Consider the following 115,343-nt stretch of genomic DNA (forward strand, 5'->3'; position numbering starts at 1 on the left):
GGCATACGTGGTCACCAGCTTCATGGTCGAGGCCGGGTTAACCGAAACATCCGCGTTATGAATGGTTGGGGTGCCCGGGCCGTTGAGCGGGATCATCACCAGCGACAGGGCGCTGTCCTGCAGTTTGCTGGCCTTGAGGGCCTTTTCGACGTTGGGCGACAGGGCGGTGTTGATCGAAGCGGCGGAAACGGGGAGGGCCAGGGGCAGAAGAAGGCTGGCCAGCAGCAATGGACGCAAAGATGTGATCATCTGAAATAAAACCCTACAGCCGAGGGGGAAAAGACGAGGGCATGGAGATAAATTCCCTCAGCGGTCATGAAAGTGTCGGCATTATGCCCCAAGGTGTAACGGCTTGTGCCGTACTCCGGTCGTCTAATCCGCTATTTTTTTACCGACGGTAGGCGTAGCGCTGTTCCGAGGCGGGCAATCGGCGCCTTAAACTGCTAAAGTGCGGCCCGTTATTACTTATGAGGATTGTTCCAATGGCGACTAACCGTTCCCAGCGTCTGCGCAAAAAACTGTGCGTCGATGAATTTCAAGAGCTGGGTTTCGAACTGAACCTGGATTTCAAAGAAGATTTGGCTGATGAAGCCATTGATGCTTTCCTCGACGCGTTCCTGAAAGAAGCCATGGAAGCTAACGGTCTGGGCTATGTTGGCGGCGACGACTTCGGTCTGGTGTGCCTGCAGAAGCGTGGCTCGGTCTCCGAAGAGCAGCGTGCCGCTGTTGAAGCCTGGCTCAAAGGCCGCAGCGAACTGACCGAAGCAACCGTCAGCCCGCTGATCGACGTCTGGTACCCGGAAAAGCCGATCAATCCGGTAGCTTGATGTTCTAAAAAACGGCGACCCAAGGGTCGCCGTTTTTTTATGCCTGCTTTTTGTCGGCGCATGGCTTGGCTCGCGATGTCGGTCTCGGGGATGCCTTCGCGGGCAAGCCTCGCTCCAACGATCACGCTGAACCACTACAGGCCCTCAGGCCTTGCGCCAATTCAAGATCATCAACGTAACCACCCCCGCCACAATCCCCCAAAACGCCGAACCGATGGAAAACAGCGTCAGCCCCGACGCCGTCACCATAAAGGTAATCAACGCCGCTTCCCGTTCCTGCACTTGCGCCATGGCAATGCTCAACCCATTGATGATCGAGCCGAACAGCGCCAGCGCGGCAATCGACAGCACCAGCTCTTTAGGCAACGCAGCAAACAACGCCGCCAGCGTCGCGCCGAACACCCCGGCAATCCCGTAGAAAATCCCGCACCAGACGGCTGCGGTGTAGCGCTTGTTGCGATCTTCATGGGCATGCGGCCCGGTGCAGATCGCCGCGCTGATGGCAGCCAGGTTGATCCCATGGGAGCCGAACGGCGCCAACAGCAATGAGGCTATGCCAGTGGTGGTGATCAGTGGCGAGGCCGGCACGTTGTAGCCATCGGCGCGCAATACGGCGATGCCCGGCATGTTCTGCGAGGTCATCGCCACCACGAACAGCGGAATGCCGATGCTGATGGTCGCGGCCAGGGAAAAATGCGGCGTGGTCCAGACCGGCGTTGCGACTTCCAGGTGGAAGCCACTGAAATCCAGCAACCCCATAAACCCCGACAGCGCAGTGCCAATCAACAGCGCGGCCAGCACCGCGTAGCGCGGCGACAGGCGTTTAACCACCAGACACGTGAAGAACATTCCCAGCACCAGCGCAGTGCGGTGCTGAGCGGCGACGAAAATCTCGCTGCCGATCTTGAACAGAATCCCCGCCAGCAATGCCGCCGCCAATGAGGCCGGAATTTTTTTCACCAGCCGTTCGAAGCTGCCGGTCAGGCCGCAAATGGTCACCAGCACTGCGCACGTGATGTAGGCGCCGATGGCCTCGCCATAACTGACACCGCCCAGGCTGGTAATCAGCAGCGCGGCGCCGGGGGTCGACCAGGCGATGGTAATCGGGGTGCGGTAGCGCAGGGACAAGCCGATCGAGCACACCGCCATGCCAATGGAGATCGCCCAGATCCACGACGAAATCTGCCCGCTAGTCAGCCCCGCTGCTTGCCCGGCCTGGAACATCAGCACCAGTGAACTGGTGTAGCCGGTCATCATGGCGATGAACCCGGCGACGATGGCCGAGGGTGACGTGTCAGTCAGGGGGCGAAGCTGCGTGTGCGTGGCGTCGGTCATGACAGCGGTGTTCCTTGTCTGATAAAGATGTCCGTAGCAACGCTGAACCCTGTGGGAGCGTGGCTTGCCCGCGAAGGCGTAGTGTCAGTCGACATAAATGCTGAATGACACGGCGCCTTCGCGGGCAAGCCACGCTCCCACAGGGTTTGCGTTCAGGCTGCGGATTCTGCGTTCAAGCCTAAACTGAAAAGTAACCGGTCGTTGCAATACAGCGAGGGCGACAAACAGCCGTACAGTCGTGTTGCCACCGTCCATTGTGTACAATCGCGGTGTTTTTTACGCGATACTTGCCAGCGACCCACTGTGCCGTATTACAGTCACGGTCAATTCGCCGCAGTTCTCCCGACTCGAGTGCCCATGAACGAACAGTTGCAACCCCTCAAGAAACAACCGCGAGCAGGCAAAGCCGGCCGCAGCGGTACCCAGGACGATATTGTCTACGCGCATATCTTCGAGGCTATCCTCGAACAGCGTCTGGCGCCCGGCACCAAGTTGAGCGAAGAAGCGCTGGGGGAAATTTTCGGGGTCAGCCGCACCATCATTCGCCGCGCCTTGTCGCGTCTGGCCCATGAAGGCGTGGTATTACTGCGACCGAATCGCGGTGCTGTCGTCGCCAGCCCGAGTGTCGAAGAGGCCCGTCAGGTGTTTCTGGCGCGGCGTCTGGTGGAGCGGGCGATTACTGAATTGGCGGTTCAGCACGCCACCGCCGAGCAACTTCTCGAATTGCGGCAGATGGTTAACGACGAGCGCGACAGCTTTTCCCGTGGCGATCGTGGTGCCGGTATCCGTCTGTCCGGCGAGTTCCATTTGAAACTGGCCGAAGCGGCAAAAAACGCGCCGCTGATCAGCTTCCAGCGCAGCCTGGTGTCCCAGACTTCGTTGATCATCGCCCAGTACGAGAGTGGCAACCGTTCCCACTGTTCGTATGATGAACACACCCAGTTGATCGACGCGATCGAAGCGCGGGACGCGACGCTGGCGGTGGATCTGATGATGCATCACATGGACCACATCGACAGCAAACTCAACCTCGACGAAGAAAGCGCGTCGGATGATTTGCATGCGGTGTTTTCGCATTTGTTGCAGACCAAGAAGCCTGGGCGTTCAACAGCCAAGCTTTAAGTCAGACCGTGTTGCGCCCATCGCGGGCTTGCCCGCGATGGCTTTCTGACAGGCAATAAAAATCCCCCGGGCTGTACGGCTACGGGGGATTTTTTATGCCTGGAGAAAACTAGCGCTGATGCACCAGATTCCCCGCCGCATACGTCTGCAGAACCGTCCGGTCATCCCCCAGCGTCATCAACACAAACAACGTCTCGGCAATGTTATTGGCCTGCTTAAGGCGATAGCTGAGCAGTGGCGTGGCGTTGTAGTCCAGCACCAGGAAGTCCGCGTCGCTGCCCGGTTGCAGGGTACCGATCTTGTCTTCCAGGCGCAGGGCGCGGGCGCCGCCAAGGGTGGCCAGGTACAGCGACTTGAACGGGCTTAGTCGCGCGCCTTGCAGTTGCATGACTTTGTAGGCTTCGTTCAGGGTTTGCAGCAGCGAGAAACTGGTGCCGCCGCCGACGTCAGTACCGAGGCCGACATTGAGTTTGTGCTTCTCGGCCATCGGCAGATTGAACAAACCGCTGCCGAGGAACAGGTTCGAGGTCGGGCAGAACGCAATCGCCGAGCCGGTTTGCGCCAGTCGCGCGCATTCGTCGTCGCACAGGTGCACGCCGTGGGCGAACACCGAGCGCTCGCCGAGCAGTTGGTAGTGATCGTAGACGTCCAGGTAGCCCTTGCGCTCCGGGAACAGCGCCTTGACCCACTCGACTTCCTTGAGGTTTTCGCTGATGTGGGTCTGCATGTACAGATCCGGATACTCACTCAGCAACTGGCCGGCGAGGGTCAGCTGTTCCGGGGTACTGGTCGGGGCGAAGCGTGGGGTGACCGCATAGTGCAGGCGGCCCTTGCCATGCCAGCGCTCGATCAGCGCCTTGCTTTCGACGTAGCTCGATTCGGCGGTGTCGGTCAGGTAGTCCGGCGCGTTGCGGTCCATCATTACCTTGCCGGCGATCATTCGCAGGTCCAACTGTTCGGCTGCCTCGAAAAACGAGTTCACCGACTGCGGATGCACGCTGCCGAACACCAAAGCAGTGGTGGTGCCGTTGCGCAACAATTCCTTGATGAAGATATCCGCGACTTCATCCGCGTGGGCCTTGTCGGCGAACTGGCTTTCGCACGGGAAGGTGTAGGTGTTCAGCCAATCCAGCAGCTGTTCGCCATAGGCGCCGACCATGCCGGTTTGCGGCAAGTGGATGTGGGTATCGATGAAGCCCGGAGTGATCAGCGCGTCTTGATAATGGGTGATCTCGATGTCGGCCGGCAGGGTCGGCAGCAATTCGCTGGCGTGGCCGATGGCGCTGATCTGGCCGTTATCGACCACCAGCAGGCCGTCTTCGAAATACTCGTAGGAGGCTTCGATACCCACTTCGGCGGGATCGGCGATGCTGTGCAGGAGGGCGGCGCGGTAGGCTTTGCGAGTCAGAGGCATGGGGGTTCTCAATTTTGGTTCAAAGCTTGGCTGCGGCGCGAAGCAGGCAGCAGCTTGGCGATCGATGATCCGGCGCTGGCGGTGTGCTGGCCGAAATTCGCGTTATAGGTGGCGATGATTTCGCCGGCGATGGAGATGGCGATTTCCACAGGCAACTTGCCTTTGACTTCGCCGATGCCCATCGGGCAGCGCATGCGTTGCAGTACGTTGCTGTCGAAACCGCGGTCGCGCAGACGGTGTTCGAACTTCACCCGTTTGGTCTTCGAACCGATCAGGCCGAAGTAGGCGAAGTCGTTGCGCTTGAGGATCGCGGCAGTGAGTTCAAGGTCGAGCTGATGATTGTGGGTCATGACGATGCAGTAGCTGCCGGCGGGCAGGTCGTCGACTTCGTCCAGCGGTTCTTCGGTGACGATTTTGCGTACGCCGTGGGGAATCTGTTCAGGGAATTCATCTTCCCGCGCGTCGATCCAGCGCACCCGGCAGGGCAGGCTGGCGAGCAGCGGTACCAGAGCCCGACCGACGTGGCCGGCGCCGAACACGGCAATCTGCGCCTGGACCTGCCCCATCGGTTCGAATAGCAATACGGTCACACCGCCGCAGCACTGGCCCAGGCTGGCGCCGAGGCTGAAGCGCTCCAGATGGGTGTCCTGTCGGCCGCTGGCCAGCATCTCGCGGCCGATCTGCATGGCCTTGTATTCCAGATGCCCGCCACCGATGGTGTCGAACGTTTGCGTGGCGCTGATGACCATCTTCGAGCCGGCATTACGCGGTGTCGAGCCGAGCTCTTCAATGATGGTCACCAACACACAGGGTTCACCCCGGGTTTGCAGGTCGGCGAGGGCGTCGATCCAGTTGTACATGTTTTCACCCCTACAACATTGTTGTCTGTTCGGGCCTCATCGCGGGCAAGCCACGCTCCCACAAGGATTGCATCGTACCTGTGGGAGCTGGCTTGCCTGCGATGGCCGCGACCCGGTTTTACAGCGGAGCCAACTCGGTTTCGATCGCAACAGCCTTCGCCACTTTCAACTGGCGCATCTGCTCACAGCCCCACAACACCCGCTCCGGGGTCGCCGGTGCGTCGATTTTCGGTTGATGCTGGTAGTCGCCCAAACTGGCCACGGCGTCCTTGATCGCGCACCACGCGGCGATACCGAGCATGAACGGCGGCTCACCCACGGCCTTGGAATGGAACACCGTGTCTTCCGGGTTCTTGCGGTTTTCCACCAGCTTCACCCGCAGGTCCAATGGCATGTCCGCCACCGCCGGGATCTTGTAGCTGGCCGGGCCGTTGGTCATCAGTTTGCCTTTGTCGTTCCACACCAGTTCTTCCATGGTCAGCCAACCCATGCCCTGGATGAAACCACCCTCGACCTGACCGATGTCGATCGCCGGGTTCAGCGAGTCGCCGACGTCGTGAAGGATGTCGGTGCGCAGCATCTTGTATTCGCCGGTCAGGGTATCGACGATCACCTCGGCGCAGGCCGCACCGAAGGCGTAGTAGTAGAACGGCCGACCACGGGCCTGGCTGCGGTCGTAGTAGATTTTCGGGGTCTTGTAGAAGCCGGTGCTCGACAGCGACACCTGGGCGAAATACGCCTGCTGGATCAGCGATTCAAAGGTCAGGATGTGATCGCGAACCCGCACGTGACCGTTGTGGAATTCCACGTCTTCTTCGCTGACTTTGTATTGCCGCGCGGCGAACTCCACCAGGCGTTTCTTGATGATTTCCGCTGCGTTTTGCGCGGCTTTACCATTGAGATCGGCGCCGCTCGAAGCCGCGGTTGGCGAAGTGTTCGGTACCTTGTCAGTGTTGGTCGCGGTGATCTGCACGCGGTCCATTTCCACCTGAAACACTTCAGCCACGACTTGCGCAACCTTGGTGTTCAGCCCCTGGCCCATTTCGGTGCCGCCGTGGTTCAGATGGATGCTGCCGTCGGTGTAAATGTGGATCAGTGCACCGGCTTGGTTAAGGAAACTGGCGGTGAAGGAAATGCCGAATTTCACCGGGGTCAGCGCCAGGCCTTTTTTCAGGATCGGGCTGTTGGCGTTGTAGCGACGAATCGCTTCGCGGCGTTCAGCGTACTGGCTGCTTTCTTCCAGTTCGGCGGTCATTTCCTCGAGCATGTTGTGCTCGACGGTCTGGTAGTAATGAGTGATGTTGCGCTCGGTCTTGCCATAGTAGTTGGCCTTGCGCACCGCCAGCGGATCGAGGCCCAGATGGCGGGCGATCGCGTCCATCACTTCTTCGATGGCGACCATGCCTTGTGGGCCGCCGAAACCACGGTAAGCGGTGTTCGACGCGGTATTGGTCTTGCAACGGTGACCGTTGATGGTTGCGTCGCCCAGGTAATACGAGTTGTCGGCATGGAACATCGCGCGGTCGACAATCGATGCCGACAAATCCGGTGAGCAACCGCAATTGCCGGCCAGTTCCAGCGCAATGCCGTGCAGGCGGCCGGTGCTGTCGAAGCCCACGTCGTACTCGACGTAGAAGGGGTGACGCTTGCCGGTCATCAGCATGTCTTCGACCCGCGGCAGGCGCATTTTGGTCGGCTGACCAGTCAGGTGCGCAATCACCGCGCACAGGCATGCCGGGCTTGCCGCTTGAGTTTCCTTGCCGCCGAAACCACCGCCCATGCGGCGCATGTCGACGACGATTTTGTTCATCGACACGTCCAGCACTTCCGCCACCAGTTTCTGTACTTCGGTAGGGTTCTGGGTCGAGCAGTAAACGATCATGCCGCCGTCTTCGGTCGGCATCACCGAAGAGATCTGGGTTTCCAGATAAAAGTGTTCCTGGCCGCCGATGTGCAGTGTGCCCTGGATGCGATGTTCAGCAGTGGCCAAAGCAGTGGCCGAATCGCCGCGCTGATGGGTATGACTGTCGAGCACAAAGTGACGTTTGCGCAGGGCTTCGACCACGTCCAATACAGGTTCGAGATCTTCGTATTCGATGATCGCGGCCATGGCCGCTTTGCGCGCGGTTTCCAGGTCTTTCGCCGCCACGGCCAGTACCGGTTGACCGACGAACTGCACGTCATCGATGGCCAGCAACGGGTCGCCCGGCAACAGTGGGCCGATGTCTTTCAGGCCTGGCACATCTTCGTGGGTAATGGCGATGCGCACGCCTTCGAAGGCGTAGCAGGGCTGGGTGTCGATGCTGATGATTTTCGCGTGGGCGCGGTCCGACAGCCGTGCGTAAACGTGCAGCTGATTGGGGAATTCCAGCCGATCGTCGATGTACTGCGCTTCACCGGACACATGCTTGTCGGCACTGTCGTGCTTGACGCTGCGGCCGACACCGGTGGTCAGGTCCTTGGCGAACAATTCAGCCAGTTCGGCTTGGGTCTTCTCTACAGCGTGATGATTAGACATAAGCGGTCACCCGAGTCTCGATGTGCGGTGTTTGCAGTTCGATGAAGTATTTACGCAGCAGGTTTTGCGCGCTGAGCAGGCGATATTCCTTGCTGGCGCGGAAGTCCGAGAGCGGTGTGAAATCTTCGGCCAGTGCGGCGCAGGCGCGTTCGAGGGTGGCGTTGTTGAACGGCGCGCCAACCAGTGCGGTTTCGCAGTTTTTCGCGCGTTTCGGGATAGCCGCCATGCCGCCGAAGGCGATCCGGGCGTCGGCGATCACGCCATTGTCTATACGCAGGTTGAAGGCGGCACAGACCGCGGAAATGTCATCGTCCAGACGCTTCGAAACCTTGTAGGCGCGGAACAGTTGTTCAACGCTGGCCCGCGGCACGATGATCTTTTCGATGAACTCGCTTTCCTGACGCGCGGTCACCCGGTAATCGATGAAGTAATCTTCCAGCAACAGGGTGCGGCGGGTTTCGCCTTTGCACAGGACAATCTGGGCGCCGAGGGCGATCAGCAGCGGTGGTGAGTCACCGATCGGCGAGGCGTTGCCGATGTTGCCGCCGAGGGTGCCCTGATTGCGGATCTGCAAGGAAGCGAAGCGTTGCAGCAATTCGCCGAAGTCCGGGTACTCGGCCTTCAAGGCGTCGTAGCAGTCGGAGAGGGCAGTGGCGGCGCCGATTTCCAGTCGATCGTCGAAACGTTCGATGCGTTTCATTTCGGCAACGTTGCCGACGTAGATCATCACCGGCAAGGTACGGTGGAATTGCGTGACTTCCAGCGCCAGGTCGGTGCCACCGGCCAGCAGGCGAGCCTGTGGATAAGCGTCGTAGAGGTCGGCCAGATCGGCCACGGTCAGCGGCACCAGGCAGCGTTTGTCGCCACTGTTGAGTTCGCCGATGTCGGTAGGGGCGATGGCTTTCAGGCGAGCGATGGTGTCCGCTTCTCGCGCATCGAACTGGTCCGGTTGTTTACCGCAGCAGGATTGTTCGGCGGCGGCCAGGATCGGCCGATAACCGGTGCAGCGGCAGAGGTTGCCGGCTAGTGCTTCGTGGGCTTTATGGGCGTCGGGCTCGTAGCTGTTCTTTTGCAGCGCGAACAGCGACATCACGAAACCCGGGGTGCAGAAGCCGCACTGCGAGCCGTGGCACTCGACCATGGCTTTTTGCACGCTGTGCAGCTCGCCTTGGTGCTTGAGGTCTTCGACGCTGATCAGTTGCTTGCCGTGCAAGGAGGAGACGAACGTCAGGCACGAGTTGAGGCTGCGATAGCGAATGTGTTCGCGGCCATCGTCGTCCGTCTGCAACTCGCCGACCACCACGGTGCAGGCGCCACAGTCGCCGCTGGCGCAGCCTTCTTTGGTGCCGGGTTTGCCGACATGTTCGCGCAGGTAATTGAGCACGGTCAGGTTCGGGTCCAGGGCGTGCTCGCTACGGAGTTCCTGGTTTAGTAAAAACTGGATCACGGAAGGCCTCGCAAACTCATTATTGTTGTTAACCGACATGAGCCGAATTTATCAGGTCTGACTTTTCGGTCAATGATTTTCTGACTTAAAGGTCAGGAAATAGCATTTTGTCGATCAACGACTCGTTCATTCATTATTGACCCTCGCGGGATAGCTTGCCTTTTGCGTGAATCGTGCCAAAAACCGCTGGGTGGGCACTCCGCCATGACCCATCAATTGCGCTACACTGCGCCGCTTGTGCAGATCGAAGAGTTTGAAGGACAACCATGACGTTCAAGGCGCCGGACAGCCTCGCCGAGCAAATCGCTCACCACCTCGCCGAACGTATCATTCGCGGCGAAATGAAGCCGGGGGAGCGCATCCAGGAACAGAAGGTCACGCTGGCCCTCAATGTCAGCCGCGGTTCGGTCCGTGAGGCCTTGCTGATTCTCGAGCGCCGCCACCTGATCGCGATTTTGCCGCGACGTGGCGCCCATGTGACCGAACTCACGGCGCACAAGGTGCAGAGCCTGTGCACGTTAATGAGCGAGTTGTACATTCTGCTCGGCAACGCCGTGGCCAGCGGCTGGCAAGTCCAGGCCGACATGGCGCCGTTCGTGCAGATCCAGCAGCGCCTGACCGACAGCTACGAACGCCAGGACATCCGCACGTTCGTCGACGACAGCTTCAGTGTGATGCGCGCCGCGTATCCGTTCGCCAACAACCCGTACTTGCAGGAAACCGTCGAGAATCTGCAGCCAGCCATGAGCCGTGCGTATTTCCTCGCGCTGGATCAGCGCAAGGCCTCGATGAGCGAGTTCCTCGAGCTGTTCGAACGCTTGCTCGCTGCCGTGCTGGCTCGTGATTTTCCTCAGATTCGCGTAGTGCTGACGGCGTATGCCCAGCGCAGTTGCGATCTGGTGATTTCTGCCCTGACGGTCGCTTAAGCGTGCGGCTCAAGTGCATCAAACTGGCGGGGTTCAAATCCTTCGTCGACCCGACCACGGTGAACTTCCCCAGTAACATGGCGGCCGTGGTCGGCCCCAATGGTTGCGGCAAGTCGAACATCATCGACGCCGTGCGTTGGGTGATGGGCGAGAGCTCGGCCAAGAACTTGCGCGGCGAGTCGATGACCGACGTCATCTTCAATGGTTCGACCAGCCGTAAACCGGTGAGTCAGGCCAGCATTGAGCTGGTGTTCGATAACACCGACGGTACCCTGCTCGGCGAATGGGCTGCCTATGCGGAAATTTCCATTCGCCGCAAAGTGACCCGCGACAGCCAGACCACCTACTACCTCAACGGCGCCAAATGCCGCCGTCGCGATATCACCGATATCTTTCTGGGTACCGGCCTTGGCCCGCGCAGCTATTCGATTATCGAGCAGGGGATGATCTCCAAGCTGATCGAATCCAAGCCCGAAGACCTGCGCAATTTCATCGAAGAAGCCGCCGGTATTTCCAAGTACAAGGAGCGTCGGCGCGAGACTGAAAACCGTATCCGCCGCACCCACGAAAACCTTGCCCGCCTGACCGACCTGCGCGAAGAACTCGAACGTCAGCTTGAACGCTTGCACCGCCAGGCCGAGGCCGCCAAGAAGTATCAGGAATACAAAGGCGAGGAGCGTCAGCTCAAGGCCCAGCTGTCGGCCCTGCGCTGGCAGGCGTTGAACGAACAGGTCGGCCAGCGCGAGTCGATCATCGGCACTCAGGAAGTCACCTTTGAAGCCCTGGTGGCCGAGCAACGCAATGCCGACGCCGCTATCGAACGCCTGCGTGACGGTCATCACGATCTGTCCGAACGTTTCAACCTGGTGCAGGGGCGTTTCTATTCGGTCGGCGGTGATATCGCCCGGGTCGAGCAGAGCATTCAGCACGGTCAGCAGCGCTTGCGTCAGTTGCAGGACGACCTGAAAGAAGCCGAGCGCGCGCGGCTGGAAACCGAGTCTCACCTGGGTCACGACCGCACCTTGCTGCTGACCTTGGGCGAAGAGCTGGACATGCTCACGCCGGAACAGGAAGTCACCAGCGCCGCCGCCGAAGAAGCCGCCGCGGCCCTCGAAGAATCCGAAACCACCATGCACGGTTGGCAGGAGCAGTGGGACACCTTCAACCTCACCGCCGCCGAGCCGCGCCGTCAGTCTGAAGTTCAGCAGTCGCGAATCCAGCAGCTGGAAACCAGCATGGAACGTTTGGCCGATCGCCAGAAGCGCCTTGGCGAAGAGCGTGCGTTGCTGTCGGCGGACCCGGAAGACGCGGCGATCATGGAGCTCAGCGAGCAGTTGGCCGCGAGTGAAGCGACGCTGGAAGATTTACAGGCCAGTGAAGAAGCGCAGGTCGAGCGCCTTGAGCAACTGCGTCAGGAACTGCAGCAAGCGCTGTCGGCGCAGCAGCAGGCCCAAGGTGATTTGCAGCGCCTCAACGGACGACTGGCGTCGTTGGAAGCCTTGCAGCAAGCCGCGCTCGATCCTGGCACCGGCACCGCCGAATGGCTTCGCGAGCAGCATCTGGCGGATCGTCCTCGTCTGGCCGAAGGCCTGAAGGTCGAGGCCGGTTGGGAACTGGCGGTGGAAACCGTGCTCGGCGCCGACCTGCAAGCGGTGCTGGTGGATGACTTCGGTGATTTCGATCTGGCCGGGTTTGCCCAAGGCGATTTGCGCCTGCTCAGCCCGGCCACCGATGGCGTGCGCATGCCCGGCAGTTTGCTCGACAAGGTCGAGGCGCAGATCGATTTGTCGCCATGGTTGGGGCAGGTCAAACCGGTCGACAGCCTTGAGCAGGCCTTGGCCTTGCGCGGGCAATTAGCCGCCGGCCAAAGCCTGATCAGCCGCGACGGTTACTGGGTCGGCCGACACTTTTTGCGTGTGCGCCGGGCCAGCGAAGCGGAAAGCGGCGTGCTCGCCCGTGGCCAGGAAATCCAGCGGTTGGGCCTTGAACGCGAAGAGCGCGAAGCCACGGTCGAAACCCTGGAAACCCAACTTCAGAATCTCAGGGCGCAACAGCGTCAGCAGGAAAACGGCCGCGAACATTTGCGCCGTCTGCTGCAAGACGAAGCCCGCCAGCAGGGCGAGTTAAAAGCCCAGTTATCCGCCGGCAAAGCCAAGGTCGAGCAGTTGACTCTGCGCCGCACCCGTCTTGACGAAGAACTTACCGAGCTGAGCGAACAGCGCGCCCTGGAACACGAAAACATCGGCGAAGCGCGCCTGCAATTGCAGGAAGCCCTCGACAGCATGGCGCTGGACACCGAGCAGCGTGAGTTGCTGCTGGCCCAGCGCGACAGCCTGCGCGAACGCCTCGACCGGGTGCGTCAAGAAGCCCGGCAGCACAAGGATCATGCGCATCAATTGGCGGTGCGCCTCGGTTCGCTGAAGGCGCAACACGATTCCACTCGCCAGGCCCTTGAACGGCTGGAAATGCAGTCCGAGCGCCTGACCGAGAAGCGCGAACAGCTCAGCCTCAATTTGGAGGAGGGCGAGGCGCCACTCGAAGAACTGCGCCTGAAACTCGAAGAGCTGCTCGACAAGCGCATGACCGTCGACGAAGAACTCAAGACCGCGCAAATGGCCATGGAAGATGCCGACCGCGAACTGCGTGACGCCGAAAAGCGCCGCAATCAGGCCGAGCAGCAATCGCAATTGATCCGTGGCCAACTCGAACACCAGCGCATGGAATGGCAAGCCCTGACCGTGCGTCGCAAGACCCTTGAAGATCAGTTGCTGGAAGACGGCTACGACCTCCACGGCGTGATAGCGACCCTCGTCGCGCAGACCAGCGAGAAAGATGCCGAAGAAGAACTCGAGCGCATTGCCGCGCGGATTCAGCGCCTCGGCGCGATCAACCTCGCGGCCATCGACGAGTACCAGCAACAATCCGAGCGTAAACGTTATCTGGATGCGCAGAACGACGATCTGGTGGAGGCGCTGGACACGCTCGAGAACGTGATTCGCAAGATCGACAAGGAAACCCGAAACCGCTTCAAAGATACCTTTGATCAGATCAATGGCGGTTTACAGGCCCTTTTCCCAAAAGTTTTCGGTGGAGGACGCGCGTATTTGGAACTGACGGGCGAAGATCTACTCGATACAGGGGTAACGATCATGGCGCAGCCGCCAGGAAAGAAGAACAGCACCATCCATTTGCTCTCCGGTGGCGAAAAAGCCCTGACTGCATTGGCCCTGGTATTTGCGATCTTCAAGTTGAATCCGGCGCCCTTCTGCATGCTCGATGAGGTTGACGCGCCATTGGATGACGCTAACGTTGGACGCTACGCACGGCTGGTCAAGGAGATGTCGCAGACGGTGCAGTTCATCTACATCACCCACAACAAGATCGCCATGGAAATGGCCGATCAATTGATGGGGGTGACGATGCACGAACCGGGTTGCTCGCGTCTGGTGGCAGTAGATGTGGAGGAGGCGATGGCCATGGTGGACGCCTGAGTCATTGCGTGTAGGGCAGGTATTTTTGAGCTGTAGGGCTTTTTACCTGCCTTGACTTGCTGGCCAATCGACATAATTCGCGCAAGCCACTGTGACAGACGGTGTAAAGTTGCCTTTGGTCGTGCTAGTTTAATGTCAATTTTTCGTATACGTGGGCAAAACGCCTGTCAGAACATAGAGTTGGCGCCACGTTTTAAAGCGGTTTGCACAATGTAAACCCCTTATTTTTCAGCATTTTTTATAGAGGCACGGGATTACATGGAAATCGGTCTGCGCGAGTGGCTGATCGTCATCGGCATTATTGTCATTGCCGGTATTCTTTTCGATGGCTGGCGTCGCATGCGCGGCGGCAAGGGAAAACTGAAATTTCGTCTTGACCGAAATTTGTCCAACCTGCCGGACGAGGACACCAGCGCCGAGCTGTTAGGCCCGCCCCGTGTGCTGGACACGCATAAGGAACCGCAACTGGACGAGCACGACCTGCCGTCGGTGAGCATGCCTGCGCGCGAACCCCGCGAGTCCCGCGAATCGGGCTCCAAGCGCGGCAAGCGTGGCCATGGCGAGCCATCGCAAGGCGACTTGAACCTCAACCTGGACCTGGACGGCGGCCCGAGCTTCAACAGCCGTGACGACGATTTCCCGGATGACACCAAGCCTGCCAGCCCGGCCGATAAAGATCAGCCGCAAGCCGAAGAAGTGCTGGTGATCAGTGTGATCTGCCGCGATCCGGCCGGCTTCAAGGGCCCAGCACTGTTGCAGAACATTCTGGAAAGCGGCCTGCGTTTCGGCGAGATGGATATTTTCCACCGTCACGAAAGCATGGCCGGTAACGGTGAAGTCCTGTTCTCCATGGCCAATGCGGTCAAGCCGGGCGTCTTCGATCTGGATGACATCGATCATTTCAGCACCCCGGCGGTGAGCTTCTTCCTCGGTCTGCCAGGTCCGCGTCATCCGAAGCAAGCCTTCGACGTGATGGTAGCTGCGGCACGCAAACTGTCCCAGGAGCTGAACGGCGAACTGAAAGACGACCAGCGCAGCGTGTTGACCGCCCAAACGATTGAGCACTACCGTCAGCGCATCGTCGAGTTTGAACGCCGCGCATTGACCCAGAAGCGTTGATCTGTAGGAGCCAGGTTTGCCGTACCGCTGGCTCCTACAATGATTTGTACAGCATCAACAGATTGAGCAGCCTCGGCTGCTCTTTTGCTTTATGAGAGAACACCCATGACTGCCGCCGAAACCCGCATTCTAGAGCTGCGCGCCGAGCTCGATCAGCACAACTATCGCTACCATGTTCTGGACGAGCCCAGCATTCCGGACGCCGAGTACGATCGCCTGTTCCACGAGCTCAAGGCCCTCGAAGCAGCGCATCCCGAATTGATCACCAGCGACTCGCCGACTCAGCGTGTCGGCAGCGCCGCATTGTCGGCGTTCACTCAGGTGCGTCATGAAGTGCCAATGCTCAGTCTGGGCAACGCCTTCGAAGAAACCGACATGCGCGAATTCGATCGCCGGGTGACGGAAGGGCTGGACCTGCCGGTCGGCGACTTGTTCGGCGGTGGCGCAGCGGTGGAATACAGCTGCGAACCCAAGCTCGATGGCCTGGCGGTCAGTCTGCTGTACCAGGACGGTGTGCTGGTGCGCGGCGCCACTCGCGGCGATGGCACCACCGGCGAAGACATCAGCGTCAACGTGCGCACCGTGCGCAATATTCCGCTCAAGCTGCACGGCACCGGCTGGCCGGCGACCCTCGAAGTGCGTGGCGAAGTGTTCATGTCCAAGGCCGGTTTCGAGCGGCTCAACGCCACGCAACTGGAAGTCGGCGGCAAGACCTTCGCCAACCCGCGTAACGCGGCGGCGGGCAGTTTGCGGCAGCTGGATTCGAAGATCACCGCCAACCGTCCGCTGGAATTCTGCTGCTACGGCATCGGCCAGATTTCGGCCGATATCGCCGACACGCACATTGGCAATCTGCAGCAACTCAAAGCCTGGGGGATGCCGATCAGCCATGAGCTGAAACTGGCGCACGGCATCGAAGAATGCCTGGATTACTATCGCGACATCGGCGAGCGTCGCAATGCGCTGCCCTATGAAATCGACGGCGTGGTGTTCAAGGTCAACAGCATTGCGTCCCAGCGTGAACTGGGCTTCCGCGCTCGCGAACCGCGCTGGGCGATTGCGCACAAATTCCCGGCCATGGAAGAGCTCACCGAACTGCTCGACGTGGAATTCCAGGTCGGTCGCACTGGTGCCGTGACGCACCCGGTGGCGCGTTTGAAACCGGTCAGGGTTGCGGGCGTCACCGTGGCCAATGCGACCTTGCACAACATGGATGAAGTGGCGCGGCTGGGCCTGATGATTGGCGACACCGTGATCATTCGTCGCGCCGGTGACGTGATCCCGCAAGTGGTGCAAGTGGTTGTCGAGCGTCGTCCGCAGGATGCCCGGCCGGTGCAGATTCCCGAGCAGTGCCCGGTCTGCGGTTCCCATGTCGAGCGCACGCAACTGGTCAAGCGCAGCAAGGGGCGCGAGACCATCAGCGAAGGCGCGGTATACCGCTGCGTCGGGCGTCTGGCCTGCGGTGCGCAACTCAAGCAAGCGATCATTCACTTTGTTTCGCGCCGTGCCATGGACATTGAAGGTCTGGGCGAGAAGAGCGTCGAGCAACTGGTAGACGAAGGCCTGGTGAGTTCGCCAGCCGATCTCTACGCCCTGACGTTCGAGCAGATCGTCGACCTGGAAGGCTTTGCCGAACTGTCGAGCAAGAACCTGCTCGCTGCTATCGAAGACAGCAAGCAGCCGAGTCTGGCACGCTTCATCTACGCCTTGGGCATTCCCGATGTCGGCGAAGAGACGGCCAAGGTCCTCGCGCGTTCTCTCGGCTCGCTGGAGCGGGTTCAGCAGGCGTTGCCGCACGTGCTCACGTACTTGCCGGATGTCGGCCTGGAAGTGGCTCACGAGATTCACAGCTTCTTTGAAGACGCGCATAACCAGCAGGTGATCAAGGATCTGCTCAGGCATGGCCTGCAGATTCAGGATCAGGGCGAGCTGGGTGCCGAGTTTTCCGCCAGCACCACGCTGGGCGGCTTCCTCGACAAATTACACATCCCTTCGGTCGGGCCGGGCGGGGCGCAGAAGCTTGCCGATAAGTTCGGCTCGCTCGAAGCGGTGATGAGCGCTGATTGGCTGGACATGCGTCAGGCACTGCCGGAGAAGCAGGCAACTTCGGTTCGCGAGTTCTTTGCGGGCACGGAAAATCGTCAGCTCGCCGAGGCCGCCGAAAAGCAGCTGCTTGATTTCGGCATGCATTGGCAGAGCGAGAAAAAAGTCGTCGAAGGGTTGCCGCTGGCCGGGCAGACCTGGGTGCTGACCGGTTCGCTGGAGCTGATGAGTCGCGATGTGGCCAAGGACAAGCTTGAAAGCCTTGGCGCCAAGGTGGCCGGTTCCGTGTCGGCCAAGACCCATTGCGTGGTCGCCGGCCCGGGCGCGGGATCGAAGTTGGCCAAGGCCAATGAGTTGGGGTTGAAGGTGCTGGATGAAGAGGCGTTTGTCGAGTTTCTGAAGAAGCACGGTATCGACGTTTAAAATCGCCAAGATCGCAGCCTTCGGCAGCGCCTACACCTGTTGATCGTTCCCACGCTCTGCGTGGTAACGCATCCCGTGACGCTCTGCGTCACAACGGACGCGTAGCGTCCGGGGCGGCATTCCCACGCAGAGCGTGGGAACGATCACGGTACAAGAATGATCTAGTCTTGGCAGGCCCCAGGGAGAGATCGCCATGTACCGCTTTTTCGAACAGCTCAGTTCACGCATCGCCGCGCCCTTCATGGGTGAGCGTTCGCGCAACAGCAAGGTCTGGCATTGCCGCTGCGGGCAATCGCTGTTCTTTCGCAACAGTCAGTGCCTGGCCTGCTCGGCGGCGCTGGGTTATCAGCCGCAGCAGAGTCGCTTGTCTTCGCTGCAGCCCGGCCCGCAAGCGGATACCTGGTTGCTCGACGCCGATCCCGACGCCGGTGTGTTCCGTCGCTGCGCCAATCTTGATTCCCCGGCCGCGTGCAACTGGTTGCTGCCGGCCAATGATCACGATGGGTTGTGCACCGCCTGTAGCCTGAATCGCACCATCCCCGACCTGTCGATCCCCGAGAATCACGAGCGCTGGCGCAAAGTGGAAATCGCCAAGCGTCGTCTGGTGGCACAGCTGTTCAGCCTGGGTTTGCAGGTCATTCCGAAAACCGTGGACGAAGAGGCCGGTCTGGCCTTCGACTTCATCGGTATCGACCTCGAAGGCAAACCGCCGACCACCGGGCATGCCAACGGTCTGATCACCCTCGATATCAAGGAAGCCGACGACGCCCACCGCGAACAGGTCCGCGTGCAGATGCACGAACCTTATCGCACGCTGCTCGGTCACTTTCGTCACGAGGTAGGGCATTACTACTGGGACCGTTTGGTCGCCAACAGTCATTGGCTGGAACCGTTCCGCGGCCTGTTCGGCGACGAGCGTGAAAGTTACGCCGAGGCGCTTGAGCGGCATTATCAGCAAGGCGCTCCGCTCGACTGGCAGCAATATTACGTCAGTGCCTACGCCACCATGCACCCTTGGGAAGACTGGGCGGAAACCTGGGCCCACTATCTGCACATGATGGATGCAGTGGACACTGCGCTGGGTTTTGGCATGAGTGCGCAGGAAATGGATTTTGATTATCAGCCGTTTCCGCCGAGCACGCTCTTCGACCCGCAGCACCCCGGCGGTCCGGCGTTCCTGTCGTTCGTCAATGCATGGATCGAACTGGCCGGCATGCTCAATGAACTGTCACGCAGCATGGGACAGCCGGATTTCTATCCGTTCGTCCTGCCGCCGGCGGTGATTGCCAAGCTGCACTTCATTCACCTGGTGATCCAGCAAGAGGGCGGCAGGGCGGATGAGGTGTTGGCGCAATAGGATCAAAAAGATCGCAGCCTTGTAGCAACTGGCGCAGCCGAACTCAGCCTTCAGCAGATCGCGGTGTTTCGGGGTCAGCGCATGTCCTTGAAGAGGCTCATATTTTTTAATCCGCCCGAATGGTTGTAACTTCGTCTCAGATAGGTACAATGGCGCGGCTCGCCGTCAGGTGAGCGTCGTTATGGTGACCCCATCGGTCCCCCCGCAACGATCAGCCGTGAACCCGGTCAGGCCTGGAAGGGAGCAGCCGCAGCGGTGACATTGTGTGCCGGGGTGTGGCTGGTGGGGTTGCCTCCATAACGCAGCACGAACCCTCTTTCGTGTTTTCTGTTTAAAATACTGTTTTGTTTTCCCTGCCATGGAGCTCATCCAGGGCGGTGTTTCGTCGTTTCCGAATTAAAGAACGGGATATAAAAAGGAGGCCGATCTGTCGCGTTCGACAGATCGGCCTCTTTTTTTCATTTACTGGCACTAGGCTTGGACAAGGCCTGGTCAACCGCTGCGATCAGCTTTCCCAGATCCTTCGGGGTGGCTTTGTGTATGACGCTGAACAGGTATGCCCGCTGTTCATCTTCGTCTTCCAGATCTGCGAAAAAGGCTTTCAGCTTCACGCCCAGCACGTCGGCAAGCAAAAACAATGCTTCCACGCTGGGGGTATAGGTGCCGGTTTCGAAGCGACTGATGGTTTTAGGGTCAAAACCGGTTTTTTCGCCGAGTTCAGCCTGAGTAAGCCCTGCGACCTTACGGTAGCGTCGGATGGCCGGACCCAAACTTGAAATTTGCATCGCTCAATTCCCATTTAGAATCAAGAACTTAACGATAGATTTTTGCATTAGGCAACCGCATGATCCATCACCTTGCTTTGCAAAATGTGATGCATTTCGTAGAATCGCCGCTTCGAAGGGTTTTGGGTGATCCGCTTTCTGAAGTTTAGGCGATATGAAACAGCCAGCATTGCGTTCCCTGCCGGGTATACGCAAAGGCCTCTGGCGGTCTGAAGCCTCGCGAAATATTAGCAGAGTCGGTGTTGTTACTTTGCTCTGGATCTTAGGCGTCCGGGGGGGCCATCAAATGCTGTTCATGGAGTGATAACGTGTCTCTGCGCTGTACGTCTCAAAACATCTCTTCCGGGCATCCTGCGCTGGTCGAGCGGTACCACCGCTAGCGACAGTGAGCCTGACTCATGGATGAGAAATACCGCAGGGCCGTGGATGCCGCCGCTATTTTTTCCGAGACCGATCTGAACGGCCGGATTACCTACGTCAACGATCAATTCTGCGCCGTGTCAGGCTACAGTCGCGAGGAACTGCTGGGGCAGAACCATCGTCTGCTGAACTCCGGCCTGCATCCCGCCGATTTCTTCGCCGCCATGTGGCGCACCATCGCCCTGGGCAATATCTGGAAGGGCGAAATCTGTAATCGCGCCAAGGATGGCAGCCTGTATTGGGTCGAGAGCACCATGGTGCCGGTGCTCGATGATGCCACTGGGCGCGTTCACCGATACCTGTCGATTCGTTTCGACATCAGCGAAAAACGCCAGCTCTTGCAATCCTTGCAATGGCGGGTCGGGCATGACGTGCTAACCGGGCTGCCTAATCGCGCGTTCCTGTCGGATTTGCTGGATCAGGCGCTGGAATTCTCCCGGCATGAGAACATTCCGTTGGCGGTGTGCATGCTTGACCTCGACGGGTTCAAGGCGGTCAACGACGGTTACGGTCACGCCAGTGGCGACAGGTTGCTGGTGGAAGTGGCCAAGCGTTTGCGCGACATTGTGCGCGGCGAAGACGTGGTGGCGCGACTGGCCGGTGACGAGTTCGTGCTGGTGCTGCGTTATGTGCGTGATCTGCCGGAATTGTGCGCAGCGCTGAATCGCGTGTTGGGGGCGATTTCGGCGCCTTACACGCTGCATGGCAAGGACATCAATGTGTTTGCCAGTATCGGCGTCACCCTGTTTCCCCATGACAACGAAGATGCCGAAACCCTGCTGCGTCATGCCGATCAGGCGATGTACGTGGCCAAGCAGAGCGGGCGAAACCGCTTTCATCTATTCGATGTCTCTCGGGATCAGGAGGTCAAGGCCACTCACCAGACCGTCGAACGGGTGCGTCAGGCGCTGGTCGCCGGTGAATTGCGCCTGCATTTTCAGCCCAAGGTGAACATGCGCCGTGGCGTGGTCGTCGGTTTCGAGGCGTTGTTGCGGTGGGAGCACCCGCAAAATGGCATGGTGCCACCCCGGGAGTTTTTGCCGCTGGTGGAGGATACCGACCTGATCATCGATATCGGTGAATGGGTGATGGACCAGGTTCTGTCGCAGTTGCACCGTTGGCAGCAAGCGGGGCAGGGCTGGCCGGTCAGTATCAACATCGCGGCGCGACATTTTCAGCGCGCTGATTTCGTCGACCGGCTCAGGCAGCTACTCGCTCGACATGCCCAGGTCGCCCCGCAGATGCTCGATCTGGAAATCGTCGAGTCGGTAGCGATCGAGAATATCCAGCATGTCAGTGCCTGTTTGCAGGCCTGTCAGGCGTTGGGAGTGCAGTTTTCGCTGGGTGACTTTGGCACCGGTTACTCGTCCCTGAGTTACCTCAAGCGTTTGCGAACCCAAACCATCAAGATCGATAAGTCGTTCGTGCGTGACATTCTGAATGATCGTGACGACCTGGCCCTGACCACGGCGGTGATTGGCCTGGCCCGGGCGTTCGGCCGGCAGGTGATTGCCGAGGGACTGGAAAGCCTTGAGCACGGCGAATTGCTGTTGAGGCTGGGATGCGAAGTCGCTCAAGGCTACTTCATCGCTCGCCCGATGCCGCCCGGAGAGGTGCCAGACTGGGTGGCGGGTTTTGTCGCCCCGTCGCAATGGCAGATGCTCGGCCAGACAGCCTGAGCCATCATGCAGCTGCTACTGGTTGGCAGCAGGGTTGCCGGTGTAGAGCCGGATAATGTCATCGATCTCCCCGGACATTTTCATTTGCAGCAATGTGTCCAGAATGCGTTGCACAGGCACCTTGGGGTCGTTGCGCATGTAGCAACCGACGGTTTGTTCGTGTACCAGCGCTACGCTTTGCAGTTGTCGGTCGGGCAGCAGGCGCTGGTTGAACCAGTCCAGGGTCCATTGGTTGCTCACGGCGTAGTGGTAGCGTCCAGCCAGGAGCTTATCCAGCACCTGTTCCTGATTGCGCGCGTCTTCGCGATGCTGCCGGTTGGCGTCGAACAGTGGTTGCAGGGTCGGGTAACTATAGCCGCGCACGGTGCCGATCGACTGTCGCGGCAGGTCCGCCAGGTTGACTGATGTGGGTGAATCGCGCCGGCCAATCAGCAAGTCGCGCTGGACCACCAGCGGTACGCTCCAGATATAGTCCCCGGGCAGGTTCGGTAGCCAGGACTGTGAGACATGGCAGCGGATATCGACTTCGCCGTGGTCCATGGCGTTTTGCACTCGCGCCCGAGGCAATACATGAAACTCCGCGGGCATGCCGACTTGTGTCGCCAGGCTGAGCATGATGTCGTGCAGAATGCCCTGGGTCGGTCGGCCGCGTTCCATTTGCACCATGGGCATGGCCCAGCTGTCGGACACGACAAAGCGCAACGGCACCTCGGCGGCCGCGACGCTCAGGCTGACCAACAGCAGTGCCCCCAAGGCAAAACGCATAAACGCTCCGGTACGGCTCAAACCTGAGCCAATAAAAGCCCCTTAAAGTGCAGCTTAGCCAGAATAGACGAGCGCGCCGGATGCAATTTTGGCCTTGCTCCGCTAGCATTAGCCGCTTCTGTTCCTTCGTTGCGACGGTTTTCGATGAGTTATCAGGTTCTTGCACGTAAATGGCGTCCGCGCTCGTTCGGCGAAATGGTCGGCCAGACCCATGTGCTCAAGGCTCTGATCAATGCCTTGGACAGCCAGCGGCTGCACCACGCGTACCTTTTTACCGGTACCCGCGGGGTCGGCAAGACCACCATCGCGCGGATCATCGCCAAATGCCTGAACTGTGAAACAGGTATCACTTCTACCCCCTGCGGCGAGTGTTCGGTGTGCCGCGAAATCGATGAGGGCCGCTTCGTCGACCTGATCGAGATCGACGCCGCGAGCCGGACCAAGGTCGAAGACACCCGCGAGCTGCTCGACAACGTGCAGTACGCACCGAGCCGCGGGCGCTTCAAGGTCTACCTGATCGACGAAGTGCACATGCTCTCCAGCCATTCCTTTAATGCGCTGTTGAAAACCCTTGAAGAGCCGCCGCCCTACGTCAAGTTCATCCTGGCGACCACCGATCCGCAGAAACTTCCTGCAACGATTCTTTCGCGCTGCCTGCAGTTCTCCCTGAAGAACATGACCCCGGAACGGGTGGTCGAGCATTTGACCCACGTGCTGAGCGTCGAGAACGTGCCGTTCGAAGACGACGCGCTGTGGCTGCTGGGTCGCGCCGCCGACGGTTCGATGCGTGATGCCATGAGCCTGACCGATCAGGCGATCGCTTTCGGTGAAGGCAAGGTATTGGCCGCCGACGTGCGGGCCATGCTGGGTACTCTCGATCATGGCCAGGTCTACGACGTTTTGCATGCGCTGATCGAAGGCGATGCCAAGGCGTTGCTTGAAGCCGTGCGTCACTTGGCCGAACAAGGCCCGGACTGGAACGGCGTGCTCTCGGAAATTCTCAATGTGCTGCACCGTGTGGCCATCGCTCAGGCCCTGCCCGAAGGTGTCGATAACGGCCATGGCGACCGTGATCGGGTGCTGGCATTGGCCCAGGCATTGCCGGCCGAAGACGTGCAGTTCTATTACCAGATGGGCCTGATCGGGCGCCGGGACTTGCCGCTGGCGCCGGACCCGCGCGGCGGTTTCGAAATGGTCCTGCTGCGAATGCTCGCGTTCCGGCCGGCAGACACCGAGGACGCGCCGAGGCAACCGCTAAAGACAGTGGGAATCAGCCAGGCCACAGTTGATTCCGCAAACTCAGTGGCTGCCGCGCGAGTGGTTGCGCCGGTAGTCGCTACGGCCGTTACACCGGCTCCGGTTGCGCCCGTGGTGGCGCCGGCCCCTGTCCCGGTAGCTGCGCCGGAACCGGTCGCGACCGTACCTGTGCCCGTGGTCGCGCCTGAGCCCGAGCCTGTTGTCGAACCCGTAGCGGTCGAAGAAGTCGTCGACCTGCCGTGGAACGACCCGATAGAACCCGAAGTTGTCCAGCAGCCCGCCATCGAGCCGGTCCTGGAAACAGCCGGCGAACAGCCCGAATTGCCACCGATGCCCATGCCGACGCCGGACAGCGTGGTGCCGAACGCGCCGGAATGGGCCGCTGCGCCGATCCCGGAACCGTCCGTGGCCCAAGTCGATGCCGCCACACCAGGCATGGATCAGGACGACGAGCCGCCGCTGGACGAGGACTACATCGAGCCGGACATGGATTCGGCCTATAGCTATCTCGACGAACTGGCCAGCGAGCACACCGCCGAACCTGCGCCGGAACCCGAACCTGAACCGGCCGCGATGCCGGCCACCGGTCTGGCCCTGCAATGGCTGGAGTTGTTTCCGAAGCTGCCGGTGTCCGGCATGACCGGTAGCATCGCCGCCAACTGCACGCTGATCGCCGTTGATGGCGACAACTGGCTGTTACACCTGGACCCGGCCCACAGCGCCTTGTTCAACGCGACGCAACAACGTCGCCTCAACGATGCGCTGAACCAGTTTCACGGGCGCACGCTGACCCTGAGCATGGAGCTGATCAAGCCAGAGCAGGAAACCCCGGCCCAGGCCGCATCCCGCCGTCGTGCCAACCGTCAGCGCGAGGCCGAGGAATCGATCCACGGCGATCCGTTCATCCAGCAAATGATGCAGCAGTTCGGGGCGGTGGTCCGTCACGATACTATTGAACCTGTCGAGGCCCTGGTCAGTCAGGACTAATAACTGAAGGCGCCTGGCTGCACTCGCCGGGCGCTGTTTTTATCCAAGTACTTTTGAGGTGATTCCCATGATGAAAGGTGGCATGGCCGGCCTGATGAAGCAGGCGCAGCAGATGCAGGAAAAAATGGCCAAGATGCAGGAAGAACTGGCCAACGCCGAAGTCACCGGTAAAGCCGGCGGCGATATGGTCACCGTGGTGATGACCGGTCGTCATGACGTCAAGCGCGTGACCATCGACCCAAGCCTGGTCGAAGGCCTGAGCGAAGATGACAAGGAAATGCTGGAGGCGGTATTCGCCGCAGCCGTTAACGACGCCGTGCGCAAGATCGAAGCCAACAGCCAGGACAAAATGTCCGGCGTGACCGCTGGCATGCAATTGCCACCGGGTATGAAACTGCCATTCTGATTCGCCAACGCGCGTCGGATGGGTCACAAAAAAATGCCAGGCATCGCGCCTGGCATTTTTGTTTCTGTCTGTTGGAAGTGTGATGCCTGTGAGGCAGCCTTCGCGGGCAAGCCCGCTCCCACAGGGATCACCTGAATCCTGTGGGAGCGTGGCTTGCCCGCGATGAAGTCACCTCGGTACAACTGACGAAACTTCGAACCCGGCAGCGCCACAAAGGTCTGCTCCCTATACCGCCGAAATTCATCGATCAAGGAGACGCTCACATGCCACAAGCATTGACCCTCAACCAGCGTATCGTCCTGGTGTCTCGCCCGGTGGGCGCGCCGACACCGGAGAATTTCCGCCTGGAGCGGGTAGCGCTGCCAGACCTGGCCGACGATCAGATACTGCTCAAGACGCTTTATCTGTCGCTGGATCCCTACATGCGCGGTCGTATGAGTGACGCGCCGTCCTACGCTGCACCGGTAGAAATCGACGAGGTGATGACCGGTGGGGCTGTCAGTCGTGTCGAACGTTCGCTGCATCCGAAATTCCATGAGGGTGATCTGGTGGTCGGCGTTACGGGATGGCAAAGCCACAGCATCAGTGACGGGCGCAACATCATTCCGATCCCGTCCGGGCTACAAAGTCCGTCGATGGCCCTGGGTGTACTGGGCATGCCCGGCATGACCGCCTACATGGGGTTGATGGACATCGGGCAGCCCAAGGAAGGCGAAACCCTGGTGGTAGCGGCTGCGTCCGGCGCGGTGGGTTCGGTGGTCGGCCAAGTGGCGAAGATCAAGGGCTTGCGAGTGGTCGGTGTGGCCGGTGGCGCGGAAAAATGCCGCTATGTGGTTGAGGAGCTGGGCTTCGATGCCTGCATCGACCACAAGCGCCCGGACTTCGCCGAGGAGTTGGCGTTGGCCTGCTTCAAAGGCGTCGATATCTACTTTGAAAACGTCGGTGGCAAGGTGTTCGATGCGGTGCTGCCGCTGCTCAACCCCAAGGCGCGGATTCCTCTTTGCGGTCTGATTGCGTCCTACAACGCCCATGAAGCGCCGAGCGGGCCAGATCGTTTGCCACAATTGCAGCGCACGCTGCTGACCAAGCGGGTGCGGATTCAGGGCTTCATTGTGTTCGACGACTACGGCGACCGTCAGCCAGAATTCATCAGTGCCATGGCGCCGTGGGTGCGTGACGGCAAGGTGAAATTCCGTGAGGACGTGGTCGACGGCCTGGAGAACGCGCCTCAGGCCTTCATCGGTCTGCTGGAGGGGCGCAACTTTGGCAAACTGGTAGTGCGGGTTGCGCGGACTGAATAATTGACGGTGCTATTTGACGCTAAACAGAGGCGCGGGTATAAACCGCGTCTCGTTGTTATGTCGGACTTTTCTCCATGAGCTTCAGCCCTTTGATTCGCCAACTGATCGATGCCCTGCGAATTTTACCGGGTGTGGGTCAGAAAACTGCCCAGCGCATGGCGTTGCAACTGCTTGAGCGTGATCGCAGCGGCGGTTCGCGATTGGCCCAGGCGCTGAGCCAGGCCATGGAAGGGGTGGGCCACTGCCGCTTGTGCCGCACGCTGACCGAAGACGATCTGTGCCCGCAATGCGCTGACCCGCGCCGAGACGACACTTTGCTGTGTGTGGTGGAAGGTCCGATGGATGTTTACGCGGTGGAGCAGACCGGTTTCCGCGGTCGCTACTTCGTGCTCAAAGGCCATCTGTCGCCCCTCGACGGGTTGGGGCCGGACGCCATCGGTATTCCCCAATTGATGGCGCGGATCGAAGAGGCGGGCACGTTCACCGAAGTCATCCTCGCCACTAACCCGACGGTGGAAGGCGAGGCCACGGCGCATTACATCGCCCAGTTGCTCAGCAACAAAGGCTTGATCGCATCACGCATCGCTCATGGCGTGCCGTTGGGCGGTGAGCTGGAACTGGTGGACGGCGGGACATTGGCGCATTCGTTTGCCGGGCGTAAGCCGATTGCCTTGTAGTGTCTGAACAGGCCTCTTCGCGGGCAAGCCTCGGTCAATCTGATTCACACAACTCTATTGAAAACCAAGCAAGCGCTCGGTTAACTTCACTGAACCTTCAGTGGAGCTCGCCGATGCCTGCCTTTCAGGAATACTTCGACCCCAGCCACCAATTGGTCCGCGATAGTGTCAGACGTTTCGTCGAGCGCGAGATTCTTCCGGGCATCGATCAGTGGGAAGAAGCCGAAAGCTTCCCCCGTGAGCTCTACCTCAAGGCCGGCGCGGCGGGGATTCTGGGCATTGGTTATCCCGAAGCCTTGGGCGGCAGTCACGAAGGCGATGTGTTCGCCAAGATCGCCGCCAGTGAAGAGCTGATGCGCTGTGGTTCCGGTGGTCTGGTCGCGGGGCTGGGCTCGCTGGACATTGGTTTGCCGCCGATCCTCAAATGGGCCAGGCCCGAAGTCCGCGATCGCGTTGTGCCTCAGGTGCTGGCAGGCGAGAAGATCAGTGCCCTGGCCGTCACCGAGCCCAGCGGCGGCTCCGACGTCGCCAACCTGCAAACCCGCGCCGTACGTGACGGCGACTCTTACCGGGTCAGCGGCAGCAAAACCTTCATCACCAGCGGCGTTCGTGCGGATTTCTACACCGTCGCGGTGCGCACCGGCGAGCCGGGTTTTGGCGGCATCAGTTTGTTGCTGATCGAGAAGGGCACGCCCGGGTTCACCGTCGGTCGTCAGTTGAAGAAAATGGGCTGGTGGGCGTCGGACACCGCCGAGCTGTTTTTCGATGATTGCCGGGTGCCGGTGAACCATTTGATCGGGGCCGAGAACATGGGCTTCGCCTGCATCATGGGCAACTTCCAGAGCGAGCGTCTGGCCTTGGCGCTGATGGCCAACATGACCGCGCAGTTGGCGCTGGAGGAGAGCCTGAATTGGGCTCGTCAGCGTGAAGCCTTTGGCAAACCCATCGGCAAATTCCAGGTGCTCAAGCACCGTCTCGCGGAAATGGCCACGGCGCTGGAGGTGTCACGGGAGTTCACCTACCGCCAGGCGGCGAAAATGGCCGCGGGGCAGAGTGTGATCAAGGAGATTTCCATGGCCAAGAATTTTGCTACCGACACGGCGGACCGCATTACCAGCGATGCGGTGCAGATTCTGGGTGGTTTGGGTTACATGCGCGAGAGTCTGGTGGAACGGCTGTATCGGGATAACCGGATTCTGTCGATCGGTGGGGGGACGCGGGAAGTGATGAACGAGATCATCAGTAAGCAAATGGGGCTTTGAGTTTTTGCGGTGTTGCGGCTGACGCCATCGCGGGCAAGCCCGCTCCCATGGGATTGTCGTTAAATGCAAATTTTGCATACGACAAAAATCACTGTGGGAGCGGGCTTGCCCGCGATGGCGTCAGTACAGACGCGGCTTATTTATCCGTAAGGGCAAACTGCGTCAGGCAGAAAGTAGGAATCCCCATATCCTCCAACCGCTGCGAACCACCCAGCTCCGGCAAATCAATAATCGCCGCCGCTTCATGCACCCGCGCGCCCATGCGCCGAATCAGGTTCCCCGCCGCGATCAGCGTGCCGCCAGTGGCGATCAGGTCATCGAACATCACCACCGCATCACCCTCACACAGGCTGTCGGCATGGACTTCGAGAAAGGCTTCGCCGTACTCGGTCTGATAACCCTCGGCCAGCACGTCGGCCGGTAATTTGCCCTGTTTGCGGAACAGCACCAGCGGTTTGTTCAACTGATAGGCCAGGATTGAACCGATCAGGAAGCCACGGGCATCCATGGCGCCGATGTGGGTGAAGTCGGCTTCGACGTAACGATGGGCAAAGCTGTCCATCACCAGGCGCAGGGCAGTAGGAGATTGGAACAACGGGGTGATATCGCGAAAGATCACGCCCGGCTTGGGGAAGTCGATCACGGGGCGGATCAAGGATTTGATGTCGAAGGAGTCGAAGACCATCGTCGAAGTGTCCTGGCGGGCTGCAAACGTCGCAGTATAACGGCGGCTGAACCGTTTCGCTCAGCCGCAATCGTTGCTATCAGCCTTCGAGCGAACCGCCGGCCAGGGCGCAGAGCTGGATCGGATCAAGGATGTGGATTTCCTTGCCCTCGGCGGCAATCAGTTCGTTTTGCTGGAAGCGGGTGAACACCCGGGACACGGTTTCCACTGCCAGGCCCAGGTAATTGCCGATTTCGTTGCGCGACATGCTCAACCGGAACTGGTTGGCCGAGAAGCCCCGGGCGCGGAAACGTGCCGACAGGTTGACCAGGAAAGTGGCGATGCGCTCGTCGGCGGTTTTCTTCGACAGCAGCAACATCATTTGCTGATCGTCGCGAATCTCGCGGCTCATCACCCGCATCAACTGACGACGCAGTTGTGGCAGTTGCAGGGCCAGTTCGTCGAGGCGATCGAAAGGAATTTCGCACACCGAGGTGGTTTCCAGGGCTTGCGCCGAGACCGGGTGCTTTTCAGTGTCCATGCCCGACAGGCCGACCAGTTCACTCGGCAAATGGAAGCCAGTGAGCTGCTCTTCACCAGCATCGCTCAGGCTGAAAGTCTTCAGGGCGCCGGAGCGTACTGCATAAACGGAATCGAACGTGTCGCCCTGGCGAAACAGGAACTCGCCTTTTTTCAGCGGGCGACCACGTTTGACGATATCGTCCAGCGCATCCATGTCTTCCAGATTCAGAGAAAGTGGCAGGCAGAGAGGGGCCAGGCTGCAATCCTTGCAATGGGCCTGGCTATGAGCGCGCAACTTTACTGGCTCGGACATTTCTTCAATCCTTGTGGGAAAACACACATAAGACGTAAGGGTAACCCACCGGAGGACATTCAGGCACGCGGCGATTTTGTCGCAGGGTCGTAAAATCAGCGTTTCGCAGGCTGGCCATGAGCTGATGGCTAGATAACCCGTGAAAACCGCTGGCGATTTTGTTGTTCCAGGTGCGCGTCGAACACCATGCACACCGAACGCACCAGCAATCGTCCGGCAGGCAGTACGGTAATCCGTTCGTTATCCAGTTCGATCAGTCCGTCGTCGGCCATTCCCTGCAACTGTGGCCAGAGTTCGCCGAAGTAACCCTGAAAGTCGATGTTGAAGGCTTGTTCGATCTGGGCGAATTCCAGGTTGAAATGGCAGATCAGTTGCTGGATGACCGCACGTCGCAGGTGGTCATCGGTGTTGCACAGCAGACCACGACTGGTGGCCAGCTGTGCGCTGGCCAACGCATTCTGGTACTGATTCAGGTCGCTGCTGTTCTGGCAGTACAAATCGCCGATCTGGCTGATGGCCGATACCCCCAGGCCGATCAAATCGCAATGACCGTGGGTGGTATAGCCCTGGAAGTTACGTTGCAGGGTCGATTCTTCCTGAGCAATCGCCAATTCATCATCGGGCAGGGCGAAATGGTCCATGCCGATGTAGCGGTAACCGGCGGCCGTCAGTTGTTCGATGGTGCGCTGGAGCATTTCCAGCTTCTGTGCCGGTGCCGGTAGATCCTGGTCGTTGATCCGCCGTTGCGGCATGAAGCGCTCCGGCAGATGGGCGTAGTTGAACACCGAGAGTCGGTCCGGTTGCAGGCTGATGACTTCGTCGATGGTGCGGGCGAAGTTCTCGGGCGTCTGCTTCGGCAGGCCGTAGATCAGATCGATGTTGATCGAGCGAAATTGCAGGGTTCGGGCGGCGTCGATCACCGCTCGGGTTTCTTCCAGGCTTTGCAGACGATTGACCGCCCGTTGCACCGCCGGGTCGAGGTCTTGCAGGCCGATGCTGACCCGGTTGAAGCCCAGTTCCCGGAGCAGACCCATGGTCGACCAGTCGGCCTCGCGAGGGTCGATCTCGATGCCGTAGTCGCCGGAATCGTCGTCCAGCAAATTGAAATGCTTGCGCAGTTGAGCCATCAACTGGCGCAGTTCGTCGTGGCTGAGAAAGGTCGGCGTGCCGCCGCCGAAATGCAGTTGCTCGACTTTCTGCGAGGGGTCGAGGTGGCAGGCAATCAACTGGATTTCCTGTTCCAGGCGCTGCAAATAGGGCAGGGCGCGGCCGCGGTCCTTGGTGATGACTTTGTTGCAGGCGCAGTAGTAGCAAATGTTCGCGCAGAACGGCACGTGCACATACAGCGACAGCGGCCGCAGGGCCTTGCGGCTGTCGCGAAGGGCATGAAACAGGTCGAAGGTGCCGACCTGGCTGTCGAATTGCACGGCGGTCGGGTACGAGGTGTAGCGCGGTCCCGCCAGGTCATAACGGCGGATCAGATCTGTGTCCCAACGAATGGCGTCGAGCATGCGGGCATTCCCCCGGATAGGCTGGCAGTGTGGGCGAGTCTAGGGGGAAGTGCGGTGGGGCATCTTGATTTGCATCAAGGGTCATTCGGTCGGGAGTTGTGTTGCAGGTAGGCCGCCTTCGCGAGCAAGCCCGCCCACATTGGATTTGTGTACGCCGCAACCCCCCTGTGGGAGCGGGCTTGCTCGCGCACCGCCGATCTAATGCCCCATGAGCCAATGCTGATGCGGCCCCGGCAAGGTCCAGATGCCGAACACTATCACCAGCAAACCGCCGGTCATACGCACGCTGCGTTTGCGCAACAGCGCCGTGACGCGCTCGGCCGCCAGCCCTGTGGCGAGCAGCACCGGCCAGGTGCCCAGCCCGAATGCCAGCATCAGCAACGCACTGTCCAGGGCATTGCCCTGGCTCGCCGACCACAGCAATGTGCTGTAAACCAGCCCACACGGCAGCCAGCCCCACAGTGCGCCCAGCAGCAGGGCACGGGGCAGGTTCGACACCGGCAACAGTTTGTTGGCCACCGGCTGGATATGCCGCCACAGGCCGCGACCGAGGCTTTCGATGCGGGTCAGGCCGCTCCACCAGCCGGCCAGGTACAGGCCCATGGCGATCAACAGCAATCCGGCGAGGATGCGCATGAACATTGCCGCCGGACTATTGGCCACGGCCCAGCCGGCCAGGCCGATCAGCAGGCCGGCAGCGGCGTAGCTGAGAATTCGCCCCAGGTTGTAAGCCAGCAACAATCGAAAGCGTCGGCTGCGTTGTTCCTTGGGGATCGCCAGGGTCAGCGCGCCCATCAATCCGCCGCACATGCCCAGGCAATGCCCGCCACCGAGCAGGCCGAGGATCAGCGCAGACACCAGCAGTGGCGCCAACTCAAGCATGGGGCGGCGCCTTGTCGTCCGGTTTGGCCGGCTGGCCGCTGGCCTCGTCGACCGCTGCCTTGTGGTTCGGGTCCTGATCGTCGAACAGGATGCTGTGGGCCGGGCCGTCGAGGTCGTCGTACTGACCGCTGTCGACCGCCCAGAAGAAGATATAGATAGCGATGGCCACGATCAGCAGCGCGGCCGGGATCATCACGTAGAGAGCTGGCATCTGGACTCCATGCCCGCGCGGCTCAGGCCGGCAGCGGGCGGGTTTCTGGCGTGGTGCGAGCAGCCGGCGCGCTCGGCAGGCGAGTCAGGCGCAGGGCATTCAGCACCACGGTCAACGAACTGATCGACATGCCGACCGCGGCCCATACCGGAGTGATCCAGCCGAGGGCAGCGAACGGCAGCATGAGGCCATTGTACAGCGCTGCCCACAGCAAGTTCTCGATGATGACCCGACGGGTGCGCCGGGCCAGACTGAAGGCTTGCACCAGCGCATCGAGGCGGTTCGACAGCAACACCGCGTCGGCACTGGTTTTCGCCAGATCGGTGGCCGAACCCATCGCCACGCTGATGTCGGCGGCGGCCAGCACCGGCACATCGTTGACCCCGTCACCGAGCATCAACACCTTGCGGCCTTCCCTGTGCAGCTGTTGCAGGACCTGCAATTTATCGTCCGGACGCAAACCGCCACGGGCCTCGTCGATGCCCAATTCGGCAGCGACGCTGGCAACCATCGGTGAGCTGTCGCCGGACAGCAGCAACGTGCGCCAGCCGCGAGCTTTGCATGCTGCAAGCAGGGCGGGCGCGTCGGCGCGCAAACGGTCGTCGAGCACGAACCACGTCAGCGGCCCTTGGCTGTCGCCGAGCAGCAGCCATTGGCCGGGCTCATCGGGCATTATCGGCACTTGAGCGCCGCTGAGTTCGCAGACAAACCCCGGTTGGCCAATGCGCAGGCGTTGTGCGCCGACCAACCCCTCAAGACCCAGGCCCGGTGTACTGTGAACTTCCTCGGCGGCCAGCGGCGCGCGACCAAAAGCCCGGGCAATCGGGTGTTCGGAGCGGTTTTCCAATGCGGCGGCGAGGCTCAGGCATTGATCGCTGGTCAGGGTCCCAAGCGGCCGGATCGAACGCAAGGCCAGGCGACCTTCGGTGAGGGTGCCGGTCTTGTCGAAAATCACCGTGTCGATCTGGTTCAGGCCTTCCAGCACATGGCCGCGCGTCAACAAAAGACCGAGCTTATGCAGCGTGCCGGTGGCGGCGGTGAGGGCGGTTGGCGTGGCCAGCGACAAGGCACACGGGCATGTGGCAACCAGCATCGCCAGGACAATCCAGAACGCTCGCGAAGAATCCAGCTCCCACCAGAGCAGGCCGATGGCGGCCACTGCGATAAGCGTCAGCAGTAAAAACCACTGCGCGGCGCGGTCGGCGATTTCCGCCAGTCGCGGCTTTTCGGCCTGGGCGCGATCCAGCAGGCGGACGATGGCTGACAGGCGTGTGTCCTGGCCCAACGCCAGGATTTCCACGGTCAGCGCGCCTTCGACGTTCAAGGTGCCGGCGGTGACGGCGTCGCCCGGGGTTCGTGGTTGGGGCAGGTATTCGCCGGTAAGCACGGATTCATCGATGCTCGACTGGCCGTCGAGGATCTTGCCGTCGGCCGGCAGGATCGCGCCGGGGTGCACCAGCACCTGATCGCCCACGCGCAGTTCGCTGAGCAGGATCCGCTCGCTCTGGCCGTCAGCACTCAGCCGCAGGCAGGAGGCGGGCAGCAGATTGACCAGCTGTGCGGTCGCGGCGGCGGTGCGTTCCCGGGCACGACGTTCCAGATAACGCCCGGCCAGCAGGAACAGTGCAAACATTCCCACCGCATCGAAATACAGCTCGCCGACCCCGGTGATCGAGGTCCAGATCCCGGCGAGATAGGCACTGCCAATCGCCAGCGACACCGAGACGTCCATGGTCAGGTGACGGGTGCGCAGATCGCGCATCGCGCCCTTGAAGAACGGCGCGCAGCTGTAAAACACGATCGGGGTGGTCAGAAACAGCGCGACCCAGCGCAGGATGGTGTGCAGCTCGGGGCTGAGGTCGATGTTGAATTCCGGCCAGGTGGCCATCGTTGCCATCATCGCCTGGAACCACAGCAGCCCGGCGACCCCGAGTTGACGCAGGGCCAGGCGGTTTTCGCTGGCCAGTTGTTCACTGGCGCGGTCGGCCTGATAAGGGTGGGCGGCGTAACCGATGTGGCGCAATTCGCTGAGCACTTGGCTCAAGGGCAATTGCGCGTCGGCCCAGCGCACATGCAGGCGATGGTTGGACAGGTTCAGGCGTGCTTCGGCCACCGCCGGCAAGGCGCGCAGGTGTTTCTCGATCAACCAGCCGCAGGCGGCGCAACTGATGCCTTCCATCAGCAGGGTGGTTTCGGCGAGTTCGCCTTCGTGGCGGACAAAGGGTTGCTGCACATCGGCGCGATCATACAGCGCCAACTCGTCCACCAGTTGCACTGGCAAGGCTTCGGGGTTGGCCGAGGCTTCGCTGCGATGCTGGTAATAACTTTCCAGCCCACCGGCCACGATGGCTTCTGCAACCGCCTGGCAACCCGGGCAGCAGAACTCGCGGGTATCCCCGAGGACGGCGGCGGTAAAGCGGCTACCGGCCGGGACGGGCAGGGCGCAGTGGTAGCAGGGGGTTGGAGTGGTCATGAGGCGTAGTCCGATGATCGTTCCCACGCTCTGCGTGGGAATGCCTCCCCGGACGCTCCGCGTCCGCTTCGGCTGGGACGCGGAGCGTCCCTGGCTGCGTTCCCACGCAGAGCGTGGGAACGATCAGGGTAAGGCTTACTTCTTCAGGTCTTCCGCGCCCTGCAGGGGCTCATCACCGAGCAACAGATCCTTGGCATGGCTGACCTGTTCTTCTTCGAACATGCGCCAGATTTTGTCATCCTGAACACCCAGCAACTCAACGAAACGGCGACCTTCAATCTTGTCGCTCAACTGGCCGATATAGCGGCCCTGTTCAGTTTCGCTGCGGGCCAGGGTGATCTTGCGATCCTTCTCCGGCTGGGTCGGCGAAATCAGGTTCAGTTCAAGGGTTTTCGGCTGGCTGTTGCCGCTCAGGCGCAGGTCAACTTCGCCGGTCACGTCATCCAGGTGCACGCTGGCACGCAGTTGCAGGGTCTGGGCCAGCAGTTCGCGATCCAGAGAACGGTTGATGCCCTTGCCGGCCTCGTAATAGTTGTCGTTGACCAGGTTGTCCGGGTTGTTCACCGCGATGGTCACCATCGACAGGGTCAAGGTCACCGAGCAGGCCAGGATGGCGATGATGATCCACGGCCAAAGGTGCTTGTACCAGGGACTTGCGGCAGTTGCTGCGGGCATGATCACTTCTCTCAACGAATTTGTGGGCCGATGAATCGGCTCTTGGCTTCAACGTGGACGTTGGCGTCATCGGCATCCTTGAGGATGAATGTCACCTCGTTGGTGCTCGACGGCAGTTGTTCCGGTGCGCTGGACAGTTCGACCGGCTGACTGAAAATCTCCCCGGCGGCGACCTTGATCTCGCGCTTGCCTTGTAGCTTGAGGTCCGGCAGGCCAGTGGCTTCCAGCACATACGTGTGGTCGTGCTGGTCCTTGTTCATGATCTTCAGGCTGTAGACGTTTTCGATCCGGCCTTCGGCGTTCTCGCGGTACAACACGCGGTCTTTACTGACATCGAAGCCGACCAGCGAGCGCATGAAGAATGCAGTCACCAGCAACGCGATCATCGCCAATAGCACCGTGGCATAGCCGATCAGGCGTGGACGCAGTTTATGGGTTTTTTGCCCCGACAGGTTGTGCTCGGTGGTGTAGCTGATCAGGCCGCGTGGGTAATCCATCTTGTCCATGATGCTGTCGCAGGCGTCGATGCACGCCGCGCAGCCGATGCATTCGACTTGCAGGCCGTCGCGGATGTCGATACCGGTGGGGCAGACCTGGACGCACATGGTGCAGTCGATGCAATCACCCAGGCCCTGAGCCTTGTAGTCGATGCCTTTCTTGCGCGGGCCACGGCTTTCGCCACGGCGCGGGTCGTAGGAAACGATCAGCGTGTCCTTGTCGAACATCACGCTCTGGAAGCGTGCGTACGGGCACATGTAAATGCACACCTGCTCACGCAACCAGCCAGCGTTGCCGTAAGTGGCGAGGGTGAAGAAACCGACCCAGAAATACGACCAGCCATCGGCTTGGCCGGTGAAGAAATCGAGCACCAGTTCGCGAATCGGTGAGAAGTAGCCGACGAAAGTCATGCCGGTCACGAAACCAATCAGCAGCCACATTGTGTGCTTGCTGAATTTACGCACGAACTTGGTGGCGCTCATCGGCGCCTTGTCGAGCTTGATGCGCTGGTTGCGGTCACCTTCGGTGACTTTTTCGCACCACATGAAGATCCAGGTCCAGACGCTCTGCGGGCAGGTGTAGCCGCACCAGACCCGACCGGCATACACGGTGATGAAGAAACAGGCCGAAGGCGCTGATGATCAGAATGCCTGAGAGCAGGATGAAATCCTGAGGCCAGAAGGTCGCGCCAAAAATGAAGAACTTACGCTCCGGCAGGTTCCACCAGACAGCCTGATGACCGCCCCAGTTCAGCCACACCGTGCCGAAATACAGCAGAAACAGCCCGGCACCGCCAATCATCCGCAGATTGCGGAACAGGCCGGTGAAGGCGCGGGTGTAGATTTTTTCTCGAGAGGCGTAGAGGTCGACGCTGTTGTTCGCGTTCTTGGCAGGCGGAGTAACGTCGTGTACCGGAATCTGATTGCTCATCATTGCATCCCACGGCAGTGGAAAAATGCCCCGGTCAGTACGTGCCGACCGCGGTCAAAAAGAGGTGTTGCAGTGGCGCAATGATACGCCTGTAGCTCTAGCTCAAGGGTGCGACCTTTGGTCGCGTTGGGGGGAATCAATTGATGGTGTAATGACTTGAATCAATTGACTTGTGAAGTATGGACGTTTTTGCAGGAGCGGCGAACTCATTCGTCCCATGGATTGATCAGTGCGACACCGCTGGATTGAAAATCGCTGATGTTTCGGGTGACTACCGTAAGGCCATGAATCAGTGCAGTCGCTGCGATCAGGGCGTCGCTTTCATTGGCAACATGCAAGCTGGCACAACGCAGTGCTACGGCGGCATCGACCGGCAAGATTCTGGCATCGAAAGCCGGCATGACATGGCGCTTCAGCCAGGTGCGCAATACCTTCCCCTGAGCGGGATCACGACGCTCCATTCGAAGCACCCCGCCTCCAGTTCCTTCAAAGTAACGGCCGAAATAAACAGGCGTGGCGCGATGATATTTTTTGCCTGGCAGTGATGCATCTGGCTATCTCCGATAGCGCACTAATGAGATCGCAGGAAACATGAACTATTGATATTGAAGCGATAGACATTTGTGTTAATTTTTAAGTTGTCATAACTTGCTCGGACAGGGCGGCGTGTCTTGTATCTAACTTCAATAGAGATGGATTTCTATGTTTCTTGATAAAAAAGTCAATGCGCTGTTGGGCGTTTTGTTATGTGTTGCTACGTTTGGTGTACATGCGACAGACAATTATTTGCCCCGGTATTTAGTGTTTGCCTCGGATCCTCAGTACCCGTGGACTGAAAGTTCCGACCATGGGTGGGATGAAACAACCTCGGACAAAGAGCAGCGTTCAAAGTGGTTGATTGAGACCCAATACTCCGATGTCGCCAGCTTCAGGCGTAATCACTCTGTTGACCCGGCGCACATTCCGGTCATGGTTAACGGCGACATGACCGCTTTCGGTCACGGCTACCAGCGCGACATGACCCGCTCGATACTGGAAAAGCAACTGGGGGGTATTTATGACTATGGGCTGGGGAATCATGACTATGAAAACAACGTCGATGATTGTTTTCTGAATAACTGTGCGGCCGGCAGTATTGTTGATTTCAAGGATCGTTACTTGGGTAAGTTGACGACGCTGGATGTGCGGATGTCGGATGAAGGTGCTGTTAAAAAAGGTGTTTTTGGTAGTCTTGCTTATTCCAGGGACTTTGGCGATGTACACATTGTTCAATTGCATAATGAGCCCACCTATACCACTGCGTTTACCGCCTGGAATTGGGGAGTGCCCACGGGTTACCAGGTTTCCGAGTCTCTGGATTGGCTGGAGGAAGATTTAAAGCGCGCACGTGAGAGTGCAAAGATCATTCTTCTGAATATGCACAAGCCGGATAGCTGGAAAGGCAGTGCCGAACAGATTGCCCGGTTCAAGGCGATCATCGAGCGATACAAGGTGACGGCGGTGTTTGCCGGGCATTTGCATACCGAGCCCGGGAGCTATTACGGATGGAGCAAACGGGATTACTTCGGGGATGTGCCGGTATTCTTGAGCGGTGGGGCGTCGAACCAGTCCTACCTGATCGCCGATGTGTCCACGGATCGCAAAACGTTGAAGGTGTTTCAGGTCAACCAGAATAACTGGCCAAGCCGCAAAGAGATCCAGACGGTTGAGGTTCGATAATCTGCGATTATCCAGTTGAAACGAAAACGGCCCCGTCATCTGACGGGGCCGTTTTTTGTTACATCAAGCGTTTGCCTTACTGGGCGTCCGCCACGGGCGCTTTCTCACCGTGAGACAGGCTGTAGACGTAAGCGGCCAGCAGGTGAACCTTGTCGTTGCCTTGCAGCTGTTCTTGCGCAGGCATCTGGCCCTGACGACCGTAACGGATGGTCTGCTGCAGTTGAGCGAAGCTCGAACCGTAGATGAACCCGGCCGGGTGGGTCAGGTCAGGGGCGCCCATCGCTGGCGTACCTTTGCCTGCCGGACCGTGGCACGCCACGCAGTTGGCAGCGAAGAGCTTTTGACCGGCAACCGGGTCAGCCTTGGCGCCTTCTGGTAGCTTGCGGCCATCCAGGTTGGTCAGCACGAACGCGGCAACGTCCGCAACGCCTTGCTCGCCGATCACTTCAGCCCAAGCCGGCATCACGGCGTGACGACCGCCCATGATGGTGGTCTTGATGGTTGCCGCTTCACCGCCCCAGCGCCAGTCGGCGTCGGTCAGGTTAGGGAAGCCATAGGCGCCTTTGGCGTCGGAACCGTGGCAGACCGAGCAGTTGGAGGCGAACAGGCGGCCACCCATCTTCAGGGCTTGCGGGTCTTTGGCGACTTCTTCGATCGGCATGGAAGCGAACTTGGCGAAGATCGGGCCGAACTTGGCGTCCGACCTGAGCATTTCCTTCTCCCATTCGTGAACGCCGGTCCAGCCGGTCTGGCCGTTGGCGAATGCGGTCTGCTTCTCGTTGTCGAGGTAGTTGTAACCCGGCAACAGGCCTTTCCAGTTACCCAGGCCCGGGTACAGCACCAAGTAGCCGAGGGCGAAGATGATGGTGCCCACGAACAGCATGAACCACCATTTCGGCAGCGGGTTGTCATACTCCTCGATCCCGTCGAAGGAGTGGCCGACCGTTTCATCGGTGGATTCGCTGCGCTGGCCCTTGCGGGTGGACAGCAGCAGCCAGGTCAGGGCGAAGATGGTGCCGAGACTGAGGACTGTGACGTACAGACTCCAGAACGTAGTCATTCTTTGTTACTCCTAGAAGCTTGCTCGACGTGCTTGATGGCTTCGGGATCATCCGCGAAAGGCAGCAAGGTCGCGTCTTCAAACTCCGACTTGCGCTTGGGGCTGAACACCCATAGCGCCAGACCGATGAAGGCCACCATCACAACAACGGTGCCCAGGCCACGAATCATCCCGATATCCATCTAAATCACCGTTTGCTTTTGATGATGGTGCCCAGGCCTTGCAGATAGGCCACCAGCGCGTCCATTTCGGTTTTGCCCTTCACAGCATCCTTGGCGCCGGCGATGTCTTCGTCGGTGTAAGGGACGCCGAGCGTGCGCAAGACTTCCATTTTCTTGGCGGTGTCTTTGCCGTCGAGCTTGTTTTCCACGAGGAACGGGTAAGCCGGCATTTTCGACTCAGGCACTACGTTGCGCGGGTTGTACAAGTGCGCACGCTGCCAGTCATCGGAGTAACGACCGCCGACACGGGCCAGGTCCGGACCGGTGCGCTTGGAACCCCACAGAAACGGGTGGTCCCAAACACTTTCGCCGGCGACCGAGTAGTGGCCGTAACGTTCGGTTTCAGCACGGAACGGGCGGATCATCTGCGAGTGGCAGCCGACACAACCGTTGGCGATGTACACGTCGCGGCCTTCCAGTTCAAGGGCGGTGCGCGGCTTCATGCCCTCGACCGGCTTGTTGGTAACGTCCTGGAAAAACAGCGGAACGATTTGGGTCAGGCCGCCGACGCTGACGGCGATAACCATGAAGAAGGCCAGCAGGCCAATATTCTTCTCGACTGCTTCATGCTTCATCAGTGAGCTCCAACTACAGCAATCTGTTCAGCAGCTTTGGCTTCAGCCGGGTTCGAGGCACGTACGGTACGCCATACGTTGTAGGCCATGAACAGCATGCCGCTGGCGAAGAACGCACCGCCCAGGGCGCGAACGATGAAACCAGGGTGGCTGGCTTGCAGCGCTTCGACGAACGAGTAGGTGAGGGTGCCGTCGTCGTTGATTGCACGCCACATCAGGCCCTGGGTGATGCCGTTGACCCACATCGATGCGATGTACAGCACGGTACCGATGGTCGCGAGCCAGAAGTGCGTGTTGATCAGGCCGGTGCTGTGCATCTGTGCACGGCCGAACAGTTTCGGGATCATGTGGTAGATCGCGCCAATCGAAATCATCGCTACCCAGCCAAGAGCGCCGGCGTGTACGTGGCCGATGGTCCAGTCGGTGTAGTGCGAGAGCGAGTTGACGGTCTTGATGGCCATCATCGGGCCTTCGAAGGTCGACATGCCGTAGAACGCCAGCGATACCACGAGGAAGCGCAGGATCGGGTCGGTGCGCAGCTTATGCCAGGCGCCCGACAGGGTCATCATGCCGTTGATCATGCCGCCCCAGCTTGGTGCCAGCAGGATGATCGACATCGCCATGCCCAGGGACTGAGCCCAGTCCGGCAGTGCGGTGTAGTGCAGGTGGTGCGGACCGGCCCAGATGTACAGGGTGATCAGCGCCCAGAAGTGCACGATCGACAGACGATAAGAGTAGATCGGACGCTCGGCCTGCTTCGGAACGAAGTAGTACATCATCCCCAGGAAGCCGGTGGTCAGGAAGAAGCCCACGGCGTTGTGGCCGTACCACCAATGGATCATCGCATCAGTCGCCCCCGAATAAGCCGAGTAGGACTTGAAGAAACTGACTGGCAGGGACGCGTGGTTGACGATGTGCAGCATCGCGGTCACGACGATGAAGGCACCGTAGAACCAGTTACCGACATAGATGTGCTTGGTCTTGCGCTTGACGATGGTGCCGAAGAACACCAGACCGTAGGTGACCCAGACGATGGCCAGCAGAATAGCCAGGGGCCATTCCAGTTCCGCGTATTCCTTGGTGGTGGTGAAACCCATCGGCAAGGTAACGATCGCGCCGACGATCACCGCTTGCCAACCCCAGAAGGTGAAGGCCGCGAGGCTGTCGGAAATCAGTCGCGTTTGGCAGGTTCGCTGCACGACGTAATAGGAAGTGGCAAACAGAGCACAACCACCGAAGGCGAAAATCACCAGGTTGGTGTGCAGCGGGCGCAGGCGTCCAAAGCTCGTCCATGCCAGACCGAAGTTCAACTCCGGCCAGACCAGTTGCGAGGCGATGAAGACACCGAGCCCCATGCCAAGGATCCCCCAGACCACCGTCATGATGGCGAACTGGCGGACTACCTTATAGTTATAAGCAGTCGGACTGATTGCTGTGCTCATTCTAAGGTTCCACGGTTTGGGTGTTTTATTAGGAGTAAAAATCGGCCGCAAGTATGTAGAAAGCGGGGGGTCATTGCAACGCGCCATGACGTGGGTCAATGCTTTCAAAAGCTGATTCTGCGGCCTTTCCATGCGCTGCGTAAGGACAAAATTGCCCTCGGACAAAATGTCGCAACGAATGAAAGAGGCGAGGGGTTCAGGTCAGTTGTAACGGGGTATGTTCAAACACGACGATCGGGTAACAGAGGGCAATGGGGACGATAGCCGGTGTCTACCAGCCTTTGCGGCCTGTCATCGAGCAAATTCGTCGAACACATCGGGTTGAATCGACCTGGAACCGGCGCTGGTCAGCACACATCGCAGGAAAGCTTAGACCTGAATCCGGTGAACCGAAAGGAAGACCATGGGAGGGTGCGACAATGCGTCGCAAAGGGGCAGGGAACTGCCGCATCCGGGTGAATGCGGCAGCAGAGCGGACGAGATTTATTCGCTTTTGCCTTCAGCCTGTAAACGCTCGGTGCTCAGACTTTGAGACAGGCTGTACACGTAAGCGGCCAGCAATTGCACCTTGTCGTTGCCGAGCAGTTCATTCTGCGCCGGCATATGGCCCTGGCGGCCATGACGAATCGTTTGTTCAAGCTGCGCCAGGCTTGTACCGTAGATAAATCCGGCCGGTTGCGTCAGATTCGGCGCTCCCATGGCTTCAGTGCCCTTGCCGTTTGCCCCATGACAGGCTACGCAGGTGGTGCTGAATGCTTGCTGTCCAGCGTGCAGATCGGCTGTGCTGCCTTCCGGCAAGGGCAGGCCGGCCAGTTCATGACGCACATAAGCGGCGACGTTCTTCACGCCGGCGTCGCCGAGGATTTCTCCCCAAGCCGGCATCGCGGCCATGCGACCGCCCATGATTGTCGTTTTGATCATTTCGGCATCACCGCCCCAGCGCCAGTTGCTGTCGGCCAGGTTAGGGAAGCCGAACGCGCCCTTGGCATCCGAGCCGTGGCACACCGAGCAATTGGATGCAAACAGGCGACCGCCCATTTTCAGCGCTTGCGGGTCCTTGGCCACTTCTTCCACTGGCATGGCAGCAAATTTGGCGAAGATCGGCCCGAACTTCGCGTCAGCCTTGTTCATTTCCTTTTCCCATTCGTGGACACCGGTCCAGCCGTTCTCATAACCGGGCAATATGCCTTTCCAGTTGCCAAGGCCCGGGTAAAGCACCAGATAGCCGACGGCAAATACCAAGGTTGCGGCGAACAGCATGAACCACCACTGCGGTAGCGGGTTGTCGTACTCCTCGATGCCGTCGAAGCTGTGGCCCATGGTCTGGTCGGTGCTGCCCTTGGTTTCCCCTCGGCGCGTACCGATCAGCAACCAGGTCAGGCCGATCAGGCTGCCGATGGTCAGTACGCAGATCCACGTACTCCAGAAGGTGGTCATGACCGGGTACTCCTTGTGGCAGATTCTTGTGGGGTGCTGTTTTCCGATTGCGGCTCGTCGGCGAACGGCAGCAGGCGCGCTTCGGCAAATTCCGCATTTCGCTTGCCGTTGAATACCCACAGCGTCAGGCCGACGAAGGCCACGAACACCACGACCGTGCCCAGGCCGCGGATCATTCCACTGCTCATTTCGCTTACTATTTCAAAGGGTATGGACATGGCTCACCTCTTGCTCTTGATCGCAGTGCCGAGCACTTGCAGGTAGGCGACCAGCGCGTCCATTTCGGTTTTGCCCTGTAGCGAGGCGACCGAGCCTGCGATGTCTTCGTCGGTGTACGGCACGCCGAGGGTGCGCATGGCGCGGATCTTGGTTTCGGTGTGGCTGCTATCGACCTTGTTGTCGACCAGCCACGGGTAGGCCGGCATCTTCGATTCCGGCACCACGTTGCGCGGGTTGTACAAGTGCGCGCGGTGCCAGTCTTCGGAGTAGCGACCGCCGACGCGCGCCAGATCCGGTCCGGTGCGCTTGGAGCCCCACAGGAACGGATGATCCCAGACACTTTCCCCGGCCACCGAGTAGTGGCCATAGCGCTCGGTCTCGGCGCGGAACGGGCGGATCATTTGCGAGTGGCAACCGACGCAGCCTTCACGGATGTAAATGTCGCGACCTTCCAGTTGCAGCGCGGTGTAGGGCTTCATGCCTTCCACCGGTTTATTGGTCACGTCCTGAAAGAACAGCGGGACGATCTGGGTCAGACCGCCAATGCTCACGGCGAACACCATCAGCAGCATCAGCAGGCCGACGTTTTTCTCGATTGTTTCGTGTTTCATGGCGGACTCCTCAGGCTATCTGCGCGGCAGTGGCGGCTTCGGCAGGCTGCGAGGCCCGCACTGTGCGCCAGGTGTTGTAAGCCATCAGGAACATGCCACTGAGGAAGATCGCACCGCCCACCAGTCGCACGACGAAGCCAGGATGACTGGCCACCAGGGTTTCAACGAAGGAATAGGTCAGCGTGCCGTCCTCATTGACCGCGCGCCACATCAGGCCCTGGGCGATGCCGTTGACCCACATGGACGCGATGTACAGCACGGTGCCGATGGTCGCGAGCCAGAAGTGCGCGTTGATCAGGCCGATGCTGTGCATCTGTTCGCGGCCGAAGACTTTCGGGATCATGTGGTACAGCGCGCCGATGGAAATCATCGCCACCCAGCCGAGCGCGCCGGCGTGTACGTGGCCGATGGTCCAGTCGGTGTAGTGGGAGAGGGCGTTGACCGTCTTGATCGCCATCATCGGACCTTCGAAGGTCGACATGCCGTAGAACGCCAGCGACACCACCAGGAAGCGCAGGATCGGGTCGCTGCGCAACTTATGCCAGGCGCCCGAGAGCGTCATCATGCCGTTGATCATCCCGCCCCAGCTTGGCGCCAGCAGGATCAGTGACATCACCATGCCCAGCGACTGCGCCCAGTCCGGCAGCGCGGTGTAGTGCAAGTGGTGAGGGCCGGCCCAGATGTACAGGGTGATCAGCGCCCAGAAGTGCACGATGGACAAGCGATAGGAATACACCGGACGCTCGGCCTGTTTCGGCACGAAGTAGTACATCATCCCGAGGAAACCGGCGGTGAGGAAAAAGCCTACGGCGTTGTGTCCATACCACCACTGCACCATGGCATCGGTCGCACCGGCGTACACCGAGTAGGACTTGGTGAAACTCACCGGCAGCTCAAGGTTGTTAACGATGTGCAGGATCGCCACGGTGATGATGAATCCACCGAAGAACCAGTTACCGACATAGATGTGTTTGGTCTTGCGCTGCATGATCGTGCCGAAGAACACGACGGCATAGGCCACCCAGACGATGGTGATCAGAATGTCGATCGGCCATTCCAGTTCGGCGTATTCCTTGGAACTGGTGTAGCCCAGTGGCAGGCTGATGGCCGCCAGCAGGATTACCAGTTGCCAGCCCCAGAAGCAGAACGCAGCGATTTTCGGCGCAAACAGGCGGGTCTGGCAGGTGCGTTGTACCGAGTAGAACGAACTGGCGAACAGGGCGCAGCCGCCGAAGGCGAAAATGACCGCGTTGGTGTGCAGCGGGCGCAACCGGCCGAAACTGGTCCACGGCAGATTGAAGTTGAGTTCGGGCCAGACCAACTGGGCGGCGAGAAAAACCCCGAGCCCCATGCCGACGATGCCCCACACCACCGTCATAATGGCGAATTGGCGGACCACCTTGTAGTTGTAGGCGGTACTGATAGAAGTGTTCATGGTTCCCCATCCACGGTTCAGCCGAAGTGAGGGCCCGTCTTTGCGAGTAAGCCGCAAGGCAGACGCTCCCTTCGCCTGGAGTTATAGGCAGACTAAAAGCGAGGCAAGCATGGACAAACAGCACAAGGCCAGTATTGACGGGGATCAATGGGCGCAGTGTGTGCGGGATCATGGATGGTTGTGGAATGCCGCCTCAGCGCCGGCCTCGGCAACGCTGATTCTCGCCCACGGTGCCGGTGCGCCGATGGACAGTGACTGGATGAGCGACATGGCTGCGCGCCTTGCGGCGCTTGGGGTCAACGTGCTGCGTTTCGAGTTCCCCTACATGGCGCAGCGGCGTATCGATGGCGGTAAACGTCCCCCGAACCCGGCGCCCAAATTGCAAGAATGCTGGCGTGAGGTGTATGCCGTGGTGCGACGCCATGTCGCTGGGCGCCTGGCCATTGGCGGCAAGTCCATGGGTGGGCGGATGGCGAGTTTGTTGGCTGATGAGTTGGGCGCGGATGCGCTGGTGTGTCTGGGGTATCCGTTTTATGCGGTGGGCAAACCGGAGAAGCCGCGGGTCGAGCATTTGGCCGGGTTGAAGACGCGGACGTTGATCGTGCAGGGTGAGCGGGATGCGCTGGGTAATCGGGCGGCCGTCGAGGCTTACGCGTTGGCGCCGAGTATCGAGGTGTTCTGGCTGGAAGCGGCGGACCATGATTTGAAACCGCTGAAGGCTTCGGGGTATACCCATGAGCAGCATTTGGCGGCTGCGGCGGGGAAGGTTGCGGCATTTCTTCAGTAAGATTTGCAGTGCCAGTTCGGGCCTCTTCGCGGGCAAGCCCGCTCCCACAGGGTTTCGTGTCGATCCCAAAATCCAGCCACACCACAGTTCACTGTGCGGGCTTGCCCGCGATGGCGGCCTCACAGGCAACAAAATTTCAAAGGGATAATAAAAAAACCGGACGCTTTCGCCGTCCGGTTTTTTTGCCTTCAAGCGCTATCAGCGGTTAAACCGCTCCACCAACGAATACTGGGTATTCGCCGTCTTGGTCAGTTCTTCGCTCAACAGCGCCGAGTGCTGTGCCTGTTCCGAGGTCTGGTCCGCCAGTTCCGAAATATTGCTGATGTTGCGGCTGATTTCTTCGGCCACCGCACTTTGCTCTTCGGTCGCGGCGGCGATCTGGGTGGTCATGTCGGTGATGTTGGCCACCGCTTCGCTGATGCCCACCAGCGCCTGATCCGCTTCCAAGACCCGCGCCACCCCTTCTTCGGCCTGGCGATGCCCGGCTTCCATGGTTTGTACCGCGGTGCTGGCGGTTTGCTGCAGCTTGGCGATCAGGGCGTGAATCTGCCCGGTGGATTCGCTGGTACGTTGTGCCAGTTGACGCACTTCGTCGGCCACCACCGCAAAACCACGGCCCATCTCGCCGGCACGCGCCGCTTCAATCGCAGCGTTCAAAGCCAACAGGTTGGTCTGGTCGGCGATGCCTTTGATCACATCGACCACGCCGCCGATTTCATCGCTGTCCTTGGCCAGTTGCGTGACCGTGAGGCCAGTTTCACCGACCACCACCGACAGGCGTTGAATGGCTTCGCGGGTTTCCCCGGCGATGTCGCGACCGCGACCGGTCAGGCGATTGGCTTCCTGAGTGGCGTCGGCGGTGCGCTGCACGTGGCTGGCGACTTCCTGGGTGGTGGCGGCCATCTGATTCACAGCGGTCGCCACTTGCTCGGTTTCGACGCGTTGACGTTCCAGGCCGGTGGAGCTGTTATGCGCCAGGGTGTCGGACTGTTTCGCTTGTTCGGTCAGGTGTTCGGCGGTGTCCTGCAAACGGGTCAAGCAGGTTTTCAGGCGTGCTTCCTGACTGAGGATCGACATCTCCAGGCGTGCCTGGGCGCCACGGCTGTCGGTGTACATCTGCGCGATCAGCGGGTCGGACGTGGTCTGTTCGGCCAGGCGCAGCAAACGCTTGATACCGCGCTGTTGCCAGCCCAAGCCCATCAAGCCCAATGGCACCGAAAGGCCGGCGGCGAGGGCGAAGCCCCACTGGGACGTCAGGGTGGCGCCGATCATGAAGCTCAACTGGCTGACCAGAATGAACGGCAGCCAGTCCTGAAGCACCGGCAGCCATTTGTCTGTAGAGGGAACCGCAGACTTGCCCTGGTTGATGCGTTGGTAGAGCGCTTCGGCGCGGCGGATCTGTTCGGCGGTGGGTTTGACCCGCACCGACTCGTAACCGATCACCTGATTGCCGTCGAACACCGGTGTGACATAGGCGTTAACCCAGTAGTGGTCACCGGTCTTGCAGCGATTCTTGACAATGCCCATCCATGGCAAGCCTTGTTTCAGTGTGCCCCACATGTGCGCGAACACCGCAGCCGGGACGTCGGGATGACGGACCAGGTTATGCGGTGCACGGATCAGTTCCTCACGAGAAAACCCGCTGATTTCGACGAAAGCGTCGTTGCAGTAAGTAATCACGCCCTTGGCATCGGTGGTGGAAATCAACCGTTGCTGAGCCGGGAAGGTCCGTTCGCGTTGTGTAATGGGCTGGTTGTTACGCATGACTTTTTCAATCCGCAAGGCTTTGAGAGGTTGTCGGCAATGTCAGGCATTTATTGAAATGTTTTTTTCATTAATCAGTGACGCGTCGCAAAACGACCGTTGCGTCAGCCGGCGAGCATCGGATAAGTGAACAGCCCGAAATGCAGCAGATTCAAACCAAAGTGGGTGGCGATAGCTGCTCCCAACCCGCCAAAACGATAGGCCAGGCCATAACCGACCCCCGCGAGGCCCGCCAGCAATACCCATTGCCAGCCAGCGCCCAGATGAACGAGGCCGAACAGCATTGATGCGAGTAACAAAGCAAGATTTTCGCCATAAGGCAGGTGTTTGAACTGCCGGCTCAACCCGCCCTGGATATAGCCGCGAAACAACGCTTCTTCCACCAGCGTCACCAGCAGTAGATTGTTCAGTACCCACAACCAGGCCTGATCCGGCCACTTCGGTGCCCAACTGATCACGCCCAGCAACAGCGCGCCACCCAAGGCCAGTACGGTGCTTACGCTCAGGGCGAGGGCGGTGGCATAAATGGACAGTCGCAACGAGCGCCGGCCGACAATCCATGGACAAACCAGCAACAGCCAGAAACCGATCAGCGGTTTGTCCTGATTCAGGTACATGGCAAACGGCACGGCATCGTCGGTGAAACGCTGGGGTTGAATGGCCCGACCGTTGTAGAAACCGGGAAGCCAGTGCATTGCCAGTGCCACCGCCAGGAAGATGAACAAGCCGTGGCCGAGGTAGCGGCCGATGGCAACGTGTTGCTGGCGAACGGCGAAACCGGCGAAAAATAGCAATGCGAAAGAGATAGCGGCCAGCCAGCCAAGTTGGCCGTAGATCAAAGCCAAGCCGTAGCCGATGGAGAGAAGTGCCAGATAAGTCCATGGCAGAGCAAGCATGTGAAGTCCTTGTGTCGGTAATTTCTACAGTGTGACACGGTCCCTTGTGGGAGCGGGCTTGCCCGCGATGACGGCGGCAGATCCGACATTGATGTAACAGCTATACCGCTATCGCGGGCAAGCCCGCTCCCACAGTGGATCGGTGTCGCGCAGGGTATTTTTGTTCGGTGCAGGACACAAACAAAAACACCGCCCGAAGGCGGTGTCGTTGTCAGCAGGCTGTTACGAGGCAATCAATTGCCGCAACACATAATGCAAAATCCCTCCAGCCTTGAAGTACTCCACTTCATTGAGGGTATCGATCCGGCACAACACCTCGACCTTTTCCTTGCTGCCGTCTTCACGGGTGATGACCAGTGTCAGGTTCATGCGCGGGGTCAGTTCGACGCCTGTGAGGCCAAGGATGTCCAGGGTTTCCTTGCCGGTGAGGTTCAGGCTCTTGCGGTTCTGATCCAGTTTGAACTGCAACGGCAGCACGCCCATGCCCACTAGATTGGAGCGGTGAATTCGCTCGAAGCTTTCCGCGATGACTGCTTTCACGCCCAGCAGGTTGGTGCCCTTGGCAGCCCAGTCGCGGCTCGAACCGGTGCCGTATTCTTGCCCGGCGACCACCACCAACGGTGTGCCCGACGCCTGGTAACGCATGGCCGCGTCGTAGATCGGCAACTTCTCCCCGGTTGGAATGTAAATCGTGTTGCCGCCTTCTTCGCCGCCAAGCATTTCATTGCGAATGCGGATGTTGGCGAAGGTGCCGCGCATCATCACTTCGTGGTTACCACGACGGGAACCGTAGGAATTGAAGTCCCGTGGCTCCACCCCTTGCTCGCGCAGGTAATGGCCGGCGGGGCTGTCGACCTTGATGTTGCCGGCGGGGGAGATGTGGTCGGTGGTTACCGAGTCGCCGAGCAACGCGAGGACTTTCGCCCCTTCGACATTCTTGACCACCGGCGCAGGGCCACCGATGTCATCGAAGAAGGGTGGATGCTGGATATAGGTCGAATCGTTGCTCCAGACATAAGTCGCCGCTTGCGGCACTTCGATGGCTTGCCACTGCTCGTCGCCGGCGAACACTTCGGCGTACTCCTTGTGGAACATCGCAGTGTTCACTTGAGTCACCGCGTCGGCGATTTCCTTGGTGCTCGGCCAGATGTCTCGCAGATAAACCGGGTGGCCGTCCTTGTCGTGACCCAAGGGCTCGCTGCTGATGTCGATGCGCACCGTGCCGGCCAGTGCATAGGCGACGACCAGAGGCGGGGAGGCCAGCCAGTTGGTTTTCACCAGCGGATGTACGCGGCCTTCGAAGTTGCGGTTGCCCGAAAGCACCGAGGCGACGGTCAGGTCGGCTTTCTGGATGGCTTTTTCGATTGGCTCCGGCAACGGCCCGGAGTTGCCGATGCAGGTGGTGCAGCCATACCCGACCAGCGCGAAACCGAGTTCATCAAGGTAGCGAGTCAGGCCGGCTGCCTTATAGTAGTCGGTCACTACTTTCGAGCCGGGGGCCAGCGAACTCTTGACCCACGGTTTGCGCTTGAGGCCTTTCTCTATGGCTTTCTTCGCCAGCAGTCCGGCCGCCATCATCACGCTGGGGTTCGAGGTGTTGGTGCAGGACGTGATCGCGGCAATCACCACCGCACCGTTTTTCAGCCGATGAGTGCGACCTTCATGGTCGTAGTCCGTTTCACCGATCAGATCGGCGTTGCCCACCGCGACGCCACCGCCGCCTTCACTTTCGAGGCGACCTTCTTCCTTGCTGGTCGGTTTGACTTGCAGGCCGAGAAAGTCAGTGAACGCTTGTGCAACATTCGGCAACGAGACGCGGTCCTGTGGGCGTTTCGGCCCGGCGAGGCTGGCCTCGACGCTGCCCATGTCCAGGTCCAGGCTGTCGGTGAACACCGGCTCCTTGCCGGGCAGGCGCCACAGGCCCTGGATCTTGCTGTAGGCCTCCACCAGTTTCACGGTTTGTGCGGTGCGGCCGGACAGGCGCAAGTATTCCAGTGTCACCTCGTCCACCGGGAAGAAGCCGCAGGTGGCACCGTATTCCGGAGCCATGTTAGCGATGGTCGCGCGGTCGGCCAGCGGCAAGTCGGCGAGGCCGTCGCCGTAGAACTCGACGAATTTGCCGACCACCCCTTTCTTGCGCAGCATCTGGGTTACCGTCAGCACCAGGTCGGTGGCAGTGATGCCTTCCCTGAGCTTGCCGGTGAGTTTGAAGCCGATCACTTCCGGAATCAGCATCGACACCGGTTGGCCGAGCATCGCTGCTTCCGCTTCGATCCCACCGACGCCCCAGCCGAGTACACCGAGGCCATTGATCATGGTGGTATGGGAATCGGTGCCGACCAGTGTGTCGGGGAAGGCATAGGTGCGGCCGTCCTCGTCCTTGGTCCAGACCGTGCGACCCAGGTATTCAAGGTTGACCTGGTGGCAGATGCCGGTGCCCGGTGGCACCACGCTGAAGTTGTCGAAGGCGCTCTGGCCCCAGCGCAAGAAGGCGTAACGCTCGTGGTTGCGCTGCATTTCGATGTCGACGTTCTGTTCGAAGGCGCTTGAGCTGGCGAACTTGTCGACCATCACCGAGTGGTCGATCACCAGATCCACCGGCGAAAGTGGATTGATGCGCTGCGGGTCGCCACCGGCCTTGGCCATGGCGGCGCGCATGGCGGCCAGGTCGACCACGGCCGGGACGCCGGTAAAGTCCTGCATCAATACCCGTGCTGGGCGGTACTGGATTTCGCGATCGGAGCGACGCTCCTTGAGCCACGCGGCAATCGCCTTGAGGTCGGCGCCGGTGACGGTTTTTTCGTCCTCCCAGCGCAGCAGGTTTTCCAGCAGCACTTTCAACGACATTGGCAGCTTGTCTAGATCACCCAGGCTCTTGGCGGCTTCGGGCAGGCTGAAATAATGGTAGGTCTTGTCGTCGACTTGTAAGGTTTTAAGGGTTTTCAGGCTATCGAGGGACGGCATTGAAATGACTCCTTTAAGTCCACACGGCTACGGACGGAGGGAAGGGCAGAGGTTTAAACCTAGTCCTGTTTGGTGCTTAAGGCTAATAACTGGACTCTATGGTTAAGTCCAAGGTTCCGATCTCGGCTATCATGCGCCGGTTTTCGTGACAGGCTTTGCTTCAACGCAAGTCTGGGCATCGCGCAGTGGCTGAATTCTTCGCCAACTGCCCAGGAGTAAGAATGAACACCCTCTTTATGCATTGCCGGCCGGGCTTCGAAAGCGAAGTCTGTTCCGAGATCTCCGAACATGCCGCGCGGCTGAATGTGGCCGGTTATGCCAAGGCCAAGACCGCCAGCGCCTATGCCGAATTCATCTGCACCGAAGAAGACGGCGCCGAGCGCCTGATGCGTGGTCAGCGTTTCGCCGAGCTGATCTTCCCGCGCCAGTGGGCCCGGGGGATCTTTATTGATCTGCCGGAAACCGATCGCATCAGCGTGATCCTCGCGCACATGGCCGACTTCCCGCTGTGCGGCAGCCTGTGGCTGGAAATGGTCGACACCAACGATGGCAAGGAGCTGTCGAACTTCTGCAAGAAATTCGAAGTCCACCTGCGCAAGGCGCTGATGGCGGCCGGCAAACTGGTAGACGACGCCCACAAGCCACGGCTGCTGCTGACTTTCAAGAGCGGCCGCGAAGTGTTCATGGGCCTGGCGGAGTCGAACAATTCGGCGATGTGGCCGATGGGCATTCCACGCCTGAAGTTCCCCCGTGAAGCGCCGAGCCGTTCGACGCTGAAGCTGGAAGAGGCCTGGCACCATTTCATCCCGCGTGACCAGTGGGACGAACGCCTGCACAGCGACATGACCGGCGTCGACCTCGGCGCCGCCCCCTGGCGGCTGGACCTGGCAACTGGTCAACCGCGGCATGCTGGTGACCGCCATCGACAACGGCCCGATGGCCGAAAGCCTGATGGACACCGGTTTGGTGCAGCACTTGATGGCCGACGGTTTCACCTTCAAACCCAAGCAACCGGTCGACTGGATGGTCTGCGACATCGTCGAGAAACCGGCGCGCAACGCGGCGATGCTGGAAGAATGGATTGGCGAGGGGCATTGCCGGGAAGCGGTGGTCAACCTCAAGCTGCCGATGAAACAGCGTTATGCCGAAGTGAAGCGCTTGCTGGAACGTATTGCCGACGGGTTCAAGGCGCGGGGCATTCGGGTCGAGATCGGCTGCAAGCAGCTGTATCACGACCGTGAGGAAGTGACCTGCCACCTGCGCCGGCTCGATATAAAGAAACCCAAGTCCCGCTGACTTTGTGTACCGATCGTTCCCACGCTCCGCGTGGGAATGCCGCCGGGGACGCTCCGCGTTCCGCCTTTGGATGTGACGCAGAGCGTCACGGGATGCCTTCCCACGCAGAGCGTGGGAACGATCAGCTGCCAGTGACTAGACACCCGGCAATGCGCGACAATGCCGGCAAGTTTCAGGAGTAAATCATGAGTGAAATGATCGATACGCCGGTCGACGGCACCCTCGACGCCACCGGCCTCAATTGCCCGGAGCCGGTGATGATGTTGCACCAGCACATCCGTGACCTGGTGCCCGGCGGCCTGCTGAAGGTGATCGCCACCGACCCGTCGACCCGTCGCGACATTCCCAAGTTCTGCGTGTTTCTCGATCACGAACTGGTCGCGCAGCATGAAGAGGCAGGCACCTACCTCTATTGGATCCGCAAGAAACTTGCTTAACAGGCACAAAAAATTAGTTAAGCGCGAATCCCTGTGGGAGCGGGCTTGCCCGCGATGACGGCGGCACATTCAACATAAATGTGACAGTTAGATCGCTATCGCGGGCAAGTCGGATCGCCGCGCCGCCGCTCCCACAGGTTTCGCGGCGCCCTTTTTTGCGCTCGCTTAACCCGCCGAACGACTGATGCGGATCCGCTTGCGTGCACTGCGCGTCAGGCGGATCGACAGCATCAGCGCCGCGCAACTCAAGCCGACGATCAAACCCTGCCAGAGCCCGCTCGGGCCATTCGGTGCGCCAAACCAGTCGGTCAGGCCCAAGGCGTAACCCACCGGCAAGCCAATTCCCCAATAAGCGAACAGCGTCAGGATCATCGTCACCCGCGTGTCCTGATAACCCCGCAGTGCGCCCGCTGCCGTCACCTGGATCGCATCGGAAAACTGGAACAACGCCGAATAAACAATCAGCATCGCCGCCACCTGAATCACCGTCGGGTCGGCGGTGTAGATCGCCGCGATGGGTTCACGCAGCAATAGCATCATGCTCGCCGACAGGCACGCATAAGCCAGGGCGGTACCCATGCCGACACCGGCGGCGAAGCGGGCTTCCCGTGGTTCCTCACGGCCGAGAGCCTGGCCGACGCGTACGGTCACGGCCATGCCGAGGGAGTAGGGGATCATGAATACCAGCGAGCTGAAGTTCAGCGCAATCTGGTGCCCGGCGACCACGGTGGCGCCGAGGCTGCCGATCAGCAGGGCGATCACGGCGAAGATGCTCGACTCGGCGAATACCGCGATGCCGATCGGCAGGCCGATGCCCAGCAAACGCTTGATCACCGACCACTGTGGCCAGTCGAAACGCCTGAACAACTCACTCGACTGATAGGCTGGCGCCCAGCGTTCCCAGCCGGCCATGCCCAACGCCATCACCCACATCACGATCGCCGTGGCCCAGCCGCAGCCGACGCCACCCATGGCCGGCACACCAAAGTGGCCATAGATGAAGATGTAGTTCAGTGGAATATTCAACGCCAGCCCGCACAGGCCAAGGACCATGGCCGGGCGGGTGCGACCCAGGCCATCACTGAAGCAGCGCAGCACGTGATAGAGCGCGACGGCAGGCAAGCCGCTGGCGATGCCGTGCAGATACTGCATGCACGGGCCGATCAGCTCGGGGTCGACTTTCATGATGTGCAGGATCGGTTCGGCGCTGAACAGCATGCCGGTCGCCATCAAGCCCACCACCAGTGCCAGCCACAAGGCCTGACGCACGATTGGGCCAATCTCGCTGTGCGTGCCGGCGCCGAAGCGCTGGGCGACTTTCGGGGTGGTGGCCAGCAGTGTGCCGGTCATCAGCAGAAACACCGGCACCCAGATCGAGTTGCCCAGCGCGACGGCCGCCAGATCTCGAGGCCCGACACGACCGGCCATCACCGCATCGACGAAGCCCATGGCGGTGGTCGCCAGCTGCGCGATCATGATCGGCAACGCCAGGCCGAGCAGGTTTTTCAGCTCCAGGCGAACCCGGGCCGGGCGGTTGAGGGAAATAGCGGTGGGGCGGTCAGTCACGGAATTCAAGGCGAAACGTCCAAAAGGGTTTTGATGCGCAGGCGGCGCATTCTACGCCTTGACGCAGTGGTCAGGAAAAATCCTGTGTTACCGATTTGTAATCCCTCAACCCAGCAGCTCACAGAAGATGTGTGCTAGGCGCAGAGTGTCATCTGCGCCTACACTGCCGATCCGCCAAAGGAGCCTGCCATGCTGATTGTTGCCGACGAAAATATCCCGCTGCTCGATGCCTTCTTCGCAGGTTTCGGTGAAATCCGCCGAGTACCGGGGCGTGCCATCGACCGCGCCACTGTCGAGCAGGCCGATGTGCTGCTGGTGCGCTCGGTGACCAACGTCAACCGCGAATTGCTCGAAGGCAGCAAGGTGCGTTTTGTCGGCACCTGCACCATCGGCACCGATCACCTGGACCTGGATTACTTTCAACAGGCCGGCATCACCTGGTCCAGCGCGCCAGGCTGCAATGCCCGGGGTGTGGTCGATTACGTGCTGGGCAGCCTGCTGACCCTGGCCGAAATCGAAGGTGCCGACCTGACTCAACGCACCTACGGTGTGGTTGGCGCCGGTGAAGTGGGCTGGCGGCTGGTCAAGGTTCTGCAAGGTCTGGGCTGGAACGTGCTGGTCTGCGATCCCCCACGGCAAGCCGCTGAAGGGGGCGATTACGTCAGCCTCGAGCAGATCATCGAGCAATGCGACGTCATCAGTCTGCACACTCCGCTGGACAAGCAGGGCCCTCAGGCGACCTGGCATCTGTTCGATAAAACCCGCTTGAACCAGCTCAAGCCTGGCACTTGGCTGATCAACGCCAGTCGTGGCCCGGTCATCGACAACGCCGCCCTGCGCCAGGTGCTGTTGCAGCGTGAAGATCTGCAAGCGGTGCTGGATGTCTGGGAGGCTGAGCCCGAGGTCGATGTGGCGCTTGCAGAGTTGTGTGTACTGGCGACACCGCACATTGCCGGTTACAGCCTCGATGGCAAACAGCGCGGGACGGCACAGATCTATCAAGCGTTTTGCGAACTCCTCGGGCAACCGGAACAGGTCCACCTGAGCGACTTGCTGCCAGCACCCTGGTTGTCGGCAGTGACGTTGAACGCCGACAGCGATCCGGCCTGGGCACTGGCGATGTTGTGCCGTGGCGTGTACGACCCGCGCCGTGATGACGCGGATTTCCGTCGCAGCCTTGTAGGCAATGTGAGCGAGCAGCGCGCGGCGTTCGATGCACTGCGCAAGCATTATCCGCTGCGGCGGGAGATTGATGGGTTGAAGGTGCGGATCGAGGGGGATTCGCCGGCGTTGCGGCAGATTGTGGCGGCGTTGGGTGCTTCGGCTGTCTGAGTACCGGGTTGGCCTTATCGCGGGCAAGCCACGCTCCCACAGGTCATGCGTCAATTTTGGAATCGCGGTAATCCTGTGGGAGTGGGCTTGCCCGCGATAGGGTGCGCAGCCCCCTCAAAAGACACCCATAAAAAACCCGGCTAAAAGAGCCGGGTCAAGAAGACGGTGGCTATATCACTCTTGTTCGGCAGGCTTGACCAATCGCTTCTCCAGTTCGCGGCAAGCGTCCTGGATCATGTCTTCAGTGATCGGTACTTCGCGCCCATCCTTATCAATAATCGAGCAACCCAGAGCTTGGCCTGGCTTGGTGCGGATCACTTCAATCTTGTCATCGCTGCTGTTTTGCAAGGACATGGCCTGTCTCCTCATCAGGTTGTGTGCTTACTGTAAAACCGCCAGGTGACCGGGCTGTGACAACTCCCTGCGATCTTTCAGGTCGGCATCCTCAGTCCATCAGAAATACCCTGACGTTTCCACCCGGACTTTAGACCAATAATCTCTAGCCACTAGTATTGGCGGTCATAATTAACCTGACTCATTATGATTTACAGCGTTCAATCCCATTGACCGGTGTAGGCTTGGTCGAGTTAAAGCCATTGGTTGCGCCATCGGATGATCTTCATGCTCTCTTCCCGTCACCGCCGCGCCATTCGTCTGGCCAGCCGTTTCCTCGCACCTTATCGCTGGCCGGCCTTCGGCGCTTTACTGGCGTTGATCGTCACTGCCGGCATCACTTTGTCCATGGGACAGGGGATTCGCCTGCTGGTGGATCAGGGCTTCATGACCCAGTCGCCGCATTTGCTCAACCGATCCATCGGCGTGTTCATGCTGCTGGTGATTGGTCTGGCGATTGGCACCTTTGCACGGTTTTACCTGGTGTCGTGGATCGGCGAGCGCGTTGTCGCCGACATCCGTCGTCGGGTGTTCAACCATCTGGTCTACCTGCATCCGGGGTTCTATGAAGACAACCGCAGCTCTGAGATCCAATCGCGGCTGACCGCCGACACCACGCTGCTGCAATCGGTAATCGGCTCTTCGCTGTCGCTGTTCCTGCGTAATGGGCTGATGGTGATCGGCGGGATTGTCCTGCTGTTTATCACCAACCCCAAACTCACCAGTATCGTGGTGGTCGCGTTGCCGCTGGTGGTCGCGCCGATCCTGATTTTTGGTCGTCGGGTGCGCACGCTGTCGCGTCTGAGCCAGGACCGGATTGCCGACATCGGCAGCTATGTCTCCGAAACCCTGAGTCAGATCAAAACCGTGCAGGCCTACAACCATCAGGTTCAGGACGAGCAGCGTTTTGCCACGACCGTGGAAGAGGCTTTCAACACTGCCCGCAAGCGCATCTTCCAGCGGGCCTGGTTGATTACCCTGGTGATCCTGCTGGTGTTGGGCGCGGTCGGGGTGATGCTCTGGGTCGGCGGCATGGATGTCATCGCCGGGCGGATTTCCGCGGGTGAGCTGGCAGCGTTTGTCTTTTACAGCCTGATCGTCGGCGGTGCCTTCGGCACGTTGAGTGAAGTGATCGGCGAACTGCAGCGTGCAGCAGGGGCGGCGGAACGGATTGCCGAGTTATTGCGTTCGGAAAACATCATCCAGCCACCGACCCAGGGTCTGGTGACTTTGCCCGAACGGGTGAAGGGCGACCTGGTGCTGCAAGATGTATGTTTTTCCTACCCGTCGCGTCCGCAAAGCCGTGCCGTCGATGGTCTGAATCTGACGATCAATGCCGGCGAAACCCTTGCATTGGTGGGGCCGTCCGGTGCCGGCAAGTCGACGGTGTATGACCTGCTATTGCGCTTTTACGACCCCTCCGAAGGACGCATTCTGCTGGACGGCGTGCCGTTGACCCAACTCGATCCTCTGGACCTGCGTCGCTGCTTCGCCCTCGTTTCGCAAACCCCGACGCTGTTCTTCGGCAGCATCGAAGAGAATATTCGCTACGGTCACCCGACGGCGACTTTGGCTCAGGTCCAGGAAGCCGCGAAAATCGCCTATGCCCACGACTTCATCGAGCAAATGCCCAACGGCTACCAGACTCACCTCGGCGACGCTGGTCTCGGTTTGTCCGGCGGGCAACGCCAGCGCCTGGCCATCGCCCGGGCGCTGCTGGTGGATGCGCCGATCCTGTTGCTGGACGAAGCCACCAGCGCCCTCGACGCCCAGAGTGAACACCTGATCCAGCAAGCCCTGCCCAGCCTGATGAAAAATCGCACCACACTGGTCATCGCCCACCGACTGGCCACGGTGAAAAACGCCGACAGAATTGCAGTGATGGACCAAGGAAAACTGGTGGCAGTGGGGACGCATCAGGAGTTGATTGCGAGTAATGCACTGTACGCACGGCTGGCGGCGTTGCAGTTTAGTGATGGGCGCCATGCCTCAACCGACCAAGTAACCGACTAAGTAACCGACCCAGTAGAGCACCAAAAAAAATGCCCGCATCAATCGATGCGGGCATTTTTGTCAGCGTTCCAAAGCAGGCTCATTGATCGTCAAAATACCGTTCATGCCAATCCACCAACGGTTGTGGTGAGTTGAGCTTCTGGCCGTAGATCACCGAGTACGACAATACGTTCTGCACGTACTGGCGGGTTTCGTCGAACGGGATGCTTTCCACCCACACATCGAAGCTCAGGTGATCGGCGCCACGCAGCCATTGACGTACGCGGCCGGGGCCGGCGTTGTAGGCGGCGGAGGCGAGGACGCGGTTGCCGTTGAACTGGCTGTGGACCTGGCTCAGGTAAGCGGCACCGAGCTGAATGTTCTTGTCCGGATCGAATACTTGCTGCGGCGAAGCGAGGGGAATGCTGAACTTACGCGCGGTTTCCTTGGCGGTGCCCGGCATCAGTTGCATCAAGCCGCTGGCACCGACGCCGGAGCGTGCATCGGCCATGAAGGCGCTTTCCTGGCGGGTGATGGCGAATACCCAGCTCGAATGCAGGCCACGGACCTTGGCTTCACGGACCAGGGTTTCGCGGTGGGCCATCGGGAAGCGGATGTCCAGGTCGTCCCAGTACTTCGCCTGACTGATGGTGCGGATCGCCGGGAAATACCATTTCAGGTCGTAAGCCAGTTTCGCCTGGGCGACCATTTCGTCACGGCTGAAGTGCCGGCTGACGTGGTACCACTCGCGACGACCGTCGACGATCTGCCCGCGCGCATGGAATTCCAGGGCGCGTCGTATGCCGGGGGTGTTGCGTACCTTGTTGATCAGCGCCTGACTGAGCACCAGCGGTTTGTTGTTCAGCGAATAGGGGGATTGCGAGCGATCGGCCGCCAGGAAACCGTAGAAGTCGCGCTCGCGAGCCAGGCCCTTGTAAAGCGTCTGTGCTTCCGGATTCTGTGGTTGCGCCAGCTCCAGGCTGCGAGCCTGCCAGTAACGCCAGCGGTTGGTGGTGGCCAGATCCTGAGGCAGGCGGCGGGTCAACTGATAGGCATCGTCCCAACGGGCCAGGCGCAATAGCAGGCGCAGACGCCATTCGGAAACGGTGTTGTCCCGCAGCTCCGGGTCGTATTTGGTCATTACGTCCAGCGCGCGGCTGTCGAAACGACGAGCGAGGGTCAGCCCGATTTCCCGGGCAATCGCGACTTTTTCGTCGCGGGAGAAGTGCATGCTGCTGGCGTAACCGTCGAGCAGGGCCATGGCCCTGTCCGGATCCTGACGGGCCAGGCGGCGCAGGCCGAGGCTGACGATGTCGGACATCGGTTCATCGGCCGGGGTAAAACGCGACGGTTGATTGAGCAGCTCGGGTTTCTGCGCCACGTCCACCAGCAAGCGACCCCGCGGGGCGAGTGTCGTCAGGCCATTGATCAGGCTGTTGGCCAGCGGATAGTTGCGTGCCTGGGCGGCGAGCTTGGTGCGCTCCCAGCGTTTCTGTTCAGTCAGTTGACCCTCGGCGGCCCACATTCCGAACACCGTATCGCATGCCTCGGGCTGGGTTTTGCCGCTCAGCCAGAGTTTGTCGGCGTTGGCATACCCTTCGGCCTTGCGGTTATGGCTGATCTGATACTGCGCGTTCAGGCAGTCCAGTTCGGTGAAATTGAGCTTGGGGTCATAATATTTGACGAAGGTCGCCCAATCGCCGCGTTCGGCCAGCCAGCGCAGCCAGCGCAACTTCATCCAGTTGGCTTGCGGCAGGTCACCGTGTTCGGCGAGGAATTTCTCGATTTCGGCATTGCTCGCGGTTTTCAGACGCGCGGTCAGTTCGTCATAAGCCAGATAGGGCTCCAGCGGATAATCGCTCAGGGCCTGGCTGTAACGGAAATAAGGGCCGGAATCGCCTTTGGCCAAGGCACGCTTGGCTTCATCGTAATACTGGCGTTGCGTGGACAGGTCCACCGCCTGGGCGGATTGAGCGGCAGCGGCTGTAAGAAGCAAACACGAAAAAAGATTGAAAAGGCGACTGCGCATGAGACGTCCGGGCAAAGAAATCAGGACAAGTGCCAGCAAGAGCAGCACTGAATTATCTGTAGCTTAGCCTTTTGCCAGCAGCGGGTGAAAGCTTTGCCGAGCTGCCAGCACAAGTTCGCAACAATTGTTGTGCAGAGTGCTTCGACATTGAAATTGCCGGCCTTCTGAAGCCTCAACTCAGGTAGAATGCGCGCCCGGTTTTTGGAGAAGCTCATGACCCTGCTCAAATTCAGCGATGTGTCCCTTGCTTTCGGCGCTATGCCGTTGTTGGACAAGGTGTCCTGGCAGATCGCCCGTGGTGAGCGGGTGTGCATCATCGGCCGCAATGGCACTGGCAAGTCCAGCATGATGAAGCTCGTCAAGGGCGACCAGAAGCCTGATGACGGCTCTGTTTGGCGCGCACCTGGCCTAAAGATTGGCGAATTGCCGCAAGAATTGCCGGTCGCCGACGAGCGGACCGTGTTCGACGTGGTTGCCGAAGGCCTGGACGGTGTCGGCGAGCTGCTCGCGCAATATCACCACCTGAGCCAGAACATTGTCACCGACGCCGACCTGGACAAGCTGATGCATGTCCAGCACGACCTCGAAGCCCGCGACGGCTGGCGTTTGCAGCAACTGGTCGACAGCACCTTGAGCCGCTTACAACTGCCGGCCGACAAGACCCTTGCCGAATTGTCCGGCGGCTGGCGTCGCCGCGTCCTGCTGGCCCAGGCCCTGGTTTCCGAACCGGATCTGCTGCTGCTCGACGAACCGACCAACCACCTGGACATCGGCGCCATTGCCTGGCTCGAAGAAGCGCTGAAGGATTTCCAGGGCGCCGTGCTGTTCATCACGCACGACCGTTCATTCCTGCAGAACCTCGCGACGCGCATTCTGGAGCTGGATCGCGGTGGCCTGATCGACTGGAACGGCGACTACGCCAGTTTCCTCGTGCACAAAGAGGCGACTCTGGCTGCTGAAGAAACCGCCAACGCGCTGTTCGACAAGAAACTGGCCCAGGAAGAAGTCTGGATCCGTCAGGGCATCAAGGCTCGCCGCACCCGTAACGAAGGTCGCGTCCGCGCCCTGAAAGCCCTGCGCGTTGAGCGTAGCGAGCGTCGTGAACGCACCGGCAAGGCCAACATTCAGCTGGATACCGCCGACAAGTCCGGCAAGCAGGTGATGGTCCTCGAGAACGTGAGTTTCGCTCACCCGGGCGGTCCGTTCCTGATCAAGGATTTCTCGATGGTCCTGCAGCGCGGCGACCGTATCGGTCTGCTCGGCGCCAACGGTACCGGCAAGACCACGCTGCTGAAGCTGATGCTCAGCGGTCTGCAGCCGACCAGCGGCAAAGTGGAAGAGGGGACGCGCATCGACGTGGCCTATTTCGACCAGTTGCGCCATCAGCTGGACCTGGAAAAAACCGTGATCGACAACGTGGCCGAAGGTCGCGATTTCATCGATATCGATGGTCAGAGCCGCCATGTGCTGAGCTACCTCGGCGACTTCCTGTTCAGCCCGCAGCGTGCCCGCACCCCGGTCAAGGCGCTGTCCGGTGGTGAGCGTGCCCGTCTGTTGCTGGCCAAACTGTTCAGCAAACCGGCGAACCTGTTGGTCCTCGACGAACCGACCAACGACCTGGACGTGGAAACCCTCGAGCTGCTGGAAGAGGTCCTGCTGACCTTCAACGGCACCGTGCTGATGGTCAGCCACGACCGGGCATTCCTCGACAACGTGGTCACCAGCACCCTGGTCTTCGAAGGCGAAGGCAAGGTTCGCGAATACGTCGGTGGTTATCAGGACTGGCTGCGTCAGGGCGGCTCGCCGCGCCTGCTGGGCGTGACCGAGAGCAAGTCCGGCAAGGCCGACCTGAACTCGGCTGTCGTGACGGCTGAACCTGCGCCGGTGGTTGCAGTGGAAACACCAGCGCCGGCGGCGAAAAAGAAGCTCAGCTACAAGTTGCAGCGTGAGCTGGAAATGTTGCCGAGTCAGATCGAAGCCATGGAGCAGCAGATCGCAGTGGTTGAAGCGCAGATGGCGGATGCCGGGTTCTATCAGCGTCCTGCTGCCGAAACGGCTGCGGTGATCGCTCAGCTGGAGCAGTTGCAGGCTGAACTCGACGTGATGGTCGAGCGCTGGGCCGAGCTGGATGCCTGATTGATCCGGCGATAAAAAAGCCCGGCGTTCAGTGATGAGCGCCGGGCTTTTCGTATGAAATGCGATCTACTGGCCGGCATGGATTCACTGTGGGAGCGGGCTTGCTCGCGAAGAGGGACTTACATTCAACATTCATGCTGGCTGAATGTCCGCCTTCGCGAGCAAGCCCGCTCCCACATTGTTCCGTGTTATCAGCTTTTGATCAGGCGCACCGCCAGCACGTCGCAAGGCGCGCCGTGCAGCACGTCATTGGCGGTGGAGCCGAGCAACAGCGCCAGGCCATGTCGACCATGACTGCCCACCACGATCAGGTCGCACGTTTGCTCCTTGGCGAGGTGATGAATCTCCTGGCGCGGCTGGCCGTAGGTCAAGTGGCTGTATTCCTTGGAGAGTTCCGGGTATTTCACGATCAATCGCTCAAGGCGCTCTTTGGCCTGATCGAACTGTTGCTGTTGCAACTGGGAAAGATCCATCGGTACGTCGCCACCAAAGGCCATCGCCATCGGTTCGACGATATGCACCAGGGACAGCTTCGCGCCATTGCTCACCGAGAGTTCGCGGGCGCGGTGGATGACAGGATCGCACTCTTCGGTTAGATCTACAGCGACCAGAATATGGTGGTAGGGCATGAGGTGCACCTCCTGAGGATTGCAATATTGGTAAGTATGGCTGGTTTCAAGCGCATTGGTTTCAAAGTGACTCAATGGGCTCATCAAGAATCGGGAGTACACATATGACGGTCTGGATAGTGGTGTCAATCCTGCTGGTGGTCTTGAGTCCGCTGGCCTGGTTGCGACCCTCTCGTGCTCAGAGCGGGCGCATAGCCCTGCGCATGGAGGCACGGCGCATTGGCCTGGCCATGCAGCTGGCGCCTCAGGAATGGCCGCATTGGCTGAGCCAGGAGCCACCGAGCCCTTGCGCCCAGTACCATCGGCCGCGCCGTGGCACGCGACCGGCGTGCTGGAGTTATTGGCAGAAGGCGCCAGGCGTGTGGGTCAATCAGTGGCAGGAGGTCTGTGAGGATGGGATGCTGCTGAATCATTTCGAAAAATTGCCTGCCAACGTCTACAAGGTCGAAGCAGACAAGCAAATGATTGCCCTGTATTGGGGCGAGAAGGGCGAGGCCGAGGTTCTGCAACAGATCGATGCCACGCTCAAAGCACTCGCCTGAACCCCTGATCGGCAACTGCTACAGAAGGTAATAAAAAGCCCGACATCATCATCGGGCTGAGGTTGGCCAGGCAGGCCGGTAATTCTATGTGGCATTGATCTTACGCTGGGCATTCGTCAAAAGCGTTCAAATTTTTTCTTCAGGGTCCCGCCAGCGTAGCTTGTTAAACACAGGCTGCCGCTAATTAGGGCGATTTTTCTAACTATTGATTCTATGAATGACCTCACATGCATCAGCGTGTTGCAGGGCTTCGTGGTACGGAAGTGACCGGAAAGTCGCGTTTCAACCAGTATTTTGGGCGATTGACAATTGCCGGAAATTCCGTGAAGGTGACATACCCAAATCAAACGGGCGTATGAATTGAGCGTTTGTATTACAGAGCGCTCCTACAGAATCCCGACTATCGCGTTGGCGGGTGTGCCGGGTGAATTGGCGTAGCATCGACGATAAGCGTCCTTGCCGAGCCAGTCGCCTGCGTCCGACGTGTACTGTTCAGCTTCCATATCGTGGAGATCAGTTGATGATTTACGAAGGTAAAGCCATCACGGTTAAGGCTCTTGAAAGTGGCATCGTCGAATTGAAATTCGACCTCAAGGGTGAGTCCGTCAACAAGTTCAACCGTCTTACCCTGAACGAACTGCGTCAGGCTGTAGACACCATCAAGGCAGATGCTTCGATCAAGGGTGTGATCGTCAGCAGTGGCAAGGACGTATTCATCGTCGGCGCCGACATCACCGAATTCGTCGACAACTTCAAGCTGCCGGATGCAGAGCTTGTTGCTGGCAACCTCGAAGCCAACAAGATTTTCAGCGATTTCGAAGACCTCAACGTCCCGACTGTCGCCGCGATCAATGGCATCGCGCTGGGTGGCGGTCTGGAAATGTGCCTGGCGGCAGATTTCCGCGTCATGGCCAGCACCGCTAAAATCGGTCTGCCGGAAGTCAAGCTGGGCATCTACCCGGGCTTCGGCGGTACTGTGCGTTTGCCGCGCATCATCGGTGCCGACAACGCCATCGAGTGGATTGCTGCCGGTAAGGAAAACCGCGCTGAAGACGCACTGAAAGTCGGTGCGGTCGATGCCGTGGTCGATTCGCAGAAGCTGCACGAAGCGGCGCTGAATCTGATCAAGGGCGCCATCTCCGGTGAGTTTGACTACAAGGCCAAGCGTCAGCCGAAGCTCGAAAAACTCAAGCTCAACGCCATCGAACAAATGATGTCGTTTGAAACCGCCAAAGGTTTCGTGGCCGGCCAGGCGGGACCGAACTACCCGGCGCCGGTCGAAGCGATCAAGACCATCCAGAAAGCCGCGAACTTCGGTCGCGACAAAGCACTGGAAGTCGAAGCAGCCGGTTTCGTCAAATTGGCCAAGACCTCTGCCGCGCAGAGCTTGATCGGTCTGTTCCTGAACGATCAGGAACTGAAGAAAAAGGCCAAGGCCTACGACGAAATCGCCAAGGACGTGAAGCAGGCTGCCGTATTGGGCGCCGGCATCATGGGTGGCGGTATCGCTTATCAGTCGGCCTCCAAAGGTACGCCGATCCTGATGAAGGACATCAACGAGCACGGCATCGAGCAGGGTCTGGCCGAAGCCGCCAAATTGCTGGTTGGCCGCGTTGAAAAAGGTCGCATGACCCCGGCGAAGATGGCCGAAGTGCTCAACGGCATTCGTCCGACCCTCTCCTACGGTGATTTCGGTCATGTCGACCTGGTCGTCGAAGCCGTGGTCGAGAACCCGAAGGTCAAGCAAGCCGTTCTGGCCGAAGTTGAAGGCAAGGTCAAAGAGGACACCATCCTCGCGTCCAACACCTCGACCATTTCCATCACCTTGCTGGCCAAAGCCCTCAAGCGTCCGGAAAACTTTGTCGGCATGCACTTCTTCAACCCGGTGCACATGATGCCGCTGGTTGAAGTGATCCGTGGCGAGAAGTCCAGCGAAGTGGCCGTTGCCACCACCGTTGCCTACGCCAAGAAAATGGGCAAGAACCCGATCGTCGTCAACGACTGCCCGGGCTTCCTGGTCAACCGCGTGTTGTTCCCGTACTTCGGCGGTTTCGCCAAACTGGTCAGCGCCGGCGTGGACTTCGTCCGCATCGACAAGGTCATGGAAAAATTCGGCTGGCCGATGGGCCCGGCGTACCTGATGGACGTGGTCGGTATCGACACCGGTCACCACGGTCGTGACGTCATGGCTGAAGGCTTCCCGGATCGCATGAAGGACGATCGCCGTTCGGCCGTCGACGTGCTCTACGAAGCCAAGCGCCTGGGCCAGAAGAATGGCAAGGGCTTCTACGCCTACGAGACCGACAAGCGCGGCAAGCAGAAGAAAGTCGCCGATCCTTCGGTGCTGGAAGTGCTCAAGCCGATCGTTTTCCAACAGCTCGAAGTCACTGACGAAGACATCATCAACTGGATGATGATCCCGTTGTGCCTGGAAACCGTGCGTTGCCTGGAAGACGGCATCGTCGAAACCGCCGCCGAAGCAGATATGGGCCTGGTCTACGGTATTGGTTTCCCTCCATTCCGTGGCGGTGCGCTGCGCTACATCGATTCGATCGGTGTTGCAGAGTTCGTTGCCCTGGCTGACCAGTACGCTGATTTGGGCGCGCTGTACCACCCGACCGCGAAGCTGCGTGAAATGGCCAAAAACGGCCAGAGCTTCTTTGGTTAAGCGCCCACACTAGAGCGAGAGTGAACGTATATGAGCTTGAATCCTAGAGACGTCGTGATTGTCGACTTCGGTCGTACGCCGATGGGCCGCTCCAAGGGCGGCATGCACCGCAACACCCGCGCCGAAGACATGTCGGCGCACCTGATCAGCAAATTGCTGGAACGCAACGTCAAGGTCGACCCGAGCGAAGTCGAAGACGTGATCTGGGGCTGTGTGAACCAGACTCTGGAGCAGGGCTGGAACATCGCCCGCATGGCGTCCCTGATGACGCAGATCCCGCACACCTCGGCCGGCCAGACCGTCAGCCGTCTGTGTGGCTCGTCGATGAGTGCTCTGCACACCGCCGCGCAAGCGATCATGACCGGTAACGGTGACGTGTTCGTGGTGGGTGGCGTCGAGCATATGGGTCACGTGAGCATGATGCACGGTGTCGATCCGAACCCGCACATGTCTCTGTACGCGGCGAAAGCCTCGGGCATGATGGGCCTGACCGCAGAAATGCTCGGCAAAATGCACGGCATTACTCGCGAACAACAGGACGCCTTTGGCGTGCGCTCCCACCAGCTCGCCCACAAGGCGACTGTGGAAGGCAAGTTCAAAGACGAAATCATCCCTATGCAGGGCTACGACGAGAACGGTTTCCTGAAACTGTTCGACTACGACGAAACCATTCGTCCGGAAACCACCCTGGAAAGCCTGGCGGCTCTGAAGCCAGCGTTTAATCCGAAGGGCGGCACCGTGACAGCCGGTACTTCGTCGCAGATCACCGACGGTGCTTCGTGCATGATCGTGATGTCGGCGCAGCGTGCCCAAGACCTGGGCATCCAGCCGCTGGCGGTGATTCGTTCGATGGCCGTGGCGGGTGTGGACCCGGCGATCATGGGCTATGGTCCAGTACCGGCAACGCAGAAAGCACTGAAGCGCGCGGGCCTTGGTATCAACGATATCGACTTCTTCGAGCTTAACGAAGCTTTCGCCGCACAGGCGCTGCCAGTGCTGAAAGATTTGAAAGTGCTCGACAAGATGAACGAGAAGGTTAACCTGCACGGCGGCGCGATCGCCCTGGGTCACCCGTTCGGTTGCTCCGGTGCCCGTATCTCCGGCACTTTGCTGAACGTGATGAAGCAGAATGGCGGCACCTTCGGGGTGGCTACCATGTGCATTGGTCTCGGCCAAGGCATCTCCACCGTCTTCGAACGCGTTTAAGCGTTTCGCTGATGGAAGCCGGGGCCAAGTGCCCCGGTTTTTGTTTTTCCGGATTTATTTTGTTTTTATTTTAAAAAAATTTGAGTGAGGGCCAAAGCATGCCGATACAACCTGGGCTCTACGAACATTACAAAGGTCCGCAGTACCGCGTATTCGCGGTTGCGCGGCATTCGGAAACCGAAGAGGAAGTGGTCTTCTACCAAGCCCTGTATGGCGATTACGGCTTTTGGGTGCGCCCCTTGAGCATGTTCCTGGAGTCGGTCGAGGTTGACGGCGAACAGGTGCCACGCTTTGCTTTGGTGCAAGCCGAACCGAGCGTTTTTCCGCAGCCATAAGGGGAGTGCGCGCAGAACCCTGCGCTTGACCTCACCTTGTAGCCACTATATATAGCGGTGCCGCGTCAGGCGCCAACCGCCTTTCACTTCTAGAATTCAGGAATTTTCTGATCCATGGGCAAATCGCTGGTCATTGTGGAATCCCCGGCTAAGGCCAAGACCATCAACAAGTATCTGGGTAACCAATACGTGGTGAAGTCGAGTATCGGCCATATCCGAGACCTGCCCACCAGCGGTTCGGCTAGCGCCAGCAAAGAGCCTGCCGCCAAGCGCGGCAAGGCCGCCGCAAGTGAAGGTCCGGTGCTCTCGCCGAAAGAGAAAGCGCGCAAGCAGCTGGTCTCGCGCATGGGTGTTGATCCCGATCATGGCTGGAAAGCCAAGTACGAGATCCTCCCGGGCAAGGAAAAAGTCATCGAAGAGCTGCGCCGGCTCGCCAAAGATGCTGACACCATCTATCTCGCAACCGACTTGGATCGCGAGGGGGAAGCCATTGCCTGGCACCTGCGCGAAGCCATCGGTGGTGACGACAGCCGCTACAAGCGCGTGGTGTTCAACGAAATCACCAAGAAAGCGATCCAGGAAGCCTTCTCCAAACCGGGCGAGCTGGACATCGATCGAGTAAACGCCCAGCAGGCGCGTCGCTTCCTCGACCGCGTAGTGGGTTACATGGTTTCGCCGCTGCTGTGGGCCAAGGTCGCCCGTGGCCTGTCCGCCGGTCGCGTGCAATCGGTTGCCGTGAAGCTGGTGGTCGAGCGTGAGCGTGAAATCCGCGCGTTCAACCCGGAAGAATACTGGGAAGTCCACGCCGACCTCGGCACCGCCAAGGGCGCGACCGTGCGCTTCGACGTAGCCCGCGAGAAAGGCGAAGCCTTCAAGCCGCTCAACGAAGCCCAGGCCATGGCCGCGCTGGAAAAGCTCAAGGCTTCCAGCTACAGCATCGTCAAGCGCGAAGACAAACCGACCAGCAGCAAGCCGTCGGCACCGTTCATCACTTCCACCCTGCAGCAGGCTGCGAGTAACCGCCTGGGCTTCGGTGTGAAGAAAACCATGATGATGGCCCAGCGTTTGTACGAAGCTGGCTACATCACTTATATGCGTACCGATTCCACCAACCTCTCGGCCGATGCCGTGACGATGGCGCGTACCTATATTGAAGGCGAGTTCGGCAAGAAGTACCTGCCGGAAAACCCGAACATCTACAGCAGCAAGGAAGGCGCACAAGAGGCTCACGAAGCGATTCGTCCGTCCGACGCCAATACCGAGCCAAGCAAGCTGTCGGGCATGGAGCGTGATGCCGAGCGGCTTTACGAGCTGATCTGGCGCCAGTTCCTGGCCTGCCAGATGCTGCCGGCGCAATACCTGTCGACCACGGTCACCGTCGGTGCCGGTGACTTCGAGCTGCGTGCCAAGGGCCGCATCCTGAAGTTCGACGGTTACACCCGCGTCATGCCGCAAATTGCCAAGCCTGGCGATGATGATGTGTTGCCGGATATGGTTCAGGGCGATGCGATGAAGCTGATCAAGCTTGATCCGACCCAGCACTTCACCAAGCCGCCGGCGCGTTACTCGGAAGCGAGCCTGGTTAAGGAAATGGAAAAACGCGGCATCGGTCGTCCTTCGACCTACGCGGCGATCATTTCGACTATCCAGGACCGCGGCTACGTGGCGCTGCACAACCGTCGTTTCTATTCGGAAAAGATGGGCGACATCGTCACTGAGCGTCTGGCCGAGAGCTTCTCCAATCTCATGGACTACGGCTTCACCGCCGGCATGGAAGAGAACCTCGATGACGTCGCTCAGGGCGAGCGCGACTGGAAAAACGTGCTCGACGAGTTCTATGGCGACTTCAAGAAGAAACTCGAAGTAGCCGAAAGCGCCGAAGGCGGCATGCGCGCCAATCAGCCGGTGATGACTGACATTCCGTGCGTGTTGTGCGGTCGTCCGATGCAGATCCGCACTGCTTCGACGGGCGTATTCCTCGGTTGCTCGGGCTATAGCCTGCCGCCGAAAGAGCGCTGCAAAGCCACCGTCAACCTGGTGCCGGGCGATGAAATCGCCGCGGACGACGAGGGTGAGTCCGAGTCGCTGGTCCTGCGTGGCAAGCATCGCTGCCCGATCTGCAGCACGGCCATGGACGCTTACCTGCTCGACGAGAAGCGCAAGCTGCACATCTGCGGTAACAACCCGGATTGCTCTGGTTACGAGATCGAAGAGGGCACCTACCGCATTAAAGGCTATGAAGGTCCGAGCCTGGAATGCGACAAGTGCGGCAGCGAGATGCAGCTCAAGACCGGTCGTTTCGGCAAGTTCTTCGGTTGCACCAATGCCACCTGCAAGAACACCCGCAAGCTGCTGAAAAGCGGTGACGCGGCGCCGCCGAAGATGGATCCGGTGAAGATGCCTGAGCTCAAATGCGAGAAGGTCAACGACACCTACATTCTGCGCGACGGTGCTTCCGGCCTGTTCCTGGCGGCCAGTCAGTTCCCGAAAAACCGCGAGACCCGTGCTCCATTGGTCATGGAGATCGTGCCGCACAAGGATGAGATCGATCCGAAGTATCACTTCCTCTGCGAAGCGCCGAAGAAAGACCCGGACGGTCTCCCGGCAGTGATCCGTTATAGCCGCAAGACCAAAGAGCAATACGTGCAGACTGAGGTCGACGGTAAACCGACTGGCTGGAAGGCGTATTACGACGGCGGCAAGTGGACGGTTGAAGACAAGCGTCCAGCAGCCAAGGCTTAAAAGCCGCTGTACACAAAAAGGCCGCATGACAACCCTCGGGTTTTCATGCGGCCTTTTTGTTTTGGGCTTGCGGTGAGCTCAGGTGATCCACGACACTGTCTGACCTGCGTGAAGCAATTATTTCGTTGTGGAGGCTGCCGTCATGGCCCACGAACTCTATACCCGTACCAACCAGAAGATTTATTTCGCCGGCCTGTCGCTGGAAGCGCTCGCCAAAGCCGAAGAGGGACGGGCGATGAACTCCCTGGCGCTGATTCAGGCCGGGCGCGAATCGGCGTTGTTTCACCTGTACGGTGCGCTGTTGGGGCTGTGCCATGAAATCGCCGGTTTCTATCGGCTGCCTCAGGCCAATGCGCCGCGTGCAGAGATGCTGCTGACCCGCGAAGTGCTCGAAACCATCGCTATTCCGGAAATGGCCGAGATGGTTGAACTGGCGCAAAACCCTGAAACCTGGCTGGCCAAACTGCTGTCGGCACATGCCGCACTGTTTCAGCCGCCTCGCGCTCCGCACAAGCCCAAGGGCGATGTGACGCAGCCGCTCATTCTGGCCGTTAATCTGGATGAAGAAGAGGCACCGGAGGAGTTGAGTCGGGAAGAGTTGGAGAGCTGGCGTCAGAACCTTAAAGGTCTGGCGATTCGGTTTCGCGAAGGGTTGAACGAGTGCTGAAAGTTTGAGTGTTTAGAGAGGGGTCCGCTCAGGGAAGAGTACTGTCAGAAATTTCCCTTCATGATGGCATCTGGTCAAGATCCCGAGCGAAGCTTGGCTGATGCCTATATAATCCCCGCCTTTCGTGGAGAACAGACCTTTATGCCAACGTCCTTTCTAGAAATTGTCGAGTTACCAGACGGCCGAATCGAGCTGCGCAGGGCCGAGGACGAGGGTTCTCTGGTTACTTTGGATTTCTCCGAGGATGCCAAGGTTTTCCTGCAAGGCCAGCATGTGGAAGTCGCCAAGGCGATGTTGAGCGTCGGTGTTCAGATGGCAGGACGCCTGGTTGAAGGCGAATTTGATAAGGAAGAGGGGCCACGGGTTCTTCATTGATCCCGCCCGTCGGATTCTTCGAATACCTCTACAGATTGGCTTCTCTATCCCTGGAGAAGCCCCGCGTTATTCAGCGCGCACAGTGCTTGTCAGTTAGCCCAGTCGAATATTCAGACTTTGCGCATCCCCGATACGGGCGGCGCTGATCAACTGTTGCCGCGATGTTGTGCTCAGCGGGTTAAGCCAGCTGACGACCGTATGGCTGCGGCCAAGTCGCAAGGCTTCGCAGGTCAACTGCTGAGCGCTCTGCGTGCCGCGCGGTTGCAGGAGCAGAATGCGCTCACGGTTCAGACCGGCGTCCCGTAACCAGGCTTGTGTCAGGCTGGCGGGCGGGGCGATCAGTGTCAGCCAGCGTGCATCCTGATCCTGGCTCAGTTCCCTGAGAATCGGTGCCAGAAGGTTCAGGCAGTTCCCGGCCGCGCCGCGCAGTGATAGCTCGCTGAAAACTTCAGGCTCGGCGCTCCAGGGCGATTCGACCACGTCTTTCAGGATCGGCGCCAATGGCTGTGCCATGAACGCCTCGAACAACGGCAGTTGGGCTTGCTGTGAGGTATGTGGGAACTGCATAAAGCCTCCTTTAGCGGCGAATCACGCCGACACTCAAGCCTTCGATAACCAGTTCCTGATCTTTCAGGTTGACTTCGATAGGGGCGAATTCAGGGTTTTCGGCAATCAACCAAACCTTGCTGCCGTCGCGCTTGAAGCGCTTGACGGTCACTTCGTCGCCGATCCGCGCCACCACGATCTGGCCGTTACGGGCTTCACGGGTGGTGTGGACGGCCAGCAGGTCACCGTCGAAAATGCCGACGTCCTTCATGCTCATACCATGGACCCGCAGCAGATAGTCAGCGCGAGGATGGAAGAACGAAGGGTTGATGTTGCAGGATTCTTCGATGTGCTGCTGGGCGAGGATCGGCGCACCGGCAGCCACCCGGCCAATGATCGGCAAGCTGGACTCGTCGGCCTTGGCTTCGAAGCCAGGGATGCGGATGCCGCGGGAGGCACCCGGGGTCATCTCGATCGCTCCCTTGCGGGCCAGCGCCTTGAGGTGTTCTTCCGCCGCATTGGGGGACTTGAAACCCAGTTCCTGAGCGATTTCCGCGCGGGTCGGCGGGTAGCCGTTGTCTTCGAGGCAACGTTTGATGAAGGCCAGAATCTCTGCTTGGCGTGGCGTCAGCTTTAGCATATTGATCGCTCTGTCTTTTTATACAGTGACTGGGATTATATACAGTGAACCGGTCTTGGCAATGCCCCTTTTTTTGTCGGCCGCTGGACGGTCATTTTGCTCGCTGATTGAAGCGGCACTGTTGTATGGTTAAATACCTGACCGACCATTCCCAAAACGAACCGCCAGACTTGACAAGGCCAGGGCTGAAACGTATGTTTCAAACAAGTGTTTGTCAGGCGGAGTAGCCATGGCCCAGTCGGAAACCGTTGAACGCATTCTCGATGCTGCCGAGCAGTTGTTCGCGGAAAAAGGTTTTGCTGAAACCTCATTGCGTCTGATCACCAGCAAGGCTGGTGTCAATCTGGCGGCGGTGAATTATCACTTCGGGTCGAAGAAGGCGCTGATCCAGGCGGTCTTCTCGCGTTTTCTCGGGCCGTTCTGCCTCAGTCTCGATAAAGAGCTGGAGCGCCGTCAGGCCAAGCCCGAAAACAAGCCAACCCTTGAAGAGCTGCTGGAGATTCTGGTCGAGCAAGCTCTGGTAGTGCAGCCACGCAGCGGCAATGATCTGTCCATCTTCATGCGCTTGCTGGGGCTGGCGTTCAGTCAGAGCCAAGGGCATTTGCGCCGTTATCTGGAAGACATGTACGGCAAGGTATTCCGCCGCTACATGATGCTGGTCAACGAGGCCGCGCCGCGCATTCCCCCGATCGAACTGTTCTGGCGTGTGCACTTCATGCTGGGTGCCGCGGCGTTCAGCATGTCGGGGATCAAGGCCTTGCGTGCGATTGCCGAGACCGACTTCGGCGTCAACACCTCCATCGAGCAAGTGATGCGTCTGATGGTGCCGTTCCTGGCCGCTGGCATGCGGGCCGAAACCGGTGTCACCGACACGGCCATGGCCACCGCGCAGTTGCGTCCACGCAGCAAATCGGCCCCGGTCGCCGCCAAGGTTTAACCGCACACGGGTGGGCGCGGCAGCTGACATCCGCTAAGCTAGCCGCCCATGCCGACTCTCGTTCTGAACCCGCTCCTCATTGATATCGCCGACCTGCCGGGCCCAGCCCATGGCGGCGAATTCGTGCGAGCCGGGTTTCTCGTAATCAAGGAATCTCTATGACTGCTGGCCTGCAAGGCTCGTTGATGGTGGACGTCGCCGGTACCTGGCTGACGGCTGAAGATCGCCAATTGTTGCGCCAGCCCGAAGTGGGCGGCCTGATCATTTTTGCCCGCAACATCGAACACCCGCGCCAAGTGCGCGAGTTGAGCGCTTCGATCCGCGCCATTCGTCCCGACTTGCTGCTCGCGGTGGATCAAGAGGGCGGTCGGGTTCAACGGCTGCGTCAAGGCTTTGTGCGACTGCCAGCCATGCGTGCCATCGCCGATAACCCGAATGCCGAAGAACTGGCCGAGCAGTGTGGCTGGATCATGGCGACCGAAGTGCTCTCGGTCGGTCTCGACTTGAGCTTCGCCCCGGTGCTGGACCTGGATTACCAGCGCAGCGCCGTTGTTGGCACCCGTTCGTTCGAAGGTGATCCCGAGCGCGCCACCTTGCTCGCCGGTGCATTCATCCGCGGCATGAACAGTGCCGGAATGGCCGCCACCGGCAAGCATTTCCCAGGTCATGGTTGGGCCGAGGCCGATTCCCACGTCGCGATTCCCAACGACGAGCGCAGCCTCGACGAAATCCGCGCCAACGACCTGGTGCCGTTTGCGCGATTGAGCAAGCAACTGGCCGCTGTCATGCCGGCCCACGTTATTTATCCTCAAGTCGATTCCCAGCCTGCAGGTTTCTCCCGTCGCTGGTTGCAGGACATCCTGCGCGGCGAACTGCAGTTCGACGGTGTGATCTTCAGCGACGACCTGTCGATGGCCGGCGCCCACGTGGTCGGCGATGCCGCCAGTCGCATCGAAGCGGCATTGACCGCCGGTTGCGACATGGGCCTGGTGTGCAACGATCGCGCAGCTGCCGAGTTGGCCTTGAGCGCCGCCCAGCGTTTGAAGGTCAAGCCTTCGGCGCGTATCGCGCGGATGCGCGGGCAGGCATACGCCAACACCGAATACCGTCAAGACCCGCGCTGGCTGGCGGCCATCGGCGCGCTCAGAGAAGCTCAATTGATTGATTAAGGGCTTTTCGCTATGACGGTTTACGCGATTATCGGCGGCACCGGCCTGACACAACTTGAAGGCCTGAGCATTCGTCAGTCATTGGCGGTGGACACGCCTTACGGCGCGCCTTCGGCTGAAGTGCAGATCGGTGAGTTCGCCGGCAAGGAAGTGCTGTTTCTCGCGCGTCATGGGCACCCACACCGATTCCCGCCGCATCAGGTGAACTACCGCGCCAACCTGTGGGCCTTGAAGCAGGCCGGTGCCAAAGCGATTCTCGCGGTCAACGCCGTGGGCGGGATTCATACTGCGATGGGCACCGGGCATTTCTGCGTGCCGCATCAATTGATCGACTACACCAGCGGTCGCGAACACACTTATTTTGCCGATGACCTGGAACAGGTCACACACATCGACTTCAGCTATCCCTACAACGAACCCCTGCGTCAGCAATTGATCGCGGCGTTGGCGGCTGAAGGCGTTGGCTACAGCAGCCAAGGCGTGTACGCCTGCACCCAGGGGCCACGTCTGGAAACCGTCGCTGAAATTGCGCGGCTGGAACGTGATGGTTGTGACATCGTCGGCATGACCGGCATGCCGGAAGCAGCATTGGCGCGAGAGCTGGAACTGGATTACGCCTGTCTGGCGCTGGTGGTGAACCCGGCGGCGGGCAAGTCGACAGCGGTGATTACCATGGCCGAGATCGAGCAGGCATTGCATGACGGGATGGGCAAGGTGAAGTCGACGTTGGCGTGGGTGTTGAAGGGCTAAGACGTAACCCCCATATAATCCAGTCATTATCAGAAGTTGAATTTATGCCGACAATCATTGAGCAACTTCATCAGATGCCGTGGACGGCGGCATTCAGCAATCGTGCTCTGGATAAGGCGCTCAGATACGCCAAGGAGAATCGGGTCAAGATCATCGACCTTGATGATCTGACGGTTAGCGCGACTTGCAAAGGCTCTGAAGGGAATATCTACGAACAGTCCATCGAACTCATTGAATATGAGGACGGTGTGTTCGTGCTGGATTGCAGCTGCTCATGTCCCGTAGTGATCGATTGCAAGCACTGTGCAACGGTCATTTATCATCTGCAAGACGTTCCTGTTGAGTCGAGCGAGAGCTCTGCCCCGGTTCGCCTGAACCGCGATTTGGAACGCTGGCTCAATGATATTCCTCGCGAGGCTCCAGACTGCGATGGAGCTGTGCAGAGTGCCGGCACGTGCTGGGTGTACAAACTCAAAGCCACGTCCACCGCAGGCAAGTGGTTGCTGGAAATTTGCAAGGCTCGTCAGCTCAAGGATGGCCGATTGCAGGACATCAAATCTGTGTTTTCGCCGTCAGATGCGCTGATGCGAGAGCCGGGCTATCTATCAGAGCTTGACCTGCGCATCGCCAGATTGCTGGTCGCAGTCCACTCCTCCCATTCTTACTACAGTGGGTATCCCTTGCAAGGCAGCAGCGGGGCCGAAGTCCTTCAGTTGGCGTTGAAAACTTCACGATTGTTTCTCGATTTCGAGCAACTGCAGCCCTTGGCATTTGGAAAGAAGAGATCTGCGCAGTTTGCCTGGGCTGAACAAGGCAATGGCAGTTTCCGTCCGCAGTGGCGTAGCGATGAAACTTCTGAGGAAACGATTCTGGCGCTGGAGCCTTTATATTATCTGGACCGCGAAAGGATGGAGGTTGGACCGCTGCTGAGTGAGCTGGGCAACAAACTGGCCAGCCACTTGTCTTTGGTTCCCGACATCCCGGCGCGACAGGCGATGCAATTCAGTCATCGGATGAGCGCCGTAACTCGGGTAGCGCCTGCGCCGCACACGTTGACCGAGCGGATCGTCGATGATATTGAGCCCCAGGCTTTCCTGACCCTCGCAACAACCAAGCGTTATACAAACTGGAAATACGAACTGGAGCACCGCGCAGCGCTGGCGTTCACTTACAACGGCCACATGGCCGCGGACAAAAAATCCACGGAAGTATCGGTACTCTTTGGCACCGAAACCCAGCGCATTCAGCGTAAACCGGTTGCCGAAAAAGCCCTGCGTCAGGCGTTGCAAAAACAAGGCTTTAAAAAGGCCACGCGTAAAAGTAATGCGTTACCCGATAGCGCAGGCGAAATGTTCGACTTGCCGGATGAATCGACATGGCTTGCTTTTGTGCAATCCGGGGTGCCGGCGCTCAGAGAGGCCAATTGGCAGATCAGTATTACTGACGGCTTTCATTTCAATTTGCAGTCCGTAGAAGAGTGGTATGCCGATATTGAGGAATCGCCGGGCCGCGAATGGTTCGATCTGCAATTGGGGATCGTGGTCAATGGCGAGCGCCACAGCCTGCTGCCGATTCTGCTGCATTTGTTACGCAATCAGCCACAGTTGATGAGCCCGGCTGAGCTAACCCGACGCGACGATAACGATCAGGTATTGATCGATCTCAATAGTGGGCAGTTAGGAGCGAAACCAGGTACGAAAGTCGCCCTGCCTCTCGGGCGGATCAAGCCATTAATGGCCACGCTCGGCGAGTTGTATTTGAGCGTAAGCAGCGGGAATTCGTTGCGCCTGAATGCTCTTGATGCGGCGCGGTTGAGTGAGCTCGAAAGTCTGCCACTGGTATGGCAGGGCGGTGAGCGTTTGCGCACTTTCGCGAAACGCTTGCGTGAATCGACTCACGCACACGTTGCTGCCCCAGAAGACCTCAATGCGGTGCTGCGGCCGTACCAGCTCGAAGGCCTGAACTGGATGCAGACCCTTCGCGAGCTGGAAGTCGGCGGTATTCTCGGCGACGACATGGGCTTGGGGAAAACGCTGCAAGCCCTGACTCATTTACTACTGGAAAAACAGGCGGGACGTCTCGACCGCCCGGCACTTGCCGTGATGCCTACCAGCCTCATCCCCAACTGGCTCGACGAAGCGGCACGCTTCACTCCGCAACTAAAAGTCCTGGCGCTCCATGGGGCTGGACGGCAAAACGATTTTGCTAACCTTGCCGAATACGACCTGGTGTTGACGACTTACGCATTGCTACCGCGCGATCTGGAGGTTTTGCAGCCTCAGGTCTGGAGCGTGCTGATTCTCGATGAGGCACAGAACATCAAGAACCCGGTCAGTAAAGCAGCTCAGGCAGCCCGACAATTAGAGGCTCGGCAGCGTTTGTGCCTGTCTGGCACCCCACTGGAAAACCACTTGGGTGAGTTGTGGTCACTGTTTCACTTTTTACTGCCCGGTTGGCTCGGCGACAGTAAAACCTTCAATCGCGACTATCGCACACCGATCGAGAAACACGGCAATAGCGAGCGGATGCAACACCTGACGGCCCGAATAAAACCCTTTCTGCTACGCCGCAAGAAAGAACAGGTTGCTACCGAATTGCCTCCCAAAACCGAGATCGTGCATTGGGTCGACCTTAGCGATGGGCAGCGGGACGTGTATGAAACCGTGCGTGTGGCAATGGACAAGAAGGTGCGCGATGAGATTGCCCGCAGCGGCGTCGGGCGCAGTCAGATCATCATCCTCGACGCTTTGCTCAAGCTGCGTCAGGTGTGCTGCGATCTGCGATTGATCAAAACGACGCTGACGGCAAAAGCTCTTCGCTCAGGCAGCGGAAAGCTGGTCAGCTTGATGGAGATGCTTGAAGAGTTGCTCAGCGAAGATCGCAAGATTTTGCTGTTCTCGCAGTTCACCTCGATGCTCGCGTTGATTGAGCAGGAGCTGCAGCAACGCGGCATTGGTTACTCGTTATTGACCGGCGACACCATGGATCGGCGCACACCGGTAAAAGATTTTCAGAGTGGCAAGGTGCCGTTGTTCCTGATTAGCCTGAAGGCTGGAGGGACCGGTCTCAATTTGACGGCGGCAGATACGGTGATTCACTTCGATCCATGGTGGAACCCGGCAGTAGAAAACCAGGCGACCGACCGAGCCTACAGAATTGGTCAGGACAAACCGGTATTCGTCTACAAGATGATTGCCCGCGGTACGGTCGAAGAAAAAATACAAGCGCTTCAGCAGGAGAAGGCGGCGTTGACCGGGGCCGTGCTCGAAGGTGGAGCGAGTGGGGGGTGGAAGCTTGAACAGAGTGATATTGAGGCGCTGTTCGCGCCTTTGCCCGATCCCAAATCCTGATAGCTGATCTCTTCAGTGGGGCCGCAGTGACGCCTTCGCGGGCAAGCCTAGCTCCCACAGGTACAGTGATTTCCTGTAGGAGTGAGGCTTGCCCGCGAAGGCGCGTCGAGATATCGACGCTACCTATCAATTTTTTCCGGCAACGGCGCAAACAACGCCTCGATATCATCACTCTGCAACTTCCAGTCCCCGGTTTTGCGCCCATCCAGCACGCCTGCGGCAAGATCGGATTTTTCCTTCTGCAAATGCTGAATTTTCTCTTCCACCGTGCCTCTGGCAATCATCTTGTAGACGAATACCGGCTTCTCCTGACCAATGCGATACGCACGATCAGTCGCCTGATTTTCCGTCGCAGGGTTCCACCAAGGGTCATAGTGAATCACCGTATCCGCTTCGGTCAGGTTCAGTCCTACGCCACCAGCCTTCAGGCTGATCAGAAAGATCTGACGCTTGCCACTCTGGAACTCCTTCACCGGCGTGCGTCGGTCGCGGGTTTGTCCGGTCAGGATCGCATACGCCACGCCACGCTTTTTCAGCTCGTCCTCGATCAGCGACAGCATTGAGGTGAACTGCGAAAACAGCAGAATTCGCCGACCTTCTTCGAATAACTCCTCCAGCATTTCCATCAGGCTATCGAGCTTGCCGGAAGTGCTGCCGCGTGCGGGCAGGGCAGCATCGTTGACCAGACGCAAATCGCAGCACACCTGACGCAGCTTCAGCAGGGCTTCAAGAATGATGATCTGACTGCGCGCCACGCCCTTGCGGGTGATTTCGTCGCGGACTTTTTTGTCCATGGCCAGGCGCATGGTTTCGTACACGTCGCGCTGGGCTTCGTTGAGTTCGATCCAATGGATGATCTCGGTTTTCGGCGGCAGTTCGGTGGCCACCTGTTCCTTGGTTCTGCGCAGCAGGAACGGTTTTATCCGACCGTTGAGGTGCTGAAGTCTTACTTCGCTGGCACGCTTTTCTATCGGTACGCGGTAATCGCGGTTGAAGCTTTTCACGTCACCGAGCCAGCCGGGCAGCAGGAAGTGGAACAGCGACCACAACTCGCCCAGATGGTTTTCCAGTGGCGTGCCGCTCAGGCACAGACGCTGGCGAGCATTCAGCTCACGGGCTGCATGTGCGGCCTTGCTGTTGGGGTTCTTGATGTACTGCGCTTCATCCAGCACCAGTACATGAAACGGTTGCGCGGCCAGGCGTTCGACGTCCTTGGGCAGCAGCGCATAGGTGGTCAGAATCAGGTCGTAATCGGCCAGGTGCTCGAAATGCTTTTTGCGGCTGGCACCGTACAGCGCCAGCACTTTGAGCTGCGGCGTGAAGTGCGCCGCTTCGTCGAGCCAGTTGGGGATCAGGCTGGTGGGCATGACCACCATGCACGGCCGATCAAGGCGCCCGGCGTTCTTCTCGCTAAGAATGTGCGCCAGGGTCTGTAGGGTTTTGCCCAGACCCATGTCGTCCGCGAGAATCCCGCCGACTTCCAGTTGCCGCAACGACTGCATCCAGCTCAGGCCTTCCAGCTGATACGGGCGCAAGGTGGCATTCAAGCCTTCGGGTGCCACCGCGGTATGGTCCTTGATATCGCGCAGGCGTTGGGCAAAGGTGCGGATCTGCTCGCCACCTTCCCAGAGCAACGGCAGGCCTTCCAGCGGATTCAGTCGCGTGGCGTCGGCCTTGCTCAGGCGCAGCGTGGTTTCGCCGGGCTCTTGCAGATAAAACTCGCCGAGGGTGGCCAGCACCGGCTTCAAGCGGCCGAAGGGCAGGGCGACCTGCAACGGGCCTTGGTCGGTGCTGCGGCGCTGCGGGATGTTCACCAGAATCAGTTCATCGTCACGACGTCGGGCGAGCCGTTCCGGGTTGAGGATCTCGGTGTGGGAGCGCATCAGGTTCAACAGGATTGGCAGCAGGCTAAGCCGTTCGCCGTTGACGATGATTCCCAGTTCCAGATCAAACCAGTCGCGCTCCGGTGCCTGCTCGACGGTGGCGTACCAGTCGTCCACGGCCGTCAGGTCGAAGCCGAAATCCTCGTCGATCTGCAGCTCCCACCCCTGGGTGCGCAGCTTCGGCAGCTCATTGAGGGTGAAGGTCAGCCAGGCGCTGTCGTTGACCATCTCGTAGAGTTCGCCGGCACTTTCCGGCAAGGCCTTGCTTTGTCGGGTGGCGATCTTGAAACCGAGGATTCGCAACTGTTCCCTGTAGGCCTGTTCGACTTCCGGGTGACGTTTTATCCGTAACGTCTGCGTCTCTTGGCGAATCAGGATGTCAGTGTTTTTCTGTCCGCTGACGTATTCATCCAGATAGCTGAAGGACAGCGCCGCGCGATGCTGGATGTACCGCTGCATTTTGCCGTTGCGCGGTTCGAAGGCGCTGAACTCAATGCTCGCCAGCCACAGGCGCGGCACCGGCTGCACGTTGTCCACCAAGACTTGCGGCGGCGCTTTCGGGCTACGGTTTTCCAGGACGGCCTGAAGTTTTTCCAGCAGTTCAGCGTCTTTGGCGGCCGCCGGATACGCAAGGGTTTCCTGCACTTGCAGCAACACTGCAGCGCAATGTTTGCAGTTGCTGTGAACCGGGCAGGTGCACGTGGCGTCGATCATCAGCAAGGTGCCTTTGGCCGACTCGCGCAGGCGAATGGTCTGACGGTAAACGTTACCGCCAGAGCCTTCGCAACTGGCGGTGATGGTGGCATCGCCGACTTCGACGATCCTGACGCGGTTTTCCAGTGCGTAGCGACGGCCACGCTCCAGGCTCTGTTCTTTGAATCGGCTGACCCAGGATGTTGCCAGGGGTTTGCTCAGGGTCGGAGGCATAAAGGCGTCAATCAGTCCGGAATTACATCAGGGACTGGCCGAGGCGCAGGGGCGGTCAGCGAAGTGATCTTGATCAGCAGGCCCAGATGGCCGTTATCGAGGAAGTTCAGTTGGCCGTTTTTGGTGTGGCTTTCCTGTTTCAGGCGTTCGCTGGCGGTAACCAGGCCGTTGGCATCGATCTGGTTGACCCAGAAATCGGCGTCAACGTCGGTGAAGCGCCCCAGTTTCAGGCTTAGCGTGCCCTCGATCGGGTACTGGCCAAACTGCTCCTTGCCCTCGCTGATCGCAACTTTGCTGGCTTCTTCACCCAGGTTCTGTTGCCAGGCCTTGTGCAGTAACACCGTGTAGTTGTTGCTGGCGCTGAGTTTTTCCACTTCAGCATTCAGGCTCGGCGTGCGAAAGCTGTCGGGGCTGATACGTTGGGCGCCGGCATCCCAGTCCTCCGGTGCGGCGCGGCTGACGATGGCGGGCACGGCATTTTGCCGTACCAGAATCATTTCAACCTGATACAGATCATCGGCAGACGCCGTCGAGGCGAGCAGAGACATCAACAACGTCGTCAACAAGGTCAGTGAGCGAAACAGGCGCATGCGGCGTCCTTCAAGCAGTGGTCGGAATGAGGCGCTCGAATAGCGCCTCTACAGTATTAAAGCGTTCTTCCGGGCGCTCCATCGGCACGAGGAATTTGAACATCGTGGCGCCTTCGAATTTGTAGCGTTTGGGCTGGCTCTGGATCAACTTGATCAGTGTCAGCGGGTCAACCGGTGTCTGCGCCGCGAACTCGATACGACCACCTTGCGGGCCGCCGTCGACTTTCTTGATGCCCAGTTGTTCGGCCTGCAATTTCAGCGCCGTGATCCGCACCAGGTTTTTGGTCGGCTCCGGCAGCAGACCGAAACGGTCAATCATCTCCACTTGCAGGTCCTTGAGGCCTTCCTCGTCGGTGGCCGAGGCAATGCGTTTGTAGAGAATCAGTCGAGCATGAACATCCGGCAGGTAGTCCTCGGGAATCAACGCCGGTACACGCAGATTGACTTCGGGACCACCGCCCAACGGTTGATCGAGGTTCGGCTGTTCGCCCTTGCGGATCGACTTCACCGCGCGCTCGAGCATTTCCATGTACAGGGTGAAGCCGACGGCCTGGATCTGCCCGCTCTGCCCGTCGCCCAGCAGTTCGCCGGCACCACGGATTTCCAGGTCGTTGGTGGCGAGCACGAAGCCCGCGCCGAGGTCCTGGGTATTGGCAATCGCTTCGAGGCGCTTTTCCGCGTCGGGAGTGATTTGCTGGCGCGGCGGTGTCAGCAGGTAAGCATACGCCTGGTGGTGGCTGCGACCGACGCGGCCACGCAACTGGTGCAACTGCGCCAGACCGAACTTGTCGGCACGCTCGATGATGATGGTGTTGGCGCTCGGCACGTCGATGCCGGTCTCGATGATGGTCGAGGCGATCAGCACGTTGAAGCGCTTGTGATAGAAGTCGCTCATCACTTGTTCGAGTTCACGTTCGCGCATCTGTCCATGGCCGATGCCGATCCGCGCTTCCGGCACCAGTTCGGCGAGGTCGGCGGCGCATTTCTCGATGGTCTTCACGTCGTTGTGCAGGTAGTAGACCTGACCGCCACGCAGCAACTCACGGAGCAGGGCCTCTTTGACCGTGCTCTTGTTCTGCTCCATGACGAATGTGCGCACCGACAGGCGACGGGCCGGTGGCGTGGCGATGATCGACAGGTCGCGCATGCCCGACACCGCCATGTTCAGCGTGCGCGGAATCGGTGTAGCGGTCAGCGTCAGGATGTCGACTTCACTGCGCAGTGCTTTGAGCTGTTCTTTCTGACGGACACCGAAACGGTGCTCTTCGTCGATGATCACCAGCCCGAGGTTTTTGATCTTCACGTCGTCTTGCAGCAGCTTGTGTGTGCCGATGACGATGTCGATCTTGCCTTCGGCCAAGTCCGCGACCGCGGCATTGACTTCCTTGGTCGACTTGAAGCGGCTCATCACTTCCACGGTCACCGGCCAGTCGGCAAAGCGGTCGCGGAAACTGTTGTAGTGCTGCTGGGCGAGCAGGGTGGTCGGCACCAGAATCGCCACCTGACGACCGCCGTGCACCGCGATGAACGCCGCGCGCATGGCCACTTCGGTCTTGCCGAAACCGACGTCGCCGCAAACCAGACGATCCATCGGTTTCGGTGCGAGCATGTCGGCGCGCACCGCTTCGATGGTGGTCTGCTGGTCCGGGGTTTCTTCGAACGGGAAACCGGCGCTGAAGGTCGCGTAATCGGCTTTCGGGTCGGCGAAGGCATAACCCTCGCGAGCGGCGCGACGGGCATAAATGTCGAGCAACTCGGCGGCCACGTCGCGCACTTGTTCGGCGGCTTTGCGTTTGGCTTTCTGCCAGGTCTCGGAGCCGAGGCGGTGCAGCGGTGCCAGGGCATCGTCGCTTCCGGTATAACGAGCGATCAAATGCAGGTTGGCTACCGGGACGTACAGCTTGGCGTTCTCGGCATATTCAAGGGTCAGGAATTCGGCGGCTTGGTTGTCGATTTCCAGGATCGTCAGCCCCAGATAACGGCCGACACCATGATCGATGTGCACCACCGGCGCGTTCTCGCGCAGCTCGGTGAGGTTTTTGATCACTGCATCGTTGTTGGCGTCAGCACGTTTCTCGCGACGACGGCGCTGCATTACGCGCTGACCGAACAACGGGCTTTCAGCGATCAGGGCCAGGGCTGGATCGTCCAGCAGCAGACCTTCGTCGAGCGGCGCGATGGTGATCGCCAAGCGCTCCTTGCTCGCAACAAAGTCTGGCCAGCTGTCGACGGTTTTCGGTCGCAGCTTCAGGCGTTCCAGCAATTCCAGCAGCACTTCACGACGGCCCGCGGACTCGGCGGTAAACAGCACTCGGCCAGGGAATTCGTCGAGGAAACCGGCCAGCGCCGCCAACGGTTGAGTGGCCTTGGCTTCGATGGCCAGGTTCGGCAGCGGCTGAGCCGGGAAGCGCTCGCGACCGACACCGGTTTCAACGTCCTGCTGACTGGCAACCACACGGGGCCAGCTCTTCAGGCGGGCAAAGCAGTCCTCCACCGGCAAGAACAGCTCGGCCGGTGGCAATAAAGGACGGGATGGATCGACGCGGCGCTCTTCATAGCGATTGCGCACGTCGTTCCAGAAATTCTCCGCCGCCTGTTCAATGCCCGGCAAAGAGAACACTTGTGTGTCCTGAGGCAGGTAATCGAACAGCGTGGAGGTTTCGTCGAAGAACAGCGGCAAGTAGTACTCGATACCGGCCGGTGTAATCCTGCTGCTCAAATCCTGAAAGATCGGGCAGCGACGGAAGTCGACATCGAAACGCTCACGGAAGCGCGCCTTGAAGCGGGTGACCGCGTCCTTTTGCAGCGGGAACTCCCGCGCCGGCAGCAGGCGAACAGTGCCCACCTTGTCGATGGAGCGCTGGTTTTCCGGATCGAAGGTACGCAGGGTTTCGATTTCGTCGTCGAACAGATCGATACGGAAGGGCAATTTGCTGCCCATCGGGAACAGATCGATCAGCGAGCCGCGCACGGTGAATTCGCCGTGCTCATAGACAGTATCGACGTAACGATAGCCGCTGGCCTCAAGCCTGCTGCGCATTTGCTCGACATCAAGCTTCTGGCCGACATCCAGCACCAGGCTGCTGCCGAGCAGGAATTTGGTCGGCGCCAGGCGGTGCAGGGCCGTGGTAATTGGCACGACCAGCACGCCATGCTCCAGCTCCGGCAACCGATACAGGCTGGAGATGCGCTGAGAGATGATGTCCTGGTGTGGCGAGAACAGGTCGTAGGGCAGGGTTTCCCAGTCGGGGAAATGCAGGACAGGCAAATCCGGGGCGAAGAAACTCAGCTCCTGTTCCAGCCGTTCGGCACTCTGGCTGTCGGCGGTCAGTAGCAGGGTAAAGCGCTTGGCAGCGCTGGCGGCCTCGGCAATGGCCAGGCTCAGGGCGGCACCGGGCAGGTTGCCCCAGTGCTGTTTACCTGCCGCGGCAGGGAGAAGCGGTAGACGCAGAACGGGCACGGAAGGTTGAGCTCCAAGCGTTGCGACAAAGTCGACAATTGTAACGGCCTCAGGTGCCGGCTGTCAGTTGCAGATATGTCTATTACGCGGGTTGGGCAAAATGTAGTGGTAATGACAAAATCGAGTGGTTTTTTAGTGAAAATTGCTGATTATGTAGTGGCAAAACGAACGCGTGTTACGGATGGTTACGGACAAGGCGGCGATATCTCCAAAAAATTGACGATGCTGGAGGCCCCGGTTTTACTGGGCTGGGGCTGGGCGTAATTTTTTTGAACGGGATTTTGTTACCGTCCGTGCGACAGGCGCGCATTGCTACGGGAGGCAGTCGGCGGCATAATGTAGCCCCTTTTTTCAGCCCCTACATGTGGAAGGTTCCCGTGACTCAGAAGCCCGACCAGTGTCTTGGTGAATGGATCGACCGTGAAGCACTCGCAGAAGCGATGATTCCGCTTATCGGTCAGCTCTACCGCAATAACAATGTGGTGAGCTCGATCTATGGCCGCAGTCTGATCAACCAGTCTGTCATCGCGATCCTCAAAGCTCACCGCTTTGCTCGCCATCGCCAGTCCGATGACAGCGAATTGTCCGTCCACGAAACATTCCCGCTGCTCAAGGCAATGAGCGAGCTCAAGCTCGGCGCTGCTTCGGTAGACCTGGGCAAGCTGGCCGTCAAATTCAAAGCCGAAGGCAATGGCCGTACCGCCGAAGCGTTCGTCCGTGACGAACTGGCTGATGTGGTCGGCAAGCAGAATGGTTCCGGCCGTACCGGCACCGACGTTGTCCTGTACGGCTTCGGTCGTATCGGTCGTCTGCTGGCGCGCATCCTGATTGAGAAAACCGGTGGTGGCGACGGCCTGCGTCTGCGTGCCATCGTTGTCCGCAAGGGCGCCGAGAACGATCTGGTCAAGCGTGCCAGCCTGCTGCGTCGCGACTCGGTGCACGGTTCGTTCAATGGCACCATCACTATTGATGAAGCCAACAACACCATTACCGCGAACGGCAACCTGATCCAGGTTATCTACGCGAAGAACCCGACTGAAGTGGACTACACCCAGTACGGCATCAAAAATGCCTTGCTGGTGGACAACACCGGTGTATGGCGTGACGCCGACGGCCTGGGCCAGCATCTGGCATGCCCGGGTATCGACCGCGTTGTTCTGACCGCGCCTGGCAAAGGCAAGTTGAAGAACATCGTTCACGGCATCAACCACGGTGAAATCACCGCTGAGGACAAGATCGTGTCCGCCGCTTCCTGCACCACCAACGCCATCGTGCCGGTGCTGAAGGCTGTGAATGACAAGTTCGGCATCATCAACGGTCACGTCGAAACCGTTCACTCGTACACCAACGACCAGAACCTGATCGACAACTTCCACAAGGGCGATCGTCGTGGCCGTAGCGCCGCGTTGAACATGGTGATCACCGAGACTGGTGCTGCCACCGCTGCCGCCAAGGCACTGCCTGAGCTGGCCGGCAAGCTGACCGGTAACGCGATCCGTGTTCCGACGCCGAACGTGTCGATGGCCATTCTCAACCTGAACCTTGAGAAAGCTGCCACCCGTGAAGAGATGAACGAGTACCTGCGCTACATGGCGCTGCACTCCGATCTGCACAAGCAAATCGACTACGTTAATTCGCAGGAGGTGGTTTCCACCGACTTCGTTGGCTCGCGCCACGCAGGCGTTGTGGACGCTGAAGCGACCATCGTTCAGGACAACCGCGTTGTTCTGTACGTCTGGTACGACAACGAGTTCGGTTACAGCTGCCAGGTAGTCCGCGTGATGGAAGACATGGCCGGTGTAAACCCGCCAGCATTCCCGCGCTAAGCCTTAGCCGCACATGAAAGCGCCCCGACTTTGGTCGGGGCGTTTTTGTTTATGCGGTTTGTCAGTTGTAGGTGTGTTGTTTATGCGGGGCCTCATCGCGGGCAAGCCCGCTCCCACATGTTTTGGTGGTGGTTTCGCAATGGTGGGAGCGCCGCAGAACCCTGTGGGAGCGGGCTTGCCCGCGATGGCGATTTATCAGGCACCGCCGACCACTGCCGCTTGCGCAGTCCGCAGTTCATGTCGATTGCCTTTGAACAGCACCAGCGTCGCAATCAACCCCAGCACCGCCGCGGCACTGAGCCAGATCCCCGGCGCCGCCTTGTTGTCCAGCACATGGATCAGATACGTACAGGCCGCCGGTGTGAAACCACCAAAGGTCGCGGTCGCGAGGCTGTAGGCAAGGGAGAAACCGGTCGTGCGAACTTCCACCGGCATGATCTCGGTCAGGGCCACCACCATGGCGCCGTTGTAGGAGCCATACAGGAACGACAGCCACAACTCGACGATCAGCAGGTGGCTGAAGCTCGGGTTCGCCACCAGCCATGACAGCGCTGGATAAGCCGTGAGGATCGCCAGAATCGTCGCCGCCAACAGCAGGGGTTTGCGCCCGATCCTGTCAGACACAGAGCCCATCACCGGCAGCCAGAAGAAGTTCGACAGGCCAATGCACACGGTCACCAGCAACGTATCCAGATCCGACAGATGCAGTTCGGCTTTGCCAAAGGTCGGGGTGTAGGCGGTGATCAAGTAGAACGACACCGTGGTCATCACCACCAGCGCCATGCCGGCGAGGACGATGCCGAAGTTCTGACCAATCGAGCGAACAATGTCCTGCAGGGTAGGGCGGTGCTTACGCGCCTGGAATTCCGGGGTTTCTTCCAGCGAGCGGCGAATCACGAAGATCGCCGGCACAATCATACAGCCGATCAGGAACGGCACGCGCCAGCCCCATTCGCCCATTTCTTCCGGGCTGAGCCAATGGTTCAAACCCACCCCGAGCAGGCCAGCGAAGACCACCGCGGCTTGCTGACTGGCGGACTGCCAGCTGACGAAGAAGCCTTTACGGCCTGGTGTGGAGATTTCGGCGAGGTACACCGACACACCGCCCAGCTCCACGCCCGCCGAGAAGCCTTGCAACAGGCGACCAAGCAATACGATCAGCGGCGCCGCGACACCCAGCGTCGCGTAACCCGGCACGCACGCAATCAATAGTGTGCCGGCGGCCATCATCGCCAATGTGATGATCAGGCCTTTGCGGCGGCCGTGACGGTCGATGTAAGCCCCGAGGAAAATCGCCCCCAACGGACGCATCAGGAAGCCGGCGCCGAAAGTGGCCAAAGACAGCATCAGGGAAGCGAAAGCGCTGTCGGCAGGGAAGAAGGTTTTTGCAATGGCCGTGGCGTAAAAGCCGTAGACCATGAAGTCGAACATCTCCAGGAAGTTTCCGCTGACGACGCGAAAAATTGCTTTGCCGTTGCTCGTGTTGGAAGGCATTTGTAGGTACTCACGCTGGTAAATCTTGTTTGAAAACGCTGCACCTGTGGGAGCCTGCTCGCGATAGCGGTGACCGGACTTACGATTGCTTCGCAATCGGACGGGGGCAAGCCCCTCGCCACACAGGCTCGCTTCCACAGGTTTTGCGTCTGGCTGACGGGCGCTGGCAGACCTCGCTCTCATGCGCTCTGAGGCCCATAATGGCGGGCGCGGTTTTGAGGGGAGATGAAGATTTGTTAACTGGACGGTGGAGTGGACTTGTGGTGCTGGCCGGCGTTTTGTCCGGTTGCGGCAACGGCGACAGCCTGGAACGCTTCGATGGCCCGACCATGGGCAGTCGTTATTCCATTCAATACGTAAGACATTCCTCCACGCCCGGGCCGAAAGCGGTGCAGGCCGAAGTAGAAAGTATCCTCGCCGAAGTGGATCGACAATTCTCGACCTATCGCAGCGACTCGGACACCGTACGCTTCAACGCATTGCCGGCCGGTCGCTGTCAGTTCATGCCTGGCCCTGTGCTCGAATTGATCCGTGTGGGCGAGAAGTTGTCATCCCAAAGCGACGGCTCCTTCGATTTGACGGTGGAGCCGTTGCTCAACCTTTGGGGATTCGGTCCGCAGGCGCGAGAGGAAAAAGTTCCGAGTGCCGAAGCGCTCGCCGAGGTGCAGCAACGCGTCGGCCACAGCCACTTGCGCATCGACGGTGATCAGTTGTGTAAGGATGCCGCGGTGGAAGTTGACTTCAACAGTCTCGCCGCTGGCTATGCTGTCGACCGGATCGCCGGCAGGCTCGAGGCCTTGGGTATCGACAGTTACCTCGCTGAAGCCACTGGAGAGCTCAAGGCTACGGGGCACAAGCCCGATGGTTCGGCCTGGCACGTCGCCCTGGAAGAGCCCCGCGATGACCAACAAGTGGCCAAACGCATCATCGCCGTCGACGGCTACGGTGTGTCCACGTCCGGCGACTACCGTAATTATTTTCAGCAAAACGGCCAGCGCTATTCCCACACCTTCGATGCCCGCACCGGTGCACCGGTCCTACACACCCTGGCGTCAGTCACAGTGATTCATCCTTCAGCGTTAATGGCCGATGGCCTATCGACGCTGTTGCTGATTCTCGGTCCTGAACGGGGTTGGGACTATGCCGAAACCCATGACATTGGTGCATTCTTTGTGATTCGTGCCGATACAGGTTTCGTCATCCGCACCAATCAGGCTTTTGAGCGCCTGGCGGGTGAGAAAACCAAGTGATTGCGGGATCAAAAGCATTTTTGATGGCGTTGTAGTGCAGGCAAAACTAGCCTACGACGCGACCAAGGGTTAATGTGCCCGGCGTTGACGCTTCTATAGACTGTGTCCGGGTTCTGTACTGGCCCCAAATTGTTCCTTCACGCCGCAGATCGGCGTGATTTAGCTGCAGGTGCCGAGGGCGCCGCGGCCTGTTCTGAGGAGTACGCATGGCTGTCTACAACTACGATGTGGTGGTGTTGGGTTCCGGCCCGGCGGGAGAAGGCGCGGCAATGAACGCCGCCAAGGCAGGGCGCAAGGTGGCGATGGTCGATAGCCGTCGCCAGGTCGGCGGCAACTGCACCCACCTGGGCACCATCCCGTCCAAGGCCTTGCGTCACTCGGTCCGGCAGATCATGCAGTTCAACACCAACCCGATGTTCCGGGCCATTGGTGAGCCGCGCTGGTTCTCGTTCCCGGACGTTTTGAAAAGCGCCGAAAAAGTCATCTCCAAACAAGTCGCCTCGCGTACCGGCTACTACGCCCGTAACCGTGTCGACGTGTTCTTCGGTACCGGCAGCTTCGCCGACGAGCAAACCATCGAAGTGGTCTGCGCCAACGGCGTGGTTGAAAAACTGGTGGCCAAGCACATCATCATCGCTACCGGCTCGCGTCCTTATCGCCCGGCGGACATCGATTTCCATCACCCGCGTATCTACGATAGCGACACCATCCTCAGCCTTGGCCACACCCCGCGCAAACTCATCGTTTACGGCGCTGGTGTTATCGGTTGCGAATACGCCTCGATCTTCAGTGGCCTGGGTGTGCTGGTGGAGCTGGTGGACAACCGCGGTCAGTTGCTGAGCTTCCTCGACTCGGAAATTTCCCAGGCGCTGAGTTACCACTTCAGTAACAACAACATCACGGTTCGTCACAACGAAGATTACGACCGCGTCGAAGGCGTGGACAACGGCGTGATCCTGCACCTCAAGTCCGGCAAGAAGATCAAGGCCGATGCCTTGCTCTGGTGCAACGGCCGTACCGGCAACACCGACCAGCTGGGTCTGGAAAACATCGGCGTGAAGGTCAACAGCCGTGGCCAGATCGAAGTCGACGAAGCCTACCGCACCTGCGTACCGAACATTTACGGTGCCGGTGATGTGATTGGCTGGCCGAGCCTGGCCAGTGCCGCCCACGACCAGGGTCGCTCAGCTGCTGGCAGCATCGTCGATAACAATAGCTGGCGCTTCGTGAATGACGTGCCGACCGGCATCTACACCATTCCGGAGATCAGCTCGATCGGCAAGAACGAGCAAGAGCTGACGCAGGCCAAGGTGCCGTACGAAGTCGGCAAGGCGTTCTTCAAGAGCATGGCGCGTGCACAGATTGCCGGCGAGCCTCAGGGCATGCTGAAAATCCTGTTCCACCGCGAGACCCTGGAAGTGCTGGGCGTTCACTGCTTCGGTTATCAGGCGTCGGAGATCGTGCACATCGGTCAGGCGATCATGAGCCAGCCGGGCGAACTGAACACGCTGAAGTACTTCGTCAACACGACGTTCAACTACCCGACCATGGCCGAAGCCTATCGGGTAGCGGCGTACGATGGCCTCAACCGGCTTTTTTGAGCGGCTCCGGCCGGTGGCCTGAGCCGGCCGGGGAGACCGATTTCAGCAATTCTCGAGCGTGGCAGTGGCCAAACCGGGAAAGTCTGTAATCAGGCTGTCAACGCCGAAGTCGGCGAGTCTGCGCATCAGCGCGGGCTCGTTGACTGTCCACACCGACACATGCAGCCCCTGACGCTGCGCCTTCTGCAGGCGTTCCGGCGTACACAGGGTCCAGTTCAGCGCCAGCATCTCACAGCCATAGTTTTGCGCGACCTTCAGCGGGTCGAGCCAGGCGTATTCGGCCACCAATCCGCGAGACACGTCCGGCACCAGGTCCAGCGCGGCTTTCAATACTTCGCGTGAGCTCGACGTGATCGTGACCTTGTCCCGCATGCCGAAACGCTGGGCCAGTTCACGAATCGCCAGCACGGTGGTCGCGGCACGGGTGCGTGAAGCGCTTTTGACTTCCAGCTGCCAGTGCTCGAAATCGCATTTTTCGAACAATTCTTCCAGCGTTGGAATCGGGCAAGGTTTGATCCAGCCCGGGCCACCCTTGCGCGCGTCGTAGGTCACTAGCTCTGCCGCCGTGTGTTCGACCACTTTGCCGCGGCGGTCGGTGGTGCGTTTGAGGGTCGGGTCGTGGATCACCATCAACTCGCCGTCTTTGGACAGGTGCAAGTCCAGTTCACAACGACGTACGCCGTGCTTGAGGCATTCCTGAAAGCTGGTCAGGGTGTTTTCCGGTGCTTCGCCCTTGGCGCCGCGATGGCCGTAGATGAGAGTCACGGTTCTTCCTTAAATTAAATGCCTGATTCGTTTTGTTCGCGGGCCAGGCGTCGTTCTTGTGCCTGTCGCTGCAAGATGTAACGGGCCAGCAATTGCCGCTGGGCATCGGACAGGTATTCGAACTCGGTGCCGACGTCGTAGCCGTCGCCCTTGCGGTCGCAATGGGTGACGCGTGCCCGCAGCAACAGGCCGAGGGCTTGTGGCATCAGCACCAGTTTGATCGACAGGTGCGCGTCGACGGCAATGGGTGTCGGATACTGAAAGTCGATGCCGCCTTCGGAGATGATCACCGGCTGCGGCTCGCCGATCTGTCCGAGCACAGTCAGGGCGACCACCTGACTCAGCAGGTCGATGCGTTTGTTCTGGGATTTCAGGAACGCGGCGATGGTGCGGTCGCGTTCGCTGATCTGTCGCAGCAGGTGTTGCGACTCGAATTCGCTCAGGTGCAGTTCGCTGAGCAGGTTGAATAGAGGGGAAGCATCCTGCAACACTTCCTGGCCTGCGGCTTCGGGAGCAGACAGGGGCCGAATTTCCAGTGCGATCGTGTCCTCGATACGGTAGTATTCGCGGCGATCTTCTTCATCTAATGTCGACATGGCGAACCCATGGTAGCGGCGGTGGTCTGAGTGTAAAGCTGGTTATCGACCCCCGCCACAAGGACGTTCCTTTTCCCTCCGAACAAGCCCCGACATGTTCAGACCTCTCTTCGTATTTATTGGCACGCGTTATACCCGTGCAAAGCGTCGCAATCATTTTGTGTCGTTCATTTCCCTGACCTCAATGATCGGACTCGCCCTTGGCGTGGTCGTGATGATCGTCGTGCTGTCGGTCATGAACGGCTTCGATCATGAGATGCGCACCCGCGTGCTGGGCATGGTGCCCCACGCGACCATCGAGTCCGGTGAGCCGATCAGCGACTGGCAAAGCCTGGCCGCCAAGGTCAAGCAGAACCCGCAGGTGGCGGCGGTTGCGCCCTTCGTCCAGATGCAGGGCCTGCTGACCAACAACGGCAAGGTTTCCAAAGTGCTGCTCAATGCCATCGACCCTGTGCAGGAACGGCAGGTGTCGATCATTGATAACTTCATGCAGCAGGGCAAACTCGATGACCTGGCACCGGGCAGTTTCGGCATCGTCATCGGCGACAAGGCCGCAGCCAAGCTCGGCGTGGCGGTCGGCGACAAGCTGACGTTTGTCGCGCCGGAAGTCACCGTGACCCCCGCCGGTATGTTCCCGCGCATGAAACGCTTTACCGTGGTCGGCATCTTCCACGTCGGTGCGGGTGAGATCGACGGCTATCTGGGCATCACCAATTTGCAGGATCTGGCGAAGCTGCACCGCTGGAAGCCGGATCAGGTCCAAGGCCTGCGCTTGAAATTCGACGATCTGTTCCAGGCACCACGCGTGGCGTGGACCATCGCTCAGCAACTCGGCGAAGATCAGTATTACGCCCGCGACTGGACCCGCACCCACGGCAATCTGTATCAGGCGATCCGCATGGAAAAAGCCATGATCGGCCTGCTGTTGCTGCTGATCGTCGCCGTTGCAGCGTTCAACATCATCTCCACGCTGGTGATGGTGGTGAACGATAAGAAGGGCGACATCGCGATCCTGCGCACCCTGGGCGCCACGCCGGGTTCGATCATGGCGACGTTCATGGTTCAGGGTACGGTCATTGGCGTGGTCGGTACGCTGATCGGCGCCGTGGTCGGGATCTTCGCCGCGCTGAACGTCAGCGCCGCGATTTCGGCCCTTGAAGGGCTGATCGGCCATAAATTCCTGAACGCCGACGTGTATTTCATCGATTACCTGCCGTCGCAAGTGCAGAGCCAGGACGTGTTGATGGTCTGCGCCGCCGCGTTGGTCCTGAGTTTCCTCGCCACCCTGTATCCAGCCTGGCGTGCCGCGCGCACCCAGCCTGCGGAGGCGCTACGTTATGAGTGAGTCGGGCATGAGTGATAAAGCAATCTTGAGCTGCCGCAACCTGGGCAAATCCTATGTGGAAGGCCCGGAATCGGTAGAGGTTCTGGCGGGTCTGCAACTGGAGCTGCACCCAGGTGAGCGCGTGGCGATCGTCGGTACGTCGGGTTCGGGCAAAAGTACCTTGCTCAACCTGCTGGGCGGCCTCGATACGCCGACCAAGGGCAGCGTCTGGCTGGCCGGTGAAGAGCTCTCGGCATTGAACGAAAAGGCGCGTGGCCTGCTGCGCAATCGGTCGCTGGGTTTCGTTTACCAGTTCCACCACTTACTGCCTGAGTTCACCGCGCTGGAAAACGTCTGCATGCCGTTGCTGATCGGTAAAACTGCGATCCCGGAAGCGCGTCAACGTGCGACGGCGTTGCTGGAGCGGGTAGGGCTGGGCCATCGTCTGGAGCACAAACCGGCGGAATTGTCCGGTGGCGAACGCCAGCGTGTGGCCATCGCCCGTGCCCTGGTGAACAAGCCAGGCCTGGTGATGCTCGACGAGCCGACCGGTAACCTCGATTCCCACACCGCGCAGGGCATTCAGGATTTGATGCTGGAACTCAGCACTTCGATGCGCACCGCGTTCCTGGTGGTGACCCACGACATGAACCTGGCCCGCCAGATGGATCGCGTCCTGCATTTGCAGGAAGGTTACCTGACACCCATCTGATTGACCGAAACCCGGCGTACTGAACAGTGCGTCGGGTCTTTTATTTTTATACGGTGCCCCAGCGAATGTTCAGACCGTTATCGATCTTTATCGGCACGCGCTATACCCGCGCCAAGCGCCGCAATCGCTTTGTTTCCTTCATCTCGATGACTTCGATGATCGGCCTCGCCCTGGGCGTGCTGGCGATGATCGTGGTGCTGTCGGTAATGAACGGCTTCCAGCGCGAAATGAGCTCGCGCATCCTCGGCATGGTGCCCCACGCGACCATCGTCGGCGTGAACCCTATCGACGATTGGCAGCCGGTGGCCGCCGCGGCGATGAAGAATCCTGAAGTGACGGCGGCGGTGCCGTTCACCGAGATGGAAGGCATGCTGTCCTACAAGGGCACGATGCAGCCGATCCAGGTCAGCGGTGTCGACCCGGCGCTGGAAGGCAAGGTGTCGATCGTTGCCAAACATATTGTTCAGGGGCGTCTCGACGCCTTGAAGCCGGGCGAGTTCGGCGTGGTGATCGGTGAGATCACTGCGCGGCGCTTTCGCTTGAATGTCGGCGACAAGATCACCCTGATCGTGCCGGAAATCAGCACCGCGCCGGGCGGGATTACCCCGCGCATGCAGCGGCTGGACGTGGTGGGCGTGTTCAAGGTCGGCGCCGAGCTGGATGGCTCGATGGCGCTGATCCACCTCGCCGATGCCGCACAGATGCAACACTGGCAGCCAAATCAGGTGCAGAGCGTACGCTTGGCGGTGAAGGATCTGTACGCCGCGCCGCAAGTGTCGAGCGACATCGCGAGTGGCCTGGGCGCTGCCTACAAGGCTGACGACTGGACCCACACCCAGGGCAGTCTGTTCAGCGCGATGAAGATGGAAAAAACCATGATCGGCCTGCTGTTGCTGATGATCGTCGCGGTGGCGGCGTTCAACATCATCGCCACCCTGATCATGGTGGTGAACGACAAGGGCGCGGACATCGCGATCCTGCGCACCATCGGCGCGACGCCTCGGCAGATCATGGCGATCTTCATGGTGCAGGGCACGGTGATCGGGGTTGTCGGTACCTTGATTGGCGGCGTGCTGGGCGTGATTGCAGCGTTGAACGTCAGCGAACTGGTAGGCTGGATGGAGCGGGTGAGCGGGCAGCACATCTTCAGTTCCGATGTGTACTTTGTCAGTAACTTGCCGTCGGAACTGCAGGGCGCGGATGTGTTGTTGATCTGTTCCGCCGGTTTCATCATGAGCTTTTTGGCGACGGTGTATCCGGCGTGGCGGGCGGCGAAGGTCGAGCCGGCTACTGCGTTGCGGTATTCGTAAGCCTGTAGATCGCTATCGCGGGCAAGCCCGCTCCCACAGGGTTTCGAGTCGTTCACATCATTGTGATTCAACTCGGTCACTGTGGGCCGCGATGGGGCCGGCCCTGCTAGCCTCAATCCCCCTTCGGCAACTCAATCACAAACCGCGTCCACCCCTGATCCGATTCGCAACGAATCTGCCCGCCATGGGCGCGGATGATCGACTGGGTAATCGCCAACCCCAACCCTGCATGCTCACTGCTGCCTTCACGACGTGCCGGGTCTGCCCGGTAGAAACGGTCAAACAAGCGCGGCACCAAGTCTTCAGAAATCCCTTCGCCACTGTTTTCAACGCTCAAGCTCAAGCCAGTCGGCTGCTCGACAATCCTTACCCGCACCTCGCCACCGACCGGGGTAAACCGCAACGCATTGTCCAGCAAATTGGACAGCGCCCGACGCAACATGCTGCGGTCGCCCTGCATGCGCGCGCTGCCGTCACGACTCAACTTCACCTGAGCGTCTTCGGCCAACGGCGCAAAAAACTCCAGCAGCACATCGGCTTCTTCCGCCAGTTCCAGCGGTTCGCGCTTGGGCATCAGCAAGCCATGGTCAGCCTTGGCCAGGTACAACATGTCGTTGACCAGTTGCGCCATCCATTGCAGTTCTTCGAGGTTGCTGTGCAGCGCTTCGCGGTAATCCTCGATGGGACGTGGGCGGGTGAGGGTGACCTGGGTGTGGGTCAGCAGGTTCGACAGCGGTGTGCGCAGTTCATGGGCGATGTCGGCGGAGAAGGCCGAGAGCCGCTGAAAAGAGTCGTCGAGGCGTTCGAGCATGGCGTTGAAGCTGTGGGCCATTTCCGCGAGTTCCGGCGGCATGTCTGCTTCCGGCAGGCGGGCGTTGAGCGATTGCGCCGACACGCCGCTGGCGACCGCACTCATGCGCCGCAACGGACGCAAACCACTGCGCGCCGCCCAGGCGCCGAGCAGGGCCGTGGCCAGGGCTGAGAGGCCAATCGTCAGCCAGATCAGGTGTTGCATGCGTTGTAGAAAGTGTTGGTGGTGGGTGATGTCCAGCAGCAAAGTCAGTTGCGGCGAGTCGGGTTTGTCGAGGAACAGCGGCGCATTCAGGACGCGGTAATCGGTGCCGTCGTCGCTCACCGTCGACAGGCCAGGCTTGCGCGGCAAATCTTTGGGTAAGCGGGGCGAGCTGTCGTACAGCCGTTGACCGTCACTGCCAACGATGCGCAGTGAAAGATCGGCCTGTCGGCTCAATTCGTCGGCTAGCCTGGCCTCGGTATCGCTGGACTGAATGTCATCCAGTGCCCGGCGCAAACCAATCAGTTTGCCATCCAGCAACTGTTGGTCCAGCTCGATAAAGTGCGCCTCGCTGGCGCGGCTGAACAACACCCCGGCAAACAACGACACCACCGCAGTGCAGGCGGCAAACAGCAGTGCCAGACGGCTGCTTAATGAAAGTCGGCGCATCAGGCAGGGCGCTCTTCAAGGACGTAGCCCATGCCGCGCACGGTGTGGATCAACTTGTTCGGGAAGTCGTCATCTATCTTCAGACGCAAACGACGGATCGCCACTTCGATGACGTTGGTGTCGCTGTCGAAATTCATGTCCCACACCTGGGAAGCGATCAGTGACTTGGGCAGCACTTCGCCTTGGCGCCGCAGGAGCATTTCCAGCAAGGCGAATTCCTTGGCGGTCAGGTCGATGCGCTGGCCGTTGCGCTCGACCCTGCGGCGGATCAGGTCCAGGCGCAAGTCGGCCAGTTGCAGGCTGGTTTCCTGAGGTGTTGCGCTACCGCGCCGCAGCAGGCTGCGAACCCGGGCCAGCAGTTCGGAGAAGGCGAAAGGTTTGACCAGATAGTCGTCGGCGCCCAGTTCCAGGCCGTGGACCCTGTCCTCCACCGCGTCGCGGGCTGTAAGAAACAATACCGGCGTGTCCAGGCCTGCACCGCGCACCGCTTGCAAAATCTGCCAGCCATCGCGGCCAGGCAGCATCACATCGAGAATCAACAAGGCGTAATCGCCACTCAAGGCCAGTTGCTGGCCAGTGGTGCCATCTGCCACCAGTTCGGTATTGAACCCGGCCTCGGTCAGGCCCTGGCGCAGGTAATGGCCGGTTTTCGGTTGGTCTTCGACGATCAGCAGTTTCATGGGCGACTCGGGCAGTAGGAACAGGTGCGTTATACCGTGGGCGGCAAGGAAGCTGGTCAATATGACAAAGTTGTAATCCGTCTGTCAGGTGGCTGGCAGAACTGGTTGGTAGAGTCTCCCACAAGCTGAACCTCATCTTATTGGAGTGCGACTATGTTTTTGCAAAAGCATCTGGTACTGGCCGCTTGTTTGCTGAGTCTGAGCCTGGGGCTGGAAGCCTCGCCGGCACAGACCTACGATTTCGGTCAACCAGCCTCGGCCGCACAGGCTACCCGCAGCGTTGAAGTGGTGATGGGCGATATGACCTTCAGCCCCAAGGCCATCGATATCAAGGCCGGGGAAACCGTGCGTCTCGTACTGGTGAATAAAGGCCAGTTGCTGCATGAATTCAACCTCGGCGATGCACAGATGCATGCCAGGCATCAGCGGGAAATGCTCCAGATGCAGCAAAGCGGCATGTTGATGCCTACAGGCATGAAGACCATGGATCACGGTTCCATGGCCGGAATGGATCATGGCACCATGGACCACGGCATGAAGCATGACGACCCCAATAGTGTGTTGGTGGAACCGGGCAAAACCGCCGAGCTGACCTGGACCTTCACCAAGGCCACCAACCTGGAATTTGCCTGCAATATCCCCGGCCACTATCAGGCCGGCATGGTCGGCAAATTGACAGTCAGTCAGTAAGCACTCAAAGGCGGGAGCAAAGGCTGGTAGAATCCGCTGATTCTTCAGTCAGGTTTCCGCCATGCATCCCGCAGCCGAACATTCGCCGCTGGGCAAATCCAGCGAATACATCGCCACCTACACGCCGTCCCTGCTGTTCCCAATCCCGCGTACCGCGAAATGGGCCGAACTGGGCCTGACGGCTGAAACCCTGCCGTACAAGGGCGTGGACTTCTGGAACTGCTTCGAACTGTCGTGGCTGTTGCCATCCGGCAAGCCTGTGGTGGCGATTGGCGAATTCAGCATTCCGGCGGATTCGCCGAACATCATCGAATCGAAGTCGTTCAAGCTGTACCTCAACTCGCTGAACCAGACAGCGTTTGCCGATACCGCGAGCCTTGAAGCGACGCTGGCGAAAGACCTCTCGGCTGCTGCCGGCAAACCGGTGGGCGTGCGGATTCGCAGCCTGAAAGAGGTTGAGGCAGAAGGCGTCGTGGCATTGCCGGGCGTGTGCATCGATGACCTGGACATTAGCGTCAGCAGCTATGAGCATCCGCGTCCGGAACTGCTGCGCTGCGATGAGTCACTCATTATTGAAGAGTCCGTGCACAGCCATTTGCTAAAGTCCAACTGCCCGGTTACCAGTCAACCGGATTGGGGCAGCGTGGCGGTGGAGTATCGCGGCGCGGCGCTGGATCACGCGAGTTTGCTGGAATACATCGTGAGCTTTCGTCAGCACTCGGACTTTCATGAGCAGTGTGTGGAGCGGATTTTCCTCGACCTGCAACGGTTGCTGAAGCCAGAGAAACTGACGGTGTATGCGCGGTATGTGCGTCGCGGCGGGTTGGACATCAACCCGTATCGCAGCACGGAAGAAGTGCAACTGCCGAACCATCGGTTGGTCCGTCAATAAGGCTTAAGTCAAGCATGGAACCTGTGGCGAGGGGCTTGCCCCCAATGATTTGCGACGGCTTCGCAGCCGAACGGGGGCAAGCCCCCTCGCCACAATAGAACCGTGGTGCTTCGGACTGCAGAAACGAAAAAGCCCCGCTATCGATAGCGGGGCTTTTTTGCATATGGTGGGTTCAGATCCCCATGCTGACCAAGGCTTGCATGATGTTACGCAAGGTGCCGGCAAGGGCGGGATGTTCGACTTCGAAGCGCTCGACGGCCAGGTTCACATTGTCGGCGAGGTTGGTGTCCTGGGTTTTTGTTTCGAGTTCAAGCTCAAGTTCGATCTGTTGCATCAGCGCGTGCAGGTCAGCGCGCTCGGCTTCGGAAAGCGGTGGATTCTGTTCCAATTGCTCGCGCAGTTTGTTGAGCTGTTCTTGCAGTTCGCGGGCAGGCATGGCGTTCTTCCTTTTATCGATAGGCACTGGCATAGACCGCAGCGGCGCGCCAAAGGTCTATGGCTGACCTTCAGATTAATCCACTCTCGGGCAACCTGCATGCCTTCATAGGTGTGAGGCGGCGATCAGGGCTTCTCGCCCTTGAGTCGGCGCAGGCTGATATCGGCCAGGCAGGTGTCGAGCTCGCCCAGATGATCGATCACCGAATGCACGCCCAGGCCGAACAACTGCATTGTGGCCTTGCCACGCAGGTGTTCCCGTTCCTTTTGGCTCAAGGCCTGCCATTCACTCGGCGCGAGCCCACACAACGAGCCGCAGGACGCCAGGCCAATGGTCCACAACCCGGCATTCAGGCCTGATTGCAGCAAGCGTGGTTCGCCGCTGACCAGCACGCAACCGTCCAGACGCTCGACGTTCAGCGCCATCAAGGCTTGCCAGCAGGCATTCGGGGCTGGCCATGGATTGATTGTTTCCGGGTGTTGCGAAGGTTTGATCCAGGCCGGGAGTGCCGCGGCCAGCGAGTGGCTGAGGGCGGGGGGCAGTTCATCGAGCCAGGCACAAGGAATCTGTTGGCGCTGCAAGCTGGACAGGCTATCCAGAGCACCGAGCGTGACTTCGGTGTGCTCGGCAGTCAGTGTGCCGGGTTGGCGAGTGCGTGCGCCGAAATCCACCAGACATCCACTGAGGCCGAACAGTACAGCGGTCAGGCTGGGCGCGATGAGAGGCGAGGTTTCGGCGCGTGGCATATCAACATCCTTGAAATAGTAACAAGGCTATTCGTGGACGGTGACAGTTGAGTGACACTGATGTGAATCGCTCCCAGCCAGGCACAGTCGGTCGCAGGCCATCGCGCACGAAGCTGCCTAAACAGGATTTTCCATCATATACTAGCGGTCTTTGTGCTTGGGCCAAGCGCCCATGCCAGTATGAATCCAAGGAGTTTCTGTATGCGCTGGAGCAATCGACTCGCTCAGCTTTGTATGTGTGCCAGTGTATTGCTGGTTCCGTTCGCGGCTCAGGCTGCCACGGAAGAAGACCCTTGGGAAAGCATTAACCGCCCGATCTACAAGTTCAACGACTTCGTCGACACCTACGCGCTGAAGCCGGTAGCTCAGGGCTACCGGTTCGTCACGCCGCAGTTCCTGGAAGACGGCATCCACAACATGTTCCGCAACGTCGGCGACGTCACCAACCTCGCCAACGACGTGTTGCAGGCCAAGCCCGCCGCGGCTGGCGTCGACACTGCGCGCTTGATTTTCAACACCACCTTCGGCCTGCTGGGCTTCTTCGACGTGGGCACCCAAATGGGCCTGCAGCGCAACGACGAAGACTTCGGCCAGACCCTCGGTTACTGGGGCGTGGGCAGCGGCCCGTACCTGATGCTGCCGCTGCTGGGTCCAAGCACTTTGCGTGATGCGCCTTCCAAGTATGTCGACGGCTATACCGGCCCGTACCGCTACATCCACGACGTGCCGGTGCGTAATTCGATCTTCGGCCTGAACATCGTAGACACCCGCGCCAACCTGCTGTCGGCCGAGAAGCTGGTCAGCGGCGACAAATACACCTTTATTCGCAATGCGTACCTGCAAAACCGCGAATTCAAGGTCAAGGACGGCCAGGTCGAAGACGATTTTTAATCTCGACCGGTAAAACGAAGAAGGCGGCCATTTGGCCGCCTTCTTTCGTTTGGCTAGCGGGTTATTTCATCTTCAGGATTGTAAGCCCGAGTTTCTGACTGCCACCGTCCTGTGCTTTCACCCACACCACCTCGGTATCGGCCTCAAGGCCTTTTAGCGCCGTGTGATCGGAATCAATTCGCACGCTAAGCCGGTCACCGACCTTGAACAAGCGGGGCGCCTCAACCTGCATACCGCTGCTGGAAAGGTCGATGCAGACGGCTGGCACCTCGTCGCCCTCATGAATCAGCGACACATCGGCATCGACCCGCATGCGGATGAAATCGCGCTTTTCGCTGTAGTCCCGATCAGTTTGGCTCATGGGCTCGATCCTTCCTTTGGGTTACGGTTTTGCCTGTTCTTATAACTCTCGGTGATTTGACAAGTAAAGACGTCAAGCGACCATCGGCGTGAGCTTGAAACGCCTCGCGGATGGGAGTACCGTCTGCGCCTTAGAAGGGCACCTTTGGTGGACCTGTGAGTAGGGCAAACGCTCGAAAACGGTGCGGCCAGAGAGGCTAGAAAGCGAATCCAGTAGTGTGAGCAGGGCCAAATGCCCAGCCTGCTACGCCAACCTAATTCTGGCGCCGTTTGCCCACATGCCAAAAACCAGTGCCACGCTGCTGATAATCGATGATGACGAAGTAGTGCGCGCGAGCCTCGCGGCCTACTTGGAAGACAGTGGTTTCAGTGTCCTGCAGGCCAGCAATGGCCAGCAGGGACTTCAGGTATTCGAGCAAGACAAGCCCGATTTGGTCATCTGCGATCTGCGCATGCCGCAGATGGGCGGACTCGAACTCATTCGCCAGGTCACCGAGCTGTCGCCGCAAACCCCGGTAATCGTGGTGTCGGGCGCCGGCGTGATGAACGACGCGGTCGAGGCCCTGCGTCTGGGCGCGGCGGACTACCTGATCAAGCCTCTCGAAGATCTGGCCGTGCTCGAGCACTCCGTGCGCCGGGCCCTGGATCGTGCGCGCCTGCTGCTGGAAAACCAGCGCTACCGCGAGAAGCTGGAAAAGGCCAACCGAGAGCTCGAAGCCAGCCTGAACCTGCTCCAGGAAGACCAGAACGCCGGTCGCCAGGTGCAGATGAACATGCTGCCGGTCAGCCCCTGGAGCATCAACGAGTTCCAGTTCGCGCACCAGATAATCCCGTCGCTGTACCTGTCGGGCGATTTCGTCGACTACTTCCGGGTCGACGAGCGTCGGGTAGCGTTCTACCTGGCAGACGTTTCCGGTCATGGCGCCTCTTCAGCCTTCGTTACCGTGTTGCTGAAGTTCATGACCACGCGCTTGCTGTTCGAATCCAAACGCAACGGCACGTTGCCGGAATTCAAGCCTTCAGAGGTCCTTGGTCATATCAACCGGGGCCTGATCAGTTGTAAGCTGGGTAAACACGTCACAATGGTCGGTGGAGTCATCGACGAGGAGACAGGTTTGTTGACCTATAGCATCGGCGGTCATCTGCCGTTGCCTGTGTTGTACACGCCAGACAGTGTTCGTTACCTGGAAGGGCGCGGTCTGCCGGTGGGCCTCTTCAATGAAGCCACCTACGAAGATCACGTACTGGAATTGCCGCCAGTGTTCAGTTTGACGCTGATGTCTGATGGCATTTTGGACCTTTTGCCAGAACCCACACTCAAAGATAAAGAAGCTGCTTTGCCTCAACGAGTGAAGGCAGCGGGCGGCAGCCTGGATGGTCTGCGGCAGGTTTTTGGATTGGCCACGCTAGGGGAGATGCCGGATGATATCGCCCTGTTGGTGTTGAGCAGGAATCTTTAATGAGTACCGGTAGAATCCAGTTCGCCGAGCAGGATGGCACCTTCGTCCTGAAGTTCGTCGGTGAAGTTCGCCTGACCCTGTGTTCGGCGTTGGATGCGACTATTGAGCGGATCTTCACCGCGTTGAATTTCAACGCCATCGTGATCGACCTGACCGAAACCCGCAGTATCGACAGCACCACCTTGGGCCTGTTGGCCAAACTGTCGATCCTGTCGCGGCAAAAGGTCGGCCTGCTGCCGACCGTCGTCACCACCCACGAAGACATCACCCGTCTGCTGCAATCCATGGGCTTCGAGCAAGTGTTCAACATCGTTGACCGCCCGATCCCATGCCCAGAATGCCTGACCGACCTGCCAGACCAGGACCAGTCCGAAGAAGTGGTACGCGTCAAAGTCCTCGAAGCGCACAAAATTCTCATGGGCCTGAACGACTCCAACCGTGAGGCGTTCCATGACCTGGTGAATGCGCTGGAGCGGCACTGATTCCCAGAAGTGATGTGGGTCTTATGGGCCCCATCGCAGGCAAGCCAGCTCCCACATAAGCCTCAGTCGTAAACACTATCGCGACCCACCACAGAACCCCTGTGGGAGCCGGGCTTGCCCACGATGGCGTCATCACAAACGCCACATCCCTCCGCGCGCAGCCATCCAATGCCCAAATTCAACGCAAAAAAAGGGCGAACTCTTCAAGGTTCGCCCTTTTTGCACAGCTTCGAACTAGATCACAGCTTGGCCTGCAACAACGCCTCAAGCTTCTCCTGATCCCGAGCAAACTGACGAATCCCCTCAGCCAGCTTTTCAGTCGCCATCGCATCTTCGTTGGACAACCAGCGGAACTGCGCTTCATTCAAGCTAAGACGCGCTTCACCGGCATGCCCCGGCGCCAATTTGCGCTCCAGCTTGCCAGTATCCGTAGCCAGCTTCTCCAGCAGATCCGGGCTGATGGTCAGGCGATCACACCCAGCCAGTTGCTCAATCTGATTCAGGTTACGGAAGCTCGCACCCATGACCACAGTCTTGTAGTCATTGGCCTTGTAGTAATTGTAGATACGCGTCACCGACTGCACGCCCGGATCATCCGCGCCGGTGTAGTCGTTGCCGGTGGCCTTCTTGTACCAGTCGTAGATGCGGCCCACGAACGGCGAAATCAGGAAAACCCCAGCGTCAGCACAGGCCGCAGCCTGAGCGAAAGAGAACAACAAGGTCAGGTTGGTCTGGATGCCTTCCTTTTCCAGCTTCTCGGCAGCGCGAATGCCTTCCCAGGTCGAAGCGATCTTGATCAGCACACGGTCACGGCCAACGCCGGCCTTGTCGTACAGGTCGATCAGACGGTGCGCACGCTTCAATACGGCGTCAGTGTCGAACGACAGGCGCGCATCCACCTCGGTGGAAATACGACCCGGTACAACCTTCAGAATCTCTTGCCCTACCGCAACGCCAAAACGGTCGCTGGCCAGGCCCACATCGCCCTTGCAGTCGTGAACGCAAGCGTTCAGCAACTCGGCATAACCGGGAATGGCCGCCGCTTTGAGCAGCAGGGAAGGGTTGGTGGTAGCGTCCACGGGTTTAACGCGAGCGATTGCTTCGAAGTCGCCGGTGTCGGCAACCACGGTGGTCATTTGTTTGAGTTGTTCCAGCTTGGAAGTCATGGGCGTGCTCTGTCCTATGGGTCTAATGACATTACCCGAGCGCTTGCAGCCACTCAAGGGCGCGTACGTGTATCGATGGCCCCAGCGGCAACAACCTGAAAACGGATGTTTGAAAGGCGGGGCGTGGTATCGGTAGATACGATGCTGAAATGGGGGACAGGGGGAGTGTCAGATTTTTTGTGTGCGGGCCGGTAACGGCCTGCCATAAGGCAAGCCCTCATTTCACCAGTTTGACCTGGTAAATCGATCGCCATAAAGAATCGCAAACTGATTCATTGCGCTCTTCCAGTCGTGCGCTGCGCTGCCCCAATTGGCCGTGATGTTTTGCAGTGCCAGCCAGATCAGCTTCGTCGCTGCATCATCAGTCGGGAAGTGGCCTCTTGTCTTGATGATCTTGCGCAACTGAGCATTGATGCTCTCGATGGCGTTAGTGGTGTAGATCACTTTTCGGATGGCAGGCGGGAAGACAAAAAACGGGATGACTCGATCCCAGGCACGTCTCCAAGCGGCTACGACTGTTGGGTATTGTTTGCCCCAAGGCCCCGTTTCAAATGCGTCCAGAGCTTGCTCGGCAGCTTCAACGTTAAGCGCCTGATAAACCGGCTTGAGGGCTTTGGCCAACTCGCGGCGCTTGTCCCAGGAGGCGTAATCAAGACTGTTACGGATCAGGTGCACGATGCAGGTCTGCAAGGTCGTCGTCGGAAACACCGCACTCAAGGCTTCTGGCATGCCTTTAAGGCCGTCAGTTACCGCGATCAATACATCCTCAACGCCACGGGTCTTGAGGTCGTTGAAGACCTTCATCCAGAACTTGGCCCCCTCAGTGGTCTCAATCCAGATGCCCAAAATGTCTCGGGTGCCGTCCGGCAGCACGCCCAGAGCCAGGTAGATGGCCTTGTTGCGAACCAGTCCTTCCTCACGGATTTTGACCCGCAGCGCATCGAAGAAAATCACCGGATACATCGGCTCAAGCGGGCGTTGTTGCCAGGCAGTCACTTCCTCCAACACTGCGTCAGTGACCGAGCTGATGAAATCATGGGAAACATCGGTCCCGTACTGCTCCGAAAGGAATGCCCGGATCTCTCGGACGGTCATGCCACGGGCGTACATGGCAATGATTTTGTCGTCGAAGCCCGTGAACCGACGCTCATGCTTGGGGATCAGCATTGGCGCGAAGCTGCCATCGCGATCCCGAGGAATGTCCAGACGCAGCGGGCCATCATCGGTCAGCACGGTCTTGCTGCTTTTGCCGTTGCGCTGGTTACTCGACTCCTCAGGGCGCTCCGCGCCCTGAGGGTAGCCAAGGTGGTGACCCAGCTCCGCGCCAAGGGCTCGCTCGATAAGCGCCTTTTTGAACGCCATGGATGCGTCCTGAATCGCCTCGGCGCTCATTGGGCCTTTAACGAACTGATCGATCAGCTCCTTCGGAATCGAAGGAAGCTGGGTTTTGGCCTCCGAGGCCGGTTTCTTTTTGGTCGGCATACATGCTCCTTTTCAACATGTTATGCCCGAACACAAAATTTCTGACAGTCCCGGGACAGGTTCAACGCAGATGACCGTTAACGCCCCTCCAACAATTCCGCCGCCTGATCCAGCAATGCCAAAGGCTCTTTAGCCTTATGAATATCCACCGACAACAACTGCCGAAACTTCCGCGCCCCCGCAAACCCGGTGCCCAGCCCCAGCACATGCCGAGTGATGTGATGCATCGCCCCGCCCGCCAGCAGATGCTCGGCGATATAAGGCCGCAACTGCGCCAGCGCCTCGGCCCGGCTGATGACCGGTGCCTTGCTGCCGAACAGCTGCTGATCCACTTCAGCCATCACATAAGGATTGTGATACGCCTCACGGCCCAGCATCACGCCGTCAAACGTCAGCAAATGCTCGTGACAAGCCTCCAGCGTCTTGATCCCCCCGTTGAGAATAATCTCCAGCTCCGGAAAATCCGTCTTCAACCGCGCTGCCACGTCATAGCGCAGAGGCGGAATGTCACGGTTCTCCTTCGGCGACAACCCCTCCAGAATCGCAATCCGCGCATGCACCGTAAAACTCGTGCACCCGGCGTCCCGAACCGTGCCGACGAAATCACACAACTGCTCGTAACTGTCCCGCCCATTAATCCCGATCCGATGCTTCACCGTCACCGGAATCGACACCGCATCGCGCATCGCCTTCACGCAATCAGCCACCAACTGTGGATGCCCCATCAGGCACGCCCCGATCATATTGTTCTGCACCCGATCGCTTGGGCAGCCGACGTTCAGGTTTACCTCGTCGTAACCGTGGTCCTGAGCCATGCGGGCGCAGGCGGCCAGGTCAAGCGGGACACTGCCGCCGAGCTGCAGGGCTAGCGGGTGTTCGGCTTCGTTGTGACGCAGGAAACGGTCGTGATCGCCATTGAGCAGCGCGCCGGTGGTGACCATTTCGGTGTAGAGGAGGGCGTGCTTGGAGAGCAGGCGCAGGAAAAAGCGGCAGTGGCGGTCGGTCCAATCCATCATGGGGGCGACGGAGAAGCGGCGGGAGTGCGGGGCGGGTGTGGCAGTGATTGGGGGCATTGACGTTTCTGGAATGGGTGAGGCTGGGAGGTGGGGAGTTTATCAGGATTGGGCTTGCGGGGCTCAGGTGAGTCGCTGCGGGGGACAGCACAAATGAACAACGAAATGGGAGGGCTTCAGCGAGATTGATGGGATGTATCGGGCGTTTGGATGAAACAGGTGTAAATCTATTTTAGAACTAGACAACGCGCCAAAGCGAAGGGGCTTGTAACGAGGAATCGTCGATATACGGACACCCAGTGAGTTAATATTTGGTGTTCGCGCAGTTACTTAGTGAGGTCGGTACTAAGTAGTAGTTAACTTTTGAAAGTGAACGGTGACTTCCAATTAATGCCATTGATGCTTGATTTCCTGCCATTGGTCGTCTGATAGCCATTTATCTGCTGCTGGAAAGAAAATATTTTCCTCAGCATCCATATGATCGTAATATTTTTTGATGAAGTCATCGATAGTGTCAGCAATTACTCTCGTTTCCTGAGTTGTGTCCTCCAACATCTTCAGTTGTCCAGCAATACGCCCAAATGCCTGATGATCTCGCTCGATATCCTTGACCCGTTGGTGGATCGGCGCCTCAGTCGCTAGCAAGGCCAACCGAATAAGTTCTTCATTTTCATGGTGGTGGCGCTCTGCGTCACCGTGCAAGGCTTCCAGCATCTTGAACAACAGCTTGCAGTCATCAGCCACATCGGATTCATGTCTCATTTTCCTCAGCAACTCTTTGATCTGAGTAATTTTCATAGCCACTTCATGATGATAGGCCTGAAGTTCTTTCAATAAGACGTTCATATCAAATCCTCGTCATGACACCAAGCCATTACAGAAAAATATTTTAATCAGTAACCGCCCAAGAATACCTACACTTTTAAATTTGAATACCTTGTCAAATGCGCTCGTCAGCACTATTTAACCCTTTTAGTATAGGCGAGCATAAACCTCTCACCTCAGGAAATTTACCGCCCTTGGAAAAAATTGAAATATCAAGTTTATGTTTATATGCACTATTTGATCTGCCGGATAGCCGCCAGCGAAAACGGAAGGAAAAGCAGCGCCCAAAATCGACGCGATTCATACCTGGATGATCAGAAAACGGGGCATCCACTAGCCGGTTTCAAGTCAAGGTCGCTGCGATTTGCTGGATGTGATGGGGCTGCGTTGGCAGGCGCAGGTGTAGTCGCCGCAATGAAGATGGGCGACCTGAAGAGCTCGCCCATTTGCTTCATCTTCTGGATCCTTCCGGGCAACACACCTTCATGACCCCCATCGTTTAGGTCTATGTCACCTCAAGCATGAAGGATTAAACTGCTGCAGATTTTCTGCTTCCTGAACTCAAGGATGAAACATGATTCGACCCTCATTTTCTAGCGCGTGGGCGGCTTCTCAACGGATTTACGACACCATCAATCCATCTGAAAAAGTCGCGACAGTCATTGGCGGCAATGTTGCAATGAACATTAACAGCCGTGATCCGGCCTTAAGATGGGTCAACACGTGCGCGGTGCGTATGAGTTATATCCTCAATTACTCCGGCTCACTCATACCGCGAATAGTTGGCGAAACCGTGTCTGGCGCTGACAAGCGCTGGTACTTTTATCGCGTCAAAAGCCTGATTGCCTATCTGGAACAGCAATGGGGAAGCGCCGAGACGGTCAAATACCCGGCCGCAGATGGTGGCACCCTGGCGGGCCGGAAGGGTCTTATTTTGTTTGAAGTTTCTGGCTGGTCGGACGCTCAGGGGCATGCCACATTGTTTGACGGCAGAATGTGCTATGACCACTGCTATTTCAATGAGCCGGGTATGAACTATCAAACCGACCGCGCAAACTTCTGGAGTTTGTCTTGATGAAGTATTTGACTGCGGTCTTGGTACTGGCTTGGGTAGCCGCGCCTTCCAACAGTTGGTCCAAGGATGATCCGACCAACTCTCCCCAGGCAGGCGGGCGTACCTACGCGCAAAATTACAAGGATATGGTGCTGGCAGACTGCATCGCTACAGCCTACAAGAGCGAACCTGAAGCCGCCCAGGACGCCGGAAGCAGTGCCAGTGCGCTTATGGACTGGACCTATTTCGATCTGGAACAAGCACCTCAAGCCGGTAAACCTCTGGTTGACCGGTTTCTGGCTCGTGATTATCACAATCCACTGGTCGAATCAGAGCGTCAAGGCGTTCGCTTTGAGCTGCTCAAATGCCTGGACCTGTATCACAGCAAAGAGTTGGACAGCCAAGTCAAACAATTGGTCATCAATCCCCAGCATACCTATCGTCAGGACAACCCGCCACGACCCCAAAAGGATTGACCCTGCACCGCGATTGACACGTGTCGGTGATTTTTGACGGTGTCTGCCATCCCGTGCGGTAACGATGATGGCAGCTGAACCAACGCGGGCTATTTCGCCTCCGGCACCGCTATCCACTGACCCAAAATTTTCTGGTAATTCCCCGTCACCTTGGCCAGATGCAGCCACTGATCGACATACAACTTCCAGCTAATATCATCACGCGGCAACAGATAAGCCTTCTCCCCATACTGCATAAATTGCGTCGGGTTAACTGCACACAAACCCGGTTTGAGTTTCTGCTGATACAGCGCCTCCGAAGCATCGGTAATCATCACATCAGCCTTCTTATCCAGCAGTTCCTGAAAAATGGTCACGTTGTCGTGTAGCTTCAACTGCGCCTTGGGCAGGAAGGCGTGGACGAAGGCTTCGTTGGTGCCGCCGGCTGGTTCGACCAGGCGAACCGAAGGCTGGTTGATTTGTTCGATGGTCTGGTATTTCGCTTGATCTTCGCAGCGCACCAGCGGGATTTTGCCGTCGATATCCAGGGTGGTGCTGAAGAAGGCTTTTTTCTGGCGTTCCAGCGTGACGGAGATGCCGCCGACGCCGATGTCGCATTTGCCCGCGAGCATGTCGGGCATCAGGGTTTTCCAGGTGGTCTGGACCCACTCGACCTTCACGCCCAGGCTGTCGGCCAGCGAGCGGGCCATGGCGATGTCGATGCCCGAGTATTCGCCGTCTTCACCTTTGACGGTATAGGGTTTGTAGTCGCCTGTGGTGCAAACGCGAAGTTGGCCTTGTTGCAGGACGGTGTCCAGATGGGAAGGGCTTTGCTCTGCCTGAACGCCGCTGGCTAACGCGAGCAGGCCACAGAGCAGCATTGTGCTTTTTATGGTTTTCATTGTTATCGGGCTTTTGTGATGGAGTGGGGGCACGGCTGGATCAGTGTAGTGAAACCGCTTCTTGGCTGTCATCCACGCTGAATGCGATGCTCCCCGGCCCTGGTTCAATGTGCTTGATGATCGAGATGGCGATGCATGGGTCAGTGTCTGCCGTGATGATGCCCGAACAGGTGCATCAACGGGCACAGCAATAGAATCAGATAGGGCAGAAGCGGGTAAATATGGCCGTAATGCTCACGGGCCAGGTAGAACAGCCCGATCGCCAGCAGCATACCCAGCGCGATGCCGGGTTTGCTGCGCCAGAACGAGGGGGCTGGAGGGGCCGAGGGGTTTGAGTGGTTCATGTGATGCGCTCCGTTCCGACGAAAATGTTCCGGGGTTTCGTCCGGCCATGCCGGCCAATGCTAACCGTCAGCAATGGGTGTTATGGCGCAATGCTTATTGGCCCATCGGCATCTTCATCATCCTGGATTGCTGATCCATCATTTTCATCATCATGTCCATCATCGCTGTATCCGAGCCGCCCTTGCCACCGGACATGCCCATCCCCATACCTCTGCAATTGTTGTGCATCATGCCGAGGCTGTTTTTCATCGTAGTCATGGCTTCTTGCATCGCCGCCTGGCGTTCGACCGGAGTTTTGGCGGCAACCATTTTGTCGTGAGCTGCCTGCATTTTCTTCATCTGTTCGCTCATGGCCTTGTCTTGCATGGGCATGGTCTGGGTTGCGTCATTGGTGGGTGCGGCAGGCGTCGTTTCGGTGGGGGCGGCGGCCAGCGTCAGCAATGGGCTGCTCATGATCAAAGCGAGCAGGAGGGATTTGACGTAGATGTGCATGGCGATCTCCACAGTGATAACGCGGATCGGCAGCGTCGGATGGCTGCGAACCAGGGTATGTTGTGTTCCCGTTAGTGGGAATGATCTTGAACTTACTCCATGGTTGGAGGGCGTTGTTGATCCATATCAAACGACGCTCACGGAGGTTTATTGCGCTGCCAAGGTGACATTCCAATGGGTGATACGTGCCAGGCAAGGCCCAACACGTATCGCTCCACATTAGTTATTCATCCACAAGCCACGGACTTCGAACTCTTAAGATGCGCTTCAATCGAGTTGCTGGCAGAGTGGACTCTTACTCCCTTGAGTTTATCGAGTGGCGGCTCTTTCCATAGTTTTGATGCGTCGATGGGAAGGATGACCTGTAGAGCAGCCCCCTGGGGCGGATCAGCAACAAAATCGAAGTCTTGAATGCCGTCTGGCGGGAACTGGATATAAACCCGTGGCTCCAGTCTCGGGTTTGTCCATCCACCAGAATTCACCAAGCCAATTGCCGATATGTGTAGCTGCGGTGGGTTTGATTTAAGTATTTTTAAGTCGACATCCACCACTTTCATTACGCTAGCCATTTTCGATCTCCTTTCGATAATTGCGCCGCTTTTTCACCTTGGCGCTTGGGTGTTGAACCCTCTGGCTTGAAATCTGGTGTGGTTAGACGCTAGTAAAGGACCCTCACGCTGTCCACTGACTGCTCTGGCCGGTCATCGGATGCTTTCATTTCCTTACTGGGCATCCATTTCCGGGCTCAGCGTTCCGAGCCAAGCCACCAACCCCACAATCACCACCGCCGCCGCCAATTCCACCACCACGCTGCGCCGCAACGCATTGGCGGCGACCGTGTATTGCCCATCCCGCAACGACCGCTCCAGAAACGGCCCAAGGTGAAACCGGTTCAACGCGGCGAGCACCAGCATGCCGGCAAACAGCACCACTTTGGTAAACAGCAGAATCCCGTAAGTGCTGAGAAACACCTCGTCCAGCTTCGGCCCAACGATGAATAGATAATTCACGACCCCCGTCACCGTGATGACCACGACGATGGCCGCGCCAATCGCCTCAAACCGACTAACCGCGCGGGCCAGCAACCTGATGCGAGCTTCGGTTTGCAGGGCGTTGATCTTGGCCATCAACACAAACGCCAGCAACGCGCCAAGCCAAACCCCTGCCGCCAGCAAGTGCAGAATGTCCACCGTGAAGTGCCAAATGCGAAGATTGCCTTCATCCATCGCCCCATGCCCGCTCCAGGCCAGGCTGGAGAGGGCAACACCACCGGCAAAAGCCGCGATCCATAAACTGAAACCAGGTGCACGGAGCATTACCGCCAAAATAGCGACGACCAGCACTGCGATGCGAACCACCCAGGCCAATCCGACATCCATTTCAAATACCATCATTTCGATGTGTGGACGCAGCTCGGCGAAGTCCGTTTCACCGCTCATGGCACTCGCCATCATCACCATACTGGCGACAGACAACACCGCGCCCAGCACTGCCGTCCCCGCCAACATCGACCGGAATGGCAGCACCGCCCCAGACACCCGTTCCTGCCCTTTAAGGCTGTACAGCCCAAAAAGCGCCACCCCGAACAACAGCATCAAATCCACATACAACGCAAACCGCAGGGCAATGCTGACCGAGTCGCTCATCAATCACTTCACTTTGAACGTAACGTTGCCGGTGATCGGGTGAGTGTCTGAAGACACGGCGCGCCATTCGACTTTGTAGCTGCCGGTGGGCAGGGGCGAGAGCGGGGTGATGACCATGGTTTTCGGGTCGCTGCCGCCGGAGACTTTGGCTTTCATGGG

Annotated in this window: 97 protein-coding genes, 1 other RNA gene and 3 pseudogenes (2 of these 101 running past the window's edge); 46 read left to right on the plus strand and 55 right to left on the minus strand. The window is 59.1% G+C overall.

Annotated elements, in window-relative coordinates; genetic code table 11:
• Positions 1-249, minus strand: the 5' portion of a protein-coding gene (gene dacB, locus PSH65_RS10335; protein WP_305426129.1) for a D-alanyl-D-alanine carboxypeptidase/D-alanyl-D-alanine-endopeptidase. It extends 1,212 nt beyond the left edge of the window; the window shows 249 of its 1,461 coding nt (coding positions 1-249); the start codon lies at positions 247-249; its stop codon lies off the left edge, out of view.
• Between the two features lie 233 nt (positions 250-482).
• Between dacB and PSH65_RS10340 the strand changes: the two genes are divergently transcribed.
• Entirely contained in the window at positions 483-827 is a 345-nt protein-coding gene (locus PSH65_RS10340) for a YggL family protein (protein WP_007896965.1), read from the plus strand.
• A gap of 144 nt (positions 828-971) precedes the next feature.
• Here PSH65_RS10340 and PSH65_RS10345 read toward each other — a convergent pair whose 3' ends face one another.
• Positions 972-2,162 carry a benzoate/H(+) symporter BenE family transporter gene (locus PSH65_RS10345; protein WP_305426130.1) on the minus strand — a complete coding sequence of 397 codons (1,191 nt, stop codon included), beginning with the start codon at positions 2,160-2,162 and terminating at the stop codon, positions 972-974.
• A gap of 357 nt (positions 2,163-2,519) precedes the next feature.
• Here PSH65_RS10345 and PSH65_RS10350 point away from each other — a divergent pair, with 357 nt between their 5' ends.
• Entirely contained in the window at positions 2,520-3,284 is a 765-nt protein-coding gene (locus PSH65_RS10350) for a GntR family transcriptional regulator (RefSeq protein ID WP_305426131.1), read from the plus strand.
• Between the two features lie 109 nt (positions 3,285-3,393).
• Here PSH65_RS10350 and guaD read toward each other — a convergent pair whose 3' ends face one another.
• The 4 genes from guaD to xdhA form a co-directional block, all read right to left on the minus strand.
• On the minus strand, positions 3,394-4,698 hold the full coding sequence (gene guaD, locus PSH65_RS10355) for a guanine deaminase (RefSeq protein WP_305426132.1): 1,305 nt from the start codon (positions 4,696-4,698) through the stop codon (positions 3,394-3,396).
• An 8-nt stretch (positions 4,699-4,706) separates the two neighbouring features.
• Entirely contained in the window at positions 4,707-5,558 is an 852-nt protein-coding gene (xdhC, locus tag PSH65_RS10360; RefSeq protein ID WP_305426133.1) for a xanthine dehydrogenase accessory protein XdhC, read from the minus strand.
• A 118-nt stretch (positions 5,559-5,676) separates the two neighbouring features.
• On the minus strand, positions 5,677-8,076 hold the full coding sequence (gene xdhB / locus PSH65_RS10365) for a xanthine dehydrogenase molybdopterin binding subunit (RefSeq protein ID WP_305426134.1): 2,400 nt from the start codon (positions 8,074-8,076) through the stop codon (positions 5,677-5,679).
• On the minus strand, positions 8,069-9,523 hold the full coding sequence (xdhA, locus tag PSH65_RS10370) for a xanthine dehydrogenase small subunit (protein WP_305426135.1): 1,455 nt from the start codon (positions 9,521-9,523) through the stop codon (positions 8,069-8,071). The genes xdhB and xdhA overlap by 8 nt, the downstream gene beginning before the upstream one ends.
• A 266-nt stretch (positions 9,524-9,789) precedes the next feature.
• Here xdhA and PSH65_RS10375 point away from each other — a divergent pair, with 266 nt between their 5' ends.
• The 6 genes from PSH65_RS10375 (at position 9,790) to ffs (ending at position 19,170) form a co-directional block, all read left to right on the plus strand.
• Positions 9,790-10,449 carry a GntR family transcriptional regulator gene (locus PSH65_RS10375; protein ID WP_305426136.1) on the plus strand — a complete coding sequence of 220 codons (660 nt, stop codon included), beginning with the start codon at positions 9,790-9,792 and terminating at the stop codon, positions 10,447-10,449.
• A gap of 2 nt (positions 10,450-10,451) precedes the next feature.
• The gene (gene smc / locus PSH65_RS10380) at positions 10,452-13,940 is read left to right on the plus strand and encodes a chromosome segregation protein SMC (protein WP_305426137.1); all 3,489 of its coding nucleotides are present in this window, start codon (positions 10,452-10,454) and stop codon (positions 13,938-13,940) included.
• 258 nt (positions 13,941-14,198) lie between these two features.
• On the plus strand, positions 14,199-15,059 hold the full coding sequence (gene zipA, locus PSH65_RS10385; RefSeq protein ID WP_305426138.1) for a cell division protein ZipA: 861 nt from the start codon (positions 14,199-14,201) through the stop codon (positions 15,057-15,059).
• A gap of 105 nt (positions 15,060-15,164) precedes the next feature.
• Positions 15,165-17,525: an NAD-dependent DNA ligase LigA gene (gene ligA, locus PSH65_RS10390; protein WP_305426139.1), complete on the plus strand. Its 2,361-nt coding sequence runs from the start codon at positions 15,165-15,167 to the stop codon at positions 17,523-17,525.
• Between the two features lie 193 nt (positions 17,526-17,718).
• A complete protein-coding gene (locus tag PSH65_RS10395; RefSeq protein ID WP_305426140.1) occupies positions 17,719-18,882 on the plus strand; it encodes a putative zinc-binding metallopeptidase in 1,164 nt (387 codons plus the stop codon).
• Between the two features lie 191 nt (positions 18,883-19,073).
• Positions 19,074-19,170, plus strand: an RNA gene (gene ffs / locus PSH65_RS10400) — signal recognition particle sRNA small type.
• Between the two features lie 170 nt (positions 19,171-19,340).
• Here the strand turns inward: ffs and PSH65_RS10405 are convergent.
• Positions 19,341-19,667, minus strand: a complete 327-nt coding sequence (locus PSH65_RS10405) for a helix-turn-helix domain-containing protein (protein WP_007905395.1) — start codon at positions 19,665-19,667, stop codon at positions 19,341-19,343.
• Between the two features lie 398 nt (positions 19,668-20,065).
• Here PSH65_RS10405 and PSH65_RS10410 point away from each other — a divergent pair, with 398 nt between their 5' ends.
• Positions 20,066-21,766: a bifunctional diguanylate cyclase/phosphodiesterase gene (locus PSH65_RS10410; protein WP_305426141.1), complete on the plus strand. Its 1,701-nt coding sequence runs from the start codon at positions 20,066-20,068 to the stop codon at positions 21,764-21,766.
• Positions 21,767-21,781: 15 nt separating this feature from the next.
• Here PSH65_RS10410 and PSH65_RS10415 read toward each other — a convergent pair whose 3' ends face one another.
• A complete protein-coding gene (locus PSH65_RS10415; RefSeq protein WP_305426142.1) occupies positions 21,782-22,531 on the minus strand; it encodes an ABC transporter substrate-binding protein in 750 nt (249 codons plus the stop codon).
• A 144-nt stretch (positions 22,532-22,675) separates the two neighbouring features.
• Between PSH65_RS10415 and dnaX the strand changes: the two genes are divergently transcribed.
• The 5 genes from dnaX to PSH65_RS10440 all read left to right on the plus strand — a co-directional run bounded on the left by dnaX (position 22,676) and on the right by PSH65_RS10440 (position 28,421).
• A complete protein-coding gene (dnaX, locus tag PSH65_RS10420; protein WP_305426143.1) occupies positions 22,676-24,775 on the plus strand; it encodes a DNA polymerase III subunit gamma/tau in 2,100 nt (699 codons plus the stop codon).
• Positions 24,776-24,842: 67 nt separating this feature from the next.
• Positions 24,843-25,181, plus strand: a complete 339-nt coding sequence (locus tag PSH65_RS10425; RefSeq protein ID WP_007905413.1) for a YbaB/EbfC family nucleoid-associated protein — start codon at positions 24,843-24,845, stop codon at positions 25,179-25,181.
• 263 nt (positions 25,182-25,444) lie between these two features.
• A complete protein-coding gene (locus PSH65_RS10430; protein ID WP_305426144.1) occupies positions 25,445-26,482 on the plus strand; it encodes an NADP-dependent oxidoreductase in 1,038 nt (345 codons plus the stop codon).
• Positions 26,483-26,556: 74 nt separating this feature from the next.
• On the plus strand, positions 26,557-27,159 hold the full coding sequence (recR, locus tag PSH65_RS10435) for a recombination mediator RecR (protein WP_305426145.1): 603 nt from the start codon (positions 26,557-26,559) through the stop codon (positions 27,157-27,159).
• A 113-nt stretch (positions 27,160-27,272) separates the two neighbouring features.
• Positions 27,273-28,421 (plus strand): acyl-CoA dehydrogenase family protein, encoded by a 1,149-nt coding sequence (locus PSH65_RS10440; protein WP_305426146.1) that lies wholly within the window; start codon positions 27,273-27,275, stop codon positions 28,419-28,421.
• Between the two features lie 136 nt (positions 28,422-28,557).
• Here PSH65_RS10440 and PSH65_RS10445 read toward each other — a convergent pair whose 3' ends face one another.
• From PSH65_RS10445 to PSH65_RS10485, 9 genes and pseudogenes are all read right to left on the minus strand, one after another.
• Positions 28,558-29,106, minus strand: coding sequence for an adenine phosphoribosyltransferase (locus PSH65_RS10445; RefSeq protein WP_305426147.1), 549 nt, complete (start codon positions 29,104-29,106; stop codon positions 28,558-28,560).
• A gap of 79 nt (positions 29,107-29,185) precedes the next feature.
• Positions 29,186-29,920, minus strand: a complete 735-nt coding sequence (fnr, locus tag PSH65_RS10450) for a fumarate/nitrate reduction transcriptional regulator Fnr (RefSeq protein WP_305426148.1) — start codon at positions 29,918-29,920, stop codon at positions 29,186-29,188.
• A gap of 128 nt (positions 29,921-30,048) precedes the next feature.
• Positions 30,049-31,431 (minus strand): oxygen-independent coproporphyrinogen III oxidase, encoded by a 1,383-nt coding sequence (gene hemN, locus PSH65_RS10455; RefSeq protein ID WP_305426149.1) that lies wholly within the window; start codon positions 31,429-31,431, stop codon positions 30,049-30,051.
• A gap of 198 nt (positions 31,432-31,629) precedes the next feature.
• On the minus strand, positions 31,630-32,313 hold the full coding sequence (locus tag PSH65_RS10460; RefSeq protein ID WP_305426150.1) for a sulfite exporter TauE/SafE family protein: 684 nt from the start codon (positions 32,311-32,313) through the stop codon (positions 31,630-31,632).
• Positions 32,306-32,524 (minus strand): cbb3-type cytochrome oxidase assembly protein CcoS, encoded by a 219-nt coding sequence (gene ccoS / locus PSH65_RS10465; protein ID WP_102616084.1) that lies wholly within the window; start codon positions 32,522-32,524, stop codon positions 32,306-32,308. The genes PSH65_RS10460 and ccoS overlap by 8 nt, the downstream gene beginning before the upstream one ends.
• A gap of 22 nt (positions 32,525-32,546) precedes the next feature.
• Positions 32,547-34,997, minus strand: coding sequence for a heavy metal translocating P-type ATPase (locus PSH65_RS10470; protein WP_305426151.1), 2,451 nt, complete (start codon positions 34,995-34,997; stop codon positions 32,547-32,549).
• A 135-nt stretch (positions 34,998-35,132) separates the two neighbouring features.
• Positions 35,133-35,672 carry a FixH family protein gene (locus PSH65_RS10475; protein WP_123360013.1) on the minus strand — a complete coding sequence of 180 codons (540 nt, stop codon included), beginning with the start codon at positions 35,670-35,672 and terminating at the stop codon, positions 35,133-35,135.
• 11 nt (positions 35,673-35,683) lie between these two features.
• Positions 35,684-37,100, minus strand: a pseudogene (ccoG, locus tag PSH65_RS10480) (cytochrome c oxidase accessory protein CcoG).
• A 206-nt stretch (positions 37,101-37,306) separates the two neighbouring features.
• Positions 37,307-37,635: pseudogene (locus PSH65_RS10485) on the minus strand (type II toxin-antitoxin system VapC family toxin); the annotation flags it as partial.
• A 167-nt stretch (positions 37,636-37,802) separates the two neighbouring features.
• On the opposite strand from PSH65_RS10485, the gene PSH65_RS10490 reads away from it, so the two are divergent.
• A complete protein-coding gene (locus tag PSH65_RS10490; RefSeq protein WP_305426152.1) occupies positions 37,803-38,819 on the plus strand; it encodes a metallophosphoesterase in 1,017 nt (338 codons plus the stop codon).
• A 76-nt stretch (positions 38,820-38,895) separates the two neighbouring features.
• Here the strand turns inward: PSH65_RS10490 and ccoP (PSH65_RS10495) are convergent, their stop codons facing one another.
• The 8 genes from ccoP (PSH65_RS10495) to ccoN (PSH65_RS10530) all read right to left on the minus strand — a co-directional run bounded on the left by ccoP (PSH65_RS10495) (position 38,896) and on the right by ccoN (PSH65_RS10530) (position 45,819).
• Positions 38,896-39,879 carry a cytochrome-c oxidase, cbb3-type subunit III gene (gene ccoP / locus PSH65_RS10495; RefSeq protein WP_305426153.1) on the minus strand — a complete coding sequence of 328 codons (984 nt, stop codon included), beginning with the start codon at positions 39,877-39,879 and terminating at the stop codon, positions 38,896-38,898.
• The gene (locus PSH65_RS10500) at positions 39,876-40,061 is read right to left on the minus strand and encodes a CcoQ/FixQ family Cbb3-type cytochrome c oxidase assembly chaperone (protein WP_003175465.1); all 186 of its coding nucleotides are present in this window, start codon (positions 40,059-40,061) and stop codon (positions 39,876-39,878) included. The genes ccoP (PSH65_RS10495) and PSH65_RS10500 overlap by 4 nt, the downstream gene beginning before the upstream one ends.
• A gap of 5 nt (positions 40,062-40,066) precedes the next feature.
• The gene (gene ccoO / locus PSH65_RS10505) at positions 40,067-40,675 is read right to left on the minus strand and encodes a cytochrome-c oxidase, cbb3-type subunit II (protein WP_007905434.1); all 609 of its coding nucleotides are present in this window, start codon (positions 40,673-40,675) and stop codon (positions 40,067-40,069) included.
• Entirely contained in the window at positions 40,675-42,117 is a 1,443-nt protein-coding gene (gene ccoN, locus PSH65_RS10510) for a cytochrome-c oxidase, cbb3-type subunit I (RefSeq protein WP_305426154.1), read from the minus strand. Before ccoN (PSH65_RS10510) ends, ccoO (PSH65_RS10505) begins: the two co-directional genes overlap by 1 nt.
• A 483-nt stretch (positions 42,118-42,600) precedes the next feature.
• The gene (gene ccoP / locus PSH65_RS10515; RefSeq protein ID WP_305426155.1) at positions 42,601-43,554 is read right to left on the minus strand and encodes a cytochrome-c oxidase, cbb3-type subunit III; all 954 of its coding nucleotides are present in this window, start codon (positions 43,552-43,554) and stop codon (positions 42,601-42,603) included.
• Positions 43,551-43,754: a CcoQ/FixQ family Cbb3-type cytochrome c oxidase assembly chaperone gene (locus tag PSH65_RS10520; protein ID WP_305426967.1), complete on the minus strand. Its 204-nt coding sequence runs from the start codon at positions 43,752-43,754 to the stop codon at positions 43,551-43,553. The genes ccoP (PSH65_RS10515) and PSH65_RS10520 overlap by 4 nt, the downstream gene beginning before the upstream one ends.
• 21 nt (positions 43,755-43,775) lie before the next feature.
• Entirely contained in the window at positions 43,776-44,384 is a 609-nt protein-coding gene (gene ccoO / locus PSH65_RS10525) for a cytochrome-c oxidase, cbb3-type subunit II (RefSeq protein WP_305426156.1), read from the minus strand.
• 10 nt (positions 44,385-44,394) lie between these two features.
• The gene (gene ccoN, locus PSH65_RS10530; protein WP_305426157.1) at positions 44,395-45,819 is read right to left on the minus strand and encodes a cytochrome-c oxidase, cbb3-type subunit I; all 1,425 of its coding nucleotides are present in this window, start codon (positions 45,817-45,819) and stop codon (positions 44,395-44,397) included.
• Between the two features lie 109 nt (positions 45,820-45,928).
• Between ccoN (PSH65_RS10530) and PSH65_RS10535 the strand changes: the two genes are divergently transcribed.
• On the plus strand, positions 45,929-46,606 hold the full coding sequence (locus tag PSH65_RS10535; RefSeq protein ID WP_305426158.1) for an alpha/beta family hydrolase: 678 nt from the start codon (positions 45,929-45,931) through the stop codon (positions 46,604-46,606).
• A 198-nt stretch (positions 46,607-46,804) separates the two neighbouring features.
• Here the strand turns inward: PSH65_RS10535 and PSH65_RS10540 are convergent, their stop codons facing one another.
• From PSH65_RS10540 to acnA, 3 genes are all read right to left on the minus strand, one after another.
• Positions 46,805-48,370 carry a PAS domain-containing methyl-accepting chemotaxis protein gene (locus PSH65_RS10540; RefSeq protein ID WP_305426159.1) on the minus strand — a complete coding sequence of 522 codons (1,566 nt, stop codon included), beginning with the start codon at positions 48,368-48,370 and terminating at the stop codon, positions 46,805-46,807.
• Between the two features lie 104 nt (positions 48,371-48,474).
• Complete coding sequence (locus PSH65_RS10545) at positions 48,475-49,266, minus strand: CPBP family intramembrane glutamic endopeptidase (protein WP_305426160.1); 792 nt, start codon at positions 49,264-49,266, stop codon at positions 48,475-48,477.
• A 222-nt stretch (positions 49,267-49,488) separates the two neighbouring features.
• Positions 49,489-52,230, minus strand: coding sequence for an aconitate hydratase AcnA (gene acnA, locus PSH65_RS10550; protein ID WP_305426161.1), 2,742 nt, complete (start codon positions 52,228-52,230; stop codon positions 49,489-49,491).
• Positions 52,231-52,451: 221 nt separating this feature from the next.
• Between acnA and rlmM the strand changes: the two are divergent.
• Together rlmM and tusA are read left to right on the plus strand one after the other, a co-directional pair.
• Positions 52,452-53,526: pseudogene (gene rlmM, locus PSH65_RS10555) on the plus strand (23S rRNA (cytidine(2498)-2'-O)-methyltransferase RlmM).
• 185 nt (positions 53,527-53,711) lie between these two features.
• Entirely contained in the window at positions 53,712-53,963 is a 252-nt protein-coding gene (gene tusA, locus PSH65_RS10560) for a sulfurtransferase TusA (RefSeq protein WP_007907805.1), read from the plus strand.
• Between the two features lie 165 nt (positions 53,964-54,128).
• Here tusA and PSH65_RS10565 read toward each other — a convergent pair whose 3' ends face one another.
• On the minus strand, positions 54,129-55,538 hold the full coding sequence (locus PSH65_RS10565) for an MATE family efflux transporter (RefSeq protein ID WP_305426162.1): 1,410 nt from the start codon (positions 55,536-55,538) through the stop codon (positions 54,129-54,131).
• Positions 55,539-55,718: 180 nt separating this feature from the next.
• On the opposite strand from PSH65_RS10565, the gene pdxB reads away from it, so the two are divergent.
• Positions 55,719-56,861 (plus strand): 4-phosphoerythronate dehydrogenase PdxB, encoded by a 1,143-nt coding sequence (gene pdxB / locus PSH65_RS10570; protein ID WP_305426163.1) that lies wholly within the window; start codon positions 55,719-55,721, stop codon positions 56,859-56,861.
• A 174-nt stretch (positions 56,862-57,035) separates the two neighbouring features.
• Here the strand turns inward: pdxB and PSH65_RS10575 are convergent, their stop codons facing one another.
• On the minus strand, positions 57,036-57,215 hold the full coding sequence (locus PSH65_RS10575) for a PA1571 family protein (RefSeq protein ID WP_305426164.1): 180 nt from the start codon (positions 57,213-57,215) through the stop codon (positions 57,036-57,038).
• Between the two features lie 267 nt (positions 57,216-57,482).
• Here PSH65_RS10575 and PSH65_RS10580 point away from each other — a divergent pair, with 267 nt between their 5' ends.
• A complete protein-coding gene (locus PSH65_RS10580; RefSeq protein ID WP_305426165.1) occupies positions 57,483-59,267 on the plus strand; it encodes an ABC transporter transmembrane domain-containing protein in 1,785 nt (594 codons plus the stop codon).
• 79 nt (positions 59,268-59,346) lie between these two features.
• Here PSH65_RS10580 and PSH65_RS10585 read toward each other — a convergent pair whose 3' ends face one another.
• Positions 59,347-61,275, minus strand: coding sequence for a transglycosylase SLT domain-containing protein (locus PSH65_RS10585; RefSeq protein WP_305426166.1), 1,929 nt, complete (start codon positions 61,273-61,275; stop codon positions 59,347-59,349).
• Between the two features lie 213 nt (positions 61,276-61,488).
• On the opposite strand from PSH65_RS10585, the gene PSH65_RS10590 reads away from it, so the two are divergent.
• Positions 61,489-63,411 (plus strand): ATP-binding cassette domain-containing protein, encoded by a 1,923-nt coding sequence (locus PSH65_RS10590; RefSeq protein ID WP_305426167.1) that lies wholly within the window; start codon positions 61,489-61,491, stop codon positions 63,409-63,411.
• 191 nt (positions 63,412-63,602) lie between these two features.
• On the opposite strand, the gene PSH65_RS10595 is transcribed toward PSH65_RS10590, so the two are convergent.
• Complete coding sequence (locus PSH65_RS10595) at positions 63,603-64,040, minus strand: universal stress protein (protein WP_030128421.1); 438 nt, start codon at positions 64,038-64,040, stop codon at positions 63,603-63,605.
• A 104-nt stretch (positions 64,041-64,144) separates the two neighbouring features.
• Between PSH65_RS10595 and PSH65_RS10600 the strand changes: the two genes are divergently transcribed.
• The 7 genes from PSH65_RS10600 (at position 64,145) to PSH65_RS10630 (ending at position 72,575) form a co-directional block, all read left to right on the plus strand.
• On the plus strand, positions 64,145-64,582 hold the full coding sequence (locus tag PSH65_RS10600) for a hypothetical protein (RefSeq protein WP_305426168.1): 438 nt from the start codon (positions 64,145-64,147) through the stop codon (positions 64,580-64,582).
• A gap of 520 nt (positions 64,583-65,102) precedes the next feature.
• On the plus strand, positions 65,103-67,250 hold the full coding sequence (fadB, locus tag PSH65_RS10605) for a fatty acid oxidation complex subunit alpha FadB (protein WP_305426169.1): 2,148 nt from the start codon (positions 65,103-65,105) through the stop codon (positions 67,248-67,250).
• 30 nt (positions 67,251-67,280) lie between these two features.
• Positions 67,281-68,456, plus strand: coding sequence for an acetyl-CoA C-acyltransferase FadA (gene fadA, locus PSH65_RS10610; RefSeq protein WP_007933190.1), 1,176 nt, complete (start codon positions 67,281-67,283; stop codon positions 68,454-68,456).
• Between the two features lie 98 nt (positions 68,457-68,554).
• The gene (locus PSH65_RS10615; protein WP_007907781.1) at positions 68,555-68,791 is read left to right on the plus strand and encodes a DUF1653 domain-containing protein; all 237 of its coding nucleotides are present in this window, start codon (positions 68,555-68,557) and stop codon (positions 68,789-68,791) included.
• 114 nt (positions 68,792-68,905) lie between these two features.
• Complete coding sequence (topA, locus tag PSH65_RS10620) at positions 68,906-71,533, plus strand: type I DNA topoisomerase (protein ID WP_305426170.1); 2,628 nt, start codon at positions 68,906-68,908, stop codon at positions 71,531-71,533.
• A 142-nt stretch (positions 71,534-71,675) separates the two neighbouring features.
• Positions 71,676-72,200: a DUF6586 family protein gene (locus PSH65_RS10625; protein ID WP_038979974.1), complete on the plus strand. Its 525-nt coding sequence runs from the start codon at positions 71,676-71,678 to the stop codon at positions 72,198-72,200.
• A 141-nt stretch (positions 72,201-72,341) separates the two neighbouring features.
• Positions 72,342-72,575 carry a hypothetical protein gene (locus PSH65_RS10630; RefSeq protein WP_007907774.1) on the plus strand — a complete coding sequence of 78 codons (234 nt, stop codon included), beginning with the start codon at positions 72,342-72,344 and terminating at the stop codon, positions 72,573-72,575.
• Between the two features lie 93 nt (positions 72,576-72,668).
• On the opposite strand, the gene sulA is transcribed toward PSH65_RS10630, so the two are convergent.
• On the minus strand, positions 72,669-73,142 hold the full coding sequence (sulA, locus tag PSH65_RS10635; protein ID WP_008073066.1) for an SOS-induced cell division inhibitor SulA: 474 nt from the start codon (positions 73,140-73,142) through the stop codon (positions 72,669-72,671).
• 10 nt (positions 73,143-73,152) lie between these two features.
• Positions 73,153-73,761 carry a transcriptional repressor LexA gene (lexA, locus tag PSH65_RS10640; protein WP_007907770.1) on the minus strand — a complete coding sequence of 203 codons (609 nt, stop codon included), beginning with the start codon at positions 73,759-73,761 and terminating at the stop codon, positions 73,153-73,155.
• 229 nt (positions 73,762-73,990) lie between these two features.
• On the opposite strand from lexA, the gene PSH65_RS10645 reads away from it, so the two are divergent.
• The 4 genes from PSH65_RS10645 (at position 73,991) to PSH65_RS10660 (ending at position 79,967) form a co-directional block, all read left to right on the plus strand.
• The gene (locus PSH65_RS10645; RefSeq protein ID WP_007907768.1) at positions 73,991-74,698 is read left to right on the plus strand and encodes a TetR/AcrR family transcriptional regulator; all 708 of its coding nucleotides are present in this window, start codon (positions 73,991-73,993) and stop codon (positions 74,696-74,698) included.
• A 170-nt stretch (positions 74,699-74,868) separates the two neighbouring features.
• Positions 74,869-75,867, plus strand: coding sequence for a beta-N-acetylhexosaminidase (nagZ, locus tag PSH65_RS10650; RefSeq protein ID WP_305426968.1), 999 nt, complete (start codon positions 74,869-74,871; stop codon positions 75,865-75,867).
• 12 nt (positions 75,868-75,879) lie between these two features.
• Positions 75,880-76,617 carry an S-methyl-5'-thioinosine phosphorylase gene (locus PSH65_RS10655; protein ID WP_305426171.1) on the plus strand — a complete coding sequence of 246 codons (738 nt, stop codon included), beginning with the start codon at positions 75,880-75,882 and terminating at the stop codon, positions 76,615-76,617.
• 44 nt (positions 76,618-76,661) lie between these two features.
• A complete protein-coding gene (locus PSH65_RS10660; protein WP_305426969.1) occupies positions 76,662-79,967 on the plus strand; it encodes a DEAD/DEAH box helicase in 3,306 nt (1,101 codons plus the stop codon).
• A 119-nt stretch (positions 79,968-80,086) separates the two neighbouring features.
• Here the strand turns inward: PSH65_RS10660 and PSH65_RS10665 are convergent, their stop codons facing one another.
• From PSH65_RS10665 to mfd, 3 genes are read right to left on the minus strand one after another with little or no spacing between them, the layout of a single operon-like run.
• Positions 80,087-82,777, minus strand: a complete 2,691-nt coding sequence (locus PSH65_RS10665) for a DEAD/DEAH box helicase (protein ID WP_305426172.1) — start codon at positions 82,775-82,777, stop codon at positions 80,087-80,089.
• Positions 82,778-82,788: 11 nt separating this feature from the next.
• On the minus strand, positions 82,789-83,367 hold the full coding sequence (locus PSH65_RS10670) for a CsiV family protein (protein WP_305426173.1): 579 nt from the start codon (positions 83,365-83,367) through the stop codon (positions 82,789-82,791).
• A gap of 10 nt (positions 83,368-83,377) precedes the next feature.
• Positions 83,378-86,827, minus strand: coding sequence for a transcription-repair coupling factor (gene mfd / locus PSH65_RS10675; protein WP_305426174.1), 3,450 nt, complete (start codon positions 86,825-86,827; stop codon positions 83,378-83,380).
• A 111-nt stretch (positions 86,828-86,938) separates the two neighbouring features.
• Between mfd and PSH65_RS10680 the strand changes: the two genes are divergently transcribed.
• Both PSH65_RS10680 and PSH65_RS10685 read left to right on the plus strand, forming a co-directional pair.
• Positions 86,939-87,091 carry a hypothetical protein gene (locus PSH65_RS10680; protein ID WP_305426175.1) on the plus strand — a complete coding sequence of 51 codons (153 nt, stop codon included), beginning with the start codon at positions 86,939-86,941 and terminating at the stop codon, positions 87,089-87,091.
• Positions 87,092-87,189: 98 nt separating this feature from the next.
• Positions 87,190-88,653, plus strand: a complete 1,464-nt coding sequence (locus PSH65_RS10685) for a glyceraldehyde-3-phosphate dehydrogenase (RefSeq protein ID WP_305426176.1) — start codon at positions 87,190-87,192, stop codon at positions 88,651-88,653.
• Between the two features lie 195 nt (positions 88,654-88,848).
• Here PSH65_RS10685 and PSH65_RS10690 read toward each other — a convergent pair whose 3' ends face one another.
• Positions 88,849-90,147 carry an MFS transporter gene (locus tag PSH65_RS10690; RefSeq protein WP_305426177.1) on the minus strand — a complete coding sequence of 433 codons (1,299 nt, stop codon included), beginning with the start codon at positions 90,145-90,147 and terminating at the stop codon, positions 88,849-88,851.
• 200 nt (positions 90,148-90,347) lie between these two features.
• Here PSH65_RS10690 and PSH65_RS10695 point away from each other — a divergent pair, with 200 nt between their 5' ends.
• Together PSH65_RS10695 and sthA are read left to right on the plus strand one after the other, a co-directional pair.
• Positions 90,348-91,397, plus strand: a complete 1,050-nt coding sequence (locus PSH65_RS10695) for an FAD:protein FMN transferase (protein WP_305426178.1) — start codon at positions 90,348-90,350, stop codon at positions 91,395-91,397.
• A 206-nt stretch (positions 91,398-91,603) separates the two neighbouring features.
• On the plus strand, positions 91,604-92,998 hold the full coding sequence (sthA, locus tag PSH65_RS10700) for a Si-specific NAD(P)(+) transhydrogenase (RefSeq protein ID WP_007907752.1): 1,395 nt from the start codon (positions 91,604-91,606) through the stop codon (positions 92,996-92,998).
• A gap of 42 nt (positions 92,999-93,040) precedes the next feature.
• Here sthA and PSH65_RS10705 read toward each other — a convergent pair whose 3' ends face one another.
• Together PSH65_RS10705 and PSH65_RS10710 are read right to left on the minus strand one after the other, a co-directional pair.
• Positions 93,041-93,763, minus strand: a complete 723-nt coding sequence (locus PSH65_RS10705) for a glycerophosphodiester phosphodiesterase (RefSeq protein WP_305426179.1) — start codon at positions 93,761-93,763, stop codon at positions 93,041-93,043.
• Between the two features lie 14 nt (positions 93,764-93,777).
• On the minus strand, positions 93,778-94,359 hold the full coding sequence (locus PSH65_RS10710) for a PilZ domain-containing protein (RefSeq protein WP_305426180.1): 582 nt from the start codon (positions 94,357-94,359) through the stop codon (positions 93,778-93,780).
• Between the two features lie 94 nt (positions 94,360-94,453).
• Here PSH65_RS10710 and PSH65_RS10715 point away from each other — a divergent pair, with 94 nt between their 5' ends.
• The 3 genes from PSH65_RS10715 (at position 94,454) to PSH65_RS10725 (ending at position 97,705) form a co-directional block, all read left to right on the plus strand.
• Complete coding sequence (locus PSH65_RS10715) at positions 94,454-95,704, plus strand: lipoprotein-releasing ABC transporter permease subunit (protein WP_305426181.1); 1,251 nt, start codon at positions 94,454-94,456, stop codon at positions 95,702-95,704.
• A gap of 7 nt (positions 95,705-95,711) precedes the next feature.
• Entirely contained in the window at positions 95,712-96,395 is a 684-nt protein-coding gene (gene lolD, locus PSH65_RS10720) for a lipoprotein-releasing ABC transporter ATP-binding protein LolD (RefSeq protein ID WP_020700644.1), read from the plus strand.
• A 65-nt stretch (positions 96,396-96,460) separates the two neighbouring features.
• Positions 96,461-97,705 (plus strand): lipoprotein-releasing ABC transporter permease subunit, encoded by a 1,245-nt coding sequence (locus PSH65_RS10725; protein ID WP_305426182.1) that lies wholly within the window; start codon positions 96,461-96,463, stop codon positions 97,703-97,705.
• Positions 97,706-97,817: 112 nt separating this feature from the next.
• Here the strand turns inward: PSH65_RS10725 and PSH65_RS10730 are convergent, their stop codons facing one another.
• Both PSH65_RS10730 and PSH65_RS10735 read right to left on the minus strand, forming a co-directional pair.
• Complete coding sequence (locus PSH65_RS10730) at positions 97,818-99,167, minus strand: heavy metal sensor histidine kinase (protein WP_305426183.1); 1,350 nt, start codon at positions 99,165-99,167, stop codon at positions 97,818-97,820.
• Complete coding sequence (locus tag PSH65_RS10735) at positions 99,167-99,847, minus strand: heavy metal response regulator transcription factor (RefSeq protein ID WP_305426184.1); 681 nt, start codon at positions 99,845-99,847, stop codon at positions 99,167-99,169. Before PSH65_RS10735 ends, PSH65_RS10730 begins: the two co-directional genes overlap by 1 nt.
• A gap of 153 nt (positions 99,848-100,000) precedes the next feature.
• Here PSH65_RS10735 and PSH65_RS10740 point away from each other — a divergent pair, with 153 nt between their 5' ends.
• Both PSH65_RS10740 and queF read left to right on the plus strand, forming a co-directional pair.
• Positions 100,001-100,537 (plus strand): cupredoxin family protein, encoded by a 537-nt coding sequence (locus PSH65_RS10740; RefSeq protein WP_305426185.1) that lies wholly within the window; start codon positions 100,001-100,003, stop codon positions 100,535-100,537.
• Positions 100,538-100,598: 61 nt separating this feature from the next.
• The gene (gene queF, locus PSH65_RS10745; protein WP_305426186.1) at positions 100,599-101,429 is read left to right on the plus strand and encodes an NADPH-dependent 7-cyano-7-deazaguanine reductase QueF; all 831 of its coding nucleotides are present in this window, start codon (positions 100,599-100,601) and stop codon (positions 101,427-101,429) included.
• 172 nt (positions 101,430-101,601) lie between these two features.
• Here the strand turns inward: queF and PSH65_RS10750 are convergent, their stop codons facing one another.
• Positions 101,602-101,865 carry a DUF4404 family protein gene (locus PSH65_RS10750; RefSeq protein ID WP_305426187.1) on the minus strand — a complete coding sequence of 88 codons (264 nt, stop codon included), beginning with the start codon at positions 101,863-101,865 and terminating at the stop codon, positions 101,602-101,604.
• A 125-nt stretch (positions 101,866-101,990) separates the two neighbouring features.
• Positions 101,991-102,611: an HAD family phosphatase gene (locus PSH65_RS10755; RefSeq protein WP_305426188.1), complete on the minus strand. Its 621-nt coding sequence runs from the start codon at positions 102,609-102,611 to the stop codon at positions 101,991-101,993.
• Positions 102,612-102,812: 201 nt separating this feature from the next.
• On the opposite strand from PSH65_RS10755, the gene PSH65_RS10760 reads away from it, so the two are divergent.
• Positions 102,813-103,502, plus strand: a complete 690-nt coding sequence (locus PSH65_RS10760) for a VacJ family lipoprotein (RefSeq protein ID WP_305426189.1) — start codon at positions 102,813-102,815, stop codon at positions 103,500-103,502.
• Between the two features lie 61 nt (positions 103,503-103,563).
• On the opposite strand, the gene PSH65_RS10765 is transcribed toward PSH65_RS10760, so the two are convergent.
• Entirely contained in the window at positions 103,564-103,863 is a 300-nt protein-coding gene (locus tag PSH65_RS10765) for a PilZ domain-containing protein (RefSeq protein ID WP_305426190.1), read from the minus strand.
• Between the two features lie 277 nt (positions 103,864-104,140).
• Between PSH65_RS10765 and rssB the strand changes: the two genes are divergently transcribed.
• Positions 104,141-105,322: a two-component system response regulator RssB gene (gene rssB, locus PSH65_RS10770; RefSeq protein ID WP_008076016.1), complete on the plus strand. Its 1,182-nt coding sequence runs from the start codon at positions 104,141-104,143 to the stop codon at positions 105,320-105,322.
• Positions 105,322-105,804 (plus strand): anti-sigma factor antagonist RssC, encoded by a 483-nt coding sequence (rssC, locus tag PSH65_RS10775; protein WP_007897104.1) that lies wholly within the window; start codon positions 105,322-105,324, stop codon positions 105,802-105,804. The genes rssB and rssC overlap by 1 nt, the downstream gene beginning before the upstream one ends.
• A 239-nt stretch (positions 105,805-106,043) precedes the next feature.
• Here the strand turns inward: rssC and tal are convergent, their stop codons facing one another.
• From tal to PSH65_RS10795, 4 genes are all read right to left on the minus strand, one after another.
• A complete protein-coding gene (gene tal, locus PSH65_RS10780; RefSeq protein WP_305426191.1) occupies positions 106,044-106,970 on the minus strand; it encodes a transaldolase in 927 nt (308 codons plus the stop codon).
• 222 nt (positions 106,971-107,192) lie between these two features.
• Positions 107,193-108,452, minus strand: a complete 1,260-nt coding sequence (locus tag PSH65_RS10785) for an IS256 family transposase (protein WP_305422598.1) — start codon at positions 108,450-108,452, stop codon at positions 107,193-107,195.
• Between the two features lie 77 nt (positions 108,453-108,529).
• On the minus strand, positions 108,530-109,525 hold the full coding sequence (gene dusA / locus PSH65_RS10790; protein ID WP_305426192.1) for a tRNA dihydrouridine(20/20a) synthase DusA: 996 nt from the start codon (positions 109,523-109,525) through the stop codon (positions 108,530-108,532).
• A gap of 327 nt (positions 109,526-109,852) precedes the next feature.
• Complete coding sequence (locus tag PSH65_RS10795) at positions 109,853-110,311, minus strand: hemerythrin domain-containing protein (RefSeq protein ID WP_305426193.1); 459 nt, start codon at positions 110,309-110,311, stop codon at positions 109,853-109,855.
• A 553-nt stretch (positions 110,312-110,864) separates the two neighbouring features.
• Between PSH65_RS10795 and PSH65_RS10800 the strand changes: the two genes are divergently transcribed.
• Both PSH65_RS10800 and PSH65_RS10805 read left to right on the plus strand, forming a co-directional pair.
• The gene (locus PSH65_RS10800; protein ID WP_305426194.1) at positions 110,865-111,365 is read left to right on the plus strand and encodes a type VI secretion system amidase effector protein Tae4; all 501 of its coding nucleotides are present in this window, start codon (positions 110,865-110,867) and stop codon (positions 111,363-111,365) included.
• Complete coding sequence (locus tag PSH65_RS10805; RefSeq protein WP_305426195.1) at positions 111,365-111,820, plus strand: type VI secretion system amidase immunity protein Tai4; 456 nt, start codon at positions 111,365-111,367, stop codon at positions 111,818-111,820. The genes PSH65_RS10800 and PSH65_RS10805 overlap by 1 nt, the downstream gene beginning before the upstream one ends.
• 89 nt (positions 111,821-111,909) lie before the next feature.
• Here PSH65_RS10805 and PSH65_RS10810 read toward each other — a convergent pair whose 3' ends face one another.
• From PSH65_RS10810 to copC, 6 genes are all read right to left on the minus strand, one after another.
• Positions 111,910-112,701 (minus strand): transporter substrate-binding domain-containing protein, encoded by a 792-nt coding sequence (locus PSH65_RS10810; RefSeq protein ID WP_305426196.1) that lies wholly within the window; start codon positions 112,699-112,701, stop codon positions 111,910-111,912.
• 140 nt (positions 112,702-112,841) lie between these two features.
• Positions 112,842-113,045, minus strand: a complete 204-nt coding sequence (locus tag PSH65_RS10815) for a DUF2933 domain-containing protein (protein ID WP_305426197.1) — start codon at positions 113,043-113,045, stop codon at positions 112,842-112,844.
• Positions 113,046-113,139: 94 nt separating this feature from the next.
• Positions 113,140-113,538, minus strand: coding sequence for a hypothetical protein (locus PSH65_RS10820; RefSeq protein WP_305426970.1), 399 nt, complete (start codon positions 113,536-113,538; stop codon positions 113,140-113,142).
• 227 nt (positions 113,539-113,765) lie between these two features.
• Entirely contained in the window at positions 113,766-114,107 is a 342-nt protein-coding gene (locus PSH65_RS10825) for a hypothetical protein (RefSeq protein ID WP_305426198.1), read from the minus strand.
• Between the two features lie 153 nt (positions 114,108-114,260).
• Complete coding sequence (gene copD, locus PSH65_RS10830) at positions 114,261-115,184, minus strand: copper homeostasis membrane protein CopD (protein ID WP_305426199.1); 924 nt, start codon at positions 115,182-115,184, stop codon at positions 114,261-114,263.
• 3 nt (positions 115,185-115,187) lie between these two features.
• Positions 115,188-115,343, minus strand: partial view of a copper homeostasis periplasmic binding protein CopC gene (copC, locus tag PSH65_RS10835; protein WP_305426200.1) — the 3' portion only. The gene runs 228 nt beyond the window's last position; the window shows 156 of its 384 coding nt (coding positions 229-384); its start codon lies off the right edge, out of view; it ends in the stop codon at positions 115,188-115,190.

Origin of the sequence: Pseudomonas sp. FP603, assembly GCF_030687415.1 — a bacterium.
GTDB lineage: Bacteria > Pseudomonadota > Gammaproteobacteria > Pseudomonadales > Pseudomonadaceae > Aquipseudomonas > Aquipseudomonas wuhanensis.

Bases quoted from the DNA above. Each gene is read 5' to 3' on its own strand.
- PSH65_RS10340 (WP_007896965.1), top strand. From the start codon at position 483: ATGGCGACTAACCGTTCCCAGCGTCTGCGCAAAAAACTGTGCGTCGAT.
- PSH65_RS10345 (WP_305426130.1), bottom strand. From the start codon at position 2,162: ATGACCGACGCCACGCACACGCAGCTTCGCCCCCTGACTGACACGTCA.
- PSH65_RS10350 (WP_305426131.1), top strand. From the start codon at position 2,520: ATGAACGAACAGTTGCAACCCCTCAAGAAACAACCGCGAGCAGGCAAA.
- guaD (WP_305426132.1), bottom strand. From the start codon at position 4,698: ATGCCTCTGACTCGCAAAGCCTACCGCGCCGCCCTCCTGCACAGCATC.
- xdhC (WP_305426133.1), bottom strand. From the start codon at position 5,558: ATGTACAACTGGATCGACGCCCTCGCCGACCTGCAAACCCGGGGTGAA.
- xdhB (WP_305426134.1), bottom strand. From the start codon at position 8,076: ATGTCTAATCATCACGCTGTAGAGAAGACCCAAGCCGAACTGGCTGAA.
- PSH65_RS10375 (WP_305426136.1), top strand. From the start codon at position 9,790: ATGACGTTCAAGGCGCCGGACAGCCTCGCCGAGCAAATCGCTCACCAC.
- zipA (WP_305426138.1), top strand. From the start codon at position 14,199: ATGGAAATCGGTCTGCGCGAGTGGCTGATCGTCATCGGCATTATTGTC.
- ligA (WP_305426139.1), top strand. From the start codon at position 15,165: ATGACTGCCGCCGAAACCCGCATTCTAGAGCTGCGCGCCGAGCTCGAT.
- PSH65_RS10395 (WP_305426140.1), top strand. From the start codon at position 17,719: ATGTACCGCTTTTTCGAACAGCTCAGTTCACGCATCGCCGCGCCCTTC.
- PSH65_RS10405 (WP_007905395.1), bottom strand. From the start codon at position 19,667: ATGCAAATTTCAAGTTTGGGTCCGGCCATCCGACGCTACCGTAAGGTC.
- PSH65_RS10410 (WP_305426141.1), top strand. From the start codon at position 20,066: ATGGATGAGAAATACCGCAGGGCCGTGGATGCCGCCGCTATTTTTTCC.
- PSH65_RS10415 (WP_305426142.1), bottom strand. From the start codon at position 22,531: ATGCGTTTTGCCTTGGGGGCACTGCTGTTGGTCAGCCTGAGCGTCGCG.
- dnaX (WP_305426143.1), top strand. From the start codon at position 22,676: ATGAGTTATCAGGTTCTTGCACGTAAATGGCGTCCGCGCTCGTTCGGC.
- PSH65_RS10425 (WP_007905413.1), top strand. From the start codon at position 24,843: ATGATGAAAGGTGGCATGGCCGGCCTGATGAAGCAGGCGCAGCAGATG.
- PSH65_RS10430 (WP_305426144.1), top strand. From the start codon at position 25,445: ATGCCACAAGCATTGACCCTCAACCAGCGTATCGTCCTGGTGTCTCGC.
- recR (WP_305426145.1), top strand. From the start codon at position 26,557: ATGAGCTTCAGCCCTTTGATTCGCCAACTGATCGATGCCCTGCGAATT.
- PSH65_RS10440 (WP_305426146.1), top strand. From the start codon at position 27,273: ATGCCTGCCTTTCAGGAATACTTCGACCCCAGCCACCAATTGGTCCGC.
- PSH65_RS10445 (WP_305426147.1), bottom strand. From the start codon at position 29,106: ATGGTCTTCGACTCCTTCGACATCAAATCCTTGATCCGCCCCGTGATC.
- fnr (WP_305426148.1), bottom strand. From the start codon at position 29,920: ATGTCCGAGCCAGTAAAGTTGCGCGCTCATAGCCAGGCCCATTGCAAG.
- hemN (WP_305426149.1), bottom strand. From the start codon at position 31,431: ATGCTCGACGCCATTCGTTGGGACACAGATCTGATCCGCCGTTATGAC.
- PSH65_RS10460 (WP_305426150.1), bottom strand. From the start codon at position 32,313: ATGCTTGAGTTGGCGCCACTGCTGGTGTCTGCGCTGATCCTCGGCCTG.
- ccoS (WP_102616084.1), bottom strand. From the start codon at position 32,524: ATGCCAGCTCTCTACGTGATGATCCCGGCCGCGCTGCTGATCGTGGCC.
- PSH65_RS10470 (WP_305426151.1), bottom strand. From the start codon at position 34,997: ATGACCACTCCAACCCCCTGCTACCACTGCGCCCTGCCCGTCCCGGCC.
- PSH65_RS10475 (WP_123360013.1), bottom strand. From the start codon at position 35,672: ATGCCCGCAGCAACTGCCGCAAGTCCCTGGTACAAGCACCTTTGGCCG.
- PSH65_RS10490 (WP_305426152.1), top strand. From the start codon at position 37,803: ATGTTTCTTGATAAAAAAGTCAATGCGCTGTTGGGCGTTTTGTTATGT.
- ccoP (WP_305426153.1), bottom strand. From the start codon at position 39,879: ATGACTACGTTCTGGAGTCTGTACGTCACAGTCCTCAGTCTCGGCACC.
- PSH65_RS10500 (WP_003175465.1), bottom strand. From the start codon at position 40,061: ATGGATATCGGGATGATTCGTGGCCTGGGCACCGTTGTTGTGATGGTG.
- ccoO (WP_007905434.1), bottom strand. From the start codon at position 40,675: ATGAAGCATGAAGCAGTCGAGAAGAATATTGGCCTGCTGGCCTTCTTC.
- ccoN (WP_305426154.1), bottom strand. From the start codon at position 42,117: ATGAGCACAGCAATCAGTCCGACTGCTTATAACTATAAGGTAGTCCGC.
- ccoP (WP_305426155.1), bottom strand. From the start codon at position 43,554: ATGACCACCTTCTGGAGTACGTGGATCTGCGTACTGACCATCGGCAGC.
- ccoO (WP_305426156.1), bottom strand. From the start codon at position 44,384: ATGAAACACGAAACAATCGAGAAAAACGTCGGCCTGCTGATGCTGCTG.
- ccoN (WP_305426157.1), bottom strand. From the start codon at position 45,819: ATGAACACTTCTATCAGTACCGCCTACAACTACAAGGTGGTCCGCCAA.
- PSH65_RS10535 (WP_305426158.1), top strand. From the start codon at position 45,929: ATGGACAAACAGCACAAGGCCAGTATTGACGGGGATCAATGGGCGCAG.
- PSH65_RS10540 (WP_305426159.1), bottom strand. From the start codon at position 48,370: ATGCGTAACAACCAGCCCATTACACAACGCGAACGGACCTTCCCGGCT.
- PSH65_RS10545 (WP_305426160.1), bottom strand. From the start codon at position 49,266: ATGCTTGCTCTGCCATGGACTTATCTGGCACTTCTCTCCATCGGCTAC.
- acnA (WP_305426161.1), bottom strand. From the start codon at position 52,230: ATGCCGTCCCTCGATAGCCTGAAAACCCTTAAAACCTTACAAGTCGAC.
- tusA (WP_007907805.1), top strand. From the start codon at position 53,712: ATGAGTGAAATGATCGATACGCCGGTCGACGGCACCCTCGACGCCACC.
- pdxB (WP_305426163.1), top strand. From the start codon at position 55,719: ATGCTGATTGTTGCCGACGAAAATATCCCGCTGCTCGATGCCTTCTTC.
- PSH65_RS10575 (WP_305426164.1), bottom strand. From the start codon at position 57,215: ATGTCCTTGCAAAACAGCAGCGATGACAAGATTGAAGTGATCCGCACC.
- PSH65_RS10580 (WP_305426165.1), top strand. From the start codon at position 57,483: ATGCTCTCTTCCCGTCACCGCCGCGCCATTCGTCTGGCCAGCCGTTTC.
- PSH65_RS10585 (WP_305426166.1), bottom strand. From the start codon at position 61,275: ATGCGCAGTCGCCTTTTCAATCTTTTTTCGTGTTTGCTTCTTACAGCC.
- PSH65_RS10590 (WP_305426167.1), top strand. From the start codon at position 61,489: ATGACCCTGCTCAAATTCAGCGATGTGTCCCTTGCTTTCGGCGCTATG.
- PSH65_RS10595 (WP_030128421.1), bottom strand. From the start codon at position 64,040: ATGCCCTACCACCATATTCTGGTCGCTGTAGATCTAACCGAAGAGTGC.
- PSH65_RS10600 (WP_305426168.1), top strand. From the start codon at position 64,145: ATGACGGTCTGGATAGTGGTGTCAATCCTGCTGGTGGTCTTGAGTCCG.
- fadB (WP_305426169.1), top strand. From the start codon at position 65,103: ATGATTTACGAAGGTAAAGCCATCACGGTTAAGGCTCTTGAAAGTGGC.
- fadA (WP_007933190.1), top strand. From the start codon at position 67,281: ATGAGCTTGAATCCTAGAGACGTCGTGATTGTCGACTTCGGTCGTACG.
- PSH65_RS10615 (WP_007907781.1), top strand. From the start codon at position 68,555: ATGCCGATACAACCTGGGCTCTACGAACATTACAAAGGTCCGCAGTAC.
- topA (WP_305426170.1), top strand. From the start codon at position 68,906: ATGGGCAAATCGCTGGTCATTGTGGAATCCCCGGCTAAGGCCAAGACC.
- PSH65_RS10625 (WP_038979974.1), top strand. From the start codon at position 71,676: ATGGCCCACGAACTCTATACCCGTACCAACCAGAAGATTTATTTCGCC.
- PSH65_RS10630 (WP_007907774.1), top strand. From the start codon at position 72,342: ATGCCAACGTCCTTTCTAGAAATTGTCGAGTTACCAGACGGCCGAATC.
- sulA (WP_008073066.1), bottom strand. From the start codon at position 73,142: ATGCAGTTCCCACATACCTCACAGCAAGCCCAACTGCCGTTGTTCGAG.
- lexA (WP_007907770.1), bottom strand. From the start codon at position 73,761: ATGCTAAAGCTGACGCCACGCCAAGCAGAGATTCTGGCCTTCATCAAA.
- PSH65_RS10645 (WP_007907768.1), top strand. From the start codon at position 73,991: ATGGCCCAGTCGGAAACCGTTGAACGCATTCTCGATGCTGCCGAGCAG.
- PSH65_RS10655 (WP_305426171.1), top strand. From the start codon at position 75,880: ATGACGGTTTACGCGATTATCGGCGGCACCGGCCTGACACAACTTGAA.
- PSH65_RS10660 (WP_305426969.1), top strand. From the start codon at position 76,662: ATGCCGACAATCATTGAGCAACTTCATCAGATGCCGTGGACGGCGGCA.
- PSH65_RS10665 (WP_305426172.1), bottom strand. From the start codon at position 82,777: ATGCCTCCGACCCTGAGCAAACCCCTGGCAACATCCTGGGTCAGCCGA.
- PSH65_RS10670 (WP_305426173.1), bottom strand. From the start codon at position 83,367: ATGCGCCTGTTTCGCTCACTGACCTTGTTGACGACGTTGTTGATGTCT.
- PSH65_RS10680 (WP_305426175.1), top strand. From the start codon at position 86,939: ATGACAAAATCGAGTGGTTTTTTAGTGAAAATTGCTGATTATGTAGTG.
- PSH65_RS10685 (WP_305426176.1), top strand. From the start codon at position 87,190: ATGTGGAAGGTTCCCGTGACTCAGAAGCCCGACCAGTGTCTTGGTGAA.
- PSH65_RS10690 (WP_305426177.1), bottom strand. From the start codon at position 90,147: ATGCCTTCCAACACGAGCAACGGCAAAGCAATTTTTCGCGTCGTCAGC.
- PSH65_RS10695 (WP_305426178.1), top strand. From the start codon at position 90,348: ATGGCGGGCGCGGTTTTGAGGGGAGATGAAGATTTGTTAACTGGACGG.
- sthA (WP_007907752.1), top strand. From the start codon at position 91,604: ATGGCTGTCTACAACTACGATGTGGTGGTGTTGGGTTCCGGCCCGGCG.
- PSH65_RS10710 (WP_305426180.1), bottom strand. From the start codon at position 94,359: ATGTCGACATTAGATGAAGAAGATCGCCGCGAATACTACCGTATCGAG.
- PSH65_RS10715 (WP_305426181.1), top strand. From the start codon at position 94,454: ATGTTCAGACCTCTCTTCGTATTTATTGGCACGCGTTATACCCGTGCA.
- lolD (WP_020700644.1), top strand. From the start codon at position 95,712: ATGAGTGATAAAGCAATCTTGAGCTGCCGCAACCTGGGCAAATCCTAT.
- PSH65_RS10725 (WP_305426182.1), top strand. From the start codon at position 96,461: ATGTTCAGACCGTTATCGATCTTTATCGGCACGCGCTATACCCGCGCC.
- PSH65_RS10730 (WP_305426183.1), bottom strand. From the start codon at position 99,167: ATGCGCCGACTTTCATTAAGCAGCCGTCTGGCACTGCTGTTTGCCGCC.
- PSH65_RS10735 (WP_305426184.1), bottom strand. From the start codon at position 99,847: ATGAAACTGCTGATCGTCGAAGACCAACCGAAAACCGGCCATTACCTG.
- PSH65_RS10740 (WP_305426185.1), top strand. From the start codon at position 100,001: ATGTTTTTGCAAAAGCATCTGGTACTGGCCGCTTGTTTGCTGAGTCTG.
- queF (WP_305426186.1), top strand. From the start codon at position 100,599: ATGCATCCCGCAGCCGAACATTCGCCGCTGGGCAAATCCAGCGAATAC.
- PSH65_RS10750 (WP_305426187.1), bottom strand. From the start codon at position 101,865: ATGCCTGCCCGCGAACTGCAAGAACAGCTCAACAAACTGCGCGAGCAA.
- PSH65_RS10755 (WP_305426188.1), bottom strand. From the start codon at position 102,611: ATGCCACGCGCCGAAACCTCGCCTCTCATCGCGCCCAGCCTGACCGCT.
- PSH65_RS10760 (WP_305426189.1), top strand. From the start codon at position 102,813: ATGCGCTGGAGCAATCGACTCGCTCAGCTTTGTATGTGTGCCAGTGTA.
- PSH65_RS10765 (WP_305426190.1), bottom strand. From the start codon at position 103,863: ATGAGCCAAACTGATCGGGACTACAGCGAAAAGCGCGATTTCATCCGC.
- rssB (WP_008076016.1), top strand. From the start codon at position 104,141: ATGCCAAAAACCAGTGCCACGCTGCTGATAATCGATGATGACGAAGTA.
- rssC (WP_007897104.1), top strand. From the start codon at position 105,322: ATGAGTACCGGTAGAATCCAGTTCGCCGAGCAGGATGGCACCTTCGTC.
- tal (WP_305426191.1), bottom strand. From the start codon at position 106,970: ATGACTTCCAAGCTGGAACAACTCAAACAAATGACCACCGTGGTTGCC.
- PSH65_RS10785 (WP_305422598.1), bottom strand. From the start codon at position 108,452: ATGCCGACCAAAAAGAAACCGGCCTCGGAGGCCAAAACCCAGCTTCCT.
- dusA (WP_305426192.1), bottom strand. From the start codon at position 109,525: ATGCCCCCAATCACTGCCACACCCGCCCCGCACTCCCGCCGCTTCTCC.
- PSH65_RS10795 (WP_305426193.1), bottom strand. From the start codon at position 110,311: ATGAACGTCTTATTGAAAGAACTTCAGGCCTATCATCATGAAGTGGCT.
- PSH65_RS10800 (WP_305426194.1), top strand. From the start codon at position 110,865: ATGATTCGACCCTCATTTTCTAGCGCGTGGGCGGCTTCTCAACGGATT.
- PSH65_RS10805 (WP_305426195.1), top strand. From the start codon at position 111,365: ATGAAGTATTTGACTGCGGTCTTGGTACTGGCTTGGGTAGCCGCGCCT.
- PSH65_RS10810 (WP_305426196.1), bottom strand. From the start codon at position 112,701: ATGAAAACCATAAAAAGCACAATGCTGCTCTGTGGCCTGCTCGCGTTA.
- PSH65_RS10815 (WP_305426197.1), bottom strand. From the start codon at position 113,045: ATGAACCACTCAAACCCCTCGGCCCCTCCAGCCCCCTCGTTCTGGCGC.
- PSH65_RS10820 (WP_305426970.1), bottom strand. From the start codon at position 113,538: ATGCACATCTACGTCAAATCCCTCCTGCTCGCTTTGATCATGAGCAGC.
- PSH65_RS10825 (WP_305426198.1), bottom strand. From the start codon at position 114,107: ATGGCTAGCGTAATGAAAGTGGTGGATGTCGACTTAAAAATACTTAAA.
- copD (WP_305426199.1), bottom strand. From the start codon at position 115,184: ATGAGCGACTCGGTCAGCATTGCCCTGCGGTTTGCGTTGTATGTGGAT.